Annotated in this window: 105 protein-coding genes, 2 tRNA genes and 6 pseudogenes (2 of these 113 only partly in view); 46 read left to right on the plus strand and 67 right to left on the minus strand. The window is 71.2% G+C overall.

All coding sequences use genetic code 11. The features are described from left to right. The 3 genes in view from ACWIGU_RS08610 to rpmG are tightly spaced (at most 5 nt apart) and all read right to left on the minus strand, a layout consistent with a single transcriptional unit that may run on beyond the window. Positions 1–581, minus strand: partial view of a CobW family GTP-binding protein gene (locus tag ACWIGU_RS08610; RefSeq protein WP_454398822.1) — the 5' portion only. 559 nt of this gene lie to the left of the window's left edge; only the first 581 of its 1140 coding nucleotides appear in the window; it begins with the start codon at positions 579–581; its stop codon lies off the left edge, out of view. After that, positions 578–832, minus strand: coding sequence for a type B 50S ribosomal protein L31 (locus ACWIGU_RS08615; RefSeq protein WP_356276121.1), 255 nt, complete (start codon positions 830–832; stop codon positions 578–580). The genes ACWIGU_RS08610 and ACWIGU_RS08615 overlap by 4 nt, the downstream gene beginning before the upstream one ends. A gap of 5 nt (positions 833–837) precedes the next feature. Continuing rightward, entirely contained in the window at positions 838–1002 is a 165-nt protein-coding gene (rpmG, locus tag ACWIGU_RS08620) for a 50S ribosomal protein L33 (protein ID WP_324770702.1), read from the minus strand. A 133-nt stretch (positions 1003–1135) separates the two neighbouring features. Between rpmG and rpmB the strand changes: the two genes are divergently transcribed. The 3 genes from rpmB (at position 1136) to ACWIGU_RS08635 (ending at position 2244) form a co-directional block, all read left to right on the plus strand. Continuing rightward, positions 1136–1372, plus strand: coding sequence for a 50S ribosomal protein L28 (gene rpmB, locus ACWIGU_RS08625; protein WP_383095681.1), 237 nt, complete (start codon positions 1136–1138; stop codon positions 1370–1372). Beyond that, positions 1372–1677: a 30S ribosomal protein S14 gene (gene rpsN, locus ACWIGU_RS08630; RefSeq protein ID WP_454398825.1), complete on the plus strand. Its 306-nt coding sequence runs from the start codon at positions 1372–1374 to the stop codon at positions 1675–1677. Before rpmB ends, rpsN begins: the two co-directional genes overlap by 1 nt. Positions 1678–1752: 75 nt before the next feature. Then, positions 1753–2244: a hypothetical protein gene (locus ACWIGU_RS08635; protein ID WP_454398827.1), complete on the plus strand. Its 492-nt coding sequence runs from the start codon at positions 1753–1755 to the stop codon at positions 2242–2244. Positions 2245–2313: 69 nt separating this feature from the next. Here the strand turns inward: ACWIGU_RS08635 and ACWIGU_RS08640 are convergent, their stop codons facing one another. Both ACWIGU_RS08640 and ACWIGU_RS08645 read right to left on the minus strand, forming a co-directional pair. Next, positions 2314–4569, minus strand: a complete 2256-nt coding sequence (locus ACWIGU_RS08640; protein ID WP_454398829.1) for an FUSC family protein — start codon at positions 4567–4569, stop codon at positions 2314–2316. A 179-nt stretch (positions 4570–4748) separates the two neighbouring features. Continuing rightward, a complete protein-coding gene (locus ACWIGU_RS08645) occupies positions 4749–5936 on the minus strand; it encodes a DUF2786 domain-containing protein (RefSeq protein ID WP_454398830.1) in 1188 nt (395 codons plus the stop codon). 206 nt (positions 5937–6142) lie between these two features. Here ACWIGU_RS08645 and ACWIGU_RS08650 point away from each other — a divergent pair. Continuing rightward, positions 6143–6610 (plus strand): annotated as a pseudogene (locus tag ACWIGU_RS08650) (ABC transporter ATP-binding protein); the annotation flags it as partial. On the opposite strand, the gene ACWIGU_RS08655 reads toward ACWIGU_RS08650, so the two are convergent. After that, entirely contained in the window at positions 6554–6727 is a 174-nt protein-coding gene (locus tag ACWIGU_RS08655) for a hypothetical protein (RefSeq protein ID WP_454398832.1), read from the minus strand. The pseudogene ACWIGU_RS08650 and the gene ACWIGU_RS08655 sit on opposite strands and share 57 nt — an antisense overlap. Before the next feature lie 247 nt (positions 6728–6974). Here ACWIGU_RS08655 and ACWIGU_RS08660 point away from each other — a divergent pair, with 247 nt between their 5' ends. The 4 genes from ACWIGU_RS08660 (at position 6975) to ACWIGU_RS08675 (ending at position 11329) form a co-directional block, all read left to right on the plus strand. Further along, on the plus strand, positions 6975–7271 hold the full coding sequence (locus ACWIGU_RS08660) for a hypothetical protein (protein WP_454398834.1): 297 nt from the start codon (positions 6975–6977) through the stop codon (positions 7269–7271). Between the two features lie 299 nt (positions 7272–7570). Next, the gene (locus tag ACWIGU_RS08665) at positions 7571–8497 is read left to right on the plus strand and encodes an NADP-dependent oxidoreductase (protein WP_454398836.1); all 927 of its coding nucleotides are present in this window, start codon (positions 7571–7573) and stop codon (positions 8495–8497) included. 174 nt (positions 8498–8671) lie between these two features. After that, positions 8672–9511, plus strand: coding sequence for a nitrilase-related carbon-nitrogen hydrolase (locus ACWIGU_RS08670; RefSeq protein WP_454398838.1), 840 nt, complete (start codon positions 8672–8674; stop codon positions 9509–9511). Between the two features lie 123 nt (positions 9512–9634). Continuing rightward, complete coding sequence (locus ACWIGU_RS08675; protein ID WP_454398840.1) at positions 9635–11329, plus strand: bifunctional 3'-5' exonuclease/DNA polymerase; 1695 nt, start codon at positions 9635–9637, stop codon at positions 11327–11329. A 210-nt stretch (positions 11330–11539) separates the two neighbouring features. On the opposite strand, the gene ACWIGU_RS08680 is transcribed toward ACWIGU_RS08675, so the two are convergent. Together ACWIGU_RS08680 and ACWIGU_RS08685 are read right to left on the minus strand one after the other, a co-directional pair. Beyond that, positions 11540–12814, minus strand: coding sequence for a hypothetical protein (locus ACWIGU_RS08680; protein ID WP_454398842.1), 1275 nt, complete (start codon positions 12812–12814; stop codon positions 11540–11542). 40 nt (positions 12815–12854) lie between these two features. Then, positions 12855–13361 carry a SigE family RNA polymerase sigma factor gene (locus ACWIGU_RS08685; RefSeq protein WP_454398844.1) on the minus strand — a complete coding sequence of 169 codons (507 nt, stop codon included), beginning with the start codon at positions 13359–13361 and terminating at the stop codon, positions 12855–12857. 307 nt (positions 13362–13668) lie between these two features. Between ACWIGU_RS08685 and ACWIGU_RS08690 the strand changes: the two are divergent. Then, a pseudogene (locus ACWIGU_RS08690) lies at positions 13669–14103 on the plus strand (bifunctional DNA primase/polymerase); the annotation flags it as partial. After that, positions 14079–14636, plus strand: a pseudogene (locus ACWIGU_RS08695) (tyrosine-type recombinase/integrase); the annotation flags it as partial. The pseudogenes ACWIGU_RS08690 and ACWIGU_RS08695, both read left to right, overlap by 25 nt. 50 nt (positions 14637–14686) lie before the next feature. On the opposite strand, the gene ACWIGU_RS08700 reads toward ACWIGU_RS08695, so the two are convergent. From ACWIGU_RS08700 to bldG, 11 genes are all read right to left on the minus strand, one after another. After that, positions 14687–14760: transfer RNA gene (locus tag ACWIGU_RS08700), tRNA-Thr, on the minus strand. A 129-nt stretch (positions 14761–14889) separates the two neighbouring features. Then, positions 14890–16461, minus strand: coding sequence for an alpha/beta hydrolase (locus ACWIGU_RS08705; RefSeq protein ID WP_454398846.1), 1572 nt, complete (start codon positions 16459–16461; stop codon positions 14890–14892). 87 nt (positions 16462–16548) lie between these two features. After that, positions 16549–17754, minus strand: coding sequence for a DNA polymerase III subunit delta' (locus ACWIGU_RS08710; RefSeq protein WP_356276162.1), 1206 nt, complete (start codon positions 17752–17754; stop codon positions 16549–16551). A 145-nt stretch (positions 17755–17899) separates the two neighbouring features. Continuing rightward, positions 17900–21172, minus strand: a complete 3273-nt coding sequence (gene tmk / locus ACWIGU_RS08715; RefSeq protein WP_454398848.1) for a dTMP kinase — start codon at positions 21170–21172, stop codon at positions 17900–17902. A gap of 175 nt (positions 21173–21347) precedes the next feature. After that, on the minus strand, positions 21348–24182 hold the full coding sequence (gene topA / locus ACWIGU_RS08720) for a type I DNA topoisomerase (protein ID WP_454398850.1): 2835 nt from the start codon (positions 24180–24182) through the stop codon (positions 21348–21350). 249 nt (positions 24183–24431) lie between these two features. Then, positions 24432–24629, minus strand: a complete 198-nt coding sequence (locus ACWIGU_RS08725; protein WP_454398852.1) for a hypothetical protein — start codon at positions 24627–24629, stop codon at positions 24432–24434. Between the two features lie 221 nt (positions 24630–24850). Next, on the minus strand, positions 24851–26374 hold the full coding sequence (locus ACWIGU_RS08730) for a DUF7059 domain-containing protein (protein WP_454398854.1): 1524 nt from the start codon (positions 26372–26374) through the stop codon (positions 24851–24853). A 259-nt stretch (positions 26375–26633) separates the two neighbouring features. Continuing rightward, positions 26634–27224: a small secreted protein gene (locus tag ACWIGU_RS08735; protein ID WP_454398856.1), complete on the minus strand. Its 591-nt coding sequence runs from the start codon at positions 27222–27224 to the stop codon at positions 26634–26636. Between the two features lie 218 nt (positions 27225–27442). After that, complete coding sequence (locus ACWIGU_RS08740; RefSeq protein ID WP_454398858.1) at positions 27443–29848, minus strand: sodium-translocating pyrophosphatase; 2406 nt, start codon at positions 29846–29848, stop codon at positions 27443–27445. Positions 29849–30179: 331 nt separating this feature from the next. Then, positions 30180–30617: an ATP-binding protein gene (locus tag ACWIGU_RS08745; protein WP_454398860.1), complete on the minus strand. Its 438-nt coding sequence runs from the start codon at positions 30615–30617 to the stop codon at positions 30180–30182. A 97-nt stretch (positions 30618–30714) separates the two neighbouring features. Continuing rightward, entirely contained in the window at positions 30715–31056 is a 342-nt protein-coding gene (gene bldG / locus ACWIGU_RS08750) for an anti-sigma factor antagonist BldG (RefSeq protein WP_003975386.1), read from the minus strand. A gap of 80 nt (positions 31057–31136) precedes the next feature. Here bldG and ACWIGU_RS08755 point away from each other — a divergent pair, with 80 nt between their 5' ends. Beyond that, positions 31137–33686, plus strand: a complete 2550-nt coding sequence (locus ACWIGU_RS08755; protein WP_454398862.1) for a DEAD/DEAH box helicase — start codon at positions 31137–31139, stop codon at positions 33684–33686. An 18-nt stretch (positions 33687–33704) separates the two neighbouring features. On the opposite strand, the gene ACWIGU_RS08760 is transcribed toward ACWIGU_RS08755, so the two are convergent. The 7 genes from ACWIGU_RS08760 to ssd all read right to left on the minus strand — a co-directional run bounded on the left by ACWIGU_RS08760 (position 33705) and on the right by ssd (position 39119). Further along, a complete protein-coding gene (locus ACWIGU_RS08760; RefSeq protein WP_454398864.1) occupies positions 33705–34136 on the minus strand; it encodes an Rv3654c family TadE-like protein in 432 nt (143 codons plus the stop codon). Further along, on the minus strand, positions 34133–34582 hold the full coding sequence (locus ACWIGU_RS08765; protein WP_454398866.1) for a TadE family type IV pilus minor pilin: 450 nt from the start codon (positions 34580–34582) through the stop codon (positions 34133–34135). The genes ACWIGU_RS08760 and ACWIGU_RS08765 overlap by 4 nt, the downstream gene beginning before the upstream one ends. Next, on the minus strand, positions 34575–34778 hold the full coding sequence (locus tag ACWIGU_RS08770; protein WP_454399646.1) for a DUF4244 domain-containing protein: 204 nt from the start codon (positions 34776–34778) through the stop codon (positions 34575–34577). Before ACWIGU_RS08770 ends, ACWIGU_RS08765 begins: the two co-directional genes overlap by 8 nt. Before the next feature lie 108 nt (positions 34779–34886). Further along, positions 34887–35663: a type II secretion system F family protein gene (locus ACWIGU_RS08775; protein ID WP_454398868.1), complete on the minus strand. Its 777-nt coding sequence runs from the start codon at positions 35661–35663 to the stop codon at positions 34887–34889. Positions 35664–35685: 22 nt separating this feature from the next. Then, a complete protein-coding gene (locus tag ACWIGU_RS08780; protein ID WP_454399648.1) occupies positions 35686–36597 on the minus strand; it encodes a type II secretion system F family protein in 912 nt (303 codons plus the stop codon). Between the two features lie 84 nt (positions 36598–36681). Further along, the gene (locus tag ACWIGU_RS08785; protein ID WP_454399650.1) at positions 36682–37827 is read right to left on the minus strand and encodes a TadA family conjugal transfer-associated ATPase; all 1146 of its coding nucleotides are present in this window, start codon (positions 37825–37827) and stop codon (positions 36682–36684) included. A 170-nt stretch (positions 37828–37997) separates the two neighbouring features. Then, positions 37998–39119 carry a septum site-determining protein Ssd gene (gene ssd, locus ACWIGU_RS08790; protein WP_454398870.1) on the minus strand — a complete coding sequence of 374 codons (1122 nt, stop codon included), beginning with the start codon at positions 39117–39119 and terminating at the stop codon, positions 37998–38000. Positions 39120–39713: 594 nt separating this feature from the next. Between ssd and ACWIGU_RS08795 the strand changes: the two genes are divergently transcribed. Continuing rightward, positions 39714–40559 carry an HAD family hydrolase gene (locus tag ACWIGU_RS08795; protein WP_454398872.1) on the plus strand — a complete coding sequence of 282 codons (846 nt, stop codon included), beginning with the start codon at positions 39714–39716 and terminating at the stop codon, positions 40557–40559. A gap of 380 nt (positions 40560–40939) precedes the next feature. Here the strand turns inward: ACWIGU_RS08795 and ACWIGU_RS08800 are convergent, their stop codons facing one another. Then, positions 40940–41764, minus strand: a complete 825-nt coding sequence (locus tag ACWIGU_RS08800; RefSeq protein WP_454398873.1) for an oxidoreductase — start codon at positions 41762–41764, stop codon at positions 40940–40942. Between the two features lie 101 nt (positions 41765–41865). Between ACWIGU_RS08800 and ACWIGU_RS08805 the strand changes: the two genes are divergently transcribed. Then, the gene (locus ACWIGU_RS08805; RefSeq protein ID WP_454398875.1) at positions 41866–42846 is read left to right on the plus strand and encodes an ATP-binding protein; all 981 of its coding nucleotides are present in this window, start codon (positions 41866–41868) and stop codon (positions 42844–42846) included. 29 nt (positions 42847–42875) lie between these two features. On the opposite strand, the gene ACWIGU_RS08810 is transcribed toward ACWIGU_RS08805, so the two are convergent. Continuing rightward, the gene (locus ACWIGU_RS08810) at positions 42876–44135 is read right to left on the minus strand and encodes a hypothetical protein (RefSeq protein WP_454398877.1); all 1260 of its coding nucleotides are present in this window, start codon (positions 44133–44135) and stop codon (positions 42876–42878) included. A gap of 347 nt (positions 44136–44482) precedes the next feature. Between ACWIGU_RS08810 and ACWIGU_RS08815 the strand changes: the two genes are divergently transcribed. The 6 genes from ACWIGU_RS08815 to ACWIGU_RS08840 all read left to right on the plus strand — a co-directional run bounded on the left by ACWIGU_RS08815 (position 44483) and on the right by ACWIGU_RS08840 (position 52466). Then, on the plus strand, positions 44483–46873 hold the full coding sequence (locus ACWIGU_RS08815; protein WP_454398879.1) for a bifunctional SulP family inorganic anion transporter/carbonic anhydrase: 2391 nt from the start codon (positions 44483–44485) through the stop codon (positions 46871–46873). Positions 46874–46987: 114 nt separating this feature from the next. Beyond that, positions 46988–49006 carry an acetate--CoA ligase gene (gene acs, locus ACWIGU_RS08820; protein WP_454398881.1) on the plus strand — a complete coding sequence of 673 codons (2019 nt, stop codon included), beginning with the start codon at positions 46988–46990 and terminating at the stop codon, positions 49004–49006. A 208-nt stretch (positions 49007–49214) separates the two neighbouring features. Then, positions 49215–50618 carry a Na+/H+ antiporter NhaA gene (nhaA, locus tag ACWIGU_RS08825; RefSeq protein ID WP_454398883.1) on the plus strand — a complete coding sequence of 468 codons (1404 nt, stop codon included), beginning with the start codon at positions 49215–49217 and terminating at the stop codon, positions 50616–50618. A gap of 51 nt (positions 50619–50669) precedes the next feature. Further along, on the plus strand, positions 50670–51179 hold the full coding sequence (locus tag ACWIGU_RS08830; protein ID WP_454398885.1) for a phage holin family protein: 510 nt from the start codon (positions 50670–50672) through the stop codon (positions 51177–51179). Continuing rightward, positions 51176–52126 carry an alpha/beta fold hydrolase gene (locus ACWIGU_RS08835; protein WP_454398887.1) on the plus strand — a complete coding sequence of 317 codons (951 nt, stop codon included), beginning with the start codon at positions 51176–51178 and terminating at the stop codon, positions 52124–52126. The genes ACWIGU_RS08830 and ACWIGU_RS08835 overlap by 4 nt, the downstream gene beginning before the upstream one ends. A gap of 151 nt (positions 52127–52277) precedes the next feature. Further along, positions 52278–52466, plus strand: a complete 189-nt coding sequence (locus tag ACWIGU_RS08840) for a hypothetical protein (RefSeq protein WP_100596324.1) — start codon at positions 52278–52280, stop codon at positions 52464–52466. Positions 52467–52502: 36 nt separating this feature from the next. Here the strand turns inward: ACWIGU_RS08840 and ACWIGU_RS08845 are convergent, their stop codons facing one another. Genes ACWIGU_RS08845 through nth form a run of 3 tightly spaced genes read right to left on the minus strand, consistent with a single transcriptional unit; the run spans position 52503 to position 55397 of the window. Further along, positions 52503–53702, minus strand: a complete 1200-nt coding sequence (locus tag ACWIGU_RS08845; protein ID WP_454398889.1) for a MarP family serine protease — start codon at positions 53700–53702, stop codon at positions 52503–52505. A 13-nt stretch (positions 53703–53715) separates the two neighbouring features. Continuing rightward, positions 53716–54432, minus strand: coding sequence for an NUDIX hydrolase (locus ACWIGU_RS08850; RefSeq protein WP_454398891.1), 717 nt, complete (start codon positions 54430–54432; stop codon positions 53716–53718). Positions 54433–54491: 59 nt separating this feature from the next. Next, positions 54492–55397: an endonuclease III gene (gene nth, locus ACWIGU_RS08855; protein WP_454398893.1), complete on the minus strand. Its 906-nt coding sequence runs from the start codon at positions 55395–55397 to the stop codon at positions 54492–54494. A 395-nt stretch (positions 55398–55792) separates the two neighbouring features. On the opposite strand from nth, the gene ACWIGU_RS08860 reads away from it, so the two are divergent. From ACWIGU_RS08860 to ACWIGU_RS08870, 3 genes are all read left to right on the plus strand, one after another. Next, entirely contained in the window at positions 55793–56467 is a 675-nt protein-coding gene (locus tag ACWIGU_RS08860) for a cyclic nucleotide-binding domain-containing protein (RefSeq protein ID WP_161304336.1), read from the plus strand. A gap of 112 nt (positions 56468–56579) precedes the next feature. Continuing rightward, on the plus strand, positions 56580–57380 hold the full coding sequence (locus ACWIGU_RS08865) for a nucleotidyltransferase (protein WP_454398896.1): 801 nt from the start codon (positions 56580–56582) through the stop codon (positions 57378–57380). Between the two features lie 18 nt (positions 57381–57398). Further along, complete coding sequence (locus ACWIGU_RS08870) at positions 57399–58271, plus strand: sigma-70 family RNA polymerase sigma factor (protein ID WP_454398898.1); 873 nt, start codon at positions 57399–57401, stop codon at positions 58269–58271. Positions 58272–58283: 12 nt separating this feature from the next. On the opposite strand, the gene ACWIGU_RS08875 is transcribed toward ACWIGU_RS08870, so the two are convergent. From ACWIGU_RS08875 to ACWIGU_RS08890, 4 genes are all read right to left on the minus strand, one after another. Further along, positions 58284–59114, minus strand: coding sequence for an MBL fold metallo-hydrolase (locus ACWIGU_RS08875; RefSeq protein ID WP_454398900.1), 831 nt, complete (start codon positions 59112–59114; stop codon positions 58284–58286). Beyond that, positions 59111–59980, minus strand: coding sequence for an NUDIX hydrolase (locus ACWIGU_RS08880; protein ID WP_454398902.1), 870 nt, complete (start codon positions 59978–59980; stop codon positions 59111–59113). Before ACWIGU_RS08880 ends, ACWIGU_RS08875 begins: the two co-directional genes overlap by 4 nt. Before the next feature lie 400 nt (positions 59981–60380). Beyond that, positions 60381–60851 (minus strand): RidA family protein, encoded by a 471-nt coding sequence (locus tag ACWIGU_RS08885; RefSeq protein ID WP_454398904.1) that lies wholly within the window; start codon positions 60849–60851, stop codon positions 60381–60383. Next, the gene (locus tag ACWIGU_RS08890) at positions 60848–61006 is read right to left on the minus strand and encodes a DUF4177 domain-containing protein (protein WP_020129281.1); all 159 of its coding nucleotides are present in this window, start codon (positions 61004–61006) and stop codon (positions 60848–60850) included. Before ACWIGU_RS08890 ends, ACWIGU_RS08885 begins: the two co-directional genes overlap by 4 nt. Positions 61007–61087: 81 nt before the next feature. Here ACWIGU_RS08890 and ACWIGU_RS08895 point away from each other — a divergent pair, with 81 nt between their 5' ends. Together ACWIGU_RS08895 and ACWIGU_RS08900 are read left to right on the plus strand one after the other, a co-directional pair. Next, a complete protein-coding gene (locus ACWIGU_RS08895; protein ID WP_454398906.1) occupies positions 61088–62065 on the plus strand; it encodes an ArsA family ATPase in 978 nt (325 codons plus the stop codon). 6 nt (positions 62066–62071) lie between these two features. After that, complete coding sequence (locus ACWIGU_RS08900; protein WP_454398908.1) at positions 62072–63475, plus strand: ArsA family ATPase; 1404 nt, start codon at positions 62072–62074, stop codon at positions 63473–63475. Between the two features lie 78 nt (positions 63476–63553). On the opposite strand, the gene ACWIGU_RS08905 is transcribed toward ACWIGU_RS08900, so the two are convergent. After that, positions 63554–63898, minus strand: coding sequence for a WhiB family transcriptional regulator (locus tag ACWIGU_RS08905; RefSeq protein ID WP_199841926.1), 345 nt, complete (start codon positions 63896–63898; stop codon positions 63554–63556). A gap of 428 nt (positions 63899–64326) precedes the next feature. Here ACWIGU_RS08905 and ACWIGU_RS08910 point away from each other — a divergent pair, with 428 nt between their 5' ends. Next, complete coding sequence (locus ACWIGU_RS08910) at positions 64327–66546, plus strand: transglycosylase domain-containing protein (RefSeq protein WP_454398910.1); 2220 nt, start codon at positions 64327–64329, stop codon at positions 66544–66546. A 181-nt stretch (positions 66547–66727) separates the two neighbouring features. On the opposite strand, the gene ACWIGU_RS08915 is transcribed toward ACWIGU_RS08910, so the two are convergent. Beyond that, positions 66728–67192, minus strand: coding sequence for a GatB/YqeY domain-containing protein (locus tag ACWIGU_RS08915; protein ID WP_329571721.1), 465 nt, complete (start codon positions 67190–67192; stop codon positions 66728–66730). 76 nt (positions 67193–67268) lie between these two features. Here ACWIGU_RS08915 and ACWIGU_RS08920 point away from each other — a divergent pair, with 76 nt between their 5' ends. The 3 genes from ACWIGU_RS08920 to ACWIGU_RS08930 all read left to right on the plus strand — a co-directional run bounded on the left by ACWIGU_RS08920 (position 67269) and on the right by ACWIGU_RS08930 (position 69968). After that, positions 67269–68207: a metallophosphoesterase gene (locus ACWIGU_RS08920; protein WP_454398913.1), complete on the plus strand. Its 939-nt coding sequence runs from the start codon at positions 67269–67271 to the stop codon at positions 68205–68207. A 91-nt stretch (positions 68208–68298) separates the two neighbouring features. Beyond that, positions 68299–68372, plus strand: a tRNA-Pro gene (locus ACWIGU_RS08925). Positions 68373–68543: 171 nt separating this feature from the next. Next, positions 68544–69968 carry an FG-GAP-like repeat-containing protein gene (locus tag ACWIGU_RS08930; RefSeq protein ID WP_454398915.1) on the plus strand — a complete coding sequence of 475 codons (1425 nt, stop codon included), beginning with the start codon at positions 68544–68546 and terminating at the stop codon, positions 69966–69968. A 778-nt stretch (positions 69969–70746) separates the two neighbouring features. Here the strand turns inward: ACWIGU_RS08930 and ACWIGU_RS08935 are convergent. The 4 genes from ACWIGU_RS08935 to ACWIGU_RS08950 all read right to left on the minus strand — a co-directional run bounded on the left by ACWIGU_RS08935 (position 70747) and on the right by ACWIGU_RS08950 (position 74414). After that, positions 70747–71421: a class I SAM-dependent methyltransferase gene (locus ACWIGU_RS08935; protein ID WP_454398917.1), complete on the minus strand. Its 675-nt coding sequence runs from the start codon at positions 71419–71421 to the stop codon at positions 70747–70749. 89 nt (positions 71422–71510) lie between these two features. Then, a complete protein-coding gene (locus tag ACWIGU_RS08940) occupies positions 71511–72089 on the minus strand; it encodes a flavoprotein (protein ID WP_454398919.1) in 579 nt (192 codons plus the stop codon). Between the two features lie 74 nt (positions 72090–72163). Further along, positions 72164–73651 (minus strand): SulP family inorganic anion transporter, encoded by a 1488-nt coding sequence (locus ACWIGU_RS08945; RefSeq protein ID WP_454399652.1) that lies wholly within the window; start codon positions 73649–73651, stop codon positions 72164–72166. 340 nt (positions 73652–73991) lie between these two features. After that, complete coding sequence (locus ACWIGU_RS08950) at positions 73992–74414, minus strand: hypothetical protein (RefSeq protein ID WP_454398921.1); 423 nt, start codon at positions 74412–74414, stop codon at positions 73992–73994. 126 nt (positions 74415–74540) lie between these two features. Here ACWIGU_RS08950 and ACWIGU_RS08955 point away from each other — a divergent pair, with 126 nt between their 5' ends. After that, positions 74541–74813, plus strand: a complete 273-nt coding sequence (locus ACWIGU_RS08955; protein ID WP_454399683.1) for a hypothetical protein — start codon at positions 74541–74543, stop codon at positions 74811–74813. Here ACWIGU_RS08955 and ACWIGU_RS08960 read toward each other — a convergent pair. After that, a pseudogene (locus ACWIGU_RS08960) lies at positions 74794–74874 on the minus strand (rodlin); the annotation flags it as partial. The gene ACWIGU_RS08955 and the pseudogene ACWIGU_RS08960 sit on opposite strands and share 20 nt — an antisense overlap. 675 nt (positions 74875–75549) lie before the next feature. Beyond that, entirely contained in the window at positions 75550–75930 is a 381-nt protein-coding gene (locus ACWIGU_RS08965) for a rodlin (RefSeq protein WP_454398923.1), read from the minus strand. 137 nt (positions 75931–76067) lie between these two features. Here ACWIGU_RS08965 and ACWIGU_RS08970 point away from each other — a divergent pair. Both ACWIGU_RS08970 and ACWIGU_RS08975 read left to right on the plus strand, forming a co-directional pair. Beyond that, positions 76068–76484: pseudogene (locus tag ACWIGU_RS08970) on the plus strand (hypothetical protein); the annotation flags it as partial. Positions 76485–77956: 1472 nt separating this feature from the next. Then, the gene (locus tag ACWIGU_RS08975) at positions 77957–79387 is read left to right on the plus strand and encodes a glycoside hydrolase family 26 protein (RefSeq protein ID WP_454398925.1); all 1431 of its coding nucleotides are present in this window, start codon (positions 77957–77959) and stop codon (positions 79385–79387) included. A gap of 34 nt (positions 79388–79421) precedes the next feature. On the opposite strand, the gene ACWIGU_RS08980 is transcribed toward ACWIGU_RS08975, so the two are convergent. Genes ACWIGU_RS08980 through ACWIGU_RS09020 form a run of 9 tightly spaced genes read right to left on the minus strand, consistent with a single transcriptional unit; the run spans position 79422 to position 88992 of the window. Continuing rightward, the gene (locus ACWIGU_RS08980) at positions 79422–80540 is read right to left on the minus strand and encodes a GNAT family N-acetyltransferase (RefSeq protein WP_454398927.1); all 1119 of its coding nucleotides are present in this window, start codon (positions 80538–80540) and stop codon (positions 79422–79424) included. Next, complete coding sequence (locus ACWIGU_RS08985; RefSeq protein ID WP_454398929.1) at positions 80540–81211, minus strand: lipopolysaccharide biosynthesis protein; 672 nt, start codon at positions 81209–81211, stop codon at positions 80540–80542. The genes ACWIGU_RS08980 and ACWIGU_RS08985 overlap by 1 nt, the downstream gene beginning before the upstream one ends. 7 nt (positions 81212–81218) lie before the next feature. Continuing rightward, positions 81219–82361: a glycosyltransferase gene (locus tag ACWIGU_RS08990; protein WP_454398931.1), complete on the minus strand. Its 1143-nt coding sequence runs from the start codon at positions 82359–82361 to the stop codon at positions 81219–81221. Continuing rightward, positions 82358–83185, minus strand: a complete 828-nt coding sequence (locus ACWIGU_RS08995; RefSeq protein WP_454398933.1) for a polysaccharide deacetylase family protein — start codon at positions 83183–83185, stop codon at positions 82358–82360. The genes ACWIGU_RS08990 and ACWIGU_RS08995 overlap by 4 nt, the downstream gene beginning before the upstream one ends. Then, complete coding sequence (murJ, locus tag ACWIGU_RS09000) at positions 83175–84851, minus strand: murein biosynthesis integral membrane protein MurJ (protein WP_454398935.1); 1677 nt, start codon at positions 84849–84851, stop codon at positions 83175–83177. Before murJ ends, ACWIGU_RS08995 begins: the two co-directional genes overlap by 11 nt. Next, positions 84848–86227, minus strand: coding sequence for an O-antigen ligase family protein (locus ACWIGU_RS09005; protein WP_454398937.1), 1380 nt, complete (start codon positions 86225–86227; stop codon positions 84848–84850). Before ACWIGU_RS09005 ends, murJ begins: the two co-directional genes overlap by 4 nt. A 4-nt stretch (positions 86228–86231) precedes the next feature. Further along, on the minus strand, positions 86232–87704 hold the full coding sequence (locus ACWIGU_RS09010; RefSeq protein WP_454398939.1) for an exopolysaccharide biosynthesis polyprenyl glycosylphosphotransferase: 1473 nt from the start codon (positions 87702–87704) through the stop codon (positions 86232–86234). After that, positions 87701–88834 carry a glycosyltransferase gene (locus ACWIGU_RS09015; protein ID WP_454398941.1) on the minus strand — a complete coding sequence of 378 codons (1134 nt, stop codon included), beginning with the start codon at positions 88832–88834 and terminating at the stop codon, positions 87701–87703. Before ACWIGU_RS09015 ends, ACWIGU_RS09010 begins: the two co-directional genes overlap by 4 nt. A 35-nt stretch (positions 88835–88869) precedes the next feature. Then, positions 88870–88992, minus strand: coding sequence for a hypothetical protein (locus ACWIGU_RS09020; protein ID WP_454398943.1), 123 nt, complete (start codon positions 88990–88992; stop codon positions 88870–88872). A 258-nt stretch (positions 88993–89250) separates the two neighbouring features. On the opposite strand from ACWIGU_RS09020, the gene ACWIGU_RS09025 reads away from it, so the two are divergent. The 9 genes from ACWIGU_RS09025 to ACWIGU_RS09065 all read left to right on the plus strand — a co-directional run bounded on the left by ACWIGU_RS09025 (position 89251) and on the right by ACWIGU_RS09065 (position 94678). Further along, on the plus strand, positions 89251–89493 hold the full coding sequence (locus ACWIGU_RS09025; protein ID WP_454398945.1) for a chaplin: 243 nt from the start codon (positions 89251–89253) through the stop codon (positions 89491–89493). 231 nt (positions 89494–89724) lie between these two features. Beyond that, positions 89725–90390 carry a hypothetical protein gene (locus tag ACWIGU_RS09030; RefSeq protein ID WP_454398947.1) on the plus strand — a complete coding sequence of 222 codons (666 nt, stop codon included), beginning with the start codon at positions 89725–89727 and terminating at the stop codon, positions 90388–90390. Between the two features lie 268 nt (positions 90391–90658). Further along, a complete protein-coding gene (locus tag ACWIGU_RS09035) occupies positions 90659–90943 on the plus strand; it encodes a hypothetical protein (protein WP_454399654.1) in 285 nt (94 codons plus the stop codon). Positions 90944–91026: 83 nt separating this feature from the next. After that, positions 91027–91284 carry a chaplin gene (locus ACWIGU_RS09040; RefSeq protein WP_454398949.1) on the plus strand — a complete coding sequence of 86 codons (258 nt, stop codon included), beginning with the start codon at positions 91027–91029 and terminating at the stop codon, positions 91282–91284. Positions 91285–91476: 192 nt separating this feature from the next. Then, on the plus strand, positions 91477–91977 hold the full coding sequence (locus ACWIGU_RS09045) for a DUF5949 family protein (RefSeq protein WP_454398951.1): 501 nt from the start codon (positions 91477–91479) through the stop codon (positions 91975–91977). 54 nt (positions 91978–92031) lie between these two features. Beyond that, positions 92032–92670, plus strand: a complete 639-nt coding sequence (locus ACWIGU_RS09050; protein WP_454399656.1) for a vitamin K epoxide reductase family protein — start codon at positions 92032–92034, stop codon at positions 92668–92670. Positions 92671–92782: 112 nt separating this feature from the next. Then, complete coding sequence (locus ACWIGU_RS09055; protein WP_454398953.1) at positions 92783–93289, plus strand: hypothetical protein; 507 nt, start codon at positions 92783–92785, stop codon at positions 93287–93289. A 58-nt stretch (positions 93290–93347) separates the two neighbouring features. After that, positions 93348–93782 carry a tyrosinase family oxidase copper chaperone gene (locus ACWIGU_RS09060; protein WP_454398955.1) on the plus strand — a complete coding sequence of 145 codons (435 nt, stop codon included), beginning with the start codon at positions 93348–93350 and terminating at the stop codon, positions 93780–93782. Positions 93783–93820: 38 nt separating this feature from the next. Beyond that, complete coding sequence (locus ACWIGU_RS09065) at positions 93821–94678, plus strand: tyrosinase family protein (protein ID WP_454398957.1); 858 nt, start codon at positions 93821–93823, stop codon at positions 94676–94678. 102 nt (positions 94679–94780) lie between these two features. Here ACWIGU_RS09065 and ACWIGU_RS09070 read toward each other — a convergent pair whose 3' ends face one another. The 4 genes and pseudogenes from ACWIGU_RS09070 to ACWIGU_RS09085 all read right to left on the minus strand — a co-directional run bounded on the left by ACWIGU_RS09070 (position 94781) and on the right by ACWIGU_RS09085 (position 97144). Beyond that, complete coding sequence (locus ACWIGU_RS09070) at positions 94781–95065, minus strand: chaplin (protein WP_454398959.1); 285 nt, start codon at positions 95063–95065, stop codon at positions 94781–94783. An 86-nt stretch (positions 95066–95151) separates the two neighbouring features. Then, positions 95152–95630 (minus strand): annotated as a pseudogene (locus tag ACWIGU_RS09075) (SpoIIE family protein phosphatase); the annotation flags it as partial. Between the two features lie 231 nt (positions 95631–95861). Beyond that, entirely contained in the window at positions 95862–96470 is a 609-nt protein-coding gene (locus ACWIGU_RS09080) for a phosphatase PAP2 family protein (protein WP_454398961.1), read from the minus strand. Next, positions 96467–97144: a DedA family protein gene (locus ACWIGU_RS09085; RefSeq protein WP_454398963.1), complete on the minus strand. Its 678-nt coding sequence runs from the start codon at positions 97142–97144 to the stop codon at positions 96467–96469. Before ACWIGU_RS09085 ends, ACWIGU_RS09080 begins: the two co-directional genes overlap by 4 nt. Before the next feature lie 132 nt (positions 97145–97276). Between ACWIGU_RS09085 and ACWIGU_RS09090 the strand changes: the two genes are divergently transcribed. Together ACWIGU_RS09090 and ACWIGU_RS09095 are read left to right on the plus strand one after the other, a co-directional pair. Further along, positions 97277–97696, plus strand: coding sequence for a BlaI/MecI/CopY family transcriptional regulator (locus tag ACWIGU_RS09090; protein ID WP_454398965.1), 420 nt, complete (start codon positions 97277–97279; stop codon positions 97694–97696). Continuing rightward, positions 97693–98631, plus strand: a complete 939-nt coding sequence (locus ACWIGU_RS09095; protein WP_454398967.1) for a M56 family metallopeptidase — start codon at positions 97693–97695, stop codon at positions 98629–98631. The genes ACWIGU_RS09090 and ACWIGU_RS09095 overlap by 4 nt, the downstream gene beginning before the upstream one ends. Before the next feature lie 27 nt (positions 98632–98658). On the opposite strand, the gene ACWIGU_RS09100 is transcribed toward ACWIGU_RS09095, so the two are convergent. Then, positions 98659–100059 (minus strand): M64 family metallopeptidase, encoded by a 1401-nt coding sequence (locus ACWIGU_RS09100; protein WP_454398969.1) that lies wholly within the window; start codon positions 100057–100059, stop codon positions 98659–98661. Positions 100060–100237: 178 nt separating this feature from the next. Here ACWIGU_RS09100 and ACWIGU_RS09105 point away from each other — a divergent pair, with 178 nt between their 5' ends. From ACWIGU_RS09105 to ACWIGU_RS09115, 3 genes are all read left to right on the plus strand, one after another. Next, positions 100238–101692 (plus strand): helix-turn-helix domain-containing protein, encoded by a 1455-nt coding sequence (locus ACWIGU_RS09105; RefSeq protein WP_454398971.1) that lies wholly within the window; start codon positions 100238–100240, stop codon positions 101690–101692. An 86-nt stretch (positions 101693–101778) separates the two neighbouring features. Further along, positions 101779–103593: a prolyl oligopeptidase family serine peptidase gene (locus ACWIGU_RS09110; protein ID WP_454398973.1), complete on the plus strand. Its 1815-nt coding sequence runs from the start codon at positions 101779–101781 to the stop codon at positions 103591–103593. 156 nt (positions 103594–103749) lie between these two features. Then, positions 103750–104577: an SURF1 family protein gene (locus tag ACWIGU_RS09115; RefSeq protein WP_454398975.1), complete on the plus strand. Its 828-nt coding sequence runs from the start codon at positions 103750–103752 to the stop codon at positions 104575–104577. 90 nt (positions 104578–104667) lie between these two features. On the opposite strand, the gene ACWIGU_RS09120 is transcribed toward ACWIGU_RS09115, so the two are convergent. The 7 genes from ACWIGU_RS09120 to ACWIGU_RS09150 all read right to left on the minus strand — a co-directional run bounded on the left by ACWIGU_RS09120 (position 104668) and on the right by ACWIGU_RS09150 (position 111168). Further along, on the minus strand, positions 104668–105765 hold the full coding sequence (locus tag ACWIGU_RS09120; protein ID WP_454398977.1) for a hypothetical protein: 1098 nt from the start codon (positions 105763–105765) through the stop codon (positions 104668–104670). 65 nt (positions 105766–105830) lie between these two features. Further along, the gene (locus ACWIGU_RS09125) at positions 105831–106499 is read right to left on the minus strand and encodes a SigE family RNA polymerase sigma factor (RefSeq protein ID WP_454398979.1); all 669 of its coding nucleotides are present in this window, start codon (positions 106497–106499) and stop codon (positions 105831–105833) included. Positions 106500–106856: 357 nt separating this feature from the next. Next, positions 106857–107924, minus strand: a complete 1068-nt coding sequence (locus tag ACWIGU_RS09130) for an aspartate-semialdehyde dehydrogenase (protein WP_454398981.1) — start codon at positions 107922–107924, stop codon at positions 106857–106859. Continuing rightward, the gene (locus ACWIGU_RS09135) at positions 107924–109204 is read right to left on the minus strand and encodes an aspartate kinase (protein WP_454398983.1); all 1281 of its coding nucleotides are present in this window, start codon (positions 109202–109204) and stop codon (positions 107924–107926) included. Before ACWIGU_RS09135 ends, ACWIGU_RS09130 begins: the two co-directional genes overlap by 1 nt. Positions 109205–109484: 280 nt before the next feature. Further along, positions 109485–110144 (minus strand): DUF5063 domain-containing protein, encoded by a 660-nt coding sequence (locus ACWIGU_RS09140; protein ID WP_454398985.1) that lies wholly within the window; start codon positions 110142–110144, stop codon positions 109485–109487. Continuing rightward, positions 110137–110736 carry a recombination mediator RecR gene (recR, locus tag ACWIGU_RS09145; protein ID WP_116511760.1) on the minus strand — a complete coding sequence of 200 codons (600 nt, stop codon included), beginning with the start codon at positions 110734–110736 and terminating at the stop codon, positions 110137–110139. Before recR ends, ACWIGU_RS09140 begins: the two co-directional genes overlap by 8 nt. A 90-nt stretch (positions 110737–110826) precedes the next feature. Then, complete coding sequence (locus ACWIGU_RS09150; protein WP_100596383.1) at positions 110827–111168, minus strand: YbaB/EbfC family nucleoid-associated protein; 342 nt, start codon at positions 111166–111168, stop codon at positions 110827–110829. Between the two features lie 268 nt (positions 111169–111436). Between ACWIGU_RS09150 and ACWIGU_RS09155 the strand changes: the two genes are divergently transcribed. Further along, on the plus strand, positions 111437–112198 hold the full coding sequence (locus tag ACWIGU_RS09155; protein ID WP_454398988.1) for an SLATT domain-containing protein: 762 nt from the start codon (positions 111437–111439) through the stop codon (positions 112196–112198). 15 nt (positions 112199–112213) lie between these two features. On the opposite strand, the gene ACWIGU_RS09160 is transcribed toward ACWIGU_RS09155, so the two are convergent. The 3 genes from ACWIGU_RS09160 to ACWIGU_RS09170 all read right to left on the minus strand — a co-directional run. Next, a complete protein-coding gene (locus tag ACWIGU_RS09160) occupies positions 112214–112714 on the minus strand; it encodes an N-acetyltransferase family protein (RefSeq protein WP_454399658.1) in 501 nt (166 codons plus the stop codon). Between the two features lie 20 nt (positions 112715–112734). After that, positions 112735–113385 carry a hypothetical protein gene (locus tag ACWIGU_RS09165; protein ID WP_356276522.1) on the minus strand — a complete coding sequence of 217 codons (651 nt, stop codon included), beginning with the start codon at positions 113383–113385 and terminating at the stop codon, positions 112735–112737. A gap of 68 nt (positions 113386–113453) precedes the next feature. Next, positions 113454–114002: the 3' end of a dolichyl-phosphate beta-glucosyltransferase gene (locus ACWIGU_RS09170; protein WP_454398990.1), read on the minus strand. Its footprint extends 1950 nt past the window's final position; the window shows 549 of its 2499 coding nt (coding positions 1951–2499); the start codon falls outside the window, past its right edge; it ends in the stop codon at positions 113454–113456.

A 114002-nucleotide genomic window follows, 5' to 3' on the forward strand; every position in this document is an offset into this window, starting at 1 on the left:
GCCGTCGGGTGGAGCTGGGCGAGCAGGGCCCGGTCCGTGTCGTCAGCCTCGGGGGAATCCACGAGGGCGAGCACGGGAGCGTATTCGAGCTGTCTGGCCCAGGTGTCGGCGATGGTGCGCTGGTCGGTGGCGGCCGCCGCGAGTCCGGCGTCCATGAGGTCGTCGCCGTTGCCGAGGTACGGCAGCAGGAGCGCGGGATCCACGCCGGTGATGACGCCGGTGACGGGGAGCCCGGGGCCGCCGTGCGCGGCGACGACCTCGGCCATCGCCTTGGGCTCGACGGAGTCCCACAGTTCGACGACCGCGAGCCGGGTGAGCCCGGCGTCCGCGAGCCGCTCCAGTTCGGGGACCAGGTCCTCGCGCAGGGCGCAGCACGCGCAGTCGTTGACGAGGGGCGCCTCGCCGGAGCCGAGGACCCCGGAGGCATCGCGCACGGTCCGTACGACTGTGCCGTCTACGGCAGTCGAGAGGTCGTGGTGGAGCGCGATGCTGCCCGGGACCGTGGCGAGCAGTTCCTCGACGGCGGCCCGGCGCGCTTCCGCGTGCAGGCCGCCGACGATCACTACGGGCAGCCGGGTCACCGGCCGCCCCTCTTCCCGAAGCGCCGCTCGAAGCGCTCCACGCGGCCCGCGGTGTCGAGGACGCGCGCGTTGCCCGTGTAGAAGGGGTGGCTCACGTTCGAGATCTCGACGTCGACGACGGGGTAGGTCCGGCCGTCCTCCCACTCGACGGTCTTGTCGCTGGTGGCGGTGGACCGGGTGAGGAAGGCGTGGTTCGCGGCGCGGTCACGGAAGACGACCGGGCCGTAGTCGGGGTGGATGTCCTTGCGCACGGGGCTCAGCGCTCCTCTCGGAAGTCGACGTGACGGCCTGCGACCGGGTCGTACTTGCGCAGGGTCACGCGGTCGGGGTCGTTACGGCGGTTCTTGCGGGTCACGTAGGTGTAGCCCGTACCCGCGGTGGACCTGAGCTTGATCACTGGGCGGAGTTCGTTGCGTGCCATGGGGCTAGTATATGAAAATGAATCCCGTTTCCAAAATGATCCGGGTCACAGGGCCGGGGGTCGTGCGGCCTTCGGGCCACAGCTCCGGGCCACGGGGCCACGGGGTCACAGCCAATGAGAGAGGTACGTCGTTTTGTCCGCGCACTGCATGCTGACCGGGGCCGCCCCCGGCTTCGGCAACCGCATCTCCCACTCCCACCGGCGCACGTCACGCCGCTTCGACCCGAACGTCCAGCGCAAGCGCTACTGGCTGCCGAGCGAGGGCAGGCACGTACGGCTGCGGCTGAGCGCCAGGGCGATCAAGACCGTCGACGCGATCGGCGTCGAGGCCGCCGTCGCCAGGATTCGTGCCCGTGGAGTGAGGATCTGATGGCCAAGAAGAGCAAGATCGCGAAGAACGAGAAGCGCCGGAGGGTCGTCGCCCGATACGCCGCGCGCCGGGCCGAGCTCAACGAGATCGTGCGCCGACTGTCGTCCTCCGAAGCGGAAAGGGCGGCTGCACAAAGGGAGTTGGCACGTCAGCCGCGGGACGCGAGCGCCACGCGCGTACGCAACCGCGACAGCGTCGACGGCCGGCCGCGCGGATATCTGCGCGCCTTCGGCCTCTCCAGGGTGAATCTGCGCGAGCAGGCGCATGCGGGCTTCCTGCCCGGGGTGCGGAAGTCTTCCTGGTGACGTGAGGGGCGGCTGGTAGCTTGCTGCGGGCCGGGCCGCGTACCGGCTGTCACATCCGCAACGTAGGGGGATCTTGTGCTGAAGCGCGTACGGACCGGTGCCGCCGCGGCGGGAGTTGCCGCGGCGCTCGTGCTCACCGGATGCAGCAGCGACAGCGGCGACGGGGGCGACGGCGGCAAGTCCAAGGAGACGCCGCAGGCCTCGGCCACGGAGTCCGCGGGCGGCGACACGGGGGGTTCCGGTTCCGGCGGGAAGTCCGGGAGTCTTCAGGGCAGTTGGGTCACCACGTCCCAGGGCAAGAGCGTCGCCCTGCTCATCAGCGGCAAGAAGGTGGCCCTGGTCGGCGAGCACGTGTGCAGCGGGACCGCCGGCGACGAGATGGGCATGCAGATGCTCACCCTGAAGTGCGCCGACGGGAACACCGACCGGAACATGGGGCAGGTCAAGTCCGTCGACGCCGCGACCCTGAAGGTGTCGTGGGAAGGCTTCGGGGACGACACGTTCCGCAAGACGGACAACGGGAAGCTGCCGTCGGGATTCCCGACGATGGGGCTGCCGACGTCCTGACGCGGGCGGGCTCTCTCTCCCTCGCGGCCGCCTCGTAAGCCGCTCTCCCGTTGTCGGGCCGCTCTCCCGTTATCGGGCCGCTCGATCCTCCGGACCGGGCGGCCCTTCGGGTTTCTGATCCTCGGGTTTCTGATCCTCGGGTTTCCGCTCCTCGGGTTTCTGGTCCTCGGGTTTCCGCTCCTCGGGATTCCGGTCGTCGGGCTTCCGGTCGTCGGGCTTCCGGTCCTCGGGCGATGTGTCGGGTTTCAGGGTGATCGGGGGTACGTCGGTGTCGAGTGCGTCGGAGAGTTCCTCCAGGGCCTCGATGAGCAGGCCCGCGCCCCTGCGTACGACCCGGTCCGGTACGTCCTCGCCGTCCCAGTCCGCGAGGGCGTCCCGCACCGCCTGCCACTGCGGCACCCGGCGCTCGCGCACCGCACGCGCGCCGTCCTCCGTGGCGGTGCGCAGCGCCTTCGCGAGGCGGGCGGCCGCCGGGACGGGGGTCGCGTCACGTTCGGGGAGGTGCGCCTCCATCAGCATCTCGACCCGGCCGATGTGCCGCAGGGCGTGTTCGGCGTCGTCGGCCGCCGCGCGGGAGAGGCCGCGGTGGCGCACCGGTTCGGTCCGCGCCCTGTCCGCGGCCTCCTGCCAGGCGAGTTCGGCCGTGCGGGCGGCGAGCAGGGCCTCGCGCACATCGGGCAGGTTCCCGCCGCCGGGCTCCGCGTAGCGGCCGATCACGGCGGCGCCGTACCGGCCGACGGCGAGCAGCCAGTCCGCGAGGCGCGTGCGCAGGCGGGGCGTCTCCCAGGCCGGGTACAGCGCGTACGCCAGCATCGCGAGGAGGCCGCCGACGAGCGTGAGGACGACCCGCTCGGGGACCGTCTGGTCCCACGCCTCGCCGCCCATGCCGAGCAGGAACACGACGTACGCGGCGATGCAGGCCTGCGCGGCGAGCTGGCCCGTACGCATCACGAGGTACATCAGGCCCGCGCAGATGACGGCGAGCGTCGCGGAGAGGGCGGTGTCCGGGTGGGCGACCTGGACGAGCCCGGTGGCGAGGGCGACTCCGATGAGCGTGCCGCCGAAACGGGCCACCGCGCGCGAGTACGTCTGTGAGAAGTCGGGACGCATGACCATGACGGCGGCCATCGGCGCCCAGTAACCGTGGCCGAAGGGGAGGGCGGTGCCGATGAGGTAACCGACCGCGGCGACGGCCGCCACCCGGATGGCGTGCCGGAGAATCGGCGACCCGCGATACAGCTCCTTGCGCATCGCTCCGGCCGCGATGGGGAGCAGCCGGACGAGGGTGGGGCGGGTGAGCTGGGCGTTCTCGTTGCGGGGCTCGGGATGCTGAGTGTCTGTCCGGGCGCCGGCGGTCTCCAGTACGTCACTCAGGAGCGAGCCGAGGCGCGCCGCCGCCCGCTTCGCCGGACCGGAGAGGATCGCCCCCGTGTCGGGGGTCTTGAACGTGGCGACCGCCGCCGGGGGCACCCTGACCGTGGCTCCGTGGCGGATCGCCCGCGCCGCCGCGTCCAGCATCGAGCCCGCCGCGCCCAGGAGTTCCCGCACGCGCTCGCGTTCGGGCCCTTCGTCCGGGACGCCGACGGCCGGGTCCGCGAGGGAGGCGAGGACCGGGCGGATGCGTTCGGCGATGCCGCGGGCGCCGCGCAGCTGGGCCGGGCGGGTGCGGGCCTGGCGCGGGGTGAGCGCGGCGGCGCTGCGCGCCAGCATCAGCGGTTCCCCGTCGAACGGGGCGACCGGGTCGTGGCGCAGCCGGCGCGCGTAGTCGGCCTCCGCGGCGAGCGCGTCGGCCAGGGCGTCGCGGTGCGCGCCCCATCTCCGTACCGGGAAGAGGATCACGAGGGCGGCCTGGACGAGACCGCCGAAGACCATCATCGCGGCGTGCCCGGCTGCGGCCGCGACCGAGGTCGGCAGGGTGATCGTGACCAGCATCATCGCGACGTTCGACGACGCGATGATGCCGATCGTCGGACCGGCCGCCCAGGCGAGGCCCGCCAGGAACGTCCACAGGACGAGGAGCGCGAGGAAGAGGACGAGGTGGCCGCCGGTGAGGTAGCCGAGGAACGTCGAGACGCCGAGGCTCGCGCCGGAGGCGACGGCCAGCTCGGGGCGGGGGCGCCAGCTGCGCTGGAACGTGGCGATCGCCGCCTGGAACGCGCCGAACGCGGAGCTCGCCGCGACCGCCGGGCCGAAGAACGTGAGGCTGATCGTGATCACGATGGCCAGACCGGCGGCGCCGCGCAGCGCGATCAGGGGTTCCAGGCGTTTCCGCTCGACACTCAGGCCCGAGCGGGTGGTGTCCTTCAGCGCCCGGAACCAGCTCACTCCGTCAGGATACGGGCGAGTCGGGCATATGGGTTGGGGTGGTTTGGTTCGGGGGTCGGGTCGGGGGTTGGTTCGGGGCTTGCTTCAGGCGTTGGTCCGGGGGGTTGGGCCGGGCTTGCTTCAGGTGTTGCTCCGGGGTCGGGTGGGGGGGTGCTTCGGGTGTTGGTTCAGGGGTTGGTTCACCGGTGCGTGCCGCCGCCGCGCACCTCGGCGCGGTCCGAGACGCGGGCGCGGTCGGCGGCGGCCACGCCCTCCGCCCAGCCGGCGCCGTCGCTGACGCCCCGGACCCGGGTCGTCACGGTCTGCGGGAACATGTCGTCGGTCCGGCCGGCCACCGCGACATCGCGCGCCGCCAGGACCGGCAGCAGCCCGCCCTCCTGGCTCCGGCCGGTCACCTCCTCCGCCACAGCCGCGAGCCGGTCGCCGATGCGGTGCGCGTACGCGGCGAGGAACGCCTGCCGGAAGGTCTTGGTCCGCTTGCGTCCCCCGGCGCGCTGCTCGGCCTCGGCCCGCGTCATCGCCGCCGTGCCCTGCACCAGCAGCGACGTATGGAGCAGCTCCACCGCCTCCAGGTCGGACTCGAAGCCGACGACCGTGGAGAAGCCGAAGCCGCTGTTCCACACCGCGCGGCAGCGGTTCGCCGACGCGACCGCGTCCAGGAGGGCCGCCTTCGCCGTCTCGTACGGGGCGTCCACACCGATCCGGCACGCGACGGGCGTGTCCTTCGCGTGCGTACGGGCCGCGAGGAGCGCCGCGTCGACGCTGTGCCTGGTCATCAGTTCCTGCGCCTTCGCCGCCAGCGCCTCGGCCTCCGGCGGGTAGCCGGTCGCCTCGGCCTTGGCGAGCAGCGCGCGGATCCGGGCGAGCTCGCGCGGCTCCCCCGCGACGGGCCGCGCCACGGATTCGCCGGGCACGGGCCCCACGGCCTCTATCGGCGGGAGGCGCAGGAGGAGTCTGTACAGCTCCAGGACGGCGGTGGCATACGAGAAGCGGTCGAGGCGGGGGCCCCGCGTTCCGGGGCCCGATGCCTGCCCCGGGTCCTGCGGGAGCTCGGCGAGCTGTGCGTCCCAGCGCGCGGGCAGGTACTCGTAACGTGCGGTCTCGGCGCGGATCAGGCGGGCCGCGATGTATCCGTGCGGACTCTCTTCGAGGTCACGTACGACGATGCGCATGACGTCGGCGGGCTGCCAGCCGCGCTCCCAGGACCGGCGTACGAACTCCTGCCCGCGCAGGGCGAGTTGGGTGTCGGCGGACGGGTCGGCGGCGAGCAGGGACGCGCCGGTGTCGAGCCCGGCCTCCGCACCCTCCCCGTACAGGGCGGCCGCGAAAGCGCGCTCGACCGTGGTCCGCGTCGTACGTTCCGTCATGCGGGGGCGCCGCCTCCTTGCCTGTTTGGTCCGCTGGTCCGCTGTGCGCGGGTTCGCTGTGCGGCCTGACGTGTCTTGCCTTGCCTTTTCTTGTCTTGCTCTGGTCTTCCATGGTCTCAGGCGCATACGGGGGTAGGGCTGGCCATACCCCCTGGACGCCCCCCAGTGGTCGTGTTCGCGGGGCGCCGCGGCGGTTGGGTTGAGGCATGACCACACCTGCTGTGCGCCTCACCGCCGTACGCCGCGAGTAGCGCGGCGTCACCGCCCTCGACGGGGTCGACCTCGACTTCCACGCCGGGACCTTCACCGCCGTGATGGGGCCCTCCGGGTCCGGGAAGTCGACGCTCCTCCAGTGCGCCGCGGGCCTGGACCGTCCGACGTCGGGCACCGCCACCCTCGCCGGGACCGACCTCACCGGACTCGGCGAACGGGCACTCACGCTCCTGCGCCGGGACCGGATCGGTTTCGTGTTCCAGTCCTTCAACCTGCTGCCGGCGCTCACCGCCGCGCAGAACGTGGCGCTCCCCCTGCGGCTCGCCGGGCGGCGGCCCTCGCGCGCGGAGGTGCGCGACGCGCTGGGGCGCGTGGGCCTCGCCGAGCGCGCGGGGCGCCTCCCTTCACAGCTCTCCGGCGGCCGGCAGCAGCGGGTGGCCCTGGCCCGCGCCCTGATCACCGTCGCGCTCGGGGTGACCCTGGTCGCGAGCATGGGGCTGGGGCTCGCGGCGGCCGCCGACCCGCCCCCGGGCAAGCCGCAGCGGTTCGCCGCGCAGCCTGTCGTGGTCATGCCGCACAACACTCTGACCGTAGAGGTCGACCGGGGACCGAAGCACACTCCGGACACAAAGAAGATTCCCTATCCACAGCCTGTGGACAAAGAATTGCTGTGCGAGCTCGCCGATTTGGGCACCGTTCACCGTGATCATCTCGCGCCGGACGCGGTCGGCGTAGACGCCTCGGCCGCCGCCGTACGCGAGGTGGTCGGCGACCGGGCGCAGGTCCTGACCGGCGCGGCACGGCACCTGGCAGACCCGGCAAGGGATGCTGCAACTCCTTGGCATCGCCCTCACCTATACGGCGATCTCGCTGGCCGGAACGCGGTTGATGGCCGCGTCCGTACGGGACGGGGAGCTGCGGGCCCTGCGCCGGGCGGGAGCCACGCGAGCCCGGGTCAGTTGGATGCTCGCCGGCGAGGCACTGGTCTCGGTCGCGGCCGGCACGGCCCTCGGACTGGCCGTCACCGCGCTCAACCTGGGAGGACTCGCGGCTGCGCTCGGCCTGCTCGCGCCCGGGTCCGGTGCGGGGGCGGGCTTGGGACTGGGATCGGGAGTGGGATGAGCAGTGGGATAGGGAATGGGCCTGGGGTCGTTGTGCCGTGGGCTGTCGTTGGTTCGGCCGTGGGCGTGTGTGCGGTGGTCGCTGTGGGGGCGGGGGTGCTGGGCGCGGGATGGGGGCGCCGGAATGGTGTGGGTGGGTGAGAACGCTCTGGTGACGGGGTGGCGGGTGCCGCCGGGATGGGGGCGCCGGAATGGTGAGCGCGGGTGAGAGCGCTCTGGTGACGGGGGGAGAGGACCTACACCAGCAGGACCAGCCCCGCCCGGTTCGACAAAGTAGCGAAATGAGAGGCAGGCGCGAGCATGGAAGCCATCGTTTTCGAGGAGTTCGGCGGACCTGAGGTACTGCGCTTCAAGGGCGACATCGAGGAGCCGCACGCGGGTCCCGGCCAGGTCCGGGTGAAAGTCGCGGCCGTCGGGGTCAACCCCATCGAGTACAAGATCAGGAACGGCTGGATGGAGCAGGCCTTCCCGACCTCCTTGCCGGCCGTACCCGGCAACGAGTTCGCCGGAACCGTCGACGAGCTCGGCGAGGGCGTCACCGGCCTCTCGGTCGGCGACGAAGTCCTCGGCTGGACCGAGACCGGCGCGTATGCCGCCTATGCCCTGGCCCAGGCCTCCGCTGTCACCCCGCGGCCCGCCGGACTCGAACCCGCCGAGGCGGCCGCCCTCCCCATCGCCGGCGAAACGGCCCAGCGCGTACTCGACCTGCTCGGCGTACGCAGCGGCGAGACGCTGCTGATCCACGGCGCCGCGGGCGCGGTCGGCTCGATGGGCGTGCAGCTGGCCGTGGCCCTCGGCGCGACGGTGATCGGCACGGCCTCCCCCGCCAATCACGAGTATCTGCGCTCCATCGGCGCCATCCCCGTCGCATACGGGGACGGGCTTGTGGAGCGGGTGCGCGCGGCGGCCCCGCAGGGCGTGGACGCGGTGTTCGACGCGGCGGGCAAGGGCGCGCTGGCGGTCTCGGTCGCACTCCGCGGAGGCACGCCGGACCGGGTCGTCACCATCGCCGACCCAGACGCCGCCAAGTACGACGTGACCTTCTCGCCCGGCGGCACCGACCGTGCCAAGGCCCGCGAGGGCCTCACCCACCAGGCCGCACTCGCCGCGGACGGCAGACTCCACATCTCGATCGCCGACACGTTCCCCCTCCGCGACGCGGCCAAGGCACAGGCCCTGAGCGAGACGGGCCACGTGCGGGGCAAGCTGGTGCTGCTGGTGGGCTGAGGCGACAGGTGGACCTGGTGATCCTCGTGGGGTGAGCGGGCGCGGACCCAGGACACGCAGGGTCGCCGGCACGCGCCACCCACGAGGACCCCTCCTCCGCCAACCAGGACGCCACCCGTGACACCACCCGCCCCTGCGGATGCCGACTCCGCCGGACACTGCGACGCTCGAAGGATGAGAGTGGCGCTTGCGCAGACCGACTGCGTGCTCGGCGACGTGGACGAGAATCTGACCGTCGCCCGGGAGCAGACCGAGCAGGCGGCGGCCCAGGGCGCCGACCTCGTGGTCTTCCCCGAGCTGAGCCTGCACGGCTATCACCTCGGCGCCCTGCGCCAGGACGTCTCCCTCCCGGTGACGGACCCGCGTCTGGCCGCCCTCTCGACGCTCGGCGCGGATGTTGTGATCGGCCTGCACGAACACACCAGCCTGCGCGCCTACAACACCTCCGCCTACTACGCAGGTGGCCAACTCCTCCATTCCCACCGCAAGTTGTACCTGCCGAACTACCTTGCCTGGGAAGAGCGCAAGCACGTCAGCCCCGGCCAGCATCTGCGCGCGTACGACCTGCCGCACGGCCACGGCCGTGCCGCGACTCTCGTCTGCAACGACGCCTGGCAGCCGGTCCTGCCGTGGCTCGCCGTGCAGGACGGCGCCGAGGTGGTCATCGTCCCCGCGAACAGCGCGGCGACACTCGACCCGGAGGCCATGGACACGGGCCTGTACTGGGACACGCTCCTCGCCTACACCGCGAAGATGCTCCAGTGCTGGGTCGTCTTCGTGAACCGCGTCGGCAATGAACATGGCGCCTCCTTCTGGGGTGGCTCCCGCGTGGTCGACCCACGCGGAACGGTCGTGGCCCAGGCCCCGAAGTGGGAACCGAGCTTGGTGACAATCGACATCGACCTCCACGAGGCCCGCCGGCAACGCAGGGTCGTCCCTCTGGTCGCGGAGGCCCGCCTCGGCCTGATCGACCGCGAGGTCCGCCGCCTGATCGACGAGGGCGGCGACAGCTGACGGGAATCCCGGCCCAGCCCTCACGCCCGGGCGGGCGCCCGGCGTCACCTCTACGAGCACCACCACCGCCCCGCCTGTCCCGACACCCCGGCGCTGTCAGTGCCGGGTGTAAGACTCACCGACATGACCGAGAAGTGGGCCATCGCGGCCACCGAGGACGGCGGAGCCCAGCTCGCGCCGCTCGGTGCCGACGGCGAACCCGCCGCCCCGGTCCGCCAGGAGCCCAGCCTCGCGGAAGCGGTCCGCTCCCGCCCCGACGTCACGCGCTGGATCTGGCGATCGACAGCAGCCGTCTACCCCCGCCTGCTCGCCGCGGGCGTCCGCGTTCCACGCTGCTACGACATCGAGGACGCCGAGACTCTCCTCCTCGGCCACGCCGGCCGCTTCGGGGAACCCCGCTCCGCGGCCGCCGCCCTGGCCAGGATCCACGGCACGGCCGTCCCTCCGGACCCCCCTCAACGAGCCGCGACCCCCGGCTCCCAGTCCTCCCTCTTCGAACCACAGCCCATCCATGTCCGCCTCGAAGACCTCACAGAGGTGTACGCCGATCAGCAGCGCCGCCACGACGCCACCGCCCACCCGGGCCGGATGCGGCTGCTCACCGCCGCCGAGTCCGCGGCCATGCTCGTGGCAGCCGAGATGAACGCGGCGGGCCTCCCCTGGAGCGCCGACGTGCACCGCTCCGTACTGCACGAGCTGCTCGGCGAGCGCTACGCGGGCGGCGGCGAACCGCGCCGCCTCGCCGAACTGGCCGCCGAGGTGTCCGAGGCGTTCGGCCGTCGCGTGCGCCCCGATCTGCCCGCCGACGTGGTGAAGGCGTTCGCCCAGGCCGGCGTCAAGATCACGTCCACGCGCCGCTGGGAGATCGAGTCGATCGACCATCCGGCCGTACGCCCCCTGATCGAGTACAAGAAGCTGTACCGGATCTACACCGCACACGGCTGGTCCTGGCTCCAGGACTGGGTCCGCGACGGCCGCTTCCGCCCCGAGTACCTGCCTGGCGGCACCGTCACGGGGCGCTGGGTCACCAATGGCGGTGGCGCACTCCAGATCCCCAAGGTCATCCGCCGTGCCGTCGTCGCCGACCCGGGTTGGCGCCTCGTTGTCGCCGACGCCGACCAGATGGAACCCCGCGTCCTCGCCGCCATCTCCCGCGACCCCGGCCTGATGGAGGTCGCCGGGCGAGAGACCGACCTCTATCAATCCGTCTCCGACCGGGCCTTCTCCGGCGACCGCGCCAAGGCAAAGCTGGCGGTGCTCGGCGCGGTGTACGGCCAGACGTCCGGTGACGGCCTCAAGAACCTCGCCGCCCTCCGCCGCCGCTTCCCGCAAGCCGTCGCCTACGTCGACGACGCCGCCCGTGCGGGCGAGGAGGGCCGCCTCGTACGGACCTGGCTCGGCCGCACCTGCCCACCGGTCGCCGGCGCCGGCGACCAGGACGAGGCAGGCATCCCCCAGGACGGCCCGACGCCCGAACCATCGGGAGACAGAGACACCGAGTTCACCCCCGGCTACGCCTCCTCGAACTCCCGCGCCCGCGGTCGCTTCGCCCGCAACTTCGTCGTCCAGGGCAGCGCCGCCGACTGGGCCGACCTGATGCTCGCCGCCCTGCGCCAGTCCTGCACCGGGATGGCGGCGGAACTGGTCTTCTTCCAGCACGACGAGGTGATCGTGCACTGCCCGGAAGAGGAAGCGGAAGCAGTGACCGCGGCGATCCGCGTGGCCGCAGAACTGGCCGGCCACCTCACATTCGGCGACACCCCGGTCCACTTCCCTTTCACCACCGCCGTGGTGAAGTGCTACGCCGACGCGAAGTGACGTGCTTCCACCAGGCCATTCACGACACCCCGTAGCTCACAGCCCGGCGGCCACCGATCACCAATCACTGACCAGCACATACTGCTGACCGGTCGGCGGTCGCGGAGCACCAAGCACCAAGCACCAAGCACCAAGCACCAAGCACCAAGCACCAAGCACCAAGCACCAAGCACCAAGCACCAAGCACCAAGAGCGTCCCTCGTCGCCGCCCTACCCCTCCCACTTCTCACTCGTGGCTATCACCTTGAGCTGTGTCATGGTCAGCGCGGGCGTCGTCCTCGTGGCCGCGGTGTTCTGCGTGCCTGAGTTGAACGCCGATATCACCACGCGGAACCCGTCCTTGCGGATCGTGTCCACGGTCCACATCACCACGCCCTGGCCTCCCTTCTCGCCGGGCCCCTGACGCGTGACGACCTTCGTGCCGTCCGGCAGGGTCTGCGCGCCGGAGCCGAAGAGCTCGCCCTCCACATCCGACATGTTGGGCTGCACATTGATCTGGACGAGGCTCGCCCCCTTGCCGTCGTTCACCACCACGTACGCGAAGCCGTCGCCACCCTGGCGGGTCGTCACCTTGGCACTCTTCGGCAGCAGCGAGGTGAGGTTCTCGAGGATGGTGTCGCCGCTCGCGGCCTGCGGGACCGGCTGCTGCACGGGCTCGTCCTGCGGCTTGGGCAGCGCCCGCAGTATCGGAAGCCACTCCTTCGAGGTCACCAAAGCCTTCAACTGTGCGGTGCTGAGCGGCGGTTCGGCCCGGGAGACGGGTTCCCCCTTCTCCGCCGGCGCATTCCATTCGCTGGCATCGACGGTGAAGCCCTCCGGCGTCACCATGTACGCGTGCCACCACTTGGTGTCCGCACGCTTGTCCGGGTACTCATAGCCCTGCAGGAGCAGCAGCCTGGAGCCGTCGGTCAGCGTCTTGCTCCAGCAGGAGTCGTACGGCGTGTAGACCTTCTCGGGGCAGGCGAGCTGTTCAGCGACCCTCGTGCTCTCAGGGTCGACCCGGCCCAGACTCAGCCCGATGACCGCCTTGCCCTTGCCGTCGTCGAAGACGACCGAGGCGCGCGGCCCGAACCCGTCCTCCGTACCTCGGCCCGACTCGCCGCTGAACTTGCCGTCGGGCAGCAGCCCTTCGAGGGTCTTGATCAGATGGCCGGCCGAGAACTGCGGCCCTTCACCCGGCTTACTCGTCTTTCCCTTGGTCGTGCTGCCCGGCTTGGGCTGCGCGGCCACCGGGGTGCCGTGCCCGGCCTCGGCCCCGAAGGCCCCGGCGGCGTACGACGCGCCGAATCCGACCGCGGCGAGCGCGGCGAAGCTCCCCGTGACGGTCGCGGCCCGCCTGCGCCGCAACCTGCGCCGGCCGCGTGCCACGCCACCGTCGACCAGCGGCCCACCCGCGGCGTTGAACGTCTCACCGGTTATCCGCAGGGCCTCCCCGAGGCCGTCCACGAAAGCTTCCTGGTCACGGTCTTCGCCTGTTCCTGACATGCCGAACCACCACTCCTCACACAAGGTCGAGTCAAGCTCATTACGCGGCGAACTCGGCCACGCTGCCGCCCAGTTGCTCCCGCAGCCGCGCCAGCGCCCGCGTGCTCCGCGTACGCACCGCCGCCGAGCTGACGTTCAGAATCTCCGCGGTCTCCATCACTGACCGGTCCTCCCAGTACCGCAGCACGATCACTGCCCGGTCCTTTGGCGGCAGCTGGCGCAGCGCGTCGAGAAGAGTGATCCGCAGCGAGGCGTCACCCGGCGCGCTCTCCGAGGTCTCCGGCAGCTCATCGCTGGGCCGCTCCTGCGCGGAACGCCGCCGCTGGTGCGCGAGGAAGGCATGTATGAGGACGGTCTGGGCGTACGCCGCCGGGTTCCCGACCCGTGACGACCGCCCCCACACCACGTACATCCGCCCCAGCGTCTCCTGCACCAGATCCTCGGCGAAGTGCGTATCGCCACTGGTCAACAGGCATGCCGAACGGAACAGGTGTCCTGTCCGGGCCTCCGCGAACTCCCGGAACCCACTCTCCTTGGACCGCCTCATCAGGCGCCCTCCCCCTCATCGCCCCACACCTTTTAGATGCGGTGAGGCGGACGAGATGTTTCAGCGATGGGTTGCGTCCAGGGAAGTGGTGTACGGGTTCGACCTGATCCGGGGGTTTGCTCCGGCATCGGGATGGTGCCCGCATAGATGAACGGCCACCGGCTGATCTTCGAAGTGACCAAGCCTCGGAGGAGATCAGCACGATGACCGCATTCCGAAGCATCGAAAAGGGGGCGGCTCATCTCGCCAAAGACCCGGGCCGCCCCTGCCAACCAGCCCGCTACAGACCTGTTGGAGGTCTCCCAGCATGACGCAACCCACCGGCATCCGGCGAGTGGCGTTCCTGGATGCCGCCCTGACGGCCGCTGAGCGCGGCTGGCACGTCCTGCCCCCCCTGCGCCCCGCCGACAGGCGACCCGCGCTGCACGGAGAGGACACCTCTCCCTGCACCCGCGACTGCGCGGGCGGACACCGCGAGTGGGAGGACCGAGCCACGATGGACCCCGACCGGATCCGGCGCGCCTGGGACACCCTGCCGTTCAACATCGGTATCGCCACCGGCCCTTCCGGGCTGATGGCCGTCGACCTCGACATGCCAAAGCGGAAAGGCAGTTCGGGCACGCCTAGCGGCGTGACGACCTTCACGGCGCTCTGCGAGGGCGTCGGACGGGCCGTCCCCGACACGTACCGAGTGCGGACCGCGAGCGGCGGACAACACCAGTACTTCAGGACTGCACACGGCACGCCAGCGCATGCCCCGAACGCAAGGTGGGCGGGCTCGCCTTCACCCGCCCCAAGACAAACAAGGGCCGAAGCGAGGTGCCAATCCCGCCGCTGTTCCTCCCTTACCTCCTTGAGCACAAGGTGCAGCAGGACAAAGCGCGGGTCGCCGCGGCCGAGCTGTGGCAGGAAGACGACGCGGTGTTCACGCGCCCGGACGGCCGGCCGCTCGACCCCCGGGCGGACTGGGAGGAGTTCAAGGAGCTACTCGAAGAGGCCGGTATCAGCGTCCGGCGCCTCTACGACGGAGGCCGCCACACCGCTGGCACGATCCTGAACGAGCTCGGGCTGGACATGCCGACGAACATGGAGATCCTCCGGCACACGCAGATCAGCCAGACCCGGCGCTACGTGAAGGGTCGGTCCACCCTCTCGAAGGACGTCATGCGCCGCATCGGAGACGTCTTCATGCCCGAACCGGAACCCACCACTGAGACCAGAACTGAGACCGGGGACAGCAAGGCGGCCCGTGCCCCGCGTCGCCGCCGCGTCCGCCAAAAGCAAAAGCCCCAGGTCACGGCGAGTGAGTCCTGGGGCTTCCACAGAGCCGCCTTCGGGATTCGAACCCGAGACCTACGCATTACGAGTGCGTTGCTCTGGCCATCTGAGCTAAGGCGGCGCGCCGTCTGCACCATGGTGCGGTCAGCAACGTCGCCAAGTCTACACAGTTTTCGGGGGTGCTCCGCACACCCTCCGCCCAGGCCCCGGGACGGGCGTCCCGGGGCGTCGGAAAGTACCCTCGCACCCCTTATGAGCAGCGCTTTCCGTCCTTGGGCGGGGTGCCGTCCACGAGGTACGCGTTGATCGCGGAGTCGATGCAGTCGCTGCCGCGGCCGTACGCCGTGTGGCCGTCGCCCTCGTAGGTGAGGAGCGTGCCCGAGTCGAGCTGGCCGGCGAGGGACTGTGCCCAGCGGTACGGGGTGGCCGGGTCGCGGGTCGTGCCGACGACGACGATCGGGGCGGCGCCCTTCGCCTCGATGCGGTGAGCCTCGCCGGTCGCCTTCACCGGCCAGTACGTGCAGTTCAGTGCCGCCCATGCGAGACCGTCGCCGAAGACCGGGGACGCCTGCTCGAAGGACGGCAGGACGGCCTTCACGTCGTCGGGGCTCTTGAAGGACGGCGGCAGGTCGAGGCAGTTCACGGCCGCGTTGGCCGCCATCAGGTTCGCGTACGTACCGTCGCTGTCGCGCTCGTAGTAACTGTCGGAGAGGGCGAGCAGGCCCGCCCCGTCCTTGTTCTTGATCGCCGAGCTGAGCGCGGAACGCAGCTTCGCCCACTCCCCCTCGTCGTACATCGCCGCGATCACGCCGGTCGTGGCGAGGGCCTCGCCGAGCTTGCGGCCCGAGGGGTCGCCGGTGGGGATGGGGGTGCGGTCCAGGTCGGCGAAGAAGGCCTTGAGGCGCTTGCCCGCGTCGGCGGCACTCCCCGTACCCAGGGGGCAGTCGGAGCGCCGTGCGCAGTCCTTCGCGAACGACTGGAACGCCGTTTCGAAGCCGGCCGTCTGGTCGCGGTTCATCTCCTGCGCGGACAGGGACGGGTCCATCGCGCCGTCCAGGACGAGGCGACCGACCCGCTTCGGATAGAGCCCCGCGTAGGTCGCCCCGAGGAACGTGCCGTACGACGCCCCGACATACGTCAGCTTGTCGTCGCCGAGCGCCGCACGCAGGACGTCCATGTCGCGGGCCGCCTCGACCGTGGAGACGTGCGGCAGCACCTCCCCGGACCTCGTCTCGCAGCCGGCCGCGTACTTCGTGAAGGCCGCCGACAGTTCGTTCGTCTCCGCCTGGTCGTCGGGCGTGACGTCGGTCTGCGTGTAGGCGTCCATCTGCTTGCCGTCGAGGCACTCGACCGGTTCGCTGCGGGCGACGCCGCGCGGGTCGACCGCGACCATGTCGTAGCGGGCGCGGACCGCCGCCGGGTAGCCGAGGGCGGCGTACGACTGGAGGTAGCCGATCGCCGAGCCGCCGGGCCCGCCGGGGTTGACCAGGAGCGAACCGAGGCGCTTGCCCGGGCCGGTGGCCTTCTTGCGGGCCACCGCCAGCTTGACGTCACCGGCCTCCGGCTTCTCGTAGTCCAGCGGCGCCTTCATCGTGGTGCATTCGAAGCCGGAGACGCCGCACTCGCGCCAGGTCAGCGACTGCCCGTAGTAGGCCGCCAGGTTGGCGGGGGTCGCCCTGGGCAGCGCGGCCAGCGAGATGTCCGCCGTCCGTGTGCTTCCCGAACTCCCTGGTGAGCAGGCGGACATGAGGAGTCCGGCGGCGAGCAGGGTTCCACAGGCCCGGAGGCCTCGGACAGGGGAATGATGACGCCTGAAGTACATCAGCCGAGCCTAACTGTCCGCGTTCGGCCAGTCGCGGTGTGTGGCCACCGCGCCCCGTACGAGTTAATCGAATGAATGGAAGGTGTGTCAGCCCGCCCGCAGCGCCATCGTCATCGCCTCCACGGCGAGCAGCGGCGCCACGTTGCGGTCGAGCGCGTCACGGCATGCGGCGATCGCCTCGATGCGGCGGAGCGTGGCCTCGGGCGAGGCCGCGCGGGCGAGGCGCTCCAGGGTGTCCTGCGCCTCAGTGTTCGCGAGGGCCACGCGGGAGCCGAGCTGCAGGGCGAGAACATCGCGGTAGAAGCCCGTGAGGTCAGTGAGGGCCAGGTCGAGGCTGTCGCGCTGCGTACGCGTTCTGCGGCGCTTCTGGCGGTCCTCCAGCTCCTTCATGGCGCCGGCCGTGCCGCGCGGCATCCGGCTGCCGCTCTGCCCGCCGAGCGCCGCCTTCAGCTCCTCGGTCTCCTTGGTGTCGACCTCCTCGGCGAGCTGCTTGGTGTCCTCCGCCGCGGTGTCGATCAGCTCCTGCGCGGCCTTGAGGCACCCGCCGACATCGTCGACACGCAGGGGCAGCTTCAGCACCGCCGCTCTGCGCGCCCGCGCGCGCGGGTCCGTGGCGAGGCGCCGCGCGCGGTCGATGTGGCCCTGCGTGGCGCGGGCCGCCTCGGCGGCGACGTCCGGCTCGATGCCGTCGCGTCGTACGAGCATGTCGGCCACTGCCTCGACCGCGGGCGTACGCAGCGTCAGGTGGCGGCAGCGGGAGCGGATCGTGGGCAGCACGTCTTCCAGGGAGGGCGCGCAGAGCAGCCAGACGGTCCGCGGGGCGGGCTCCTCGACGGCCTTCAGAAGTACGTTCCCCGCGCCCTCCGTGAGGCGGTCCGCGTCCTCCAGGACGATGACCTGCCACCGGCCCACGGCGGGCGACAGCTGTGCTCTGCGGACGAGCTCGCGGGTCTCCTTCACGCCGATGGAGAGCAGATCCGTACGGACGATCTCCACATCGGCATGCGTGCCCACGAGGCTGGTGTGACAGCCGTCGCAGAATCCGCAGCCGGGGGCTCCGCCCAGCGCCCGGTCCGGGCTGACGCACTGGAGCGCGGCGGCGAAGGCGCGCGCCGCAGTCGCCCGCCCCGCACCGGGCGGACCGGTGAAGAGCCAGGCGTGCGTCATCCTGGAGGCCTCGGGCGGCGGAGCGTTCGTCACGTTGGCCGTGACGAGCGCGTCGGCGTCCCGCGCGGCGGCGTCGAGCTGCGCGGCCACGCGCTCCTGACCCACCAGGTCGTCCCATACGGGCATGGACTACCGCCTCACCGTCGAACTCCGGCACTTCGCTCTACCGGATTCATTGTGCGGGACGCCACTGACAACGCCGTCCGGCGACCGCGCCACTGGTCAATCCAGCCCTCGGTCGCCGGACGGCAACAGCTTCCCCGCGGTCGGCTCAGCGCCGGCCCCGGCGCCTGCCGCCCGCGCCTTCGTCGCCCTCACCGTCGTCGTGCCCGCCGAGCAACTCGTCCGCCAGCGACGGCAGGTCGTCCAGCGGGGTCTCCTCCGCCCAGTCGGGCCTCGGCCTCTGTCGCGGTCGGCCCTCCTCGTCGACCTGGGGCAGTTCACGCGTACGGTCGTTCGACCCAGCACCGGCACCCCCTGACGGAGCCGACGCCTGGCGCTCATCACGGAAGTACCCCGGCGGAACCCGATCCGCCGGCCCACCGCCGGCGACACCGGCACCGCTGCCCACTGAGTCATCACGCACCGGCGGCAGCACCGCCGTCTCGTCGGCGGCCCCGCCCTGCTGCTGCGCGGGACGCGGCGGCACCGGCAGCTGAGTCGTCTCGTCGTTGTCGCCACCACGCCAAGCCCCAGCCCTGGCGGCAGCGGCAGGACCGGCGTCAGGACCAGCCTCACCAGTCCCGGGACCCGTACCGGCGTCCCCGACCGGCGGCAGCACGGCCGTCTCATCGGCTGCCCCGCCCGTGGGCTTCACCACAGGCGTGGGAACGGTGGTCTCGTTGTCGGCCACCGGATGCCCGGCAGCACTCGCGGACCCAGCCCCCGCCCCAGCGGCAGAGGCAGAGGCAGAGGCAGAGGCAGAGGAGGCAGAGGCGGACTCGGCCGCCGCGGAAGCAGCCGCCGCAGATGCCGCCGCGAGCCGCCGTGCCTCCTCCGCCCGCAGCAGCGCCTCCTCCGCCTTGCGCTGCTTCTCCAGGCGTCGTTCCTCGGCCTCCGCGCGCAGGCGCGCCTCTTCCTCCGCCTGACGGCGGCGGCGCTCCTCCTCGGCGGCCCGGGTCTGTTCCTCGGCGAGGAGCCTGGCGCGCTCCTCCTCGGCCCGGCGCCGCGACTCCTCGGCGCGCTGCCGGGCCTCTTCGGCCTGGCGCTCGGCCTCACGCCGCTGCGCCTCCTCCAGCTCGCGCTGCTTACGCTCCTCCTCCTCGGCGCGCAGCTTGGCGAGCTGTTCCAGCCGCTCGCGCTCGACGCGCTCCTCCTCGGCCTTGCGGGCGGCCTCGGCCTCGGCCTTCCTGCGGGCCTCCTCCTCGGCGGCCTTGCGGGCCTCTTCCTGGGCCTTCACCTCGGCCTCGGAGAGCGGCAGCACCATGTCGAGCCGGTGCCGGACCACGGTCGTGACGGCTTCCGGCTCCTGGGCCGCGTCGACGACGAGATAGCGGCCGGGGTCGGCGGCGGCGAGCGTGAGGAAACCGGAGCGCACGCGCGCGTGGAACTCGGCCGGCTCCGATTCGAGCCGGTCGGGCGCCTCGGTGAACCGCTCGCGGGCCGCCTGCGGGTCGACGTCCAGCAGGACGGTCAGATGCGGTACGAGTCCACCGGTCGCCCAGCGGTTGATGCGGGCGACCTCGGTCGGCGACAGGTCGCGGCCGGCGCCCTGGTAGGCAACGGACGAGTCGATGTAGCGGTCGGAGATGACGACGGCGCCGCGTTCGAGGGCGGGCCGTACGACGGTGTCCACGTGCTCCGCGCGGTCGGCGGCGTACAGGAGGGCCTCAGCGCGGTGCGAGAGGCCTGCCGACGACACGTCGAGGAGGATCGAGCGCAGCCGCTTGCCGACCGGGGTCGCGCCGGGCTCGCGCGTGACGACGACCTCGTGGCCCTTGCCGCGGATCCACTCGGCGAGCGCCTCGGCCTGGGTCGACTTCCCGGCGCCGTCGCCGCCTTCCAGGGCGATGAAGAAGCCGGTGGCCGCGGGGGCCTGCGCCGGGTCGTTCCCACCGAGCAGCGCGTCGCGCAGGTCGTGCCGCAGGGGCACCCCGCTGCGGTCGTCGGCCTTGGCGAGTACGAGGGCGGCCACGGGCAGCAGCAGCGCGCCGACGAGCATCAGCGTGAAGGCGGCGCCGCCGTGCGCGAACACGAACTTGCCGTTGACCAGCCGGTGCGGGCCGATCGCGGCCGCGAGCAGGGGCGCCGCGACGGCGGCGACAGCGATGGACACCCGTACGACCGCCTGGAGGTGCTCGGTCGTGCGGGCGCGCCGGTAGTCCTCGGACTCCTGGTCGAGGATCGTGTGCCCGGTGTTGGCGGCGATGCCCGCGGTGACGCCGGCGAGGGTGACGATCAGCAGCACGCTCGTGACGTCGGGGACCAGGCCCGCGGCGAGCAGGGCGATGCCGGTCAGGGCGATCGCGAGCGCGAGGAGCCTGCGGCGCGACAGCGACGGCAGCACGGAGGGCGCCGAGCGGATGCCGATTACGGTGCCGCCGGTGAGCCCGAGCACGAGCAGCCCGAAGGTCACCGGGCCACCGGACAGGTCCTTGGCGTGCAGTACGGAGACGGCGACGGCCGCCGAGATCGCGGCGGCGACGGCGGCGCAGGCGAGGACGAGGAGCGGGATGGCGCCCGTGCGCCCCTTGTCGACGCCGCTGCCGGTCTTGGGGCGGCGCAGGCCCTCGAGCGGCGACCGCGCGCGCGGGGTCTGCGTGTCGGGCAGTTCGAGGAAGAAGACGACGGACAGCGAGGCGGCGAACAGACCGGCCGCCACGTAGGAGGCGAGTGCGGCCTGGTGCAGGCCGAACCAGTCGACCCCGGCCCCGATCAGGTTCCCCACGAGGGTGACTGCGACGAGCGCGGCGGCCGCGACGGGCAGCGCCACGAATCCGGTGCGCAGGGAGAGGCGCCGCAGCGCGTCCATGTGGTCGGGCAGCGGGCGTACGGCCGCGCCTTCGAGGGGCGGCGCGGGCAGCAGCGCGGGCGCCGCGCTCTCGCGCGACACGGTCCAGAAGCGCTCGGCGACGCCGACGACGAAGGCGGTGACGAGCAGGACCGCCAGCGCGTTGTCCGGCGTCCAGTCGATCCACAGGGGCGCGACGATGAGGAGCGCGGCCCGCACGCCGTCCGCGCCGACCATGGTCCAGCGCCGGTCCAGGGGACCGTCCGTGGAGGTCAGCGACGTGAGCGGGCCGAGGAGTACCGCTCCGAAGAGCAGCGTCGACAGGACGCGCGCGCCGAACACGGCGGCGACGGCGAAGGCCACGCCCCGGTACCCGCCCCCGAACGAGCCCTCGGAGACTGCTGTCTGAAGGGCCAGCACCACGAGCACGAGAAGCCCGAGTGCGTCACCGATGCCGCCCACGAGCTGGGCGCTCCACAGTCGTTTCAGCTGCGGCACCCGCAGCAGGGCGCGGACGGCGCGCTCCCGTGAATCTGCGACCAGGGCGTCGTCGGGGGCCGGATTCTGGGCCGTTGGCTGCTCGGCTCGCGTCATTCGTCCAGCCTATCCGGACCCACTGACTCCCCGAGGGTCCACCCGAACATACGGCCGCCGGGGCACTCGCCCCGGCGGCCGTACGACATGCACGCGCACGTGCACACTGCCGTGTGCCACTCCTCCGTAGAAGGACCTCAGTAGAGGACCACCGAAAGTTGGCTGCTCCTCATGACTACTCGTCCGTAGAGGTCGACTTCGAAGCCGTCGCCTTCTTGGCCGTCGTCTTCTTCGCCGCGGTCGTCTTCTTGGCAGCCGTCGTCTTCGAAGCGGCGGTCTTCTTGGCAGCCGTCTTCTTGGCGGGCGCCTTCTTCGCCGGAGCCTTCTTCGCGGCCTTCTTGGCCGTCTTCTTGGCGGGGCCCTTCGCCCGCTTCTCGGCGAGCAGTTCGTAGCCGCGCTCGGGCGTGATCTCCTCGACGGAGTCGGACGACCTGAGCGTCGCGTTCGTCTCGCCGTCCGTGACGTACGCGCCGAAGCGGCCGTCCTTGACGACGACGGGCTTCCCGCTGACCGGGTCCTCGCCGAGCTCCTTCAGCGGCGGCTTGGCGGCCGCGCGCCCGCGCTGCTTGGGCTGCGCGTAGATCGCGAGGGCCTCTTCCAGCGTGATGGCGAAGAGCTGCTCCTCGGTCTCCAGGGAGCGCGAGTCGGTGCCCTTCTTCAGATACGGCCCGTACCGCCCGTTCTGCGCGGTGATCTCGACGCCCTCGGCGTCGGCGCCGACCACGCGCGGCAGGGACATCAGCTTGAGGGCGTCGTCCAAGGTGACCGTGTCGATGGACATCGACTTGAAGAGCGACGCCGTACGCGGCTTGACCGCGTTCTTGCCGGTCTTCGGGGTGCCCTCGGGGAGCACCTCGGTGACGTACGGACCGTAGCGCCCGTCCTTCGCGATGATCTGGTTCCCGGAGACGGGGTCGGCGCCGAGCTCGAAGTCGCCGCTCGGCTTGGCGAGCAGCTCCTCCGCGTACTCGACGGTCAGCTCGTCCGGAGCAAGGTCCTCCGGCACGTCCGCGCGCTGGTGGTTCTCGGAGTCGCGCTCGCCGCGCTCGACGTAGGGACCGTAGCGGCCGACGCGCAGGACGATGCCTTCGCCGACGGGGAAGGACGACACCTCGCGGGCGTCGATCGCGCCCAGGTCGGTGACGAGCTCCTTGAGGCCGCCGAGGTGGTCGCCGTCGCCGTTGCCCGCTTCGGCGGCGCCTCCGGAGCCCTCGCCCTCGCCGAAGTAGAAGCGCCGCAGCCACGGCACGGCCTGGGCCTCACCGCGGGCGATGCGGTCGAGGTCGTCCTCCATCCGGGCGGTGAAGTCGTAGTCGACGAGCCGCCCGAAGTGCTTCTCCAGGAGGTTGACCACGGCGAAGGACAGGAAGGAGGGCACAAGAGCCGTCCCCTTCTTGAACACATAGCCGCGGTCGAGAATGGTCCCGATGATCGACGCGTACGTCGACGGGCGGCCGATCTCGCGCTCTTCGAGCTCCTTGACCAGGCTGGCCTCGGTGTAGCGGGCCGGCGGCTTGGTCGCGTGGCCGTCGACGGTGATCTCCTCGGCGGACAGCGCGTCGCCCTCGGAGACCTGCGGCAGCCGGCGCTCACGGTCGTCGAGCTCGGCGTTCGGGTCGTCCGCGCCCTCGACGTAGGCCTTGAGGAAGCCGTGGAAGGTGATCGTCTTGCCGGAGGCGGAGAACTCGGCGTTACGGCCGTCGGCGGAGGTGCCGCCGATCTTGACCGTGACGGAGTTACCGACCGCGTCCTTCATCTGGGAGGCGACGGTCCGCTTCCAGATCAGCTCGTAGAGCCGGAACTGGTCGCCGGTCAGGCCGGTCTCGGCGGGCGTGCGGAAACGATCACCCGAGGGACGGATCGCCTCGTGCGCCTCCTGCGCGTTCTTGACCTTGCCGGCGTACGTGCGCGGCTTGTCCGGCAGGTAGTCGGCGCCGTACAGCTGCGTGACCTGCGCACGGGCGGCCGAGACCGCCGTGTCGGACAGGGTCGTGGAGTCCGTACGCATATAGGTGATGAAGCCGTTCTCGTACAGCTTCTGGGCCACCTGCATCGTGGCCTTCGCGCCGAAGCCGAGCTTGCGGCTCGCCTCCTGCTGCATCGTCGTCGTACGGAACGGGGCGTAAGGCGAGCGGCGGTACGGCTTCGACTCGACGGAGCGTACGGCGAAGTTCGTGTTCTCCAGGGCGGTGGCGAGCGCGCGGGCGTTCGTCTCGTCCAGGGCCAGCACGTTCGCCGACTTCAGCCGGCCGACCGAGTCGAAGTCGCGGCCCTGCGCGATGCGCTTGCCGTCGAGCGCGCTCAGGCGGGCCACGAGGTTCGACGGGTCGCTGGCGTCGCCGGAGCGGCCGGTCGCGAAGGTGCCGGTCAGGTCCCAGTACTCGGCGGAGCGGAAGGCGATGCGCTCGCGCTCCCGCTCGACGACGAGGCGGGTCGCCACGGACTGGACGCGCCCCGCCGACAGGCGCGGCATGACCTTCTTCCACAGGACCGGCGAGACCTCGTAGCCGTAGAGGCGGTCGAGGATGCGGCGGGTCTCCTGGGCGTCGACCATGCGCTTGTTGAGCTCGCGCGGGTTGGCGACGGCGCTGCGGATCGCGTCCTTGGTGATCTCGTGGAAGACCATCCGGTGGACGGGGACCTTGGGCTTCAGGACCTCGAGGAGGTGCCACGCGATGGCTTCGCCCTCGCGGTCCTCATCGGTGGCGAGGAAGAGTTCGTCGGAGTCCTTCAGCAGGTCCTTGAGCTTCTTGACCTGGGCCTTCTTGTCAGCATTGACCACATAGATCGGCTGGAAGTCGTGTTCGACGTCCACGCCGAGCCGGCGCACCTCGCCGGTGTACTTCTCGGGCACCTCGGCGGCGCCGCTCGGGAGGTCGCGGATGTGCCCGACGCTCGCTTCGACGACGTATCCAGGGCCGAGGTAGCCCTTGATCGTCTTCGCCTTGGCAGGCGACTCGACGATGACGAGTCGGCGGCCGCCCTGTGCGGTCTCGCTGGTCGGGGACAACTTCGCTCTTCTCTCCGGTCGGCGCTGGGGATCCCCCGCGCCCTCGGGACGTGGGGGTCGGCACTGCGGTACGTGCGGTGTCGCTGCGGAGTGTGACGGTACCTCCCGCCCCCGTGTCAAACGGGAAAAGCCCGCAACGGCCACTCGAACGGTAACCCGACTACCGACGATCCTGCCGCCCGGAGTGCCCACAGGGTGTCCGGGACGTCCACCGGGCCCTCACCCGGGACACCCCCTGCGGGACGCCGCTCAGAACCGGCCGAAGCACCACACCCCGAGTACCAGGGAGGCCACTGAGGCCAGGATGGCGAGCGTCGCCGATGCGACGGGGTTCACACCGTCGGCGACGGGTGCGCGGTGCATGACACGCACCCCGGTCCACAGCAGCAGTCCCGCCCCGAACAGCGTGAACACGGTCCCGGCGAAGATCGCTGGTCCGCTCTCCATGGCTTTTCCTCCCGGTGCTGGGCCCCCAGGCCGGTGAGGCTGACACGCGCGGGAGACGACAGGACGAACCTCGGGTGAACGACCGCCACGCAGAGCTTTGGCAACGATGTCGCGAGGCGCCGCCGGAGATCTCCTGAGGCCTCTCGGAAGATCTTCGGAGTCCTACCCGAGATCTCCCGAGATCTTCAGAAAGAAAAGCGGAATCGCCTCAGCCCCGCGTGTCAGACGTGCGCCGGCTCCAGGAATCCCTGCTCGACGAGCATCCTGATCTGCGCGGGCGTGCGGTCCCGCAGCAAGACCGGGTCCTCCCCGACCAGTTGCGCGATGGCGTCGAGAATCCGGCCGGCGCTGAGCGTGCCGTCGCAGACGCCCGCGAACCCGGCGCCGATCGTGTCCACCTTCGTGGCCCGGCGCATCCCGCGGTGCTGGCGCAGCACCACATGCTCCGGGTCCTCGGCCCCCGGCAGCCCGACCTGCTCCTGCACGACCTCGCCGGCGAGCTTGAAGTGGGCGCCGAGCAGGGCGGCGTCGTCGTGCGTGCGCAGATAGTCGAGGCGCTCGAAGTGCGCCCGCACCGTGTCCCCGAGGGGTTGTTCGACGGAGTGCGGCCACTCCTCCACCGTGACGGACGGCTCGACGCCCTCCGGCGCCTTGCGCAGCGTGATCCAGCCGAATCCGACGCCGCGCACCTTGCGCGCCTCGAACTCGTCGAGCCACGCGTCGTACAGCGCCGCGTACTCCACCGGATCCGTGCGGTGATCCCCGGCGTCCCGCAGCCACAACTCGGCGTACTGCGTGATGTCCTGCACCTCGCGCTGCACGACCCACGCGTCGCAGCCGCGCGGCACCCAGGACCGGAGCCGGTCGGTCCACTCCTCCCCGTCGACGTGCTGCCAGTTGGCGAGGAACTGCGCGTACCCGCCCTCGTTCAGTCGTGCCCCCGCCTCCTGAACGAGCGTGCGGCACAGATCGTCCCCGGCCATCCCGCCGTCCCGATACGTCAGCCGCGCACCGGGCGAGATGACGAAGGGCGGATTCGACACGATCAGGTCGTACGCCTCGTCGCCCACGGGCTCGAACAGCGAGCCCTCGTGCAGATCCGCGGGGCCCGCGGCGGAGAGGGCGAGGGTCAGCGCCGTCATGTGGAGGGCGCGGGGGTTGAGGTCGGTGGCGACGACACGCGTGGCGTGCCGGGTGGCGTGCAGGGCCTGGATCCCGGAGCCCGTACCGAGGTCGAGGGCGCTCTCCACGGGCGTACGCACGGTGATCCCGGACAGCGTCGTGGACGCGCCGCCGACGCCCAGGACGACGCCTTCGGCGCGGCTGCCGATGCCTCCGGCGCCGCCGACGGCGCACCCGAGGTCGGACACGATGAACCAGTCCTCGCCGTCGGGTCCCCCGTACGGCCGTACGTCGACGGCAGCGGCGACCTCGTCATCGCCGGCGCGCGTCAGCCACCCGCTCTCCAGGCACTTTTCGACGGGCAGAACGGCCGCCACGCGCGCGTACTCCGCGGGCTGCTGCAACAGGAACAGCCGTACGAGCGTCTCCAACGGGCTGTCCCCGCGGGTCGCCCGCAGGGCGGGGACGGTCTCGCTCCGCGCGAGTGCCGCGTAGGCCGGCGCCCCGAGCAGCTCGAGCAGGCCGTCGGCGGTGAACTCGGCCCCCAGCAGGGACTCGCGCAGCCGGGCGGCGACATCGTCACGGTCAATGGACGGCAACTTGGACAGACTGGAGCTACTCACGCCCCCATTGTCACCCCGGACCCCCGATGGCCACCCACATACGACGTGTCCCCGGCACCGCGTGAAGACGGCACCGGGGACACGAGGAAAACATCAGCGCACTGTGGCAGCCCACGTGGAGCAGGCTTCCGGAGCAAGCTCGCGTGAAGCAGGCTTCCGGAGCAGTCACGCGTGACACAGGCTTCCGGAGCGGGCTCACCAGGAGCCGGCTCCGGATGCCGGCCTACCTGGGCCGGCATCCGGAATCAGCTCACCTGCGTCAGCTCTTGGAGGGAGCCGGGGAAGAGGACGCGCTCTTGCAGCTGTCCTGCTTCGCCATCGCCTTGCCGACGTCGCCCTCCTCCAGCTTCTTGAGCGCGTCGCTCCCGCTCTGGCTCAGCTTGTCGAGCTCGCCCGCGATGCCCTTGAGGCCGTCGGCGAACTTCGCCTGGTCCTTGGTGTCGAGCTTGTCGACCTGCTTTTTCAGATCCGCGTACGCGGCCGAGATCCCGTTGAGCTCCTTGACCGCGTCCTTCTGCTTCTTGTCGCCGCCGTCGACCGGCGGTGCCCCCGCCTTGTCCACGGCCGAACCGATCGCCTTGTAGGCGTCGGACATGTCCTGGAAGGCCTGCGAGTCGGTGCTCTGGACGTCCGCGGGCTTGCTGTTGTCCGAGGTCTCCTTCTGGATCGCGGCGTTGGCGTTCTCGATCTTCTTGGCCTGCGGCTGGACCGCGTCACAGACCGTCTTGGCCCAGGAGTCCAGCTTCTCGTTGCCGCCGTCGCTGCTGCATCCCGACAGCGCAAGCACCAGTACCGCACCGCTGGACAGTGCGGCTGCAAGCTTCTTGTTCACCGGATTGGTCCCTTCCATGGCTCTCGGCCCCGGAACATACACGCCAAGTGGGCGACAATCGCTTGCCGGACGCCCACTATGGGTGCTTTATCGGCTTTTTATAGCCATTTGCACCAAGAGAGATAAGCCTCACTGAAGGGCCGTCACCTGACACGGGCGGGCGGGCAGCGCGTCAATACGCGCTACCCGCCCGCCCGTTGAACTCGCGGCCGTACCTGACCAGGTGAAACCCGGGGTCAGGAAACCACCGCCGGATCCGCCTCCCGCTTCGATACGTGGTCGGAGTTGTCGTCGTCGCCGACCGCGATGCCGCGCCTCTTGGAGACGTAAACCGAACCGACGATCACAGCGATCGACAGCACGGCGACCACGATCCGTACGCCCACGCTCGCGTCCGCCCCGAAGCTGAACTTGACGACCGCGGGCGCGATGAGGAGCGCCACCAGGTTCATCACCTTCAGCAGCGGGTTGATCGCGGGCCCGGCCGTGTCCTTGAACGGGTCGCCGACCGTGTCGCCGATGACGGTCGCGGCGTGGGCCTCACTGCCCTTGCCGCCGTGGTGCCCGTCCTCGACGAGTTTCTTCGCGTTGTCCCACGCGCCACCGGAGTTGGCGAGGAAGACCGCCATCAGCGTCCCGGTGCCGATCGCGCCGGCGAGGAACGAACCGAGAGCACCGACGCCGAGCGTGAAGCCGATCGCGATGGGCGCGAGAACGGCGAGCAGACCCGGCGTGGCCAACTCCCGCAGCGCGTCCTTCGTACAGATGTCGACGACGCGCCCGTACTCCGGCTTCTCCGTGTAGTCCATGATCCCGGGGTGCTCGCGGAACTGCCGCCGCACCTCGTAGACCACGGCACCCGCGGACCGCGACACCGCGTTGATCGCGAGTCCGGAGAAGAGGAACACGACCGCCGCGCCGGCGATCAGGCCCACCAGGTTGTTGGGCTGCGAGATGTCCATCACAAGGTTCATCGGGCCGCCGTCGCCGACCTTCTCGCCGACGTCCTGGGCGGCGGAGACGATTGCGTCACGGTAGGACCCGAACAGCGCCGAGGCCGCCAGTACGGCCGTGGCGATGGCGATTCCCTTGGTGATGGCCTTGGTCGTGTTGCCCACGGCGTCCAGGTCGGTGAGGACCTGCGCACCCGATCCCGTCACGTCGCCGGACATCTCGGCGATGCCCTGCGCGTTGTCGGAGACGGGCCCGAAGGTGTCCATGGCGACGATGACGCCGACCGTGGTCAGCAGGCCCGTGCCCGCGAGGGCGACGGCGAACAGCGCCAGCATGATCGACGTGCCGCCGAGCAGGAACGCCCCGTACACGCCGAGACCGATCAACAGGCCGGTGTAGACGGCCGATTCGAGGCCGACGGAGATTCCGGCGAGCACGACGGTGGCGGGTCCGGTGAGCGACGACTTGCCGATGTCGCGCACCGGGCGCCGGCTGGTCTCGGTGAAGTAGCCCGTGAGCTGCTGGATCAGCGCGGCGAGCACGATGCCGATGGCCACGGCGACGAGGGCGAGGATCCGCGGATCGCCGTCCTTCACCTTGATCGCCGCGTCGGTGATGCCGTTGAGCTCGGCATACGTCGCCGGCAGATACGTGTAGACCGCTGCGGCCACCAGCGCGAGCGAGATGACCGCGGAGATGAAGAACCCGCGGTTGATCGCGCTCATGCCGCTGCGGTCGGACCGGCGCGGCGCCACGGCGAAGATTCCGATCATCGCCGTCACTACGCCGATCGCGGGAACGATCAGCGGGAAGGCGAGCCCGGAGTCGCCGAAGGCCGCCTTGCCGAGGATCAGCGCGGCGACCAGCGTGACGGCGTACGACTCGAAGAGGTCGGCGGCCATACCGGCGCAGTCGCCGACGTTGTCGCCCACGTTGTCGGCGATGGTCGCGGCATTACGCGGATCATCCTCCGGAATGCCCTTTTCGACCTTGCCGACCAGGTCGGCGCCGACGTCGGCGGCCTTGGTGAAGATGCCGCCTCCGACACGCATGAACATCGCGATGAGCGCCGCACCGAGGCCAAATCCTTCGAGGACCTTGGGCGCGTCGGCCGCGTAGACCAGCACCACACAGGAGGCGCCGAGCAGACCCAGCCCCACCGTGAACATGCCGACTACGCCACCCGTGCGAAAAGCGATCTTCATGGCCTTGTGCGAGACAGCGGTGAGATCCTTTTCCGGCTCGCCTTCCGCCGGGGTGGCCTCCCTGGCCGCGGCGGCGACGCGCACATTGCTGCGCACCGCCAGCCACATTCCGATGTATCCGGTGGTGGCAGAGAACACCGCGCCGATCAAGAAGAAGATCGAACGCCCGGCTCGCTGATTCCAGTCGTCCGCGGGCAGCAGCATGAGCAGGAAGAACACCACGACGGCGAATACCGCGAGGGTCCGCAGCTGCCGCCCGAGATAGGCATTCGCGCCTTCCTGGACCGCTGCCGCGATCTTCTTCATGCTCTCGGTGCCCTCGCCTGCCGCCAGCACCTGGCGTACGAGCACTGCGGCCACCACGAGGGCGGCGAGGGCGACGAGGCCGATCACCATGACGATGAGCCGGTTGTCGTCGGTCAGGACCGCGGCTGCGAAGGTTGAGGGGTGGTCAAACGCTTGAGGGGTAGAAAGCCCCGCCATTCGTCCTCCTTGACGCTTGGGCTGAGCTCAAGATGTGGACGGATTGTAGGGAGCGGCGCCTGATCAAAACAGTGCGCGAGAAACGGAATTTGCCATCCGTTACTACCCGGCAAATGATCGTCCAACACGATGGGCGCACAAGAAGCAGTAATGCCCTGAAAGCATTGAGGCTTGATCCAATTATGATCGACGATCTAGGGAATGCAAATAGGCCCTGCTCACCGGGGTGAGGGCAGGGCCTGGGACCAGAAACGATCACATGGGGACAGCGCCGGGCGGAGCCACGGACGGGTGGATCAGGGGGCGTTGCGTGGACGCCGGGGGGACCGCGTCAGGACGGAAGGGTCGCCGGCGTGGTCGGCCAAGTCATCCGAATGAGTCCACCGGACGCGTCCGCGGTGACCTCCACATCGTCGACGAGGCCACTGATGACGGCGAGGCCCATGTCGTCCTCGCCTTCCGTATCCAGATCGTCCGACCCGCCGGGCGCGCCGGACGACTGCTCGCCGGGAACGCTCCGCGGAGCCTCGTCCCCGACCTCGATGGAGAACTGCTTCTCCTCCTCGGTGAGAAGGACCCGAACGGGTGCGGCGATACCGCTGCTCCGGTGAAGACCGACGGCGCGGCTGCAGGCCTCGCCGACAGCGAGCCTGACCTCGTCGAGCACGGCCTCGTCCACTCCGGCCCTGCGCGCCACCGCGGCCGCCACGAGACGGGCGGTTCTGACGTGCTCGGGCTGCGCGCTGAATCGGAGTTCGACGGTGGCCATGCATCCCCCTCGGATGTACGGGCGTGCTCTGAAGGGACCGGGCCATCGGCCCGGCCCCCACTTCCGCTCAGCCACCGGCCTGTGGGCCGGTGACCGATCAGTCGGTAGCCGCTACGGCTTCCTCGACCGAGGTGTGGATGGGGAACACCTTGGTCAGGCCGGTGATACGGAAGATCTTGAGAATGCGCTCCTGGTTGCAGACCAGTCGCAGCGAGCCCTCATGGGCCCGCACTCGCTTCAGACCGCCCACCAGTACGCCGAGCCCGGTGGAGTCGAGGAAATCGACTCCCTCCATGTCGACGACAAGGTGGAAGCTGCCGTCGTTCACGAGCTCGACCAGCTGCTCTCGCAGCTTGGGCGCGGTATATACATCGATTTCGCCACCGACCTCGACGACCGTACGATCGCCGACGGTACGGGTCGACAGGGACAGGTCCACGGATCCTCCAGCACCTTGCTATCGAGCGGTCGTCCCTCGGGACACCTCGGCAGAGCCCCCGGGACGGATCGCCAGCCGCGATGGCATTCAATCACTTACCGGCAGGCGTGCACGACGCCTTAGGAGCATTGTCCGTCACGCCAGTGACACACTCGGTGCCGATGGCCAAGAATCACCGCCCCGGACAACCCGCGGCGGACACCGCTTCCCGCCCCTCTCCAGGGGCGATTCTCGACCGGCTCGCCTCGGGTCCGAGCCGGGCTTCGCGCATCACTCATACGGAGCACTTGCCCCCGCGACCGGGTCGTCATGCCGTATGGCCCGACCGCATCCGATCCGAGGTCCTCGCCGCCGTCCAGTCGGCCGGAATCGAGCATCCCTGGGCCCATCAGGCGCTCGCCGCCGAGCACGCGATGGACGGCGAGTCGGTCGTCGTCTCCACCGGAACCGCCTCCGGAAAGTCCCTGGCGTACCTCGTCCCGGTGCTCTCCCGGCTCCTCGACGGCTCCGAGGCCCCTAACGGGCGTGGCGCGACCGCGCTCTACCTCGCGCCGACGAAAGCGCTCGCCGCGGACCAGTGCAGATCGGTGAAGGAACTTTCACAACCGCTCGGCACGGCGATCCGCCCCGCGGTCTACGACGGCGACACCCCCATCGAGGAACGCGAGTGGGTGCGGCAGTACGCCAACTACGTCCTGACCAACCCCGACATGCTGCACCGCGGGATATTGCCCTCGCACCCCCGCTGGTCCTCCTTCCTCAAGTCGCTCAAGTACGTCGTCATCGACGAGTGCCACACCTACCGCGGCGTCTTCGGGTCCCACGTCGCCCAGGTCCTGCGCCGTCTGCGCCGCCTGTGCGCCCGCTACGGCTCGGAACCCGTGTTCCTGCTGGCGTCCGCCACCGCCGCCGACCCGGCCGTCGCTGCCGGGCGCCTGACGGGTCTCCCGGTCGTCGAGATCGCCGACGACGCCTCGCCCCGCGGAGAGCTCGTCTTCGCCCTCTGGGAGCCCCCTCTCACCGACCTCCACGGCGAGAAGGGCGCCCCCGTCCGCCGCACCGCCACCGCCGAGACGGCGGACCTGCTCACGGACCTGACCCTGCAGGGCGTCCACTCCGTCGCCTTCGTACGCTCCCGGCGCGGCGCCGAGCTGATCTCGGTGATCGCCCAGGAACGCCTCGCCGAGATCGACCGCTCCCTCGCCCGCCGCGTCGCCGCCTACCGCGGCGGCTACCTGCCCGAGGAACGCCGCGCCCTCGAACGCGCCCTGCACTCCGGCGAACTCCTCGGCCTGGCCGCCACCACCGCCCTCGAACTCGGGATCGACGTCTCAGGGTTGGGCGCCGTCGTCATAGCCGGCTATCCCGGCACCAGGGCGTCGCTGTGGCAGCAGGCGGGCCGCGCGGGACGGTCGGGGCAGGGCGCGCTCGCCGTCCTCGTCGCCCGCGACGACCCCCTGGACACATATCTCGTCCACCACCCCGAAGCCCTCTTCGACCAGCCGGTGGAGTCCACGGTCCTGGACCCCGACAACCCGTACGTCCTCGCCCCCCATCTGTGCGCGGCCGCAGCCGAACTCCCGCTCACCGACGACGACTTGCCCCTGTTCGGCCCGACCACCGCCGAGCTGCTCCCCCAGCTGGAGGACGCGAAGCTGCTGCGCCGCCGCACCAAGGCCTGGCACTGGACCCGCCGCGAACGCGCCGCCGATCTGACGGACATCCGCGGCGACGGCGGCAGCCCCGTACAGATCGTCGAGGCCGGTACGGGACGCCTCCTGGGCACCGTGGACGCCGGCTCGGCGCACACGACCGTCCACGACGGCGCGGTCCACCTCCACCAGGGCCGCACCTATCTCGTGAAGCACCTGGACCTGGAGGACTCGGTCGCCCTCGTCGAGGAGGCCAACCCGACCTACTCGACGACCGCCCGCGACACCACCGCCATCTCCGTGCTGGAGAGGGACATCGAAGTCCCGTGGGGCGACGGCCGCTTGTGCTACGGCTCCGTCGAAGTCACCAACCAGGTCGTCTCCTTCCTGCGCCGCCGCCTCATCACCGGCGAAGTCCTGGGTGAGACCAAACTCGACCTCCCTCCCCGCATCCTCCGCACCCGCGCCGTGTGGTGGACGGTGACGGAGGACCAACTCGACGCGGCCCGCGTGAACCCGGAGATCCTCGGCGGCGCGCTGCACGCCGCCGAACACGCCTCCATCGGCATGCTGCCGCTGTTCGCCACCTGCGACCGCTGGGACATCGGCGGTGTCTCCATCCCCCTCCACCCGGACACCCTGCTGCCCACGGTCTTCGTGTACGACGGCCATCCCGGCGGGGCGGGATTCGCGGAGCGCGCGTTCCACACGGCCCGTGAGTGGCTCACGGCCACCCTCGAAGCGATCGCCTCCTGCGAGTGCGAGGCGGGCTGCCCGTCCTGCATCCAGTCGCCCAAGTGCGGCAACGGCAACGACCCTCTCCACAAGCGCGGCGCGGTACGGCTGCTGAAGGTCCTGCTCAGGGACGCGCCAACGGCGGAGACCCCGACACCGGTGCCGGCACCGGCACCGCTGGAGGCTGCATCCGAGGGGCGGCCGACACCGCAGGATCAGGGGCCAGGTCAGAACGCTGGCTGACTGATCCTGCGAGGCCCATCACCCGGGATCCGCGGGGTCGGCTGGATCCGTCGGGCCACCTGAATCCGTCGGGCCGGCCGGGTCGGTCGGGACCCCGGGCGCCACGGGTCCTGCGGGGCCCGCCCTGGCCCTGACCTCCGCGGTCAGCGGCGCCTCGCCGGCCGCCGCGGTGACGTCAGACACCTCCCCGAAGACCGCGCACCGCACGAGCCGTGTGTCCTGTGCGACCGCCACCCGGGCCGCGTGGGCACAGGCCTCCTTACGGCCCTCCATCCAGTGATCGGCGGCCGCGAGAGCCGCCAAGTCGGCGGCCCCACCCGCCCGGTGGCGCACCACGACGGCCTGCCCCACGGTCAGTACGCACCCGAAGACCAGCCCGAGCGCGGCCGTCGCCATCACGGCCCACACGGTCGCGGAACCCCGGTCCCCAGACGCCTTCCGCCGCTTCATGAATCACCCACCGCCTCCGTTGTCCCGGCTACGTCGGCCGGTTCGGCCGTCCCCACCGTCTCCTCCGCCAACGCAACCGCGTCGGCCCGTAGGCGGACGTTCAGCACGCCAGGCCCCGGCGCCGCGGCCTCGACCGCGACCCGGACCAGGTCGCCCTCACGGCTCACGGCGACCTTCGCGCCACGCGGCGCGACCCTCTTCGCCGACTCCACGGCCGCCCCCTGCGGGTCCTGCCGGGCAATCGCCCTGGCGCCCGCCCTCGCCGCGTCCACACACTGGATCTGCGCGGACGCCGCCATCAGCGCCCAGACCAGCGCCAGCGTGAAAGTCACGAGCACCGGCAGCACAACGGCCGCCTCCGCCGTCACGAAGCCCTGGTCACCGGCGCGTCGCGCACCGGTCTGCCGCTCACCAGCCCCTGGCCCACGCCGGCCGGCCCTACCCATGGAGCGCCCTCTCGACGATCCCCTGAAGTGCGGCCTGCACCTGTCCGCTGGTCAGCACCTTCAGCAGCAGTCCGGCGAACCCGACCGCCGCGATCAGCCCCATCGCGTACTCCGACGTGACCATCCCCGCGTCCCGCCTCGCCGCACGCATCCGACGCACCCACATCCCGGCACGCGCCCGCATCGCTCCGTACATCTCAACCCCCATGAAATTCCTCTGAAGTTCGTCACCGACTGACGTCCACACGACGTCCGCCGAACTCGCGCCGGGCCACCCACCGGCCCGGGCTCCCCGCGCGGCCTCTCACCGACCTCCCAACAGCCCGCCGGCCACCCCGATCACCACAGGCAGCACTCCGATGGCCACGAACGCGGGCAGGAAGCACAGGCCCACCGGCGCCGTGATCAATACGGCCGCCCGGCGCGCCACCGCGGTGGTCGCACGCCCTCGCTCGGCCCGGGCCTCCGCGGCCAGCCGCGCGACCGGCTCCGCGGCCGGGGCGCCCGAATCACCGGCCCGCTCAAGGAGTCCGGCCAGCGCACCGGCCCCCGGTATCGACGCCAACTGCCGCCACGCGGCACGCGGTTCACCACCGAGCCTCACCTGGGCCGCACCCCGCGCCAGAACCTCGCCGACCGGGCCACCCAGAGACTCCCCCACAGCCCTCGCCGCCCTCACGGGATCGGCCCCTGCGGCGATGCACGCGGCCAACAGATCAGCGGCCAACGGCAACTGCCGACGCGCCTGGGCCTCCGAAGACGCCGTCGCGTCGGCCCCCGCGCGGGCCCGTCGCCTCCACCTCCACACCCCGAACGCCGCGACCAGCCCCAACAGCAGCCCTGCCACTCCGCCCACCAGCACGTATCCGGCACAGACCGCCCCCGCTGACGGTCCCCACCTGCCCATGGAGCCCCGCACATCCGCGCCACGCCCCGCGGGCTTCTCAGTCACCGCCTCCAGCAGGGCATTCAACCTCCGCAGCAGCGCCCGTTCCCTGCGCCGTACCACCACCTCATGCGCGACCCACCCCAAGCCCGCCACGACACACAGCACGAGCCCCAGCCTGTGGACAACGTTCATCGCTCCTCCGCTCCCCGAGCACTCATCGCTCCTCCGCTCCCCGTACGATCCGCAGCGCCCACCACAGCCCCGCTCCCTCCAACACCCCGCCCACCAGCAGGCACCCGAACCCCGCCCCGGTGTGCAGCAGCACCCTCAACGGCCGGGCCCCGAGCACGCTCCCCAGCAACAGCCCCAGCACGGGAAGCCCCGCGAGCATCACCGCCGTCGACCGCGACCCGGCCAACTGAGCGCGCAGATCAGCCCTTTGGTCCCGCTCGGCCCGCAGCGCGTCCGCGAGACGCTCCAGCCCGGCCGCCAGGCCCGCGCCCCGGTCCACCGCCACCCGCCAGCACGCCGCGAGCCCCAACAGCCCCTCGGCCCCCGGCGCCCGCGCCGCCTCCCGCAAAGCCCCCGGCACGTCCCCGCCGAACCGGGCAGCAGCCACGACCGCCCCATCGGCGGCGCCCGAACCACCCCCTCTCGTATCGCCCTCCTCACGCACCGCCACGATCAGTGCCTCCCCCGGCTGCCGCCCCGCTCGCACCTCCCCCGCCAGCACCCCGCACAGCGAGATCACCGCGTCCGCCCGGCGCTCCCGCACCCGTCGCACCTCCCGGTCCCGCCGCACCCGCGCCGCCAGAGGCACCCCCGCGGCACCCACCACCAGCGGCACCACGGAAGCCCCGAGGACCGCGAGCACGGCCCCTACGACCAGCACCCACCACTCCCACCGCTCCCGCCACCGCGCCCAACCCACGCGACACGACTGCACGCCCCACGGCACACCACCGCCGGAACCCAGCAGCTCCCTCGCCCGCCGCGCCTCACGCCCGTGCCCACCACCGGCAACCCAGGCCGCCGCCCCCACACAGACCAGAGCCGCACAACCAGGCCCCACACCGACCCCCACCGCCCCAACCCCAACCACAACAACCGCCCCCTCCACGGACATCACCCCTCGCACCGACCCACGCCCCACCCAGCGCCCCGCCGCCGCCCAACCACCCCGGCCGACCCCCACTCCAGCCCAACCCGCCTAACCCCCCTCCACGAACTCCCCGAGCAACCCCCTCAACCGCCCCCACCCCCGCTCCCGCACGAACTCCCCCTCGCCCCACCGCAGCGCCGGCACCGTGACCACCCAGCCGGCCGCGTCACGTTCCAGGACATGAACCTCGGCGATGCGACGCCGGCCCCTCCGGTCCCGTACGAGGTGAAGAACCACCGACAGAGCCGCCGCCAACTGGCTGTGCAGGGCACCGCGATCGAGACCGGCCGCCGTCCCCAGAGCCTCCAGGCGGGCGGGAACGTCATGGGCGGCGTTCGCGTGGACCGTGCCGCAGCCTCCCTCGTGCCCCGTGTTCAACGCGGCGAGGAGCGCCACGACCTCCGGGCCCCGCACCTCGCCCACCACCAGGCGGTCCGGCCGCATGCGCAGCGCCTGACGCACCAGGTCGTCCAGGGCCACGAGCCCAGCCCCTTCCTGGTTGGCGGGCCGCGCCTCAAGCCGCACCACATGTGGATGGTCGGGCCTCAGCTCGGCGGAGTCCTCGGCGAGCACCACGCGCTCCCCCGGCCCCACCAGGCCGAGCAACGCGCTCAGGAGCGTCGTCTTACCGGAGCCCGTACCACCGCTGATCAGGAACGACAGCCGGGCATCGAGAAGGGCCCTGAGCACCCGGTCCCCGCCGGGCGGCACCGTCCCCGCCGTCACCAGCTCCTCCAGCGTGAAGGCACGCGGCCGGACCACCCGCAGCGACAGGCAGGCACAGCCGACGGCGACGGGCGGCAGGACAGCGTGGAGACGGGTCCCGTCCGGCAGCCGGGCGTCCACCCACGGCCTCGCATCGTCCAGGCGACGCCCGGCCACCGCCGCGAGCCGTTGTGCGAGCCTCCGTACGGATGATGGGCTCTCGAACGACACGCCCGTCAGCTCCAGGCCACCGCCCCGGTCCACCCACACCCGGTCGGGCGCGGACACCAGCACGTCGGTCACCGACGGATCGGCGAGCAGGGGCTCAAGGGGCCCCGTGCCCACGAGTTCGGAGCGCAACTGGCCTGCCGCACCCAATACTTCGGTGTCCCCGAGAAGCTTCCCTTGAGCCCGGAGCGCCTCCGCGACCCGCGCCGGGGTCGCCTCCGCACCGTTCTCCGCAAGCCACTGCCGCACCCCGTCCAGCATGCGCGCGCCCACGACCCCACTCGCACGCCGCGCGCCGTCGTCACCGACCACACCCCCACTCGCACGCCGCCCACCGCCATCACCCACCACACCGGCACTCACAGCCCGCCCCCTCGACTCGCCACACCCGCACTCACACCCACGTCCACCCCGGCATGCCACCCCCGCTCTCACACCCCGCCCCCCTCAGCCGCCACAACCGGCACCCGCTCCCAGAACGCCGCGCAGAACCGCGCGAGCGGCCCCCGCGCCGCACCACCCGGCGGCAGTCCGCCCCCATCGGCCGCCAACAGCGCGCTCTCCGCCGGAAGTTCACCGACCAGCGGAAGCCCGAGAAGCCGTGCGACCTCATCCGGATCGAGCGCGCCGGCCGCACCCCCGCGCGAGGGCCCCACCACCACGCGCAGATCCCGCAGCACCATGCCCACGCCGGAGGCAACCCGTTTCGCCGCCGCGACGGCCCTCAGCTCCGGAGGCACCACAAGCAGCCCCAGATCCAGCTGGGCCAGCGCCTCGGCCGCCCCCTCGTCGACCCGGCGCGGCAGATCCACGACGACCGCGCCGCCCCGCCGTCGCGCCGCGGCCAGCACCGCCCGTACGGCTTCAGGCGGGACCGCCACCGTGTCGCCCCGGTCCCAGCTCAGAACCCGCAGGGCATGCAGCTCGGGCAGCGACTCCTCCAGCGCGCCACCCGCGACCCGCCCCCGCGACTCCGCGAACGCGGGCCACCGCATCCCTTCAGCAGCCTCACCGCCGAGCAGCACATCGAGCCCACCGCCCAGCGGATCCGCGTCGACGAGGAGGGTGCGCCGCCCGGTCCTCGCCGAGGTCACGGCGAGCGCGCTCGCCAGCGTGGACGCCCCGGCCCCGCCTCGCCCGCCGATCACCCCGACGGTGAGCGCGGGCCTGCCCACGCCTTCGGCCACGTCGGCGATGCGGTCCATCAGCCACTGCTCCCCGTCCGGCAGCATCAGCACATGGTCGGCGCCGATCTCGACGGCCCGCTGCCACACTCCCGGATCGTCCTGGTCACGCCCCACCAGCACGACGCCACGCCGACGCGCCACACCCCGTACCCGCTCGACCGCGTCGTCACCGACGAGCACCAGCGGCGCCGATTCCCAGCTCCCTCTGCGCTCCGGCACCCCGTGATGGACCTCGGGCCGCGCGCCGGCCGCGGCGCACAGCCGCAGCAGGTCGTCCAGCAGATCCACGTCCTCCGTCACGATCAACGGTGTCCGCCGCCGCCCGTCGGCGACCGGCGCCCGATCGCATGTGATGGCTCCCGCCACGATTTCCGCCCCCTCGCTCGCTGTCCCGCTCGCACCTGCGAGCCGGCCACTCCCCTCGCGCAGCACAGGCCGGCCGACAGTCCTGCCGACTGCCCGACCGGCGAACGGAACCGGTAATGAACACCGGTCCCGACTTCGCGAGTGGAATCACCGTGCAGCGATCCCGGAAATCGTGTGGATCTTGGTCAATTACTGTGGACAAGAGAGTGCTTGTGAATATCCCCATCACCCATACCGGTGACATCACTTGTGCCATCTAGGGCGACCCCTCAACTACCCTCTTCACGCCTTCCGCAGAGCAGCCTCTCGACTACACTCGGTGACGGAGATCGGACGCACGGAGCCGCGGGCCGGCGGCTCGGCACGGGGCGGCACCAGGGTGGAGAACGCAAAAGTCCGGACCCAAAGTGGGTCCGGACATGCGACGACCCCCGCCGGGGGGGAGAGCGGGGGTCGTCCCCACGGTCCGACTCGGGGGGGGAGGAGCCAGACCGGGTTAGCACGGTCGCGAACGATCCGTGACTTCCATGGTGTACCCGAGAGCCTTCTCAGGCAAACCCACGCGCCAGAGCTTACGCCGAATGGTGGGCGCCTATGCTCGGGCTCGTGGAAAACCACCCCTTGACGCACTCGACGCCCCGCACGGCCGCGTTCTTCGACCTGGACAAGACGGTCATTGCGAAGTCGAGCACGCTCACCTTCAGCAAGTCGTTCTACCAAGGCGGGCTGATCAACCGCAGGGCGGTGCTGCGGACCGCGTACGCGCAGTTCGTCTTCCTCGCCGGCGGCGCCGACCACGACCAGATGGAGCGGATGCGCGAGTACCTCTCGGCTCTCTGCCGCGGGTGGAACGTGCAGCTGGTGAGGGAGATCGTCGCCGAGACGCTCCACGACCTGATCGACCCGATCATCTACGACGAGGCCGCGTCGCTCATCGAGGAGCACCACACCGCCGGGCGCGACGTGGTGATCGTCTCCACGTCCGGCGCGGAGGTCGTCGAGCCGATCGGTGAACTCCTCGGCGCGGACCGCGTGGTGGCCACGCGCATGGTCGTCGGCGACGACGGCTGCTTCACGGGTGAGGTGGAGTACTACGCGTACGGGCCGACGAAGGCGGAGGCGATCGAGGAGCTCGCGCGGTCCGAGGGGTACGACCTCTCGCGCTGCTACGCGTACAGCGACTCGGCGACCGATGTGCCGATGCTGAAGTCCGTCGGCCACCCCTTCGCGGTCAATCCGGACCGTGCGCTGCGCCGTGAGGCCATCGCGCGAGAGTGGCCGATTCTCGACTTCAACCGGCCCGTCCGGCTCAAGCAGCGACTGCATTCCCTGTCCGCACCGTCGCGGCCGGCCCTCGTCGCTGCCGCCGCCGTCGGCGCCGCCGCGGCGACCGCGGGCCTGGTCTGGTATGCCAGCCGCCGACGCGCCACGGTCAGCTGACCGGCCCCTTTATGCAGGCCCGTCACCTGGCTGCCCGTTTCACCCCTAATTGAACCTAAAAGTAAAGAAGTGTGGCCAGGGGTTTCGCTTCCCGCACACCTGGAGTACAAATAAGGCAACGGCCCGCGAGACCAAGGGACATCCGAGAGGATCACCTTTAAACGCAACCAAGGCCCCACGGACCGAGCATGAACACCAGGCACCCACGCGACGTCGACCCGTCGATTACGGGCCAGCCGCACCAGGCCACGGGCTAAGTTCCCGACCTGATGGGCAAATTTCGAGGACGCTTGGTAACCAGGTGAACATGCCAGCGGCGGTACGAGGACTCGTACCGCCGCAACCCTGTTCAGGGACTTTCCGGGAACCCGTTACGGCGCCTACGCCGCTCCGCGCTGGAGCGCCTCGCACACCGCCGTCGACTCCCTGACGCCGAGCTCCACGGACCGCCCGCAGTGCGCGATCCATGCGGCAACCCCTTCCGGAGTGCCCGACACATAGCCCTCGAGCGCGGCCAGATATGCGGCGCGCCCCTGCTCCGCATGCCCCACCTCGGCCGGGCAGATCGACTTGGGGTCGAGACCGCTACCCACCAGGACGATGCGCTCGGCCGCGCGCGCGACCAGCCCGTTGTGCGACCTGAACGGCCGCAGCGCGAGCAGTTCGCCGTGCACGACGGCCGCGGTGACCAGGGCCGGAGCCGAGCCGCCCGCGATGATCAGCCCCGAGAGCCCTTCGAGCCGGCCCGCCACTTCCTGCGCGTCCGGCAGCGGCAGCTCGACCAGCGGCTCGTCGACCGGCTCACCACCCTGCCGGGGGCGCCCCACCGTGTCGCCGTTGTCGGCGGCGGCAACGAGGTGCAGACGTGCGAGCACCCGCAGTGGGGACTGCCGCCAGATCGACAGGATCTGGCCCGCCTCCGCCGTCAGCCGCAGGGCGGCGCCGACGGTGCGCGCCTCCTCGTCCCCGCCCACGCCGCTGAAGTCGGAGCGCCTGCGCACCTCTTCGAGGGGCCAGTCGGCACCGGACAGCGCCGCGCTGCCGCGCGCGCCGCGCAGCGCGGCTTCGGAGGTGACCGCATGGCTGCGACGCCGCATGACCCGGTGGCCGTAGACCCGGTCCACGGCCTTGCGCACGGAATCCACGGAGTCGGCCACGCCCGGAAGGGCCCCGAGGGCGGCAAGGGGGTCGGCTGTCGTACTCATGGGTACGACCCTACGCAGTTCAGGGCCCCGCCCCACGAAGGAGTGGTCTTCTTCACGCTCCACGGGCACGAACAGCAACCATCCCACTACCCTTGGTGAACATGAAGATCGCTTTCGTGGGGAAGGGCGGCAGCGGGAAGACCACGCTGTCCTCGCTCTTCGTCCGTCACCTCGCCGCCATGGGCGCCCCGGTCATCGCGGTGGACGCCGACATCAACCAGCACCTGGGGCCCGCGCTGGGTCTCGACGACGACCAGGCGGCCGAACTGCCCGCCATGGGCGCACGCCTCCCCCTCATCAAGGACTACCTGCGCGGCTCGAATCCACGGATCGCCTCCGCGGACACGATGATCAAGACGACCCCGCCCGGCGAGGGCTCGCGCCTTCTGCGGGTGCGCGAGAACAACCCGGTGTACGACGCGTGTGCCCGGCCCGTGGAACTCGACGGCGGGGCCGTGCGTTTGATGGTCACGGGCCCCTTCACCGAAGCCGACCTCGGCGTCTCCTGCTACCACTCCAAGACCGGAGCGGTGGAGCTGTGTCTGAACCATCTCGTCGACGGCCGCGACGAGTACGTGGTCGTCGACATGACCGCCGGTTCGGACTCCTTCGCCTCCGGCATGTTCACCCGCTTCGACATGACGTTCCTCGTCGCCGAGCCGACGCGTAAGGGGGTCTCGGTCTACCGCCAGTACAAGGAGTACGCACGGGACTTCGGCATCACGCTGAAGGTCGTGGGGAACAAGGTGCAGGGCCAGGACGACCTCGACTTCCTCCGCGCACAGGTGGGAGACGACCTGCTCGTCACCGTCGGGCACTCCGACTGGGTACGCGCCATGGAGAAGGGCCGCCCTCCCCGGTTCGGCCTCCTGGAGGAGCCCAACGCGGCCGCCCTGCGCACGCTCCGGTCCGCCGCGGACGCGGCCTACGCGGGCCGCGACTGGGAGCGCTACACACGCCAGATGGTCCACTTCCACCTGAAGAACGCGCAGAGCTGGGGCAACGCGAAGACGGGCGCCGACCTGGCCGCCCAGGTCGACCCCGCATTCGTCCTCCAGGAGAGCGTGGCCGCCACCGCCTGAACGGCACGGCCACACCCGACAGGGCTCGGCTACCGCTTCACCGCCGGCGCTCCCGGTGCCCCCTTGGGCGCCGGGGCGGGGCTGGTCGACATGAAGGACGCCCAGCCCTGCTTGGGGGCCTCGCCGACACGCAGCTTGGTGAGCCGGTCCAAGATCTTCGGGTCCTGGGCGTCCAGCCAGTCGGCGAGCTGGCGGAAGGAGACGCAGCGCACCTCGGGCTTGTTGCACACGGCGTGGACGGTCTCCTCGACGGCGCGCATGTAGTTGCCGCCGTTCCAGGACTCGAAATGATTGCCGATGACCAGCGGCGCGCGGTTGCCTTTGTAGGCGCGGTCGAAGCCCTGGAGCAGGCTGTCGCGCATCTCGTCGCCCCAGAACTGCTGCTTGTCGGCGTCGCCCTGGGTCGCGGTGCCCGACTGGTTGATCATGAAGTTGTAGTCCATGGTGAGCTGCTCGTCCTTGTGCCCGGGGAAGGGCACGAGCTGCATCGACAGGTCCCACAGGCCGTCGTTCTTGTTGGGCCAGATCTGGTCGTTGATGCCGCTGGTGTCATAGCGGAAGCCGAGGTCGTGAGCCGCTCGCCGGAAGTTCTTCTGGCCCTCCAGGCAGGGGGTGCGGGCGCCGATGAGCTCCTTGTCGTAGTCGAAGGGGAGCGGGGCCGCGTCCTTCATGCCCGCGTTCGTCTTCCAGGACTTCACGAAGGACTTGGCCTGGCTGATCTCGTCCTTCCAGTCGGCCACCGACCACTCGCCGACACCGCCGCCCTTGCCGCAGAAGTGGCCGTTGAAGTGCGTGCCGATCTCGTTGCCCTCGAGCCAGGCGCCGCGGAGCTGGTCCACGGTGTCCTTGATCCCCTGCTCGTCATTGAAGCCGATCTCCGAGTTGCCCGGTGAGTGCTGCGGCGGCCGGTAGAGGTCGCGCTTCTCCTCCGGGAGCAGGTACACGCCGCTGAGGAAGTACGTCATCGTCGCGTTGTTCTCCTTGGCGACCTTGCGGAAGTGCGAGAACAGCTTCTGGCCGTCCTCCCCCGCGCCGTCCCAGGAGAACACCACGAACTGCGGCGGCTTCTGGCCGGCCTTCAGTCGCTCGGCCTTCGGCAGATGCGGCTGGCCTCCGGTGAAGGCGGTCGAGCCGTCCCCGATCAGCCGAATCGCGCTTCCCGGCGCGGGGGCGGGGGCGGCGTTGTGGAGACCGGTCGCCTGGTGGTCGCCGATCGCGCAACCGGACAGGACTGCTGCACACGCCGAGACGGCGGTGAAGCTCGCGGCGAGCTTCTTGGTGGCGGCCATGTCCACCCACCTTCTTCCTTGGGTCTCTTCGGCTCGGATCTCTTCACATCAGGGCGGGACCAATATGACGAAATGCCGCATTTATCGACGGCGCCGCCAACGTCGCACGAAGCCCAGGGAAGGATTAATACGACAAGCCGAAGAAAGCCCCTATTCACCCACTGGGGTGAATCAATGCCCCATTTGACCCGAAAATCCGTCCACAACCTTTACTCTGCATTACGATCCATTTACCGAGAGTTGATTCATCCCGCCGCTGCACGCCGTGATCCACGGCCGCGACCCTGCCCCGCCACAGACGGGGCCCCTCGTTCCGCGACCGCGCCGCCCCGGAGGAGACGGGAAACATGTCAGCCTGCGTCCCCACACGCCCTGCCGATCCGACACGGACCGACGAAACCAGCCGCACTCATCCACCCCACAGCCCGCCGCCGAAGCCGCCCCGCCGCTTCCGCGTCTCGGGCGCCGACCTGTCCGCGTCCGGGGCGGTCTTCCTGATCGCCCTGCCGCTGTCCCTCGGAATCGCCCTCGCCACCGGGGCCCCGCTCCAGGCGGGACTCGTCGCCGCCGCCGTCGGCGGACTCGTGGTCGGCCGCCTCGGCGGCTCCCCCCTCCAGGTCAGCGGCCCGGCCGCCGGCCTCACCGTCGTCACCGCCGACCTCATCCACCGCTACGGCTGGCGGACGACCTGCGCGATCACCGTCATCGCCGGAATCGCCCAACTCGGCCTCGGCTGTCTGCGCGTGGCCCGCAGCGCGCTCGCCGTGTCCCCCGCCGTCGTCCATGGCATGCTCGCCGGAATCGGCGTCACCATCGCGATCGCCCAGGTGCACATCGTGCTCGGCGGCACCCCCCAGAGCGCCGCCCTCGACAATCTCCGCGCGCTGCCCGCCCAGTTGACCCACGCGGACCTGGCCGCACTGGGCCTGAGCCTCCTGACGCTCGCGGTCCTGTTCGCCTGGCCCCGGATCCCCGGACGCGCCGGGCGGGCCCTGCGCCGGGTGCCCGCCCCGCTCGTCGCCGTCGCCTGCGCCACCGCGACCGCCGCGTTCGCCGGAATCACCGTGACCAAGGTCGACCTGCCGTCCTGGAGCAGCCACGCCCTCGCCGGCCTGCCCGAAGGGCCCGTACTGGGCCTCGTGGCGGCCGTCCTGACCGTGACGCTCGTGTGCAGCGTGCAGTCGCTGCTCGGCGCCGTCGCCGTGGACAAGCTCGCGTCCTCGAAGCCCGCCCTGCGGCCGGAGGCCCGCCGCTCCGACCTCGACCGGGAGCTGCTCGGCCAGGGGGCGGCCAACATCGTCTCCGGCACCCTCGGCGGACTCCCCGTCGCCGGGGTCGCGGTCCGCAGCGCCGCGAATGTGCACGCGGGCGGTGAGAGCAGGAACTCCACGATGCTGCACGGCGTTTGGGTAGTAGTGGCCGCGCTCCTGATGGTCCCGGCGCTGGAGCTGATCCCCCTCGCCTCACTCGCCGCCCTGGTCATGGCCGTCGGTATCCAGATGGTGTCCCTGCACCACATCCGGACGGTCACGCGCCACCGCGAGGTCCTCGTCTACGCCGTGACGACGCTCGGCGTGGTCGTCCTCGGCGTACTCGAGGGTGTCGTCCTCGGCATCGCGGTCGCCGTCGCGGTCGCCCTGCACCGGCTCGCCCGCACACGGATCACCCACACCGTGGTCGGAACGGAAAGAACAGACGGAGCAGACAGAGCAGGCGCGGCGGGCTCCGAAGGCCGAGGCGGGACGCATCATGTGCGCGTGCGCGGGCAACTGACGTTCCTCGCCGTGCCCCGCCTCAGCCGCGTACTGCACCAGGTGCCCCAAGGGGCCTGCTGCGTCGTGGAGTTGGACGGTTCCTTCATGGACCACGCCGCGTTCGAGTCCCTGCAGGACTGGCAGAAGTCGCATGTCGCGCAGGGCGGGAAGGTCGAGATGACCGGGCGGGCGGGGACCCGTATCGCCGAGCCCGCGTCGGCGTCGCACTCCTGCTGCCGGCCGTGGACGCCTTGGCGCAACCACCACTGCGACCGCCCGCAGTCCGAGACCGCCGCTCCCCCGGCCGGCGGTGGCGGGTATCAACTGGCCAGCGGCATCAGCGCGTTCCAGCGGAACACGGCGCCGCATGTGCGGGACGAGCTCGCCCGGCTCGCCCGTGAGGGGCAGCGGCCCACCCAGCTGTTCCTGACCTGCGCCGACTCCCGGCTCGTGACGTCGATGATCACCTCAAGCGGCCCCGGTGACCTCTTCGTCGTCAGGAACGTGGGGAATCTGGTGCCGCTGCCGGGCGCCGAGAGCGGTGACGACTCGGTCGCCGCGGCCATCGAGTACGCCGTCGACGTACTGAAGGTGCAGTCGATCACCGTGTGCGGGCACTCCGGCTGCGGTGCCATGCAGGCGCTGCTCAACAGTCCGCCCGAGGGCGGTGCGCAGACACCCCTGAAGCGGTGGCTGCGGCACGGCCTGCCGAGCCTGGCCCGCATGACGGCCGCGAACCAGCGGGCGCGACTCGCGGGGCGTGCCCCCGCCGACTCGGTCGAGCAGCTTTGCCTGACCAATGTCGTCCAGCAGTTGGAGCATCTGCGGGCGCACGAGTCGGTGGCCCGCCGCCTCCAGGAGGGATCGCTCGAGCTCCACGGGATGTACTTCCACGTGGGCGAGGCACAGGCCTATCTGCTCACCGAGCGGCCCGACGAGGTGTTCGACCAGGTGGAGCCGGAGGGCGAACTGCGCCCGGCGTGAACCCGTCCGTGAGAGCGTGCGTGCCGATGAGTGACGCCATCGGCACGCACGCGTAAAGCCCAACAGGTCTAAACCATTACTCGGACCCCCCTTGTCACCGAGGGGGGCCGTCTGATGAGCTGTGGTCTGGGACACAACGGTCGCGCCCCGGCAAAGCACCGTAAGGGAGATGTCGTGAGCAACGAAAGCCTGGCCAACCTTCTTAAAGAAGAGCGAAGGTTTGCGCCGCCGGCCGACCTGGCGGCCGCCGCCAACGTCACCGCGGAGGCGTACGAACAGGCCAAGGCTGACAGGCTCGGCTTCTGGGCCGAGCAGGCCCGCCGGCTGACCTGGGCCACCGAACCGACCGAGACCCTCGACTGGTCGAACCCGCCGTTCGCCAAGTGGTTCGCCGACGGGAAGCTGAACGTCGCGTACAACTGCGTGGACCGCCACGTCGAGGCCGGGAACGGCGACCGGGTCGCCATCCACTTCGAGGGTGAGCCGGGCGACAGCCGGGCCATCACCTACGCGGAGCTCAAGGACGAGGTCAGCCGAGCGGCCAACGCGCTGACCGAGCTGGGCGTGCAGAAGGGCGACCGCGTCGCCGTCTACCTGCCGATGATCCCCGAGGCCGTCGTCGCGATGCTGGCGTGCGCGCGCATCGGTGCCGCGCACTCGGTCGTCTTCGGCGGATTCTCGGCCGACGCCATCGCGGCCCGTATCCGGGACGCCGACGCCAAGGTCGTCATCACGGCCGACGGCGGCTACCGGCGCGGCAAGCCGTCCGCGCTCAAGCCCGCCGTAGACGACGCCGTCAGCCGCGTCGACGGGGTCGAGAAGGTCCTCGTCGTCCAGCGCACCAAGCAGGACGTCGCATGGACCGACGGCCGCGACGTGTGGTGGCACGAGATCACGCAGAAGCAGTCGGCGGAGCACACACCCGAGGCGTTCGACGCCGAGCAGCCGCTGTTCATCCTCTACACGTCCGGCACGACGGGTAAGCCCAAGGGCATCCTGCACACGTCCGGCGGCTACCTCACGCAGGCCTCGTACACCCACCACGCGGTGTTCGACCTCAAGCCGGAGACCGACGTCTACTGGTGCACGGCCGACATCGGATGGGTCACCGGGCACTCGTACATCACCTACGGCCCGCTCTCGAACGGCGCGACGCAGGTCATCTACGAGGGCACCCCGGACACCCCGCACCAGGGCCGCTTCTGGGAGATCGTGCAGAAGTACGGGGTGACGATCCTGTACACGGCGCCGACGGCGATCCGCACGTTCATGAAGTGGGGGGACGACATCCCCGCCAAGTTCGACCTGAGCAGTCTGCGGGTCCTCGGTTCGGTCGGTGAGCCGATCAACCCCGAGGCCTGGATGTGGTACCGGAAGAACATCGGCGGCGACAAGTGCCCCATCGTGGACACCTGGTGGCAGACCGAGACCGGCGCGATGATGATCTCGCCGCTGCCCGGCGTCACCGAGACCAAGCCGGGTTCCGCCCAGCGCGCCCTGCCAGGCATCTCGGCGACGGTCGTGGACGACGAGGCGCGGGAAGTCCCCAACGGGGGCGGCGGTTACCTCGTCCTGACCGAGCCGTGGCCGTCGATGCTGCGCACCATCTGGGGCGACGACCAGCGGTTCATCGACACGTACTGGTCCCGTTTCGAGGGCAAGTACTTCGCCGGTGACGGCGCCAAGAAGGACGAGGACGGCGACATCTGGCTGCTCGGCCGGGTGGACGACGTGATGCTGGTCTCCGGCCACAACATCTCGACCACCGAGGTCGAGTCGGCGCTCGTCTCGCACCCCTCCGTCGCCGAGGCGGCGGTCGTGGGCGCGGCCGACGAGACGACGGGTCAGGCCATCGTGGCCTTCGTGATCCTGCGCGGCACGGCGTCCGCCGACGACGAGGGACTCGTCGCCCACCTGCGCAACCACGTGGGCGCGACGCTCGGCCCGATCGCCAAGCCGAAGCGGGTCCTGCCCGTGGCCGAACTGCCCAAGACCCGCTCCGGGAAGATCATGCGGCGCCTGCTGCGTGACGTCGCGGAGAACAGGGAGCTGGGAGACGTCACGACTCTGACGGACTCGTCCGTCATGGACCTCATCCAGACCAAGCTCCCGGCCGCGTCGAGCGAGGACTGACCGCACCGCACACCACGAAACGGGCACCCGACGCCGAACGCGCCGGGTGCCCGTTTCGTGCGTAAAGTGACGATCACCAGGTATGGCCCGCGTACACCCGGTAGGGTGAGACCTCAACTGGTGTGCCGGGAAGTCTGGTCGGCAACGCCGTCGGCGACCCCTCGTCGGCGCGTTCGCGAAAGCCGAACCCGACCGGAGGTCTTCACCCGTGGCCGCGCCCGCCCCCAGCAAGAACAGCCGTAAGGTCCTCGGTCGGCTCTCCCTTCCCGAGCGTACGTTCGTGGCGGACACCCTGCGTGCCGAGACCGTCGGCGGCGTTCTGCTCCTCGTCGCCGCGATCGCCGCCCTCATCTGGGCGAACACCCCGCTCAGCCACAGCTACGAGTCCGTGAGCGACTTCCACATAGGCCCTGCCGCGCTCGGACTCAACCTGTCCCTCGAACACTGGGCCGCCGACGGACTGCTCGCCGTGTTCTTCTTCGTCGCCGGTATCGAGCTCAAGCGCGAACTCGTCGCGGGCGACCTGCGCGACCCGAAGGCGGCCATGCTGCCCGTCGCCGCCGCGCTCTGCGGCATGGCGGTCCCCGCGCTCGTCTACTTCCTCGTCAACATCACGGGGAGCGGCTCGCTCGACGGCTGGGCCGTGCCGACCGCCACCGACATCGCCTTCGCGCTCGCCGTCCTCGCCGTCATCGGCACCTCGCTGCCGTCCTCGCTGCGCGCGTTCCTGCTCACGCTCGCCGTCGTCGACGACCTCGGCGCGATCCTGATCATCGCGATCTTCTTCACCGCCGACATCAACTTCGCCGCCCTCGCAGGCGCCGTCGTCGGCCTCGCCGTGTTCTGGCTCCTCCTGCGCAAGGGCGTACGCGGCTGGTACATCTACGTGCCGCTCGCCCTCGTGATCTGGGGCCTGATGTACAACAGCGGCATCCACGCCACCATCGCCGGTGTCGCCATGGGCCTCATGCTGCGCTGCACCCGGCGGGACGGCGAGGAGCACTCGCCCGGCGAGCACATCGAGCATCTGGTGCGCCCCTTCTCAGCGGGGCTCGCCGTGCCGCTGTTCGCCCTGTTCAGCGCGGGCGTTGCCGTGTCGGGCAGCGCGCTGACCGACGTGTTCACCAAGCCCGAGACGCTCGGTGTGGTGCTCGGGCTCGTCGTCGGCAAGGCGGTCGGCATCTTCGGCGGCACCTGGCTCACGGCCCGCTTCACCCGGGCCTCGCTCTCCGACGAACTGGCCTGGCCCGACGTGTTCGCCATCGCGTCCCTCGCCGGCATCGGCTTCACCGTCTCGCTCCTCATCGGCGAACTCGCCTTCACCGACAACCCGCTGCTGACCGACGAGATCAAGGCGTCCGTCCTGATGGGCTCCCTCATCGCGGCGGTCCTGTCGAGCGTCCTGCTCAAGATCCGCAACGCCAAGTACCGCGCGATGTGCGCCGAGGAGGAGCGCGACGACGACCTCGACGGCATCCCCGACATCTACGAGGAGGACAAGCCGGAGTACCACTTGCGGATGGCGGAGATCTACGAGAAGAAGGCCGCCGAACACCGCAGGCTTGCCGAAGTGACGGGCGGGGCAAGCGAGGGGAGCAGTCGTCCGGCATGATCTGACAGCAGGTCTGCTACAGATGCCCGTAAAGAGAAGAGGGAGTACGCGATGAGCGCACCCGACGGCACACCGGTCGGCGCCGAACGCAGCATCGGCCAGCTGGTCGCCACGGCCACGACCGAGATGTCCGCGCTGGTGCACGACGAGATCGCCCTGGCGAAGGCCCAGCTCAAGCAGGACGTGAAGCGGGGTGCGGTCAGCGGCGGCGCCCTCTCGGCGGCCGGCGTGGTCCTGCTCTTCTCGCTGCCCATGCTGAGCTTCGCGCTCGCCTACGGGATCCAGGCCTGGACCGGCGGGCACAACGGTGAGGGCGGCTGGAACCTCGGCTGGTGCTTCCTGCTCTCCTTCGCGGCGAACGTGCTGGTGGCCGCGCTGCTCGCCCTGATCGGCGCCGTCTTCGCGAAGAAGGCCAAGAAGGGCAAGGGCCCGCAGAAGGTCGCCGCGTCGGTCAAGGAGACGGCAGGCGTACTGGGGAACGCCAAACCGCACCCCCGTCCGGTGGCCCCGGCGAACCGAGTCGGTGACACGGTCGAGGCTGTGGCACGCTCGTCTTCATGACGGACCCCGCCACCCCCTCGGCCCAGCCCGCCTCAGTCGTACGCATCGGCGTCCCGGGCGGCGGAGACCTGACCCACCGGGACGTCGCCGCCAACGGCGCGCGCTTCCACATCGCCGAGATGGGCGACGGGCCACTGGTCCTGCTCCTGCACGGCTTCCCCCAGTTCTGGTGGACGTGGCGGCACCAGATGGTGGCGCTCGCCGACGCCGGGTTCCGGGCCGTGGCCATGGATCTGCGCGGCGTCGGCGGCAGCGACCGCACCCCTCGCGGCTACGACCCGGCGAACCTCGCCCTCGACATCACGGGCGTCGTACGGTCCCTCGGCGAGCCCGACGCGGCGCTCGTGGGGCACGACCTGGGCGGCTATCTCGCGTGGACCGCGGCCGTCATGCGGCCCAAGCTGGTGCGCCGGCTCGTGGTCTCCTCGATGCCGCACCCCCGGCGCTGGCGCTCGGCGATGCTGTCCGACGTCAAGCAGACCGCCGCGGGTTCGTACGTCTGGGGCTTCCAGCGGCCGTGGGTGCCGGAGCGTCAGCTCGTCGCGGACGACGGCGCCCTGGTCGGGCGGCTGATCCGGGACTGGTCCGGGCCGCGCCTCCCCGACGACGAGGCCGTGGACGTGTACCGGCGCGCCATGTGCATCCCGTCCACGGCACATTGCTCGGTCGAGCCGTACCGCTGGATGGTGCGGTCGATGGCCCGTCCGGACGGCATCCAGTTCAACCGGCGCATGAAGCGTCCGGTGCGGGTGCCGACGCTCCATCTGCACGGCTCGCTCGACCCCGTGATGCGTACGCGCAGCGCGGCGGGCTCCGGCGAGTACGTCGAAGCGCCGTACCGCTGGCGGCTGTTCGACGGTCTGGGGCACTTCCCGCACGAGGAGGACCCGGTCGCGTTCTCCAGCGAACTGGTCAGCTGGCTGAAGGACCCCGAGCCCGACCGGTGACGGCCGCGCGGCCGTCCTCGCACGATCGGGTGACGCGTTCGAGCCATGTCCGGGAACAACTGTCCCTCGAACTGCCAATTGCCTGGCGCATAGGCCAATTGGGGGGCGTGCGCGCGATTACCGACCTTGGGGCACGGGCACACGTCGGGGTATGGGCTGGACGCACGACTACAGTGACGCAGCACGCAACCGCCGCTCAGCCACGGTGCTGAGCCGTCACCCGGGGGGTGGCCCGCAGGAACCGGGCCATGACCAAACCCCTCCGGGGATCAACATTCCCCGCATCCTGCGCCGCCGGGCCCGCTGGGTCTCGGCCCGGCTGCGGCACACACGCGACTGACGCGTCGCCGGCCCGGCCATCACCGCCTCCCGAACCTCACAGGGCGCAGCTGTCGCTGTCCACCTGCTGGTTGGCCGTGCGGCCGCGGTCGATGTCCTGGCTGATCTCGTCCCGGGTGAGCGCGTACCCGGTCTGGGCGCTGTCGAGTGACTTCGCGAAGACCACGCCGTACACCTTGCCTTCGGGCGTGAGCAGCGGGCCGCCGGAGTTGCCCTGGCGGACGGTCGCGTAGAGCGAGTACACATCGCGTTGCACGGTGCCGCGGTGGTAGATGTCCGGGCCGTTGGCCGTGATGCGGCCGCGCACGCGCGCGGGGCGGACGTCGTACGCGCCGTTCTCCGGGAAGCCGGCGACGATCGCGCTTGCGCCGCGCTCGGCGTCCCTGGACGTGAACTGGAGCGGGGGCGCCTTCAGCGTGGGCACGTCGAGTACGGCGATGTCGCGCTTCCAGTCGTAGAGGACGACCTTCGCCGCGTACATCCGGCCTTCGCCGCCTATCTGTACGTTCGGCTCGTCCACGCCGCCGACCACGTGCGCGTTCGTCATGACGCGGCGGTCGGCGAAGACGAAGCCGGAGCCTTCGAGGACCTTGCCGCAACTGGGGGCCTGGCCGGTCACCTTGACGATGGAGCGCTTGGCCGTCTGCACGACCGGGCTGTTCGCCAGCTTCGGGTCGGGGGGCTGGACGTCAGTGATCGGCTCGTTCGAGAACGGGCTGAAGACCTGCGGGAAGCCGTTCTGCGCGAGCGCGGAGGAGAAGTCCGCGAACCACGTGTTCGCCTGCGTGGGCAGGGCTCTGGACACGCCGAGCAGGACCTTGGAGTTGCGCACTTCCTTGCCGAGCGTGGGCAGCGTCGTGCCGGCCAGGGCCGAGCCGATGAGCCAGGCGACGAGGAGCATCGCCACCACGTTCACCACGGCACCGCCCGTGGCGTCCAGGGCGCGGGCCGGGGACCAGGTGATGTACCGGCGCAGCTTGTTCCCCAGGTGCGTGGTGAACGCCTGTCCCACGGAGGCACAGACGATGACCACGATCACGGCGACGACGGCCGCTGTCGTACTCACCTTGGCCTCGTCGGTCACCGCGCTCCAGATGGCGGGCAGGACGTAGACCGCGACGAGGCCGCCGCCCAGGAAGCCGATCACCGACAGGATGCCGACGACGAAGCCCTGGCGGTAGCCCACGATCGCGAACCACACGGCGGCGACGAGCAACAGGATGTCCAGCACATTCACGTGGGCCACCCTGTCATGACCGCCAGTCGAGCGGGACCTGCTTACTGCGGTCCCAGGGGCGCTCCCATCCCGCGTAGTGCAGGATCCGGTCGATCACTCCGGCCGTAAAGCCCCAGACCAGAGCCGATTCGACGAGGAACGCCGGGCCCTGGTGGCCCCTCGGGTGGACCGCCGTCGCACGGTGGCGCGGATCCGTGAGATCCGCCACGGGGACCGTGAAGACGCGGGCCGTCTCCGCCGGGTCGACCGCCTGCACCGGCGTCGGTGTGCGCCACCAGCCGAGGACCGGTGTCACCACGAAGCTGCTCACCGGGATGTACAGCTTCGGCAGGACGCCGAAGAGCTGGACGCCGCGCGGATCGAGCCCGGTCTCCTCCTCCGCCTCGCGCAGGGCGGCGCGCAGCGGCCCGTCCGTACGCGGATCGCCGTCCTGCGGGTCGAGGGCACCGCCCGGGAAGGACGGCTGGCCCGCGTGCGAGCGCAGCGATGTGGCGCGCTCCATGAGCAGCAGCTCGGGGCCGCGCTCGCCCTCGCCGAAGAGGATCAGGACGGCGGACTGGCGCCCGTCGCCGCTCTCGGGCGGCAGGAAACGGCTCAGCTGTAGCGGCTCGACCGTGTCGGCGGCCTTCACGACCGGGTCGAGCCACTCGGGCAGCCCCTCGCGGCTCAGCCGCACGGGCTCGATCTTCGTCACGCGCTCTTCGTGCGCCTCACTGTGTGCATGCGTCATAGGCACCCCCGTCCAACTGAACACAACGCCCGTGCCCCCGCCGTTCGTTCCGCGATGCGTCACTCCCCCGTGGCGGGCGGTGCGGTGGCCCCGAGCGGGGGCGCCGCGATACCGCCGGCGTCCAGGTACGACTGCGGGGGCTTCAGGCGCTGGCCGGGGAAGCCGCCCTTCTCGTACTTCAGGAGCTTCTTCGCCTTCTCCGGGTCGGTCTCGCCCTCCCCGTACGCCGGGCAGAGCGGCGCGATCGGGCAGGCGCCGCAGGCCGGCTTGCGGGCGTGACAGATCCGGCGGCCGTGGAAGATCACGCGGTGGGAGAGCATCGTCCAGTCGCTCTTCGGGAAGAGCTCGCCGATGGCCTTCTCGACCTTGTCCGGGTCGGTCTCCTCCGTCCACTTCCAGCGCCGCACGAGCCGCCCGAAGTGCGTGTCCACCGTGATTCCCGGCCGCCCGAAGGCGTTGCCCATCACGACGAAGGCGGTCTTGCGGCCGACGCCGGGCAGCTTGACGAGGTCTTCGAGACGCCCCGGGACCTCGCCGCCGAACTCGTCCCGCAGCGCCGTCGCGAGACCCATGATCGACTTCGTCTTGGCGCGGAAGAACCCGGTGGGCCGGATCAGCTCCTCGACGTCCTCGGGGTTCGCGGCCGCGAGGTCCTCCGGGGCCGGGTACCTGGCGAAGAGGGCGGGCGTCGTCTGATTGACCCGCAGATCGGTGGTCTGGGCGGACAGCACCGTGGCGACGAGCAGCTGGAAGGGGTTCTCGAAGTCCAGCTCGGGGTGGGCGTACGGATACACCTCGGCGAGCTCACGATTGATGCGCCGCGCGCGCCGGACGAGCGCGGTGCGGGACTCGGGCTTGGCAGCGGCCTTCTTCGGAGGCTTGTCCGACTTCGCGGCGGCGGCCTTCTTCACTGGCTTGGCGGCGCCGGCCTTCTTCGCGGCAGCACGCTTCCCTCCGGAACCCACGCCACCACCGGAGCCACCAGCGCCCTTCCCAGCGGAAGCCGCAGCGCCCCCGGCGCCGCCCCCGGCACCCCTAGCCCGCTTTACCCCTTTTGCCGCTTTCTCGGGCGTGGCCGGGGCCTGTTCGCCCACAGCGGAATTACGTCCCGTAGTCACCGTCCCAGCCCCCTTGGCCTCTGCTCTCACCGGCGTTTTGGACACTCGGCCAGCCTAAAGGGAGCCGCTGACATCCGCCGTGGACCCCACGGATCAGTCCTCGATTGGCCCCCTCCCCCACAGCTTGCGACGCCCGTGCGGCAGACTTGTGCCTGAGTGACTGATCACACTGTTTGGACCGTCCGGCAAAATGGGGAGCGGGACCCGGTCCCCGGATGCAGGTCGACATAGGAGAGAAACTCGTGGACGACGTTCTGCGGCGCGCCCCGCTTTTCGCGGCGCTCGATGATGAGCAGGCCGCGGAGCTCCGCGCCTCCATGAGTGAGGTGACCCTCGCGCGCGGCGACGCCCTCTTCCACGAGGGCGACCCCGGAGACCGCCTGTACGTGGTCACCGAGGGCAAGGTGAAGCTCCACCGCACCTCCCCCGACGGCCGCGAGAACATGCTCGCGGTGCTCGGCCCCGGCGAGCTGATCGGCGAGCTCTCGCTGTTCGACCCGGGCCCGCGCACGGCGACCGCCTCCGCGCTCACCGAGGTCAAGCTCCTCGGCCTCGGCCACGGCGACCTCCAGCCCTGGCTGAACGCGCGCCCCGAGGTGGCCTCCGCCCTGCTGCGCGCCGTCGCCCGGCGCCTGCGCAAGACCAACGACCAGATGTCCGACCTGGTCTTCTCGGACGTGCCGGGCCGCGTGGCCCGCGCGCTCCTGGACCTCTCCCGCCGCTTCGGCGTGCAGTCGGAGGAGGGCATTCACGTCGTGCACGACCTGACGCAGGAGGAGCTGGCCCAGCTGGTCGGCGCCTCCCGCGAGACGGTGAACAAGGCACTCGCGGACTTCGCGGGCCGCGGCTGGCTCCGCCTGGAGGCCCGCGCCGTGATCCTGCTCGACGTGGAGCGCCTCGCCAAGCGCTCGCGCTGACACCTTCGTTCAACGCGTACGGGTCCCGTCTCCCTCCGGGGAGGCGGGATCACCCGTTCACCGCCGCGGAAAATGCCGGGACGGCAGCCGCCCGACCCGGCACAGTGGGCCCATGAACCCCACCGCCCGCGGCCTGGACGACCGCGGATTCATCGAGCGCGAAGGCTCTCTGAGCCTGATCCAGCCGGACTTCCGCCCCGTGGTGTCCGCGGCGCGCGCCGGTCTGCTCGCCGGCTTCGGGCCGCGGATGACGAGCGCGTATCTCTACGGCTCCGTGCCGCGCGGCACCGCCCGCCTCGGCCGCAGCGACCTCGACCTCCTCCTCGCACTGCGCGAGGAGCCGACGGCCGACGACAGGGCCCAGGCCGACGCCCTGGCCGAAGGCCTGAACAAACAATTCGCCCAGATCGACGGCGTAGGCCTGCTGGTCCTGAGCCGGAGCCAGGTCCTCAGCGACCTCGAACGTCACGACCTCGGCTGGTTCGTGGCCTGCCTCTGCACTCCGCTCCTCGGCGAGGACCTGGCCGAATACCTGCCGCGCTACCGCCCCGACTCCCTCCTGGCCCGGGAGACCAACGGCGATCTGCGCCTGCTCCTGACGCGCTGGCGCGAACGCATCGCGCGAGGCGACGACCCGCGCACCCTGGACCGCCAGATCTCCCGTCACCTCGTCCGCACCGGCTTCACGCTCGTCATGCCCCGCTGGAACGGCTGGACCAGTGATCTGACGCAGATGGCCGAGGTGTTCGGCACGTACTACCCGCAGTGGGCGGACGCGATGCGGCAGGCGTCCGAGGCGGCGTACGAACCGGTGGGCGCGCCGCACACCCTCCGGGCGTACACCGAGGACCTGGGCCCGTGGCTGGCGGCAGAATACGAAGCCGTGCACGGAGTGAAGGCCCCCCGCCCCTGACCCGGAAGCAGGACACCGATGAGCTCAGCGTCGACGGACAGCCTGGCCGAGCGGTTCGAGGAGTCACGGGGGCACTTGCGCGCCGTGGCCTACCGGATGCTCGGCTCGTTCAGCGAGGCGGAGGACGCCGTACAGGAGACGTGGCTGCGGCTCCAGCGGTCCGACACCTCGGCCGTCGAGAACCTGGGCGGCTGGCTCACCACCGTCACGGGCCGGATCTGCCTGGACCTGCTGCGCTCGCGCAAGGCAAGGGGCGAGGAGCCCCTGGAAACCCACGTACCCGACCCCCTGGTCACGAGCCTCGACACCCCGGACCCCGAACAACGGGCGCTCCAGGCGGACTCGGTGGGCCTGGCGCTGCTCGTGGTCCTGGACTCGCTGGCGCCGTCGGAACGGCTGGCGTTCGTGCTGCACGACCTGTTCGCGGTGCCTTTCGAGGACATCGCGCCGATCGTGGAGCGCACGCCGGCGGCGACCCGGCAGCTGGCGAGCCGCGCGCGCCGCCGCGTCCAGGGAGCCCCGCCTCCCCAGACGGACCTGGTACGCCAGCGCGAGGTGGTCGAGGCGTTCCTCTCGGCGGCCCGCGAGGGCGACTTCGAGGGACTGCTGGCGGTCCTGGACCCGAACGTACTGCTACGGGCGGACGCCGGGGCAACAGACCTCTCGCGCCTGGTCCGAGGCGCTCACGCGGTGGCGTCCGGGGCGATCACGTTCCAGCGCATGGCACCGCACGTGCGCGTTGTGCTGGTCAACGGCGCGATCGGCCTCCTGGCGCTGCCGGACGGCCGCCCGGCATCGCTGATGTCCTTCACGATCACAGACACCGGAATCACAGAACTGAACGTCCTGTCGGACGAGGACCGTCTGCAGCGCCTGACCCGCGAGGCCTGACCGGGCGGCCCTCTAAATGAGCCCGTGCTCCGTCAGATAATCGAGCTGAGCCAGCACGGACAACTCGGCAGCGGGCCACAGGGACCGATCCACACCCGCGTACACATGGGCCACGATTTCTGACGCCGTGACATAACCGCTCTCGACGGCGGTCTCGATCTGGGCGAGCCGGTTGGCGCGGTGGGCGAGGTAGAACTCGACGGCGCCCTGGGCGTCTTCGAGTACGGGCCCGTGCCCCGGCAGCACGGTGTCGACCCCGTCGTCGACGGTGAGGGACCGCAGCCGCCGCAGCGAGTCGAGATAGTCCCCGAGCCGCCCGTCGGGATGGGCGACGACGGTGGTCCCGCGCCCGAGCACGGTGTCACCGGTCAGCACGGCGCGATCGGCGGGCAGATGGAAACAGAGCGAATCAGCGGTATGCCCAGGCGCGGCGACAACACGCAGCTCGAGCCCGCCGACGGCCACGACATCCCCACCGCCCAGCCCTTCGTCCCCGAGCCGCAGAGCAGGATCGAGGGCCCGCACCTTGGTCCGGGTCAGCTCGGCAAACCGGCCGGCGCCCTCCGCGTGATCGGGATGCCCGTGAGTGAGAAGGGTCAGAGCCACCCGCTTACCAGCGGCCTCAGCGACCGCGACGACATTCCGCAGATGCACGTCGTCGCGCGGCCCGGGATCGATCACTACGGCGAACTCGGAATCAGGCTCGGAAACGATCCACGTATTGGTCCCGTCCAGGGTCATCGCGGAGGCGTTCGGAGCCAGCACATTGACCGCGCGCGCGGTGGCGGGCCCGGACAGCACCCCGCCACGGGGCTGTCCGGGAAGGGCTGCGGCTTCGGTCATGCGGAGGCTCCCCCGGTCGGAATGTGCTTGGTGAACTCATCATGACCGGGCCAGGACAGAACAATCTCCCCGCCCTCCAGCCGGGCCCGGGCGAGCACAGGGGAAAGATCCTGCGCCGTGGCCCCCACGAGGGCCCCCTCGGCGCTGTCGAAGCCGGCCAGCGCCCGCAGCGTCGCGATCGTGGGCGGCATCATCATCAGCTCGCCCTTGTCGTACCCTTCGGCGGCCTGCTCGGGCCGGATCCACACGGTCCGGTCGGCTTCGGTAGAGGCGTTACGGGTGCGCTGCCCCTCCGGCAGGGCGGCGACGAAGAACCAGGTGTCGTACCGCCGGGGCTCGAACTCGGGCGTGATCCACCGCGCCCAGGCCCCCAGCAGATCGGACCGCAGAACCAGCCCACGCCGCCCGAGGAACTCCCCGAACGACAACTCCCTGCGGACGAGCGCCTCCCGGTCGGCCTCCCAGGACTCACCGGTCGTATCCCCCATCACGGACGCCGCATCGGGCCCGGCGAGCAGCACGCCCGCCTCCTCGTACGTCTCCCGCACGGCGGCACACACGATCGCCTGCGCCGACTTCTCGTCCACACCGAGCCGAGCCGCCCACGCCGCACGCGAGGGCCCGCCCCACCGCACGACCGACTCGTCGTCACGGGGATCCACGCCCCCGCCCGGATACGCGTACGCGCCCCCGGCGAAAGCCATGGAGGCGCGTCGACGCAGCATATGCACTTCGGGACCGGCGACCGCGTCCCGCAGAAGCATGACGGTCGCGGCCCGCCGCGGCACGGCGGGCGCCAGCTCACCCGCCGCGAGCGCACGAATCCGCTCGGGCCACTCCGGGGGATACCACTGCCCATTCGCCATGGCCGGAGGCTATCCGCTACCAAGCGGATGTTCGAGAGCCACAGACGATCAAGTACGAAGGCCGCCCCGGCGAACAGCCCACCGCCCCGCAGCCGCGCGCGAGACAGAAGGGCCGCCGAACGGCCCACCGGCCCCCGCCCGCGTACGAAACCGGAGGGGCCGTGTCGGACATGCGCGCGGAGCCACCAGCACCACATGCGGGCCATTGGGCCGGCGACGAGGCCCATGGAACAGCGAGCACGTACATCCCGGCGCGGCCCCGCCCTTAGGAGACGGAGCGCACCAGTCCCGAGCCGACCCGAACCTTCAGCCGAACCGAACCAGAAACCTCGGCCAAACCAGAAGCCTCAGCCGAACCACAAGCCTCGGCCGAACCGAAATTCTCAGCAGAAGCGAACCATCACGCCGAAACGAGCTCGACCTGAACCTCGACCTCAACAGGCGCGTCCAGCGGAAGAACGGCCACACCCACGGCGGACCGAGCGTGCACACCCTTCTCGCCGAGAACCTCGGCGAAGAGCTCACTGGCCCCGTTCACCACACCCGGCTGCCCGGTGAAGTCGGGCGCGGAGGCGACAAAGCCGACGACCTTCACCACACGAGCGACCCGATCGAGATCACCGGCAACGGACTTCACCGCGGCGAGCGCGTTCAGCGCACACGTACGGGCCAGCTCCTTGGCCTGCTCGGCGGTGACCTCGGCCCCCACCTTCCCGGTGAGCGGAAGCTTCCCGTCCACCATCGGCAACTGACCGGCCGTGTACACGTACACATCGGACTGCACGGCCGGCTGGTACGAGGCGAGCGGCGGCACGACCTCGGGCAGGGTCAGCCCGAGCTCGGCGAGGCGCGCGTCGACGACCCCGCTCATGCCTTCGCCCGCTTCAGGTAGGCCACGAGCTGCTCGGGGTTGTTCGGCCCGGGCACGACCTGGACGAGCTCCCAGCCGTCCTCGCCCCAGGTGTCCAGAATCTGCTTGGTCGCGTGCACGAGAAGAGGCACGGTCGCGTATTCCCACTTGGTCATACGGCCGACTGTAGCCGCTGGACCGGCGATGACCGACAGCCTCCTGCGTAGCCCGCGCGCGGACTGGTTAGGCTCGAAGACGTGAGCAGGCTCCAGGTCGTCAGCGGCAAGGGCGGTACCGGAAAGACCACGGTCGCCGCCGCACTGGCGCTCGCCCTCGCCACCGAGGGCAAGCGCACTCTCCTGGTGGAGGTGGAAGGACGCCAGGGCATCGCACAGCTCTTCGAGACGGAAGCACTGCCGTACGAGGAACGGAAGATCGCGGTAGCCCCGGGGGGCGGCGAGGTGTTCGCACTCGCCATCGACCCGGAGCTGGCGCTGCTGGACTACCTCCAGATGTTCTACAAGCTGGGCGGCGCGGGCAGGGCGCTCAAAAAGCTGGGCGCGATCGACTTCGCGACAACGGTGGCGCCGGGCCTGAGGGACGTACTCCTGACCGGCAAGGCCTGCGAGGCGGTACGCCGAAAGACGAAACAGAACAAATACGCCTACGACTACGTGGTGATGGACGCCCCGCCGACGGGCCGCATCACGCGCTTCCTGAACGTGAACGACGAGGTCGCGGGCCTGGCCAAGATCGGCCCGATACACAACCAGGCGCAGGCGGTCATGCGGGTCCTCAAGTCGCCGGAGACAGCGGTGCACTTGGTGACGCTGCTGGAGGAGATGCCGGTCCAGGAGACGTCGGACGGCATCGCGGAGCTGCAGGCGGCGAACCTCCCCGTGGGCAGGCTCATCGTGAACATGGTGCGCCCGGCGCTCCTTGACGACGCCGAACTGACGCTGGCCCAGGGCGGCGTGCCCAGGGCGGCCATCGCCAAGTCCCTGTCCGCGGCGGGCCTGGGCGGCGCCCGCAGAGGCGGCAACGCCGAACGCCTGGTCACCCCGCTCCTCGACCAGGCCGCGGAGTACGCGGAACGGCACGAGCTGGAGCGCGGCCAGCGGGCGGTGCTGGCCGATTCGGGCCTGCCGCTGCACGAACTGCCGCTGCTGACCGAGGGGATGGACCTGGCGGGCCTGTACCGGCTGGCCACGGAACTGCGGAAGCAAGGGATCTAGAGACACATGACGTCGTCCCTGAGCCTGAACCCGACGGACACCCACGTCCTCGACGTGGACCCACTCATCGACGACCCCAGGACGCGCATCGTGGTGTGCTGCGGCTCCGGTGGCGTCGGCAAGACGACGACGGCGGCGGCACTCGGCCTGCGCGCGGCCGAGCGCGGCCGCAAGGTGGTCGTGCTGACGATCGACCCGGCCCGCAGGCTGGCCCAGTCGATGGGCATCGACTCGCTGGACAACACACCGCGCCGCGTGAAGGGCATCGACGAAACGGCGGGCGGCGAACTGCACGCGATGATGCTCGACATGAAGCGGACGTTCGACGAGATCGTCGAGGCGCACGCGGACGGCCAGCGGGCCGAGGCAATTCTGGGCAACCCGTTCTACCAGTCGCTCTCGGCGGGCTTCGCGGGCACGCAGGAGTACATGGCGATGGAGAAGCTGGGCCAGCTGCGGGCCCGGGACGAGTGGGACCTGATCGTCGTCGACACTCCGCCGTCCCGCTCCGCGCTCGACTTCCTGGACGCGCCGAAACGTCTCGGCTCGTTCCTGGACGGCAAGCTGATCCGGGTCCTGATGGCCCCGGCGAAGGTCGGCGGCCGGGCCGGCATGAAGTTCCTGAACGTCGGGATGTCGATGATGACGGGCGCGCTCGGGAAGCTGCTGGGCGGTCAGCTCCTGCGCGACGTACAGACGTTCGTGGCGGCGATGGACACGATGTTCGGCGGGTTCCGCACGCGCGCCGACGCCACGTACAAGCTGCTCCAGGCCCCCGGTACGGCGTTCCTGGTGGTGGCGGCGCCGGAGCGGGACGCGCTGCGCGAGGCGGCGTACTTCGTGGAGCGCCTCGCCGCGGAGGACATGCCGCTGGCCGGACTCGTACTGAACCGGGTGCACGGCAGCGGTGCCGCGCAACTGTCGGCCGAGCGGGCGCTCGCGGCCGCAGAAAATCTTGACGAGCGCGGCATTGTGGATCAGGGGGACGGGAATGTAGAGCTGCGTACCGCTCCCGAAGCAGGCTCCCCCGCCCCAGCAAGGGACACGGCCGACGAGCACGCCCAGACGCCGGACAAAACCCCACATAGCGCACCTGTGAACGCACACCCACCCAACTCACCTGCCACAGGCACGCCTGCCACCGCGGCCACAGACCGCGGCACGACAGAACGCGCGGCCACAAACCACGCAGCGACAGACCAACTCACGGCAGGCCTGCTGCGCTTGCACGCGGAACGCATGCAGCTGCTGGCACGCGAGCAACGCACACGCGACCGCTTCGCGGCGCTCCACCCGGAGGTGGCGGTCACCGAGGTCGGCGCCCTGCCCGGCGATGTGCACGACCTGGCAGGCCTGAGGAGCATCGGGGACCGGCTCGCGGCCGGTGCGGACCCGGCCGGAGCTGCGTGAGCCGTACGGACGCCTCCCGAGGCGCGGGCCACCACACGGCTCGCACCCCTCGGACGCCCTGGAAGGAGCTCGGCTCCCTCACCCCACGGCGGCGTACCTCTCGTACGTCGCGTCGTCATCGATGTCCACGGGCAGCAGACCCGCACCGCGCTCGTACTCCGTACGAGCCGTCTCGAGCAGCCGGCGCCACGAGGTGACGGTGGGGCGCCTGCGCAGCAGCGCACGGCGTTCCCGCTCGGTCATGCCACCCCACACGCCGAACTCGACGCGGTTGTCCAGCGCGTCGGCCAGGCACTCGGTCCGCACCGGGCATCCGGTGCACACCGCCTTCGCCCGGTTCTGCGCTGCTCCTTGAACGAACAGTTCATCTGGATCGGTAGTGCGGCAGGCCGCCTGCGCACTCCAGTCGGTTACCCAGCCCATACCGGCGCCGTCCTCTCCCGAATCGAGGCTCCCCCACGGCGGCAGCGGCATATTCACCGCCGCCAGTTGAGGACGTTACGGAAGGTGGGCACAGCGCAACACCCCCTTCGGGCCCAATCTTGAATGGCCCGAACGGACTATGCGTAAGCGGCAGATCACCCGACGGAGTGAGCCGAGGGCATGCGCGACCAACCCGGCAAACCGGGACGTTTCAGTTGAGTCACAGCGGACACCGGGTGACACTCAAGGCGGTTTCGGACACGCCCTCACCCACCACGGAACGACCGCGGAGGAGTGGTGAGATGACTACCGGAACGATTCGGGTTCGCCGGACGTCTTGATACGTGACCGTACTGCTGTGACAGTTGAGTACAGCTTAGGCCAAGGCATATACGCCTGTCCGGAGAATCAGAACGTAGGCTGCCCTCATGGGAAAGAAGCGCTCGGGCGGTGGACTGTCACCGACTCAGCAGGCCGCCAAGTTCCTTGGTGTCAGTGTCCTCGCGGGAGCAGTCCTCGCCGGAATCGCGCTGCCCGCAGCGGGCGCGCTCGGCCTCGCGGCGAAGGGCTCGGTCGAGGGATTCGACGAGATCCCGGCCAACCTCAAGCAGCCGCCACTCAGTCAGCGCACCACGATCCTGGACAACAAGGGCGGCGCGATCGCGACGGTCTACTCGCGCGACCGCACGGTGGTGCCCCTCAAGGACATCTCGCCGTACATGCAGAAAGCGCTCGTCGCGATCGAGGACGCGCGCTTCTACGAACACGGCGCCGTCGACATGAAGGGCATCCTGCGCGCGATCAACGAGAACGCGCAGAGCGGCGGTGTCACGCAGGGGGCGTCCACGCTCACCCAGCAGTACGTGAAGAACGTCTTCATGGAGGAGGCCGGCGACGACCCGACGAAGCTCGCCCAGGCCACCCAGCAGACGATCGGCCGCAAGATCCGCGAGCTGAAGTACGCGATCCAGCTCGAGGACAAGCTCGGCAAGAAGCGCATCCTCGCCAACTACCTGAACATCACGTACTTCGGTGAGCAGGCATACGGCGTCGAGGCGGCCTCGCAGCGGTACTTCTCCAAGTCGGCGAAGGACCTGACGGTCGAGGAGTCCGCGATGCTGGCCGGCATCGTCCAGTCCCCGAGCCGCTACGACCCCGTCAACGACGAGGCGGAGGCCACCAGGCGACGGAACGTCGTGCTCCAGCGGATGGCCGAGACGCACGACATCTCCCAGGCAGAGGCGGACCGCGCCAAGGAGAAGCCGCTCGGTCTGAAGATCAGCAAGCCGCAGAACGGCTGCATCACGGCGGTCAAGGGCGCGGGCTTCTTCTGCGACTACGTACGCGAGGTGTTCCTCACCGACCCGGTCTTCGGCAAGACGAAGGAAGCGCGGGCGAAGCTCTGGAACCGGGGCGGTCTGAGGGTGCAGACCACCCTCGACCCGCAGACGCAGGAATCGGTGCAGGCGTCGATCAAGGATCACGTCTACCAGACGGACAAGGTCGCGACGGCGGCCGCGTTCGTCGAGCCCGGCACCGGCAAGATCCTCGGCATGGGCCAGTCGAAGCCGTACGGCTTCGGCAAGAACGAGACGCAGATCAACTACTCGGTCGACCGCAAGATGAGCGGGTCGAACTACGGCTTCCCGACGGGTTCGACGTTCAAGCCGTTCCTGGCCGCGGCCGCCCTGGAGCAGGGCACCCCGGTGACGAAGTCGTACCCGGCGCCGTACCGGATGCCGTATCCGAAGTCGGTCCAGACGTGCAGCGGCAAGCCGTGGGTGAACAGCGGCGGCGCCACCGTGGAGAACGAGAACGAGTCCGAGCGCGGTCCGTACGCACTGGAGGAGGCGATGGCCAAGTCCATCAACACCTACTTCGTGCAGATGATCGGCGACACCGGGATGTGCCCGGTGATGGACATGGCCGACAAGCTGGGCGTCGTCCAGGGCAACGGCGACAAACTCCCCGAGGTCCCGGCCATCGTCCTCGGCTCCAAGGGCATCTCGCCGCTGACCATGGCGAGCGCGTACGCCGCCTTCGCCAACCGCGGCACGTACTGCACGCCGGTCGCCATCGAGTCGATCACGGCCCCCGGCGACAAGTCGCTGCCGGTGCCGAAGTCGTCGTGCTCGCGCGCGATGACCACGAAGACCGCCGACAGCATCAACACCCTGCTGAGCGGCGTGATCGACTCCGGCACGGGCAGGGAGGCCGGTCTGACCGACCGGGCCAACGCGGGCAAGACCGGTACGACCGACAGCCGTAAGAACGCCTGGTTCGTGGGGTACACGCCGAACCTGTCCGGCGCGGTCTGGGTCGGCAGCGCCCTGCAGAACGTCGAGATGCAGAACATCACCATCGGCGGCGTCTACCAGGCAAAGGTCTTCGGCGGCCAGGTCCCCGGACCGATCTGGAAGGACGCCATGGTCGGCGCCCTCAACGGCAAGCCGTCCCCCGACTTCAACCTGATCAACATCCCCGACCCCAAGGACGACAGGGACAGGGACCCGGACCAGGGCCCGGACGAGAACGACGGAAAGCCGGGCAAGAACGGCGGCGGAAACGGCGACAGCCCGTGGCCGGACATCTCCCTCCCGCCGGACATCCTCGGCGGCGGGAACGGGCACGGCGGCGGACACCGCTGAAGCGGAAGCCGCCCGGGCGAGTCCCGCTCGGACGGTGACGGTACGCGGATGGGGCGCCCCTCTATTGGGGGCGCCCCATCGGCGTATACGTGAGGGGTGAGGCGGAAGACCGGAACGGGACCGGAACGTCTTCCTCCACCCCGAAGGGCACTCTCAGCAGGCAAGCGCCCGGGCGGACACCTCAGCCCGCGAGCAGCTGCTTCACGACGGCGGCGACGCGGCCGCCCTCCGCCAGGCCCGCGACCTTCGGGTTCACGATCTTCATGACCTGGCCCATGGCACGGGGCCCCTCGGCGCCGGCCGCCTTCGCCTCCCCGACCGCCTGGGCGACGATCTGGTGCAGCTCGTCGTCGGAGAGCTGCTTCGGCAGGTACTCGGCGAGCACCTCGCCCTCCGCCTTCTCCCGCTCGGCCTGCTCGGCGCGGCCGCCCTGCGCGAACGCCTCGGCGGCCTCGCGGCGCTTCTTCGCCTCGCGGGTGATCACCTTCTGCACCTCGTCGTCGGACAGCTCGCGCGCCGTCTTGCCCGCGACCTCCTCCTTCGTGATGGCGGAGAGGGTGAGCCGCAGCGTCGAGGAGCGCAGCTCGTCACGCCCCCTGATCGCGGCGGTGAGGTCTTCCTGCAGCTTCGACTTGAGCGTGGTCATGCAGCGATTGTCGCAGGTACGCAATGCCCTACGCCCCTTGATTTCCGGGACCTGCCGGGTCTGACACGATGGACGTATGCGCGCGCGATACGGGATTCCCCTGAAAGTGACAGCAGGCATCACGGCGGCGGGCGCCGCCGGCCTGATCTACTCGGCGGGGTTCGAAGCCCGTTCGTTCCGTCTGCGACGGGTCACGGTCCCGGTGCTGCCCGCGGGGATGCGCCCGCTGCGCATCCTCCAGGTGTCCGACATCCACATGGTCGGCGGTCAGCGCAAGAAGCAGCGCTGGCTGCGCTCCCTGGCCGGCCTGCGCCCGGACTTCGTGATCAACACGGGCGACAACCTGTCCGACCCGGAGGGCGTGCCGGAGGTCCTGGACGCGCTGGGCCCGCTGATGGACTTCCCGGGGGCGTACGTCTTCGGCTCGAACGACTACTACGGCCCCAAGCTCCGCAACCCGGTCCGCTACCTCTTCGAGAAGGCCCGCGGCGCCCACGGCCTCAACGGCAATCCCCCCGCGGTCGGCGTCGTCCACAACCCGTGGGAAGACCTGCGCGACGGGTTCGACTCGGCGGGCTGGCTGAACCTGACGAACACGCGGGGCGCCCTCAAGATCGAGGGCATGGAGATCGGCTTCACGGGCCTGGACGACCCGCACATCAAGCGCGACCGGTACGCGCACGTGGCGGGCGGCCCGGACTCGGGCGCCGACTTCTCGATGGGCATCGTGCACGCTCCGTACCTGCGGGCCCTGGACGCGTTCACGGCGGACGGCTACCCGCTGGTACTGGCGGGCCACACCCACGGCGGCCAGGTCTGCATCCCCTTCTACGGGGCCCTGGTCACCAACTGCGACCTGGACACGGACCGCGTGAAGGGCCTGTCGACCCACGAGTCCGAAGGCCACCGCTCCTACCTGCACGTCTCAGCCGGCTGCGGCGCGAACCGCTACACCCCGGTCCGCTTCGCCTGCCCCCCGGAGGCGACCCTCCTGACCCTGACCCCCGGCCCCTGAGAAAACCGGATTTCGTCTACGGCCGCCGGTCCGCTAAAGTAATCGATGTCGCCACGACCTGCAGAACAGCGGGACAGTGGAGCAACGACATCGGGGTGTAGCGCAGCTTGGCAGCGCGCTTCGTTCGGGACGAAGAGGTCGTGGGTTCAAATCCCGCCACCCCGACAGCTGAAACACCAGGTCAGACCCCCTGCACTTGCTTGAGTGCAGGGGGTCTTTCTGCTTGTGCGGACTCATCCGTCAGGTTGCGCAGACGAACGGCCGGTCTCGTACAACCCTTCAACCCCTTGAGTCGTCTACGGCACCGTCCGGCACCGCCCCGAGGAGAAGATCGTCATGCCCCTGCCATTCCGCACTGCTGTCGCCGCCGCGACCGTAACCGCGCTGACCGGTGGCCTGTTCACCGCTGTCACCGTGACACCGGCGTCCGCCGCGCCCGCCAAGTACGCCGACGACTTCAATGGCGACGGACACCGGGACATCGCGATCGGCGCGCCGTACAAGTCCGTCAACGGTGCGTCGGCTGCGGGCGGTGTGGTGGTGGCTCTCGGGTCAGCCACCGGCCTGACCACTCAGAAGGTCGTACTCACCCAGAGTTCCGCGGGGGTGCCGGGCGCACCGGAAGAGGGTGACCACTTCGGTATGTCGATCGCGAGCGGAGACCTGGACTCGGACGGATACGCGGACCTCGTCGTGGGCGCCGACGGTGAGGATGTAGGCAGCTACGAAGGCCGGGGCAGCGTGACCATCCTCTGGGGCGGTGCCAAGCCGTTCACCAGCAGCACCACGACCACGGTGGACAACTCGCACCAGTGGCAGAGTCATGGCCTGGACGTGGCGGTGGGGGACTTCACCGGTGACAGCGGCGCGGACCTCGCCGTGATCGAGCCGGACGCGGTCGTCCTGTACAAGGGCGGCACCTCCCGGGAGAGCCAGACGACCCCCGCCTACACCATGACGGTCCCGGGTGCCCAGCTCCTCAACTGGGAGGCCGCCGTGGGCGATGTCAACGGAGACGGCAAGGATGACCTGGCCGTGACCGGCGACCCCGGCACCGGACGCCCGGGCACCGACATCTACACGGGCCAGGAAGGCCGTCCGAACCGGATACAGCGCGTGGACGACGGCGGCACCGCGGTCGCCCTCGGCGACATCAACGGCGACGGCTTCGACGACATGGCCACCTCCCTCACCTGGCCCGGCTCCTACTCCGTCGCCGACCCGAGCAACGGCTCCGGATACGTGACCGTCCGCTACGGCAGCCGGACGGGCTTCGGCGACCCGACGACCCTGCATCAGAACAGCACCGGTGTGCCCGGCGCCGACGAGGACGGCGACAACTGGGGATCCTCGGTGGCGATCGGTGACATCACCGGCGACGGCAAGGCCGAACTGGTGGTCGGCGCCAACGGTGAATGGCTCGGCACCCTCAAGAACGCCGGCGACGTGACAGTGTTCCGCGGCTCCGCCTCCGGTGTCTCGCAGTCCGGAGTCGTGCGCATTTCCCAGGACACCACGGGTGTTCCGGGCGTCGCCGAGACCGACGACCTCTTCGGCGCCCAGGTCCGGATCGCCGACTACAACAACAACGGCAAGGCCGACCTGGCGGTGACCGCCTCCTTCGAGAACAACCGCAGCGGAGGCCTGTGGACCCTTCCGGGCACTTCATCCGGCCTCACCGGTTCCGGTTCCAAGTCCCTCAGCTCCACCGACTTCGGCCTCGCGAGCGGATCACGGCTCGGGGAGAGCCTGCTCGACTGAGCCGGGCGAGCCGTCTGTGACCGGGCGCGGATCAGTGAGCTCCACGCAGTGCCCTGACCGCGTAGGACGATCCCGCCGCCGGCGGCCCCGACCGGGCTGCCGGAGCCGGTGGCGACGGAGCCGCCCACGACGGGGTGATCCCGGGTCAGCTGGGTGACCCCGGCGGGCGGGGTGAACCCGAACTCGCCGCCGCTGTCGCCTGTGACCGTGTATGTGAAGGTGCGATGTTGCCGCCGGTCTCGGCCGTGATGCGCGCGGTGCCGTAGCCGGAGGCTCCCCCGCATTCGGTCTGCGCGTGCGCAGGCGTGGCCATCAGCAGGGGAACAGCGAGACATGCCATCGCGACCGCGACCGTCAAAGCCAGCATTCGCAGAGAGGTGCGTCGTTCGCGACCTGAAGTCATGTGCCCGTAGCGGGCCTTGACGTGTGCCGACATGTGGTGTCCGTCTCCTTGAGACTGAAAGGTGCATCCGCCCTGCGCCGTCCCCCTTCTCAGCCGGTCGGGCGCGCGGGAAAGTGCCGGATCGAAAGGCCGTTCAGGCTTTCTCGGCCCCCGGGCAGCTGAACAGATAAGCACAGGACCAGAAGGCCAACACACCGTGACAGCGGCCAAAGTCCACGCAGCGGGACTACGTCACCGGCGGTGGCAGGGACAGCAACGGCATCCGCCCTCGGGCGCCACCGTGGAAATGACACGCGCCCGTGAAGGGCTCTCAGCCGTGTCAGGCGGACGGGGCGGGCAGGGCGGTGGTGTACCGCGCCGGTATCGGGACTGCGGTCATCGGGGCAGGGTTTGGGTCACGCGCCACAGGCGGCGGGGGAGGGCGCCCTCCTCGAAAGCGTGGACCTCCTTCAGGTGCCAGCCGTCCGCCACGGTGTCGACCAGGGTGCGGGGGAAGAAGTGCACGGCGAAACCGGCGTGTTCGTAGATGTCGTCGCCGTGGGGCGTGCCGGTGCCGTAGTGGGCGTCGCCTGTGTGGCGGACCGTGTAGACGAAGGTGCCGCCCGGTCGCAGTACCCGGCCTGTCTCGGCGACCAGGGCGTGGATCTCGTCCGTCGACAGGGCCATGCACAGCAGCATGTGGGCGAAGACCGCGTCGATGGAGGCGTCCGCGAGCGGTAGTGGTTCACGCACGTCGTGCACCACTGCGGTCACCCGCTCGGCTACCCCCTGGGACCGGGCCGCGTCCTGGAGTTGGCCCAGCCCCACGGGGCTGAAGTCGGTGGCCTGGACGGTGAAGCCTTCGCGGGCGAAGTACAGGGCGTCCCGCCCGTGTCCGGCGCCCAGCTCCAGCACCTTCTCCGCCCCGGCCGCACGGAACACCTCGGCCGCGTGTGCGGCGGGCGCGGAGGGCTGTTCGCCGTACATGCCCGGGTGGGCGGTGTACGTGTGCTGCCAGTGGTGCTGTTGCGCAGTGGCGAGCTCGTGGTCGTGGCCGTGGTCGTCGTGCATGCCCGTCCTGGTGTCACGTAGGTGTCTGTTCCGCCCGGTGGCGGGCGCTTCGGACGGCCGATCCTGGCATGCTGCGGTCGCGGCGCTGGTCACTCCCCGGCGGACCGTCCGGGCGTGAGCAGTTCCAGCGCCTCCTCCCAGCGGAAGGGCGCGGCGCCGCCTTCGGCCTTCGGCCGGTGAGGTTCGTGCGAACCGATCAGGATGCCCATGCCGCGCAACCGGTCCAGGCTCTGGCGGTACGCGGGGTGGGCGGCCTGGGCGGCGTTGAGGTACGGCAGGACGGCGGTGGGGATGCCGAAGCCGTACGCCTCGCACAGGATGCCCAGCGCCAGGGTGTCGGAGATGCCTGCCGCCCACTTGTTGATCGTGTTGAAGGTGGCCGGCGCGACCGCGATCGCGTCGGCGGGCGGCAGCGGGCGCGGGTCACCGGGGGCGCGCCAGGCCGAGCGGATCGGATAGCCGGTCTGCGCCTCGACCGCCTCGGCGTCTATGAAGCCGAGGCCCTGCGGGGTGGCCACGACGCCCACGTCCCAGTTCGCCTCCTGAGCGGCCGTGATCAGCTTGCCGACTTCGCCGGCGACGCCGGACGCGCAGACAACGACGTACAGGAAAGGGTTCTTGGGCTGTCGGACCGGCGGGTGCGGGTGGTGGACTGGCTGGTCACTCACTTGGGGCCTCCCCGTTCGCGGCCCAGGCGGTGCCGTTCGGGCAGAGTAGTCCCGCAGATCCCGACTCGCCGCTGTCACTGGGCCTTGAGTTCGCCGCTGAGCTTCTCGTGGATCCTGGCGCTCGGCTGGTTCAGGCCGATGATCTCTACGGTCTTGCCGCGCTGTTCGTACTTCGTCTCTATCGCGTCGAGGGCAGCTACGGAGGAGGCGTCCCAGATGTGGGCGGCGCTCAGATCGATGACGATGTTGTCGGGGTCTGTGGCGTAGTCGAACCGGCCGACGAGGTCGTTGGAGGAGGCGAAGAACAGTTCGCCGGTGACGCGGTAGACGACGGTCGCGTCGTCGGGGTCGGTGACCGCGGTGACCTCGGCGAAGTGGGCGACCCGCTTCGCGAAGACGACCATCGCGGTGATCGTGCCGACCACGACGCCGATGGCGAGGTTGTGGGTGCTGACCACGCACACGACGGTGATCACCATGACGGCGATCTCGCCCGCGGGCATCCGCTTCAGCGTCTTGGGAGCGATGGAGTGCCAGTCGAACGTCGCGAAACACACCATGACCATCACCGCGACCAGCGCGGCCATCGGGATGTCGGACACGATCGGGCCGAAGACGATGCACAGCACCATCAGGAACGCGCCCGCCAGGAACGTGGACAGACGGGTGCGGGCGCCGGAGACCCGTACGTTGATCATCTTCTGGCCGATCATGGCGCAGCCGCCCATTCCGCCGAAGAAGCCGGTGACGATGTTGGCGATGCCCTGGCCGATGGACTCGCGGGTCTTGGAAGAGTGGGTGCCGGTGATCTCGTCGGCCAGCTTGGCCGTCATCAGCGACTCCATCAGGCCGACCAGCGCCATGGCGAGTGCGTACGGGGCGACGGTGGTCAGCGTGTCCAGGGTGAAGGGCACATCCGGCAGGCCCGGCACCGGCAGGGACGAGGGCAGGTCTCCCTTGTCGCCGACGGTCGGGACCGCGATCCCCGCGGCAACGGTGATGACGGTGAGGATGACGATCGACACCAGCTGCGCCGGGATCACGTTGGTGACCTTGGGGAAGAACACCATGAGCGCCAGGCCGCCCGCGATCAGCGGGTAGACCGGCCACGGCACGTCGTGCATCCCGGGGACCTGGGCCATGAAGACGAGGACGGCCAGGGAGTTCACGAAGCCGACCATCACGCTGCGCGGCACGAACCGCATCAGCTTCGCCACTCCGAGGGCGCCGAGAACGATCTGGAAGACGCCCGCCAGGATGACGGCGGCGACGAGATGGCCGAAGCCGTGCTCGCGGTTGAGCGGGGCGATGACCAGGGCCACGGCGCCGGTCGCGGCCGAGATCATCGCCCGGCGCCCGCCGACGATCGCGATGGTCACGGCCATGGTGAAGGCCGAGAACAGGCCGACCGCGGGATCGACCCCGGCGATGACCGAGAACGAGATCGCCTCCGGGATCAGGGCCAGGCCGACGACCAGGCCCGCGAGAATCTCGGTGCGCCAGACCTTCGGGTCGGACAGCCAGTCGGGCTTCAGACCACGCAGCCGGGCCACCGGGGACAGGGCGGCGGTGGACGGTGCGGGAGTGGGCAAGGGAGGCGGAACCTGTCGTGCTCGGGCACGCCAGGCTTCGTCTGGGGCGTGCGTGAGTGCGCGGGGGACGGGCAGCTTTCCGCGACGTCCGCGAGCGGCTGACAGGTCACGGGCAGCGACGGACGCCCACCGTAAAAAAAGCCCTGCTGGCATCGGTCTTATCGGCCTTCGCCGGGGCGCCATCGGCCGCGACACGGCAGAAGGTGCGGGACGTATCCCGCACCTGGAACCAGTAACTCTACCGCCGAACCACCTCCCGCCGAGCGTGAGGACCTGCTCCGCCCGCCGCTCCCCCTCGACGTCCGGCACGCTAACCGGCGGCGACTGCCCGGCTGCCCGGGCCGTGTCCCGTCAGGGAAGCGATCACAGCGGAAAGCGCCGCGGTCACGACCAGGCTCCCCACCATGACAAGGCCCACACCGATCACAAAGAGGCCGCTGGCGTCGTCCGACCAGTCGACGTAGGCGGCCACCGTGAGGCCGGTCGTGGGGCCGAGCACCGCGGCCGCGGCGTAGCGCCGGGACGCCGCCCAGTACACCGGTGCCAGCAGGGTCAGTACGAGGCCGATCACCTGCCACGCCTCGTACGGGCCCGTCACCGAGCCGTCGGGGTGCACGTCACGGTGCTGGTCCCAGCCCAGCCAGCCGGCCCATGCGCCCAGTGCGATCCCGGCCAGCGCGAGGGTCGCCAGCAGGTGGAACGTTCGCTTCCGCAGTCGCTCATTCGTGTCCATGGGCCAAGGGTTTCGGCTCACGCCATGACCGGCCAGAGCACAGGTACTCAGCTCCGACCGAGTACAACCGGCACGCGGTCAGCCCCTCCCGCGGCCCAGGCCGCTCCCGTCGGTCCCCTCGGCGCCATGAAGCCGATCAGCCTCGACGACATCACCACCAGCACCATTCCGGCCGAGCACAAGGCTGAGATCCCCACGGTGAACGAGCAGCTCGGCGGCCTGAACAAGCTGAACGGACTGCACCAGGCCACCGACCTGGTGGCCCCAGTGACGGGTCTCCTGCCGTCGGTCAGCCAGGGAAGCCGGCCACCAGCCGGGCAGAGCGAAAGCGGGCACAGAAAAGCGGGCGCAGAAAAGCGGGGGCAACCCGGACACCGGTTGGGGCCGACAGGACCGTGATGTCCTGGACGGTGATCGGCACGACGCCGATCAGCGAACCGACGTTGCCCTTGACCGGCAGGCTGACAATGAGGTTCCCTTCGCGGGAGTCAGGGAGCACTATGGCCGGCTCGCGCACATCCGGTTCACCGTCGTAGCTCACGCATGCGGCCGTGCCACGGGCGCGGATGGTGTGGGCGCCGTTGCCATTGCGCCGCAGCTGCCACTCCTGACCTGGACCAGCCGGCCCTCGTCCAGCGGAACCTGCGAGCTCTGCCTGCGCCCACGTCCCGCTCACTCATGAGCGGTTGAGCCAGCTCACGCCCTGACGGTCGGTCGCCTGCCTGCGCGATCTGCTCATACAGAGCGGGTTCCTGCCAGCGGCCGACCGGCAGTTGCTGCTGTTCCAGCGGTGGCTCACCGAGAAACTGCCGACCGTCAGCGAACCCGAGCACCGCAAGCTCCTGGAGCCTCGCCACCCGGCACCTCCAACGTCGTCTGTCCACCCTGGCCAGTCGCGGCCCGCTCACCGGCAAACAGATCCAGCAGGCCCGCAACGAGCTCCGCCTCGCGACCGCCTCCCTCGGCCGCCTCCCTCGGCCGCCTCGCCGAGCGTGGACGGACCCTCTCCGACTGCACCCAGGCCGATGTCGTACGCCACGGGTGGCCGGTGCGCGGAGGGGGCACGGACATGCCAGCGGCCCCGTTCCCTCGCAGCCGAGCTGCGGGGAACGGGGCCGCTCGGCGCGGGGCTGGATCAGCCGGCGTTGCCGTTGTCCGCGAGGATTTCGTCCAGGATGTGCGACAGCGGGTCGTCACCCTTCTGCTGCACCGAGTTCTGGGTGCAGGTCTGGTTCGCCGACCCGCCGTTCAGCACGTCGTTGACGCCGACCGGGATCGCGATGACGCCGACCGGGACGGCAGCGGCCACCTTCTGGACGTCGACGCAGTTGGCGACGCCACCGTTGATGAGGCTGAAGCTGGGGGCGTGGGAGTTGCTGCTGCCGATTTCCTGCTTCGACAGGTTGTTCGCGTTGGTGGCGCTGTTGCCGTCATCGCCGGAAGCCATCGCCCCGGTCGAGGACATGCCGACGACGGAGGCAGCTGCTGCTGCGGTGATGAGAACCTTCTTGATCACGAGATCGTCCTTCTTGGGCCGAGGGGTCTGGACTGCTTCGTTGCCGAAGCACGCTGATCAACTGCCCGCAGGCTGTTTGGTTCCGGACCGTCACCCGTAAGCCTCATTCGGCAGATCAACGCCACCGAACAGGGAGGATTCGGACAGGCGGTCGCCGGTGGTCCCTCGCGCCGGCGCGCCGCGCCGTGGAGGAAGAGGTACGGGCAGTGGCGGGCGGACAGACGGACGGATCCTTCTCGCCCGTGGGCGCGCCGCCCTGGAGAGCATGGCGGCGAGTGCCGGTGAGGAGTACGCCGCGTACGAGCGTGCGTTCGACGAGGCGGAGCGGGCGCGCTGCCCCTGTCCGCGTGGTTCAGCAGGCGCAACATCGCGGCTCCGGCCCTCGTCACGGGTGTCGCCGCCGTCGCCGCGTTCGGCGCGGACGTCGCGCTCGGCACCGCGGCCGGGACCGCACTCGGTGCCGGGGCCGTCGTCGCGGTCGCGGGGGCCGCGACCAGGGTCGCGAAGGTGACCGCTTCGCACGGGCCGCCGCGCACCGGCGGGCGGGTGCGGCGAGCCCCGAGGCGCACAGCCTGCTCGCGGGTCTGCCGGCGACGGACCCACGCCGGCTGCTCTCCTCGTCGGCCGTCCGACGCCTCGTACCGGGCTGGGACCGATGGCTGGAACGGGCATCGTCCCGTCGGCGGTACACCGCACGCTCACGGCCGCGCTACCGCCCGGCCCGATCACCCGCCCGGCGGTCCTCCTGGCCTACCGCCTGAACACCCTCCTGCCCCCACCGCTCCCACCAACTCCCGTACCTGTGGTGACAGCCGGCCCGGACCCCTTGCAGAACTGCGGCGGCTGCGACCGCGCATTCCGCGCCCCGAGGGTGGTGCGGTGTCGGCTCGCGCGGCGCTGCCCCCTTCCCGTCCAGGGCAGGCGTCCACGGGGCGGCGGGGACCTGGGCCGGCGCGGTCCAGAAGTCTTCGTCCCTGCTCCATCCGACCGAGTACTCCCACGTGTTGGCCTTGTTGCCCCCGCCGGAGGGATCCAGGCCGGCCACTGCTTCGTCGCGCCCGCTCAGTCGGCACGGAAGAGGACCTTCGGTCATGGAATTCTGCCGGGCAACACGGTCCAGGCACCCCTGGATGTCGAACGTTCGCGGCAACACCGCCGACGTCGTCGCCGCGCTGAATCCGACGTCCGGCAACTCCTGTGCGCACGACGGCGCTTCGCAGTGGCGGCCCCGATCACGTCCGCGGTGTGGCAACCACGGCGCCGACGGGGTCGCCGCCCCGGAGGAGCCCACCGAAGTGGGTCCCGCCCACCGCGCGCACCATGGAGCCACCGGCCACGGAGCGTCCGGCTCCCCCGGAGGTGAAGCCGGTCACCCGGCGAGCCCCTCATGTCATGGGTCGGTGTGGGCAGTTGGCCGCGACCGGGACGGACCAGAACCTGCCGGCCGCTGCGGCGGCGAGTGCGGGGCTGCCGATCGGCGGAGGGATCCTCCACCGGGGGGACGTGCCGCCGCCCGATGATGCCGCTGCCGTACGCCGGGCCGGGAAGAGCCACCGTCCCGCTCTTCCCGGCCGGCGGAGAGGGCCGTTCAACCGCTTGCTGCCAACCCACGGCGATATCGCCGACGGCTGACGGGGTAGGCAGCACGGCCCGTCTCGCAACCGGGCCAGTCCACCACCGCACGACCCCGGGAGCGGAACCGATTCACCCGTTCGCCCGCACCGTCACTCCAAAGGGCGCCACCGACGCGAACGCAGCGGCGGCGGCCCCGGTCACCTGTCTGACCGTTGAGCGTTCGGCCGCCGCCCAGTCCTGAGCCTCCTGCCGCCCGGCGGCGTGAAGCCGCCGCTCGAGGGGCGCCGCAGCACAGCGGGAACGCTGTTGTCGGGCACACGGGGATATTCCTTTCCTGGCGATAGCCCGAACGGGCGGTGAACGGGGCTCGCGGAGCAGCCCCCCGTTGGCGCATTGCGCATTCATATGACTGAGTGTCAGTAATGAACGAAGTGCGGCACGAGGAGTAGGCATGTCCCCACAACGCCGAAGGACCATGCGCCGGCGCATCCCCTCGATGACGGCCGGGATCCTCGCGTCAGCGGTGATCGCTTCCGGTTCCGTCTGCGCCGGGACGGCCGGGGCCGCCTCACCCGATGACACGCCACCGGCCGGATCCGCATCGCCCGCCCCCGGGGTGGCGCAGCCGCCGGCCGCACCCGCCGTACCCACCGCACCGACACCCGTCCCCCCGCCGGCGCCCACTCCGCCCCCGACGCCCACGCCCAAGCCCAAGCCCAAGCCCACACTCACGCCGACGCCCACCCCCACCGGCGGAGTGACGAGCCCTCAGACCGACCCCCAGACCGACCCACAGCCCGGCAACTCCACGTTCCCCGCGTTCGGCGCCTATCTCGACTACGGGCCCAGTGGCGTGCAGCGCATGGGGCAGCTCAGCAAGTGGCTCGGCGGCTCCGAACTGCGCGTCGGGCACACCTACCTGCCGGGCGACCGGTGGAGCAACATCGAGGGCGCCCCCGGGTTCCTGGAGGACTGGGCGCAGTGGCGGCGCGAGCGGGCCGACCGGCTCTTCGCGCTGAACGTGCCGATGCTGGAACGCAACGAGGAGCGCGTCTCCGACACGGAGGTTCGCTCGCTCCTCGCACAGGGCGCGGCCGGCGACTTCGACGAGCACTTCCGGCGCCTCGCCCAGCGCCTCGTCGACCTCAAGGTCCCGGACACGGTGATCGTGCCCGGCTGGGAGATGAACGGGAAGACGTACACGCACCGGTGCGGGCCCGACCCGGTGGCCTGGAAGGCGTACTGGAAGCGGATCGTCACGGCGATGCGGTCGGTGCCGGGGCAGAAGTTCCGCTTCGACTTCACGCCGAGCCGTGGCCTCGACGCCGTGCCCTGGACCACGTGCTATCCGGGCGACGACGTCGTCGATGTGATCGGCATGGACTCGTACGACCAGCCCGAGGGCCAGTCGTTCTCCGAGCAGGTCTCGGAGCCGTACGGGCTTCAGAAGCACGTCGACTTCGCCAAGGCGCACCACAAGGCCATCTCGTACCCGGAGTGGGGCCTGTTCCGTAACGGGGACAACCCGGATTACATGCGGCGCATGATCGGGTGGATCGACCGGTACAAGCCTCTCTACAACACGATCACGGACTACTGCCCGCATGGTGTGTGGCAGTGCGACGACAACCCCCAGTCGTCGCTGGTCTACCGCTCGATGCTCTCCGGCCGCCTGGAGCCGTCGGTGCCTGAGCCGACCCAGCCCACGCCGCCCACGGCTCCCGAGACGCCCCAGGCACCGCAGACGCCCCCGGTCACGCCCCCGGTCACGCCTCCGGCGACCCCGCCCGACTGCGCGCCGCTCAACCTCGGCGACTGGGTGGAGTACTGGCTCGGCGGGAAGCTGTGCCTGCGGTTCGACTGGTGGTCGCGGCGCTCCTGACGCGCCGGAGTCCCGGCCGGTGGCGACGGGGTCGTCACGACGTGTCGCCACCCCGGGCCTTCCACGCGTGCAGTGCCTTCTTGCCCAGGCGGCGCGCCGTCACGCCGCCGACGGCCAGGGCAAGACCCGCCGACGTGCCGGGGCGGGCCAGCACGAAACGCTGGTTGACGACGCTGTGGGGACGCCAGTGATGCTTGTACGGCTCGTCGCCGCGCAGCAGGCTCAGCGATCCGGACGCGCGGTCCTGGGCGTGCTCGCTGCACGAGCGCAGCAGCATCGTGGCGAGGTCGGCCTTGCGTTCGCGCAGGCCCGGATGGGCGCCGTACAGATATCCGCCGGTCAGGCGCGGGGACAGGAAGGTCAGGTCGGCGGCGAGGACCGTCTCGTCGATGCGGAACTCGGTCACGACCGCGTCGCCCGCCCTGGCCATGAGGGAGACCGAGCGGGTGAGGTGCTCGAAGAAGCGCGGTCTGAGGTGTTCCGTCGTCACCTTGCGCCCTTCCCACTGGAGTCGGTGCAGTTCGACCAGGCGGCGCACCGAGCCGTCGACCTCGTCCGGCGGCACGACGCGGCGCTCGATCCCGAGGGCGTCCAGCTTGCGCACCTTGGCGCGGGCGCGCTGCGCGCGGGACCCCGGCAGCCTGCCCACGATGTCGTCCATCGGTACCGGCGGCAGTTCCAGGCAGAGGGAGTCGTCGAGGCGGCGCCTCGGCCCTGGCCACCGGTCGTAGAGACGCTCGACCGCGCTTCCCGGGCGGGCCTCACGGAAGTCGACGACGTGGGTACGGGCGAGCCGCCACAGGGCGTCGCCCAGCGCGCGGATCCGGCCGCCCTCGTCATCACCGCCGTCGTCGACGAGGACGTCGCAGAAGTCGGAGATGCTCCCGCCCAGGGGCACGAGGACCGGCAGGAGCCGCCACCGCCGCATCAGCGGCGCCGCGGCGACGAGCCGGCCTCCGTCCCGGACCAGGACCACGCACAGGCCGCGCCCTGACCCGTACGAGAGCCACCACGAGTGCAGCCAGGCGTGGCTCTGGAACGGGGTGGCGGTGCGCGACCTGCGGTACAGCGCCTCCCACTCGGGGCCCAGCGCGCCGAACCGGACGCTGTCGGTGCACACCTCGGCCGACAGGCCCCCGCCCCCGGGCCGCATCAGACGCTCCCTTGCAGGTCCGCGGCCGCCGCGGGCCCGGGGACGGTCGCCGCCGTCTCCGCCGTCTCCGCCGGCTCGCGCCGGGGACGGACCAGCATCACGAGCCCGCCGAGGAGGCCGCCCGCGCTGGCGCCCACGAGCGCGGTCACCGTGGGGGACGCCGACGACGGCGCGGTGGGCTTCACCGCGCGCGAGAACTGCAGGAGCTTCACCTTGGTGCCGGCCTGCGTGCGGTTGGCGTCGGCGGTCAGCGCCCGCGCCACCGCGTTGGCCATGGCGGCGGCCTTGCGCGGCTGCGCGGACGTCGCCGACACCGCGACCATCGGCGCGTCGGGCGAGGTCTCGGCCCGCACGCTGTCCTGGAGCACCTTCACGGGTACGCCCGCCCGCACCTGGGCGTCGCCGAGGACCGCGATCTGGGTGGCGACACGGCCGTAGGCCTGGGCGAAGCCGAGCGCGGTCGACGGGTCGGACCTCTCGTCCGGCACCGCGATCACATAGCTCGTGGCGGAGAACTGCGGCGTCTTCAGCACGCCGTACAGGCCGCCCGCGAGGCCGCCGAGGAGGACCCCGGCCACGATCAGCGACCACAGGGGGAGGCGCTTCACGCGGGCGGCCGTCCGGGCGAGGGGACCGGCCGGGCTGACCCGCCGGTGAGGAGCGTCGGTCATCACTTACTCACTCTCGAACTCTCGAATCCGAACCGCCCAGGGCCGCCTCGTACAGCCGCAGGTGCTGTTCGGCGGTCCGGGCGATGCTGTAGTGGCGGGCCGCCGGGGACGGGGTGCGGCCGGAGGGCCGGGCCGCCACGATCCGCAGCGCCTGCCGTGCGAACGACTCCGCGTCGCCGGGGACGCGGACGGCCGCGGACTCCAGGTGCGGCGGCAGGTCCTCGACCGCGGGGCAGCTGACGTAGAGGACGGGCAGCCCGGAGGCGAGCGCCTCAACGACGGCGAGGCCGAACGCCTCGCCGTCCGACGGGGAGCCGAGCAGGTCCATCGCGCTCATGAGGGCCGGCAGATCGGGGTCGCCGACGCGGCCCGACGGCGAGGCGTAGGGGCGCTCCCCGGCGAACACGACGCGGCGCACGACGCCCGCTTCCTGGGCGAGCCCCCGCAGCCGCTCCTCCTCGGGCCCGTTCCCGACGAGCAGAAGCCTTACGTAGTCCGGCAGTCGAGCCAGCGCCCGTACGAGGACGTCGAAGCGCTTGCCGGGGACGAGGCGGCCGACTCCGCCGATGACGAAGTCGTCCCGGTGCAGGCCGAGCATGTGGCGGGTGGCGTCCCGCAGCGCCGGGTCGTGAGCGAAGCGGTCGACGTCGATGCCGTTGGGCACGACGTGGATACGGTGCCGGGGCACCCCCCACCGCGCGAGGCGCTCGGCCACCGACGGGGAGACGGCCACAGTGGCCCGCCCCACCCGCTCGCCCGCCAGATAGAGGGCGCGGACACCGGCCGACAGCGGGCGCCCCTCCATCCGGCTCTCCCCCAGCGAGTGCTCGGTGGCGACCACGGCCCGGACCCCGGCGAGGCGCGCGGCGAAGCGGCCGTAGACGCAGGCGCGGTACAGGTGGGTGTGCACGAGGTCGTAGTGGCCCTCGCGCACGAACCTGGTGAGCCGGGGCAGGGCGCCCAGGTCGCGGTTCCCGGTCATGCCGAGGTTCACGACGCGGACGCCGTCGGCGGTCAGGCCGCGGGCGACGGCGCCCGGGTTCGTCAGGGTCACCACGTCGCTGTGGACGGGCAGATGGCGCAGCAGGAGCCGCAGCTGCTGTTCGGCTCCCCCGGTCCCGAGGCCGGTGATGACGTGCAGGGTTCTCATGTACGGGCCTCCGGCGCGGTGGACGGGCGGCGGCGCAGGCGGTGCAGGCGCAGCTTCAGTTCGAGGCGCCAGGCCGCGTCCTCCTGCCCGACGTGGACGCGCGGCAGGGCGAAGTCGCCGGTGAGGTCGCCCGGTGAGATGGCGCAGGCGTAGCGGTATCCGGCGCGGCGGACGGCGTCCGCGACGCGGCGGTCGACGGTGCCGTACGGGTAGCAGAAACCGGGGACCTCGCCTCCGGTGAGCTCCTCCAGGCGTCTTCGGCTGTCCTCGGTCTCCGCGCGCAGGACATGGTCACTGACGTGGGTGAGGTCGACATGGGTCAGGCCGTGCGAGCCGATCTCGATGCCCGCGGACGCGGCGGTCCGGATGCCGCGTGAGGACAGGAGCGGCTTGCGCGGGCCCAGCGCGTCCCACTCGTTGACGCCGTCGAGGCGGCCGGGCAGGACGAACAGGGTCGCGCCGCAGCCGTAGTGGCGCAGCAGCGGCAAGGCGTTGTCGACGAAGTCGCAGTAGCCGTCGTCGAAGGTGAGCCCCACCAGGCCGCGGTCCGTGCCGAGCGCGCGGGCTTCCAGGAGTGCCGCCACGCCCACGCCGCGCAGCCCGCGCCTGCGCAGCCAGCGGAGCTGTTCCTGGAGGCGCTCGGGGGAGACGGTGACGCGGTACGGGTCGTCGCGGCAGTCGTCCACGGAGTGGTAGATCGCGACCCACATCGGCGGCTCGGGGAACAGCCGGCGGGTGCGGTCCGAGAGCGACGGCCGTGCGCGCGGAACGGCTCTTGTCCCGGTGCGTCCTGTGTCGTCGGTGCGTCCTGCGTCAACGGGCATGCCGGAGCTTTCTGGTCGCGGAGCGGACAACGGGAACGAGGGGCGCGAGGGACTCGGCCCTCAGCGCCCACAGGAGGACGACGAACACGGCCGCCACGGCGAGACACCCGGCCCCGCCCGCCGCGAGCGGCGACGTGAAGGAGGCCGCCGCCATCAGCCCCGCCACCGTCGCGCCCGCGGCGGCGAGCAGCGGCTTGCCCATCTCGGCCAGGACCTTGGAGACGTCGACGGGGACGCCGCGCCGGTCCATCGCGACGAGGAGGAGTACGGCGGTGAGGGTGATCCCGAAGGCGTTGGCGCCCGCGATGCCCCGTACGCCCCACAGGTCGACCGTCCGGGCGCCCACGCCGGCGGTGGCGGCCATGCCCACGGCCATCGCGCCCACCGGGTACCAGGTGGGGCGGCCCGCCGAGAAGTAGGAGCGGACCAGGGCGCCCACCATGGAGTGGCCGAGGAGGCCGAGGGCGTAGACGCGCATGACGGAGGCCGTGGCGGCGGTGTCGGCGGCGGTGAACGCGCCGCGCTGGAACAGGACTTGGATGATCTGCGGGGCACAGGCGAAGATCGCGGCGGCGCCGGCGAGGACCACGCAGGCGACGAGGCCGAGGTCGCGCTCGATGCGGGCGCGGGCCGCCGCGATGTCGCCGCGCGCCACGGCCTGCGCGACCACCGGGAACGTGACGGTGCACAGCATCAGGGAGAACGCCATCGGCAGCTGGGCCACCTTCTGGGCGTAGTTCAGGTGCGAGATGGAGCCCGCGGCGAGCGACGACGCGAGGAAGCGCTCGATGAACACCTGCGACTGCTTGCACACGGCGAAGGTCAGGACGGTGGCGATGAGCCCGAGGCGCACGGCCCGGGCCTTGGCCGCGATCTCGTCCCCGGGCTCGCCCCCGGCCTCGTGCGTGAGCTTCCCGGCCGCTTTCGCCGCGTTCAACCTCCGGTGAAAAGCAGGCAGTTGGACAGCCACCATCAGACAGCCGCCGACGGCCACCCCCATCGCGGCGGACCGCACACCGAAGCGCGTCCCGCACACGAGCATCGTCGCGATGATGCCGATGTTGTACGCGACATAGATCGCGGCCGGTGGCAGATAGCAGCCGTGGGCCCGCAGCGCCGCGCTGCAGTATCCGGCCAGGCCGAACGTGAGCGCGCACGTGGCGGTCAACCGGGTGCAGTCGACGGCCGGCCGGGGGTCGGGCAGGCCGGGTGCCAGGACGTGTACGAGGAACGGCGCGCCCGCGATCAGCAGCACGGCCGCGGCCAGGAACGCGAGGCCGAAGCGGGGCAGTGACGACGAGACGAGGGACCGTACGGGATCGGTGCCTGTGGCCTGCGCGCGGCGGGCGACGGCCGCGCTGAACGCGGGCACGAGCACGAACGCCAGGCCGTCCTCGATGAGGAGGGTGGAGGCGAACTCCGGGACCGTCCACGCGACCAGGAACGCGTCGGTGTCGCTGCCCGCGCCGAAGAGGTGCGCGAGGGACTGGTCGCGGCCGAGACCGAGGACCGACCCGGCGGCCGAGAGGACGACCGTGAGCAGGGCGGCCCGCGCCAGGCGGCTGCTTTGCGCTCCGGGGGATTCGGGGGCGGCCGGCTCGGCCCTGAGCTGGGCGGGCAGGCCCGCCGCCGTACGAGTGTCGCCGTCCGCGGTGGGGATGGTCACGGCGTCGCCGCCTCCTTCAGGAGCGCCTGCGGCGCCAGGCCCCACCAGGCGGCGAGGCCGATGACGACGGCGGTCAGTACGGTCGACGGACCGCCGATGTCGGCGTACACGAAGTCCACGAGCTGCCAGCCGAGCAGGCCGCACGCGACGAGGCCGCAGTCCGGGTCCGGCCGGGTGCGCGCACCGCGGCCGAGGCGGCGCAGGGCGAGCAGCAGCAGGGCGATCCAGCCGCCCGCGAGGGCGACCAGGCCGATCAGGCCCTGCTCACCGAGGACGAGCAGATACATGTTGTGCGGGGACAGCAGCGGCTGGCGCTTGAACGCGGCGCCCGCGCCCGCCGTGTCGCTGCCCGAGGAGAGCGCGAGCGAGGCGTGACTGTCGCGGTGGGCGGGGAACTCCTTGAGGCCGACGCCCGTCGCCGGGTGCTCGCTCCACATGTCGACCGCCGCGGCCCACATCGTGTACCGGTCCGTGACGGACTGGTCGGGGGCGTCGGCGACCTGCGTGATGCTGCTCATGCGCTCCTGGAGCAGCTGCGTCCCGACGCCGAAGCCGCCCACCAGGACGACGGCGGCCGCGGCGGTCACGGCGAACAGGCGGACGGCGCGCCGTACCCCGGCGAGCAGCACCTGCGCGCCGCAGGCCACGACGGTCGCGATCCACGCGCCCCGGCTGAAGGAGAGCGCGAGCGGCAGGAGCAGCGCGAGCGCGCACAGCAGGGCGGGGGTGCGGCGGGCGGCGGTACGGGCACCGAGGGCCAGGCCGACGGCGGCCACGAGCCCGTACGACACCACCGTCGCCATTCCCATGACGTCCGTGGGGCCGAAGGTGCCGACGGCGCGGATGTCCTCGCCCATGTACGACGCGCCGGTCCCGGTCAGGTACTGCTGGATGCCGATGCCGCCCTGCCACAGGGCCAGCCCCACGAACGACCGGGCGAGCAGCCGGAAGTCGCGGCGGTCGCGGACCAGGACGAGGACGGACACGGGGACGAGGACGAAGATCTGGCAGTAGCGGACCATGCCGACGAGCGCGGTCGACGGCGAGTCGGCGCCCGCCGCGGCGACGGCGATCCCGACGACGGGCATCCCGAGGACGATCGCGGCGGTACGGGGCAGGGGGCGCTCGGCGCGGCGCAGGGTGACGGCCACGCACACGGCGACGACCAGGCCGGAGACCGCGTCCGCGAGACTGCCGCCGCCGGATCCCGCCGAGCCGGGTGTCAGCGGGAGGCCGAGCACGGCGACCATCAGGACGACGGGGAGCACGGGCGCGTACCGGCCGAGGACGGCGACGAGCGCGGCGGCCGGGGCGGGGCGCCCACCGGTCGGGCCTGGAGCCGTACGCAGCCCGGCGTCCGCGGGGGAGACAGTCACGCGGTCAACTCCCCGTGGAGCGTACGAGGGCGGCCGCGGTGCGCACCAGGATGCTGATGTCCTGCCACATCGACCAGCTGTCGATGTACGCGTTGTCGAAGCGGGCGCGGTCCTCGATGGAGGTGTCGCCGCGCAGGCCGTGGATCTGGGCGAGGCCGGTGATCCCGGCCGGCATGCGGTGCCGCTGGGCGTATCCGGGGTGGGTCCGGCTGAACTGCATGACGAAATAAGGGCGTTCGGGGCGCGGGCCGACGAGGCTCATGTCGCCGCGGAACACGTTCCACAGCTGGAGCAGCTCGTCCAGGGAGGTGCGCCGCAGGAAGCGGCAGAACCGCGCCATCTGCTTCTCGTCGGCGACACTCCACCGGGTGGCGGACTCCATCGCGTCGCTCGGGCGGTGCGTGCGGAACTTCAGCAGTGTGAAGGGCTTCCCGCCCTTCCCGACGCGCTCCTGCCGGAAGACGACGCCGGGCCCTTCGGCGAGGCGCAGCCACACGGCGCACACGAGCAGGACCGGACTGGTCAGGACGAGGAGGGTGCCGGAGACGACGAGGTCGAGCGCGCGCTTGCCGGCGCTGCCGCGGCGGCGGGCGGGCGGGCGCGGCCGGTAGCGGAACCCGGCGAGGTGGCGGGCCGTGTCGCCGGAGCGTGCCGGGTACGGGGCGGCCGACAGGTCGAACTCCCAGACGCCGCAGCCGTATTCGCCGAGCACCGCCAGCCAGTCCGCCCGGTCGGGCACCGCGCCGTCGAGGAGGAGCGCCCGCCGCACCCCGTTCTGGATGATCGCGCGGCGCAGTTCGTCGGCCGTGCCGAGGACAGGCAGGTCGGGCCCGTCGTGGTCGGGCGGGCGTTCGGGCCCCTTGCCCGCCAGGATGCCGACGGGGCGTACGCCCGAGCGCGGGTGGCGCAGCAGGGCGGCGGCGACCGGCCGGGCGAGGGTCTCGGGGCCGACGAGGAGGGTCGGGCAGGGGCGGCGCGCGGCGGCCTCGCGGCGCCGCCAGTAGACGAGGCCGCGGCCCGCGCCCGCGAGGAGGCAGTGCAGGGCGGCGCCCGTCGCGAGCGTGGCGGCGGGCAGCGGGTCGAGCTGCGGGAACCCGGCGAGCCCGGCCGCCATGGCGCACCAGATCACCGCGATGCGGCCGCCGATCGCGGGCCAGTCGTCGAGCAGGAGGCGGGGCGCGTCGCCGCGGTAGAGGCCCGCGCGCGCGTTCGCCGCCGCGACCCCGGCGGCCAGCGCGATCACGAGCAGCGGGTGGTGCTGGACCGGCGCGGTCACGAGGGTGCTCAGCACGGCGGCCGTACCGTCCGCCGCGAGGAGGGGCGTACGGGAGGGGAGCCGCTCGGCGGGGCGCCTTCCCGCAGGTGACCGGCGGCCGCCCGCCTCGGCTCGCGGCGGGATGACCGAGGCGGTGAGGGTGCTCGGCGCAGTGGCGCGTGGCTGCCCCGCGGGGGAGGCAACGGTACGTTCCGCGGTCACGTGTTGATGGGCTCCCTGCACTCTGTGGGCTCCGCGCCCAGTAGTTCGCGGTACACGTCTGCGACCGCGTCGGCGGTGCGCCGCACGTCGTGGTGCGTGCGCGCGTGCTGGAGGGCGAGGCCGCCGAGCGCGCCGAGACGGTGGGGGTCGCGCAGCAGACCGGTCAGGGCGCGGGCGAGCGCGGCGGGGTCGTCCGGCGGGACGAGGCAGTCCGACGCGAGGCCGGCGGGCAGGCTCTCGCGGGCGCCGTCCACGTCGGTGACGACGACGGGCCGCCCGCAGGCCATGGCCTCCAGGGGCGCGAGCGCCATGCCCTCCCAGCGGGACGGCAGCACCACGAGGTCGGCCTGCCGGTACCAGGGCACGGGGTCGTCGGCACCCACGAACCGCACGGAGGCGGTGGCCTGCCGGCGCAGCGCCGTCACGTCGGGCCCGTCCCCGACCAGCACGAGCCGGGCTCGCGGGAACCTCTCCTGCACGAGGGGCCAGGCGCGCACCAGGACGTCCTGGCCCTTCTGCCTGCAGATGCGCCCGACGCAGACCACCAGCGGATCGGCGGTGGCCTCGCGCGGTTCGGGCGCGGGCACGAAGCGGGTGAGGTCCACGCCGTTGGGGATGACGTCCCAGCGCGCGGTGATCCCGGCGCGCTCGCCCGTCGCGCGTTCCGCCTCGCTGACGCACACGACCCGGGAGGCCCAGCGCGCGCCCCTGCGCTCCCAGGCGAGGGCGAGCCGGGCGGTGGCGCCGTCGACCGCCTCGAAGGACCAGGCGTGCGGCTGGAACACGGTGGGCACCCGACCGCGGACGGCGAGGCGCGCGGCGAGTCCGGCCTTGGCGCTGTGCGCGTGGACGAGGGTCGGCCGCGCCTGTGCCACGAGCCGGGCCAGGCCGCGTACTTCGCGCGCGATGCCGGGCCCGGGAGAGCGGGTCGCCTCCCAGGGCAGGACGTCACAGCCGATACGGCGCAGCGACCCGGCCAAGGGCCCGTCGGGCGGGCAGGCCACACTGATCCGCATGCCTGCGGAGAGCTGGGCCTCGGTCAGATCACGGACGACGCGGGCCACTCCGCCGTCGACGGGCTGAGTGACGTGGAGGACACGCGGTCGGGGGGGTGCGGCTGTCAGTTGCATGCGCGTTTCCCTTGGTCATGGAGGAGGGAAACGCGCTAGGCCTTGGCGTCGCCCGCTGCGAGGAGCGCGAAGACGCCCACCGTCGTGCGGCGCGGGACCGAGCCCAGGTGATGACGCATGACCAATTCCCTTTCAGGGACAAAGAGCTTCTGAATCACGGAATGAGGATGCGAAATTCACATTTGATGGGAACCACTTCTGCGCCCCGCCTCACCGAGCTGGGAGGTGAGTCACTGTAGCGACAGATGAGCATTTATCTGCGAATCCGGACATGTGTGTCGGAATGGTGAAAGAGGTGAATCCCCCGCCCCGCAGTCACCCGATCGGGGGCGCAACCCCGCACGGGTGGCGCGCGTTGATCCACGAACCGGGCGCCTGCCCCGGAGACGTATCAACCGACCGAGGAGCACTTCCCCATGTCGCGTACCGCGAAGGCCTTTGCCCTTTCCACCGTTGCCGCCGCCGCCCTGGCCGGCACCGCCGGCGTCGCCGCCGCCGACAGTGGCGCGCAGGGTGGCGCCGCCGGCAACCCCGGCATCGTCTCGGGCAACGTGGTCCAGATTCCGATCCACGTTCCCGTGAACGTCTGCGGCAACACGGTTACCGTCATCGGCCTGCTGAACCCGACGTTCGGCAACCACTGCGCCAACTACAACTGATCCGGTTCCCCCGGACCCTTCCGCGGCCGCCCCTGTCGGGGCGGCCGTTCTTGCGTGCGTTGCGCCGTATGGGGGGAGGGCCCCACAGGCACCCCGAACAGCCCCCACCTGGCACGACACGCCGAGAGGCGAGGGTGATGGCACACGGCGTGTCGCGGTTCGGTTGCGCAGTGCGACCGACCATTCCACGGTGGTTACAAGATCGGACACACGCCACCGAAAGGGAACAACATGCCCCATCAGCCCGTACGGCGCATAGCTACCACCGCTCTTTGCGCGACGATTCTCCTCGGCACCGCCGCCCCCGCGATAGCCGCCGAAAGCGACCCGGGAAGCTCCAGCAGCGTCGAGGCACTGCGCGCACCGGTTCCCGGAGCGGATGCGCTGCTGGGCCAGGTCGGCGCACTCGGCAGCATGAGCTCCGTCATCACGCCGGTCACGGACCTGCTCACCGAGGTCCTCAAGGCCGACGACGGAAAGCTGTCCGCCGAGGCGGCACAGAAGCACGCGGACGCGATCAAGGCGGCCATCGACGCCGCCAAGGCCACTGTCCCCGCACCCACCACCACGACCCCGAAGTCGGGCACCTCTGACGACTCGAAGGCCCCGACGGACGTGAAGGGCGACGCCCTGACCGCGCTCCAGACCGCGGTCGACGCGCTGCTCAAGGCGTCCACGGCGGGTGACGTCGCGGGCGTGGCCACGGCGGCCACGAACGTGGTCACCGGCCTGGTGAACCTGCTCGCGGCCACGCTGCTCGGCGGCGGGCTGCCCGCCCCCACGCTGCCCGGCCTGCCCAAGCTGCCGCTCCCCACCCTCCCGTCCACCTCGACCTCCCCCTCCACGCTCCCGAAGACGCCGGCGGCGCTCCCCCAGGCCCTCGCTCTGCCCCACTGACGGGGGCGCGCCCGTGGCGAATCGGGCGCCCCCGCCCACCCGTCGCGCCGGTATTCCACCGGTGCGGCGGGCTTTTCATGTCCCGGTCGTACCTGATCGGGCGCCCAGCGCCGACAATTCACCTCTTCCTAAATCTCATATGAGAATTCCACGGCCCTTCATTCGAGTGGGTTCGGCAAATCCCCTGACCTCAGAGTTTCCGCTGCCGGGAACGCTCGTTGGATATTCCGTCGCTGGTGACAAATCGTCACCCCGAGGAAGGAACATGATGAAGCCCCTGAAGGCCGCCGCCGTCGTCGCCGGATCCATGGTCATCGCGGGTGCGGCCGCACCCGCCTTCGCCTCCGACCTCACGCCGACGAGCCTCAACGGCGGGAGCGGCACCCTCAGCAGCCAGGCGGCCCTCGGCACCCAGCCGCTGCGCACCGACATGCTCGACACCGAGCACGGCGGTTCGGCCCTCAACGCCGTGCGGAACACGACGGACAAGCTCAACGACGCCGGTGCCGGCGCCCCGGCCGGACTCCTCGGCGGCCTTCCCCTCGGCAAGTAGCGGTCCGCGCGGGTGTGTTCCGGCCACCTGCTGCACAAACCGGTAAATAAGCTGCAAAAACTCCTATTGGGAAGGTCTCAGCAATGAACTCTGCCAAGAGGGCTGCCCTGCTCATGGCCGTCGCCGGTCTCGCGGCGGGCGCCGCCTCGGGCAGCGCCTTCGCCCACGACGGCGGCGTCGACGGCGCCGGCGCCAAGGGCGCGGCTGTCGGTTCGCCCGGCGTCGGCTCGGGCAACGTCGTCCAGGTGCCCATCCACGTCCCGCTCAACGTCGGGGGCAACACCGTCAACGGCATCGCTGGCCTCAACGGGGCCTTCGGCACCACCGCCGAGAACAGCTGACACCCCCCCTTCACGCGCCCCGCGCGCGCACCGGCCCCCGGCCGACAAGAGGCTGGTCCCACCGCGTCGAGCGATCCGGACCGGCCTCTTGGCCTGTCCGGCCGGCCCCGTTTTCCCGTTCGAGTGGGCGGCGTTCCCCCAAGCGGGTGAAACGTCGGCGGGCCGCCCGGCGAGCGTGACTAGTCTGCCGTGGTGACTTCAACGCCGACTGCGAACCGCGACTTCCGCGCCATCGACCTGGGCACCCTCTCCGTCATCGCATGGAGCGGCCAACACCCGGACGAGGCAGGGGACATCCCCTTCCTGCTGGCCTACTCCCTCGGGGACGGCGCGGGCGGACAGGAGGCAACGACCGAAGCCGTGCGAGTCCTGCTGGAGAACACCGGCCTGCCCGTCGGCGAGGTCGTGGACGCCACGCGCAAGCCGAGTTTCCCCGTCTCGCTGCTCGTCGTGGCCGGCCAGGCCGTCGTCAGCATGCCGTACCTCAACGCCCAGAGCATCGCACCCCCCGAGTGGCTCGCCGCTGCGGCCGAACGGGGTTATGCCTACTTCGTGTTCACCACCCGCCCCTGGGCGACGGCGGTGCCCGGCAGCCCGGTCTCCGAGGCGGACCTCGTCTCGTTCGCGATGGACGAGGCGACACTGACCGGCGCGGCGCACTGCCTGCTCCCCGTACGCAAGCTGCGCGCCTGACAAGTAAGGAGCCGCCCGATGGGAACCACGAGGAACGAGGCAGGCCCGGCCAGGATGCCGCGGCAGTCGGGGCCGACTCACCGTGGTCGTCGGCCTGTCGACGACCCGGAAGCCGCCCCCGCAGGTGCTTCTCTCGGGCTCGCCCTGCTTCTGGTGATCACCGGTGTGGCGGGGCTGCTCGCGGCATGGGTCATCACCCTCGACGAGTTCGAACTGCTGAAGGACCCGAATTTCACGCCGGGTTGCAGCCTGAATCCGGTGGTGTCCTGCGGAAGCGTCATGAAGAGCGCGCAGGCCTCGGTGTTCGGGTTCCCGAACCCGATGCTGGGACTCGCGGCCTACGCGGTGGTGATCGGTGTCGGGATGAGCCTGCTGGGGCGGGCCCGCTTTCCGCGCTGGTACTGGCTGACGCTCAACGCGGGCACGCTGTTCGGCGTCGGGTTCTGCACCTGGCTCCAGTTCCAGTCGCTGTACCGGATCAACGCGCTGTGTCTGTGGTGTTCTCTGGCCTGGGTCGCCACGATCCTCATGTTCTGGTACGTGACGTCGTTCAACGTGCGCAAGGGGTTCCTGCCCGCCCCGCCCTGGCTGCGCTCCTTCTTCGGTGAGTTCACGTGGGTGCTGCCGGTCCTGCACGTCGGAATCATCGGAATGTTCGTCCTCACCCGTTGGTGGGACTTCTGGACCAGCTGAAACATCAGCCGATTGCGCCGGCTGGGGGAAGTTTGCACTGATGTCACCCGTCGGCTCGTTACTCCTTTCGCGGTGACAAGTACCGCGAAGCCCGAAAGGATCCGTGTCAGACATGAAGTCAACTACCCGAGGGACACTCGCCGTACTGGCCGGCTGCCTCGCTGCCGCGGGCGCGGGGGCCGCTCCCGCCGCCGCGGGTGATCAGGTCCCCGTAGCCGTTCCGCTGAATGGCGTGGAGAACGCGCTGCACGTGAAGGCGCCCGAGCTGTCGACCGGGGTGCCGATCCTGATGCCCGGCAGGCCCGACGTCCCGCGGTTCGCCACCGGGAAGATGCTGCCCGAGCCGCTCCTTCCGGCGGTTCCGCTCAGCAGCGAGCTGCCCGACACCCACGTCGTGGCGCCGCTGTCCGAGGCGACGGGGGACCACAAGATCGATCACGTGGGCCTGTCCACCCCGGGGTCCGACGTGCACACGGCCACACCCGGAGCATCGGTGAACCCGCCGCTGACCGGCCCGCGGGCCGACCGGTTCGGACTGCCGGACGCGGCGCTGCCGGATGCCGCGCTCGGCACTCCGCTCCTGCAGACGACGCCGGGAGCGGTCCTCGGCCTCGCGTGACGGACGCCGTCGTCATGTGAGCCCCGCGCAGGCCCAGAGGTTGCAGAAGGAGACGCCAGTGGACGTCACGACGTCGCCCGTTGGACTCGGCCCCGCCGGCCGTGGGGTCGTCACCCGCCGGACCGTGGTGCGGCGGGTGGTCGGCGTCGCGCTGGCCGCCGCCGTGGTGCCGGCCGCCGCCCTCGTCGGACGGGCCTTCCGCGAGCCGCGCGACGACATGAAGGGCGCGGCCGGCGAGGACTTCGAGGAGACCTACCGCGGCCGCCACATCCGCGGGGCGCGGGGGAACACCACGATGAGCGAGCAGGCCGCTCACGGCGCCGGGCCCTGGGACGTCACGATCGACGGCCGGCCACTGCATCTGATGCCCCGCGCCGACGGCGGCTACCTGAGCATGGTCGACCACTACCAGTCGTTCCCCACCCCCCTGGCCGCGGCCAGGGGGGCCGTGGACGAACTCGGTGAGCAGGTGCTGCGCCGCGACGCGCTCTGAGTGCGGCGGCACACCGAGAGACGAAGGAGGGGGCGGCGTTGGTCTACACGCGGCAGAACCAGAGCGCGCTCACCGCGGCACAGAAGAAGCGGTTCGTGTCCGCGGTGCTCGCGCTCAAGCGCAAGGGACAGTACGACGAATTCGTGCGTATGCACGTGGAGTTCTACGTCGGTGACGGGGGCAGCGGGCATCCGGTGGCACACATGGCGCCGACGTTGCTGCCCTGGCACCGCCGTTTCCTGCTCGAGTTCGAACGGGCTCTGCAGCGGATCGATCCCGGGGTCTCCGTCCCCTACTGGGACTGGACGGTGGACCGCTCCCCGAACTCGTCACTGTGGGGCGAGGGGTTCCTCGGCGGGAACGGCCGCCGTGCCGACCGGCGGGTGATGACGGGTCCGTTCGCGTACGGGGGCGGCCAATGGACCATCAAGGAATCGGTGACGGAGGGCGAGTTCCTGACCCGTGAGTTCGGCCGCCCCCGCGACCCGATCGGGCTGCCCACCAAGGACGAACTGGACTGGGCGATGCGGGACTCGCTGTACGACTCCGCCCCGTGGAACTCGACGTCCTCGCAAGGATTCCGCAACAAGCTCGAGGGCTGGACGTCAGGGGTGGGCAACAGCAGGTTCCGTAACCACAACCGGGTGCACCGCTGGGTCGGTGGGCACATGCTCGGCGCCGCCTCCGTGAACGACCCGGTCTTCTGGCTCCACCACTCCTTCGTCGACCTGCTCTGGTCGCGCTGGCAGGGGCGGCACCCGCACTCGGCCGCCTTTCTGCCGGCCAGGAAGGCGTCGGGAACGGAGCGTGTGGTGGCGGGCGACCAGCCGATGCCGCCCTGGAACGTGAAGCCGCGCTCCCTCGTCAAGCACGGGAATCTGTACCGCTACGCGTAGGACACTGGAATGCCGGGACTGCACGCTGAGAACAAGTAACAAGTACTTACGCCCATGGAAAAGGCCCCCGCGCAGCTGCGCCGGGGCCCTTTGTCAGGTCAGTCAGTCGCCGTAACCGTAGTCGCCACCCTTGTCGCCGTCGTGGCTGTCCTGGTTGACACAGGCGTTGCCGGCGGCCGGGTTCAGCAGGCCGATGACGCTCACGGTGTTGCCGCAGACGTTGATCGGGACGTGGATCGGGGCCTGGACCACGTTGCCCGAGACGATGCCGGGCGAACCGTGAGCGTGACCGTGGGCGCCGGCGTCGGCCATGGCCAGGCCGGCACCGCTGATCACCACGGCGCCGGTGCCGAGCGCGATAGCGGCGGCCTTCGCGATGCGAGACATCACGTTCTCCTTTTACTGGACACATACGGCCGCAAGGTCGCGTCCGCATACCGGTTCAACGGATTCACCCCGTCCAGGTAACGGTCTTAACAGCAGGTGGGAATTCCGATACCACGGCTGCATGAGCCGGAAATCGCAGGTAATTCTTGGCACGAATTATTGCGGGGCCGGGGGCACGAACGGGGGCGCGGCGCATGGTGGACCAGGTCGGCGCGCAGCGTCTTGAGGGCGGCTTCCGGGTCGGGGCCTTGAGGAGCGAGGCCCGGTCACCGAGCGGGTCCCGCGCCTCCGAGACGCCGTCGGTGTACAGGAGAGGATCTGGTCGCCGGGGTGCGAAGCCGACGCAGTACGGCTCAGGCCCGTCCGTGCCGTGCACGCCGAGGCCGAGTGGCAGCGCGTACTGCGGCGGGCGCGGGAAGTGGGCCGAACCGTCGGGGCGTACGAGCATGGGGGCCGGTGGCCCGAAGTTCAGGAACGTCACCTCCCTGCCGCCGCCCGTGACCTCGGCGAGCAGCACGGTCACGAACTTCTCGCCGTGCAGGTCCCGGTCGACGGCGCGCTCCAGGTGGGGCTCACCTCGGGGGCGACGGGTGCCGGGGCTTCGGCGAAGGGGCAGGTGCCTGCTCCGGTGGCCGCGACCGGTTCTGCTGTCGGTTCCGCTGTCGGCGCGGAGAACAACGGGCGGATCGAGGTCGCCGGGGAGTGACTCCGCCGGAGCAGCATCCGAGGGCGGCGTTCGCCGTGTCCCGGCCCTAGGGGGTGTCCGGCGGGCATGGGGCGCCGCTCTCCCGTTCCATCACTGCGTCGAGACCAGTGGCCGTAGACGCGACGTTCTCAGGCGGTCCACCAGTGGGGCGGCCCGGGTCGCGAGCGGGGTGAGCAGGAGGGCCAGGGTGGCGCCCACGGCCAGACCCACCGCGACGTCGTGCGGGTAGTGCGCGCCGATCCACACCCGGGAGGCGCCCATGAGGACCGCCGCCGGTACCGCGATCAGGCCGATGCGGCGGTCGGCGAGCAGCAGCGCGACGGCCGCCGCGGCGGCGATCACCGCGTGGTTGCTGGGGAACGACCAGTCCCCGAGCGCCGGGCACGCCTCCACCGTGGCGGTGTGGAGCGTGCGGCACGGGCGCTGTTCGTCGACGACCGACTTGAGTACGGAGTTCACGGCGTAGGCGGCCACGACGACGACCGGGGACGCGAGGGCCCAGGCCATCCGGACGCCGCCCTCGCCTCTCGCGCGCCACCAGGCCGTGATCATCAGTACGGCGAAGAGCGCGAGCCCGTAGTCCGACCAGGCGGACACGATGGCGTTCACCGCGTGCGGAGTGCTGTGCGCCAGGTCGGTCACCCACGTGTAGAGAGCACCGTCCACGGACGCGCCACCGAAGGCGAGGGGTGCCGTCATGACGTGCCCTCCTGCGCGGCACGGCGCTCGCGTGACCGGGCGCGGGAGCGCCCCACCTCCAGGACCAGCGGGATCAGGGAGACGATGACGACGAGGGCGACGATCGGCAGGAGGTAACGGTCGACGTTCGGCACCGACGAGCCGAGTCCGTACCCCGCGAGGACCAGGCCGACCGTCCAGACGAGGCCGCCGACGACCTGCCACACCGTGAAGACCCGCGCCGGCACCCCGAGCGCTCCGGCCAGCGGGTTGAGCACGGTACGGACGACGGGGACGAAGCGCGCCAGGACGATTGCCTTGGCGTGGCCGTACCGCTCCAGGAGCTCCTCGGCGCGGGCCGCCCCCTCGTGCAGCCGCTTGGCTCTGCTGCGGGCCAGGAGGGCGCGGCCGCCGCGCCGCCCGATCCAGTACCCGGCCTGCGCTCCGGCCAGCGCGCCCACGAGGGCGGCGGCCAGGACCTGCGGCAGCGAGAGGTGGACGGGCCCGTGCGCGCCGCCCGCGCAGAGCAGGCCGGCCGTGAAGAGCAACGAGTCGCCCGGCAGGAAGAACCCGACGAGCAGTCCGGTCTCCGCGAACAGGACGACGGCCACGCCGAGGGCGCCGAAGGCGGACAGGAGGGAGCCCGCGTCCAGCACGTTCACCGCTTGCGCGGCGGCGAGGGGGTCTACGGCCATGGAGCCGCTCCTCTCTCAGTCGTCTCATAATGGGCTGGACGGCGGCCCGCGAGGGGGCGCGCCGACCATGCGACTACAGTCGTGTAGACGGTCTACTCAACTGTAGACGAAGAAGAGCGGAGGATCGTTCCCATGGCCGAGGAGCAGGAACGGCGTCCCGCGGGCGAGCTGGAGGCGAGCGTCCTGGCCGCGCTCTGGGCCGCCGAGACGCCGCTCACCCCCGGCGAGGTGCAGCGGGCGCTCGCCGACGGCCTGGCCCGCACCACCGTGACCACGATCCTGACCCGGCTCTACGCCAAGGGGACGGTCACCCGGGACCGGGCGGGCCGCGGCTACGCGTACCGGCCCGCGCAGGACGCGCACGGGCTCACGGCCCGCCGTATGCACGCCGAACTCGACAAGGACGAGGACCGCGGCACGGTCCTGGCCCGTTTCGTCTCCGCGCTGAGCAGCGAGGACGAGCAGATGCTGCGCGCGCTGCTCGACGACGGCGGCGACAGTGATATCGGGGGCGGCACAGGAAGCGGCGACCGCGGAGGTACCGGCCGATGATCTTCGCCGTCTGGATCCCGCTGCTCATGCCGCTGCTCGCCGTGCCCGCCGCGCGGCGCGCCGCCGAGTGGCTGCCGCCCCGCGCGGCGGCGTGGACTTTGGCGGGCGCCTCCGTCGTCCTCGCCGGGTCCAGCACGGCCTCGCTCGGGCTCCTCGCCTCCGCCGGGGCGCTGCGGCTGCCTCCCGTGGCCGCCCTCGGGCGTCTGTCGCCACCCCTCCTCGGCGACGGCTCCCCGGTGCTCGTTCCCGCGTCGGTCCTCGCCGCGCTCGCGCTGGCTGCGGGCGCGTTCGCGCTGCTCCGTACGGGGCTGCGGCAGCGGCGCGAGATGCGGGCGGCCCGCGCCGGGTCCGCCGGCGCCGACGAACTCTCCGTGCGGCCGGACGAACTCCCGTACGCCTACGCCCTTCCGGGCCGCCCCGGCCGGATCGTCGTGACGACGGGGATGCTGCGGTCCCTCGACGCGCGGGAGCGCGAGGTGCTCTTCGCGCACGAGCGCGCCCACCTCGCGGGCCGCCACCACCTGTTCCTCGCGGCGGCCGAACTGGCCGTCACCCTGCACCCGATGCTGCGCGGTCTGCGCGAACCCCTTGCCTACGCGCTTGAGCGCTGGGCGGACGAGTCCGCCGCCACCGCGACGGGCGACCGGGCGCTCACCGCGCGCGCGGTCGGCCGGGCCGCCCTCGCCGCGGCCCGCTTCCCGGGGGCCGGATCACGTCCCCGTACGGCGCTCGCCGTCACGGCGGGGCCGGTGCCGCGACGCGTCAACGCCCTGCTGACCACGAGCGCCACGGCGGCCCGCCCGCGCAAGGCGCTGCGGCGCGCGCTGGCCGGCGCGCTCCTGGTGTGCGCGGCGCTCTCGGCCGGCGCGGTCGCCGACGCGGCTCACGACCTGCACGCGGGCGTGGAGGTCGCCCAGGGAGAGACCGGCCGCTGAACCCGGTCTCCTCGCGCGCGTGGCCCCTCACCTGCCCGTCTTCACCGTCCAGCTGACGCTGTTGGACGCCGCCCGGATCGCCGCCGGGTCCCGCAGCGACGCGCTGCTGTCGACGGCGGTCGCGGTGACGGTGTGCGTGCCCTTGCGCGCGCCGAGCTCCTTGCCGGTGACGGCGTGCTCGGCGGCGGCGCGGCGCACCTCGACCCCGACCCCGTCGACGGACCAGTGCACGCGCACGTCGGACAGGCCCTTGGCGAGCGGCGCCAGGTCCACGCGGATGTGGTCCTGGGGGCGCAGGGTGCGGGTGGTGGGGGTGCGGGCCGTGAGCACATCGGCGTCGCGGTAGAAGCCGGCGATCATCGCCTCGCGGCCGACGAGGTTGAACTGCTCGGTGTCCAGGGCGCGCATGATCGAGTTCTGGGTGGGGCGGTAGATCCCGTACTCGTAGTAGCCGCCGCCCTCGTACGTGCCCACGGTCCCGCCATTGGGGCCTCCCCTGCTCGAGCGAAGCCGAGAGCTTGGGGAAGGGTCGCTCTCGCCGAGCCAGCGGTACCACTTGGCCTTGGCGCCGGACATGCCGTCCGCCGTCAGGATGCTGGTGTTGGGCTCCACCGGCTCCGCGCCGGGGTACCTGCCGTAGCCGTCGTACTGGTACTCGTCGGCCAGCAGGCCTATGGAGTGGCCCAGTTCGTGGGCGCCGATCAGGTACGAGCGGTCGTTGTCGGAGGACATCGTGGCGATGCCGGTGTGCCCGGCCGTCGACCGGACGCCGCTGTAACCGGCGCCGCCGTACTTCGTGGCGTTCGAAACGACGAAGACGATGTCGGAGTCCGGGGCCTGCTGTGCGTACGAGTCGACCTTCTTCTCGTCGATGCACAGCAGCCGCTCGACGTCGTCGCAGAAGAAGTAACTACTGAGCGCGGTGTCCTTGACGACGTCCCGGGTGGGGTCCCCGGAGACACCCGATTCGTTCGAGACCGCGTTGACGAGCCAGAAGTTGAAGAGGCCCTTGTAGCTCTTGTACGGCTCGATCGCGAAGACCGACGCGAGCTTGGACTCGGCGTCCTGCTTGAACTCCTCCTGCTGGTCCGCCGTGTACCCGTCGCCCATGATCACGAGGTCCAGGCGGCCCTCGGAAGGGCCCGTCTTCTGCAGCGGGGTGACCTCTCCGTCCGGCGCGGACGTCGCGGGCGCGCCCTTCTCCCTGCGGATCTTCGCCGGTACGTCGGCGGGGACCCGGACGTGCCGGCCCTCTCCGTGGGAGTCGGCGAAGTACTCGACCGTACGGGTCCCCTCGCCGGGCCCGCCCGCGGCTTCGGCGGCGTCGGCGCGACCGGCGAGGCCCGCGCCACCGAGGGCGGCGGCCGCGAGAACGCCGGCCAGGAGCGCGGCGGGCAGGGGACGGCGCGGGGACTTGGGTATCGGCACGAGGACCTCGGGTACTCAAGTAGGAGACATAAGCGCTGGGTTAATCAGACTTAATCGATCGATCAACCTAGGGGGTGGCGTGACGGCTGACAAGGGGTAAGACTCAAGTGCCCTGCGGCGAAGGACAGTTGCGGGTGCGGAACCACGGAGCGGGACAGGAAGGGCGGCGCGCCGCACGATGACGCACGACAGCACCCCGGAGGCGGGCGGCCCCGGCTCCATACCGGAGGGGGAACCCGGCCCCGTACCGGACGCCGAGCCTGCCGAACCTGCCGACGAACCCATCGGCCGTCGCGTCCTCCGTCTGCGTACGGAACGCGGGTTGACCCAGCGTCAGGTCGCCGAGCCCGCCTACACGCCCGCCTACATCTCCACCCTGGAAGCGGGCCGCGTCCGCCCCTCCGAGGCCGCCCTGCGACATGTCGCCGAGCGCCTCGGCGTGACCTACGAGGAGCTCACGACGGGGCAGCCCGCCCACCTCGCCACCCGGCTGCGCCTGCGCCTCACCGAGGCCCAGCGCGGGCTCACCACGGGCGCCGCCGAGGAGGCCGCCGTCCTCTACGAGAAGCTGCGCGCCGAGGCCGAGCGGCTCGGCCTCCCCGTCGAACAGGCCGCCGCCGAACTCGGCCTCGGCGAGTGCGCCCTGGAGACCGGCGAACTCCCCGACGCCCACCGGCACTTCGAGGACGCCGAGGCGCTGCTCGTCGCCGTAGGCGCACCACTGCCTCAGCGCGCCCCCGTCGTACGCGCGCGTGCCCTCGCGCACTACCTCTCCGGAGAGCTGCGGTACGCGTGCTACCTCCTGGAGTCCGCGCTCGACGAGCTGAACACCAGCGGCCTGCACGACCCGGACGCCCTGCTGCTGCTCTACACCGCGACCATCGCCCCGTACATGGACATGGGCGCCCACGCGCGCGCCGCGCAGGCCGCCGAGCTGGCGCTCTCACTGGCCCCGCAGGCCGGGGACCCCGTACTCGTCGCCAAGATGCACCGCTCGGTGGCCCGTACGCTCCTCGCCGAGGGCCGCGCCGCGGAGGCCGACGCCTCCCTGAGCAAGGCCGCCGAGCTGTACCAGCGGCTCCAGATCCGCACCGAACTCGCCCACTGCCACTGGATGCGTGGCTATGTGCACGCGCAGGACGGCCGGCTCGCCGACGCGGAAAGGGAGTTGAGAACCGCGCGCGACATGCTGTCGGCCAAGCGGGCGGTGCTCTACACGACGCAGGTCGAGGTGGAGCTGGCCGACGTGCTGCGCCGCAGGGGCAGCAGCGACGAGGCGGCCGCGCTGCTGAGGGCCCTGCTCGGCGACCTGAATCCGGAGCGCGGCGCCGTCCACGCGGCGGGCGCGCACCGGCTGCTCGGCATCATCGCGGAGGAGTCGGGGGCCGCGGGCGACCCACAGGACACGGCGGCGGCCGAGGCCGCGGAGGAGCACTACGTCACCGCACTGAGCCTGCTCGAACGCGCCGGCGCGGCGGGCGACCTGGCCGACCTGTGCCGCCTGCTCGGCGACCTCTACCGCCGCACGGGCCGTATCGACGCCGCCCTCGACACGTACCGCACGGGCCTCGGACACCGCGCCGCGCCCGGCACCACCACCCTCGGCCCGGCCCCCGCCGAGCCGCCCGTGTGACCGGGGAGCCGCCCACAGGCCGGAGTTATCCACAGGCTGGGGAACCTCGCCAGCGGATTGTCGGCCGGTGGAGGCACTATGGGGCCATGACTGAGAGCAACGGGGCCCCTCAGGGGGCGGGCGGCGGATCCATGCCGGACTGGGAGAAGCGCTTCCGTGCGCCGCGGGTGTCCCTGCCCGACTGGGCGGAGGACGCGCCGGACCGCTCCCTGTTCGTGTCGAACGCGACGGGGACGTACGAGCTGTACGCGTGGGACCGGGCGACGGGCGAGCAGCGCAGAGCGACGGACCGGCCGAACGGGACGACGGACGGCGTCCTGTCCCCCGACGGCGAGTGGATCTGGTGGTTCAGCGACAAGGACGGCGACGAGTTCGGGGTGTGGCTGCGCCAGCCCTTCGGCGGGGGCGACGACGTCCCCGCGGTGGACGGGCTCGAAGCCTCGTACCCGGCGGGCCTGGCCATCGGGAGGGACGGCTCGACGGCGGTCGTGGGCCGCTCCACGGACGAGGACGGCACGACGATCCATGTCGTCCGCGACGGCGGCGCGCCCCAGGAGATCTACCGGCACCGCGAATCGGCCGGCGTCGGTGACCTCTCGCACGACGGCACCCTCATCGCCATCGAGCACACGGAGCACGGGGACGCCATGCACTCGGCGCTGCGTGTGGTGCGGCCCGACGGGACGACGGTCGCCGAGCTCGACGACACCGAGGGCGGCACGCGGGAGCTGGGCCTGGAGGTCCTCGGCTTCGCTCCGGTCGACGGGGACACCCGGCTCCTCGTCGGGCATCAGCGGCGCGGACGCTGGGAACCGATGGTGTGGGACGTGGCGTCGGGCGAGGAGACCGACCTCGCCCTCGACCTGCCCGGTGACGTCTCCGCCGAGTGGTATCCGGACGGCTCCGCCCTTCTGGTCGCGCACAGCTTCGAGGCCCGCAGCGACCTGTGGCGGTACGAGGTCGGCTCGGGCGCGCTGACCCGCGTCGAGACGCCGCCGGGCTCGGTGTCGGGCGCGACGGCGCGGCCCGACGGCAGCGTGGAGTACCTGTGGTCCTCGGCGGCCGAGCCGTCGGTCGTCCGGTCCACGTCGGGCGGCGTGGTCCTCGATCCGCCGGGGCTCAAGGCGCCGGCGTCGGTGCCGGTGGAGGACGTGTGGGTCGAGGGGCCCGGCGGCCGCATCCACGCCCTCGTACAGAAGCCGGCGGGGACGACGGGGCCGCTGCCCACGGTGTTCGAGGTGCACGGGGGGCCGACCTGGCACGACAGCGACTCGTTCGCGGCCGGACCCGCGGCCTGGGTGGACCACGGGTACGCGGTGGTCCGGGTCAACTACCGGGGCTCGACCGGATACGGGCGCGAGTGGACGGACGCGCTCAAGCACCGCGTCGGCCTCATCGAGCTGGAGGACGTCTCGGCGGTCCGCGAGTGGGCCGTGTCGTCCGGGCTCGCCGACCCGGACCGGCTCGTCCTCGCGGGCGGCTCGTGGGGCGGATACCTCACGCTCCTCGGCGTCGGCACCCAGCCGGACGTCTGGGCGGTGGGCCTCGCGGCCGTGCCCGTCGCGGACTACGTCACGGCGTACCACGACGAGATGGAGGCCCTCAAGGCGCTGGACCGCACGCTGTTCGGCGGCACCCCGGAAGAGGTCCCCGACCGCTTCACCGCCTCGTCCCCGCTGACGTACGTGGACGAGGTGAAGGCCCCGGTCTACATCTCGGCGGGGGTCAACGACCCGCGGTGCCCGATCCGCCAGATCGACAACTATGTGGACCGGCTCGCGGCACGCGGCGCGACGCACGAGGTGTACCGGTACGACGCGGGGCACGGCTCGCTCGTCGTGGAGGAGCGGATCAAGCAGGTGCGGCTGGAGCTGGACTTCGCGGCGCGGCATCTGACCTGACGGCGACGCTCCCGCGCGGGGGGCGGGCACGGCGCCGCTCTCGCGCGGGGCGGGCGGGCAGGGGACGCGAGGCCACGGGTCCCGGGGTGGGTGGTCCTGAGGGCCGGGCCCACCCCGCGGCCCGGGTCCCCGCGCGGGAGCCGTACCGTGGGGAGGGTGTACCGGTTCCTCCTGACCCCCCGGTGGTGGGGGATCAACGTGTTCGTCGCGCTCGCCATCCCCTTCTGCGTCTTCATGGGCTCCTGGCAGCTCGGCCGCTTCGAGGACCGGGTGCAGGGCCACAAGGACGCCTCGGCACAGTCGACGGCGAACGAGAAGGCCGCGCCCCGGCCGCTCGACTCCCTGCTGCCCGTGGACCAGAAGACGTCCGGCAAGCGGGCCTCCGCGACCGGGCACTACGGCAAGCAGCTCCTGGTCCCCGACCGTGAACTCGACGGCAGGACCGGCTTCTACGTGGTGACGCTGCTGCGCACGGAGGAGGGCGCCGGCCGGGCGCTGCCCGTCGTACGCGGCTGGGTGCCCGGTGCGGCGGGCGCCGCGAAGGCTCCCGCCGCGCCCCGGGGCGAAGTCACCGTCACGGGAGCGCTCCAGGCCTCCGAGAGCCCCGGCTCGGGCGGGGCGCCCGCCGCGGGGGGCCTGCCGGCCGGGCAGCTCGGCGCGATCAGCGCGGCGTCCCTGGTGAACCTCGTCCCGTACGACGTCTACGACGCGTGGGTCACGCTCGACAAGGCGGACTCGGGGATGACGGCGGTACCGGCGACGGCGCCGCAGGGCAGTGGCCTCGACCTGAAGGCGTTCCAGAACCTGGGCTACACCGGCGAGTGGTTCGTCTTCGCGGGCTTCGTGGTCTTCATGTGGTTCCGCCTGCTGCGCCGCGAGGCGGAGTTCGCGCGGGACGCCGCCCTGGGGCTCACGGAATCGGATGACGCTCCGGACGCGGCAGACTCCCCGGAGCCCGCGAGCCCCGAAGCGGCCCGAGGCTAGTCCGGCACCTCCGGCGCGAGGCGAGTGCGAGTGCGGGGCGCCCCCGGCGAGGCCGGGTTCCGCCCCGCCGCTCCCCCTGAGACGGCTCCCCTAAGACGCCGGCAGAATCCCCGTGCGGTACACCGTTCCCGAGCACGCGTTGGGGATGGTCGCGCTGGAGGAGGGCGCGCCCCCGTCCGCTGTGTGGGAGACCGACACGCTGCCGTCGGCCGTGGGGCCCTCGGCCACCATCTGCGTGGACAGGCCGCTCTGGTCCGGGTTCGAGCCCGTCGCGTCGCCCGTGGTGCCGCCGGACGGGGTCGGGCTGGGCGACGGGTCGCCACCGCCTCCCGTGGTCGGACACTCCGCGGACGGGATCCATGCGAAGCGGACCTCGTACGACATGCCCGGTTCGAGGATCAGCTGGCTGGGCTCCGTCGACGGGTCGGGCAGCCCGGTCGCGGCGTCGCCCGCCGTGTGGTCGACGACGTTGACCTTGGCCGGGTCGGCCGCGCCCTGGGCGAGGACGGAGACGGCGCCGGGCGCGTCCACCGAGCAGTTCGCCTGGGAGACGTTCGTGACGCGGAAGGAGCCGTAGACCCTGCCGGCCGCGTCGGCCGCGCCGACGTTAGCCGGGGCGCTGCCGAGGTCGGCCGCCCCGCAGACCGGGGAGCTCGCGGCCGCCGTGCTCTCGGGATCAGGGCCGCCGGTGGCACCACCGCCAGCGCCCTTGCCCTTGTCGCCGGGCTTGTCCTTCTTGCCGTCCTTGTCCTTGGACTTGGACGTGCCCGAAGGGCTCCCCGTGCCGCTCTCGCCGCCGTCGGGCCCCTTCCCGGAACCCGTACCGCCGCGCGTCGCCTCGCTGTTGCCGGCGATGGACGGCCGGTCGTTCGACCCGCTCTGGCCCGTCACATGGACGAGCGCGGGGATCGCCGTGCCGATGAACAGGGCCGCGGCCGCCATACCGACGACGGCCTGCCGCTTACGGGCCCGCCGGGCGGGCACCGCGCGGCGCAGATGTTCGAGCGTCCCGTTCGTCGGCTCGATCTCCTCCACGGCCTCGTGCAACAGGCGCCGCAGCGCCAGCTCGTCGGCGCCGAGGGAGTCAAGCGGGTCGACGGAGTCCGCGCCGCCCGCGGAGTCCGGGCGGCCGAAGGGATCCTCGGGGCCGCCGAAGAGGCCGTCGTCCTGGCCGGGGCCGTGATTCACAGTTCCATCCCCGGATCCCACACGCCTGTTCTGCCCATCCCGATCATTGCCGTGCTTGTCGCTGCTCATGCGGGGGCCTCCATGGCGACGCGGAGCGCCGCTATGCCCCGGGATCCGTACGCCTTCACGGAGCCGAGGGAGATACCCAGGGCCTCCGCCACCTGCGCCTCGGTCATGTCCGCGAAGTAGCGCATGACGAGGACCTCGCGCTGGCGGCGCTGCAGCCCGCGCAGCGCCTTCTTCAGCGCGTCGCGCTCAAGGAGGTCGTACGCGCCCTCCTCCGCGCTCGCCATGTCGGGCATCGGCTTCGTCAGAAGCTTCAGGCCGAGGATGCGGCGGCGCAGGGCGGAGCGCGAGAGGTTCACGACCGTCTGCCGCAGATACGCGAGCGTCTTCTCGGGGTCGCGCACTCTCTTGCGCGCGGAGTGGACCCTGATGAACGCCTCCTGCACGACGTCCTCGCACGAGGCCGTGTCGTCCAGGAGCAGGGCCGCGAGACCGAGAAGCGACCGGTAGTGGGCGCGGTAGGTCTCGGTGAGATGGTCGACCGTGGTGCCTGCTGCCATCGTCTCCTCAGCGCCTTCGCGCTGAGTGGGTATGCGGGCAGGCCGCGCTGCTGGCATGGGGGCGATCACCGGCATGCCGCCGGACGAACCGGACATCCGGGGACGCCGGGGCGGGCGAAGGACCGCGCCCCTCGCCTGAACCGCTGTGAAATCGAGTACCTCTGCCACGCCTGTTGGACACGCTTCCCCCCGTCAGGGTTGTACGCGACAGGCGTCCTGTTTGCGGCAGGCATCATCCATGACGCTGCGTCAAGTGCCCTCATGCGTACCCGCTCTTCCCCTATGCCCCAGATTCCTCTGGCGCCCCTAGGCCCGGCGCCCCGAAAGGCGATCGCAAAGACGCTCCCCGTCCCGTGCGCGGTTGCACGGAACGGGGAGGGATCTTCGACGAAATCTTCGGCTGCGCGGACCGCCGCGTTCAAGTGGTTAAGACCACCGATCGCCCACAGGTCCTTCACAGATCTTATAAAGCGCGCCGGAAAAAGGAACACCAAGTCCGGCTTCCGGACGGTGAAGAGGCCGAACTCACGCGGCGGGCGGGAACTCCTGGGCCACCAGCTCGGCGATCTGCGCGGTGTTCAGGGCCGCGCCCTTGCGCAGATTGTCCCCGCACACGAAGAATTCGAGCCCGGCCGGGTCGTCGAGGGAGCGCCGGACGCGGCCCACCCAGGTCGGGTCGGTACCCACCACATCGGCGGGCGTGGGGAACTCACCGGCGGCCGGGTTGTCGAAGAGCACGACACCGGGCGCGGTCGCGAGGATCTCGCGTGCCTTGTCGACCGTGACCTCGCTCTGGAAGCGGGCGTGGACGGTCAGGGAGTGCGTGGTGACGACGGGGACGCGTACGCACGTCACCGCGACCTTGAGGTCCGGCAGGCCGAGGATCTTGCGGGACTCGTCCCGCACCCTCATCTCCTCGGAGGACCAGCCGTCCTCGCGCAGCGACCCGGCCCACGGCACGACGTTGAGCGCCACGGGCTCGGGGAAGGGGCCGGTGTTGTCGCCGACCGCACGGCGTACGTCGCCGGGGTGGGTCCCGAGCTCCGTACCGGCCACGAGCGACATCTGCTGGCGCAGGGTGTCGATGCCGGCGCGGCCGGCCCCGCTGACGGCCTGGTAGCTGGAGACGACCAGCTCGCGCAGCCCGAACTCGGCGTGCAGCGCGCCGACGGCGACGATCATCGACAGGGTCGTGCAGTTGGGGTTGGCGACGATGCCGCGCGGCCGCACGCGCGCGGCGTGCGGATTGACCTCGGGCACGACGAGCGGCACGTCCGGGTCCATGCGGAAGGCGGCCGAGTTGTCCACGACGACCGCCCCCTTGGAGGCGGCGACGGGCGCCCACTGCGCGGAGATCTCGTCGGGTACGTCGAACATCGCGACGTCGACCCCGTCGAAGGCCTCTTCGCACAGGGCCATGACCTCGACCTCCTCCCCGCGCACGGCCAGCTTGCGGCCGGCCGAGCGCGAGGAGGCGATCAGGCGGATCTCGCCCCAGATGTCCGCGTGCTGCGAAAGGATCTGGAGCATGACCGTGCCGACGGCCCCGGTCGCTCCCACGACCGCGAGTGTCGGCCTGTCGGTCTGAGCCATCAGCGGCCGGTGCCTCCGTAGACCACGGCCTCGTCGGAGTCCGAGTCGAGGCCGAAGGCGGTGTGCACGGCGCGCACGGCCTCGGTCACATCGTCAGCGCGCGTGACGACCGAGATGCGGATCTCGGAGGTCGAGATGAGCTCGATGTTGACGCCCGCGTCGCTGAGCGCTTCGAAGAACCCGGCCGTGACACCCGGGTTCGTCTTCATACCGGCGCCCACGAGGGAGATCTTGGCGATCTGGTCGTCGTAGCGCAGGGACTCGAAGCCGACCGCGCTCTTCGTCTTCTCCAGGGCGTCGATGGCCTTGCGGCCCTCGGTCTTCGGGAGAGTGAACGAGATGTCCGTCAGGCCGGTCGCGGCCGCGGACACGTTCTGCACGATCATGTCGATGTTGACCTGGGAGTCCGCGATGGCCCGGAAGATGTTCGCGGCCTCCCCGGGCTTGTCCGGGACACCGACGACGGTGATCTTCGCCTCGGAGGTGTCGTGAGCGACACCGGAGATGATGGCCTGCTCCACCTTCTGGTCCCCTTGATCAAAGTGCGGTTCGTTGCTGACCCAGGTGCCCTGCAGTCCGGAGAAGGACGAGCGGACGTGGATCGGGATGTTGTAGCGGCGCGCGTACTCCACACAGCGGTGGAGGAGCACCTTGGACCCGGAGCTGGCGAGCTCCAGCATGTCCTCGAAGGAGATCCAGTCGATCTTCCGCGCCTTCTTCACGACGCGCGGGTCGGCGGTGAACACGCCGTCGACGTCCGTGTAGATCTCGCACACCTCGGCGTCGAGGGCCGCGGCGAGCGCGACGGCGGTCGTGTCGGACCCGCCACGGCCGAGCGTGGTGATGTCCTTCTTGTCCTGGCTGACGCCCTGGAACCCGGCGACGATGGCGATGTTGCCCTCGTCGAGCGCCGTCCTGATCCGTCCCGGGGTCACATCGATGATCCGGGCTTTGTTGTGGACCGAGTCGGTGATGACGCCGGCCTGACTGCCCGTGAACGACTGGGCCTCGTGGCCCAGGTTTTTGATCGCCATGGCCAGCAGAGCCATGGAGATCCGCTCTCCGGCGGTCAGCAGCATGTCGAATTCGCGCCCGGCAGGGATCGGGGATACCTGCCCGGCGAGATCGATCAACTCATCCGTCGTGTCGCCCATCGCGGACACCACGACAACCACCTGGTTGCCGTTCTTCTTGGCGTCGACGATTCGCTTGGCGACCCGCTTGATGCCTTCGGCATCGGCTACGGAGGAGCCTCCGTACTTCTGCACGACAAGGCCCACGTGCGCTCCTCGCTCAGTTTGTCTCGGTCGGCTCAGTCTAACGAGCGGCCGAAATCAGCCCCGGGAATACCACATCCTGAGATGTCCCGCTCAGGAAGTGATCACCGGGCACTGGGACCCGGTGGGGCTTCACGCTCCGGCCGCTCGGACAGGCGCATGCCCGCACCCCGGCCCGGCAACCGGAAAAGTGGGGTGGGTCACTTCACCGGCCGGGTCATCCCCGCCGGCGAGTACCCACAGGCGGGGGTGATTTCACCGGCACGTATCCACAGGTGAGGGGTCATTTCACCGTACGGAGCCCCAGCGGGCCCGCGATCTCCTCCGCCATGACCTGGCCCGCCGCCTCGGCGAGGGCTTCCTCGGCGAGGTCCTCGTCGGTGTCGAGGCCGTCCAGGTCGTCCAGCGGCTGGTTCAGGCGGACGTGCGCGACCAGGGACTGCAGCGCGCGCAGGGCGCCGGAGGCCGTGGAGCCCCAGTTCGAGAAGTAGGAGAACTGCCACCACCACAGGGCCTCGGTGGTGCGGCCCGCGCGGTAGTGGGCCATGCCGTGGCGCAGATCGGCCATGACGTCGGCCAGGTCGTCCGAGATCCGGCAGGCCACCGGCGCCTTGCGCGGCTCGTACGGGTCGAAGACCTCGGAGTAGACGTCGATCGGCGCCAGGAGCGCGGCGAGCTTCTGGCGCAGGTCGTCGACGTCCGGCTCGGGGCCGAGATCGGGCTCGTAGCGCTCGTCGGGGACGATGTCCTCGTGCGCGCCGAGCCGGCCGCCCGCGAGGAGGAGCTGGGAGACCTCGAGAAGCAGGAAGGGGACGGCCGAGTCCGGCTCGTCGCCCTTCGCGACCTCGGCGACCGCGACGAGGAAGGACTCGATCTGGTCCGAGATCTGGACCGCGAAGTCGTCCGGATGGTCCTTGACGGCGTTCAGTGTGGCGTCAGACATCTAGGAGTCGTCTCCCCTCGAAGGCGCGGCCGAGCGTGACCTCGTCCGCGTATTCCAGGTCGCCCCCGACCGGGAGCCCGCTGGCCAGGCGGGTGACCTTGAGGCCCATCGGCTTGATCATGCGGGCGAGGTACGTCGCCGTGGCCTCGCCCTCCAGGTTCGGGTCCGTGGCCAGGATCAGCTCGGTGACCGTGCCGTCGGCGAGACGGGCGAGGAGTTCCCTTATCCGCAGGTCGTCCGGGCCGACGCCCTCGATGGGGCTGATCGCCCCGCCGAGCACGTGGTACTTGCCCCGGAACTCGCGGGTCCGCTCGATGGCGACGACGTCCTTGGGCTCCTCGACGACGCAGATGACCGTGAGGTCGCGGCGCGGGTCGCGGCAGATGTTGCACAGCTCCTCCTGCGCCACATTGCCGCAGGTCGCGCAGAAGCGGACCTTCGCCTTGACCTCCATCAGGGCCTGCGCGAGACGCCGTACGTCCGTCGGCTCCGCCTGCAGGATGTGGAAGGCGATCCGCTGCGCGCTCTTGGGACCGACGCCCGGCAGCCTGCCGAGCTCGTCGATGAGGTCCTGGACCACGCCTTCGTACACGGAGTGCCTTCCGACTTCTGCTTGGTGTTGCTGTGCCGCTGAGCATGCCAGCCGCTGAGTAGTACGTACGTTAGTTGCGCCGCGACTTCCTTAGAAGGGAAGCCCCGGGATGCCTCCGCCGCCCAGGCCCTGGGCCAGCGGGCCGAGCTTTTGCTGCTGGAGCGTCTGCGCGTTCTCGTTCGCCGCCTGGACCGCCGCGACCACCAGGTCGGCGAGCGTTTCGGTGTCCTCCGGGTCGACGGCCTTCGGGTCGATGACGAGGCCGCGCAGCTCGCCGGAACCGGTCACCGTCGCCTTGACCAGACCGCCGCCGGCCTGGCCCTCGACCTCGGTCAGCGCCAGCTCTTCCTGGGCCTTGGCGAGGTCCTGCTGCATCTTCTGGGCCTGCTGCAGCAGCTGCTGCATATTGGGCTGGCCACCACCGGGAATCACGATCAGCTCCTGTTGCGTCCTGTTTCGACCTGCGTTCCAGGGCGGGGTCTCCACCCTGGAACGAGCCTACGTGGTCGGGGTGTCGCCCGCTCCGGCACCTTTCGCTGCACTCTTTCGAGTGAGACGGGCTCGCCGCCTATACCTGATCAAGACCCACTTCCGGGCGGAAATACCGCGAAAACGGGTCCTTGGCCACCCATTGGGCGGTAGGAAGATGCTCTGCACATGAGCCCCATCCGTGACCAGGACCAGTCGTAGGGAGTGCCGGGTGAGCCAGCCGGAGATGCAGCCCGAGGGGCCGCCGCAGGAGGAGCGGGGCGCGCGGGGCGAGCGCAGTGACGGCACGGGTGACGCGGTGCGGCCGGGCGACCTGACCGGACGGACGTTCCCCGTCGGTGACTGGGGCGAGCCCGCCGAGCGGCTCGACGAGCTCTACCGGTGGGTGGAGCGCGGGGCGCTCGACACGGCGAACTGGTACCTCGCCGACCGGGTGTGGAAGCGCCGGGGGGCGCGGGCGCTGCGGGGCGGTGCGGTCGCCGGTGCGGTGTCGGGGGCGGTGCTGCCGCTGCTCGATCTGACCGGGGCTCTCGGCGGGGTCGCGCCCTGGGGGTATCTGGCGCTGCTGCTCGCGGTGGCGTGCGTGGCCTGCGACCGGTACTTCGGGCTCACGTCGGGCTGGATAAGGGACGTGGCCACGGCCCAGGCGGTGCAGCGGCGGCTCCAGGCGCTCCAGTTCGACTGGGCGTCGGAGAGCGTGCGGGAGGTGCTCGGCCCGACGGAGGGCACGGCCAGCGAGGCCGCCGAGCGGTGCCTGTCGGTGCTGCGGCGCTTCACGGACGACGTGACGGAGCTGGTGCGGGCGGAGACGGCGGACTGGATGGTGGAGTTTCGCTCGGGTCCGGCGCCGCTCGTGATGCAGTCCTCCGTCGCCCCGGGCACCCGCCCCGCGGAACCTCCGCCGGGCCGCTTCCCGCTCCCCCCGGGCGCCCGCCCGAACATGCCCCGCCAGCGCCCGCCCGAGCCGCGCTGACCGCCCCGCCCCGCGTCACGCCTGGGGCGGCGCGAGCGCGCGGACGAAGCACACCCGGTCCTCCCCGGGCCCGTCGTAGTCGCTGTGCACGGGTACGCCGTCGATCTCGCGGTCACCCGTGACCAGCGTGAAGCCCATGGCCCGGTGGAAGGCGATGGACCCTTTGTTGCCCGGCGAGGTGATCGCGCGGACCTCCCGGCGCCCGGCGCCGGCTGCCTGCCGGAAGAAGCTCTCGTAGAGGCCTCGGGCCACGCCCCGCCCGCGCAGCTCCGGGTCGACCCCCACGAAGTGGATGTACGCCTCGGCGTCATGGTCGGCGGAGTGGAAGCCGACGAGGAACGCCCTGATGCCCGCCCCGTCCTCGACGACCAGGCTGGTGCCGGCGAAGAACTGCAGGAACACCTTCGGCAGCAGCCGGGACAGCTCGCGGGCCCGGGCGGGGCTCCGCGAGTCGCCCCACCAGTTCTGCACATGGCGGACGAGCGCGGGGTGGTCGCGGACGTGGGCGGGGCGCATCTCGGGCACGGGGCTCCAGGTCAGCTAAAGATGATCATGGAGCCTTGGGCCAGGCTCCGGGTCGCGGCCGCGTGCAGGCCGAGCCAGACGTGACGTTCGCGGGCGAAGGGGCTGTCGTCCACGGGGGCCGGGGCCGCCGGTTCCTCCAGGGACGTGGGGCCCTTGGGCGGGACCGGGGGCGCCGGTGGGTTGGCCGGGTCTATGCCGATCGACCGGGCCACGTACTCCAGCTCCCGAAGCAGCGCGTGGGAGGAACAGAGGGGGCCGCCGCCGGCGAGGAGTTCGTCGTTGGACAGCGGGCTCGGGAAGTCCACGGGGACGTACGCGCCCGCGTGGTCGTAGTGCCAGACCAGATGCGACTGCTGGGCCGTCGTCTCGAACATCTCCAGGAGCTGCTCGTAGTCGCCGCCCAGTTCGTCGACCGGGGTGACGGCGAGGCCGCACATCTGGAGGAGGTACGCGCGGCGCAGGAAGTGCAGCGCGTCGTAGTCGAAGCCGGCGACGGGGGCCACGTCACCGGAGAGTCCGGGCATGTACGAGTAGACCGGCACCGGTGGCAGTCCTGCCTCGTGCAACGCCTTGTCGTAGAGCGCGAGTTCCTCGGCGAAGGGGTTGTCGGGGCTGTGGCACAGCACATCGACGAGCGGGACCAGCCACAGGTCACAGGCCAAGGCGACTCCTCCGGTATGAAAGGCCGTAATGAACAGCGGAAAGGCAGCGTAATGCGCGGGGAGCCGGTTCAGCTCCCCCTCTGCACATTGCTCAGATCCCAGATCCATACGCCTGCGGTCCACGTTCCGGCCCTGCCGACCAGCTGGTCGACCGTCGCCCGCAGCACCCCGTCGTTCTGCTGCGGCGCGAGCACGAGGACCCCTGCGTGCCAGTACGCGAAGTCGCGGCGGGCCTGGGCGCGCCACGCGTCGGTGATCTCGGGGGCGCGGCCCGTGTACCGGATGTCGCGCAGCAGGTTGGAGGTCCAGCGGGGCGAGGCGCCGTAGATGCCTACGTGGTCGGGTCCGTAGGGGCCGTTGAAGTAGCCGCCGGGGAGACGGAAGCCGAGGCCCGCCTCGGTCTGCCAGTGCAGGGCCTCCGCGTTGCCCGGGTCGGGCAGCGGCACCGGCACGAGGCTCTCGCCGGGGCCGACGTACCGCTTCCAGGTGCCGTCGGCGACGAACGCCGGGACGTCGGCCCGGTCGACCGCCCTGAGCGGCGCCGGGACGATCGGCACGAGCGCCGCGGCGACCGCCGCGAGCCCGAGGAGCCGGTACGGCACCCGCACCGCGGCAAG

Source organism: Streptomyces sp. NPDC055400 (genome assembly GCF_053644375.1).

Bases quoted from the DNA above. Each gene is read 5' to 3' on its own strand.
- rpmG (WP_324770702.1), bottom strand. From the start codon at position 1,002: ATGGCACGCAACGAACTCCGCCCAGTGATCAAGCTCAGGTCCACCGCG.
- rpsN (WP_454398825.1), top strand. From the start codon at position 1,372: ATGGCCAAGAAGAGCAAGATCGCGAAGAACGAGAAGCGCCGGAGGGTC.
- ACWIGU_RS08645 (WP_454398830.1), bottom strand. From the start codon at position 5,936: ATGACGGAACGTACGACGCGGACCACGGTCGAGCGCGCTTTCGCGGCC.
- ACWIGU_RS08660 (WP_454398834.1), top strand. From the start codon at position 6,975: ATGCTGCAACTCCTTGGCATCGCCCTCACCTATACGGCGATCTCGCTG.
- ACWIGU_RS08665 (WP_454398836.1), top strand. From the start codon at position 7,571: ATGGAAGCCATCGTTTTCGAGGAGTTCGGCGGACCTGAGGTACTGCGC.
- ACWIGU_RS08670 (WP_454398838.1), top strand. From the start codon at position 8,672: ATGAGAGTGGCGCTTGCGCAGACCGACTGCGTGCTCGGCGACGTGGAC.
- ACWIGU_RS08675 (WP_454398840.1), top strand. From the start codon at position 9,635: ATGACCGAGAAGTGGGCCATCGCGGCCACCGAGGACGGCGGAGCCCAG.
- ACWIGU_RS08680 (WP_454398842.1), bottom strand. From the start codon at position 12,814: ATGTCAGGAACAGGCGAAGACCGTGACCAGGAAGCTTTCGTGGACGGC.
- ACWIGU_RS08685 (WP_454398844.1), bottom strand. From the start codon at position 13,361: ATGAGGCGGTCCAAGGAGAGTGGGTTCCGGGAGTTCGCGGAGGCCCGG.
- ACWIGU_RS08705 (WP_454398846.1), bottom strand. From the start codon at position 16,461: ATGTACTTCAGGCGTCATCATTCCCCTGTCCGAGGCCTCCGGGCCTGT.
- ACWIGU_RS08710 (WP_356276162.1), bottom strand. From the start codon at position 17,754: ATGCCCGTATGGGACGACCTGGTGGGTCAGGAGCGCGTGGCCGCGCAG.
- tmk (WP_454398848.1), bottom strand. From the start codon at position 21,172: ATGACGCGAGCCGAGCAGCCAACGGCCCAGAATCCGGCCCCCGACGAC.
- ACWIGU_RS08725 (WP_454398852.1), bottom strand. From the start codon at position 24,629: ATGGAGAGCGGACCAGCGATCTTCGCCGGGACCGTGTTCACGCTGTTC.
- ACWIGU_RS08735 (WP_454398856.1), bottom strand. From the start codon at position 27,224: ATGGAAGGGACCAATCCGGTGAACAAGAAGCTTGCAGCCGCACTGTCC.
- ACWIGU_RS08740 (WP_454398858.1), bottom strand. From the start codon at position 29,848: ATGGCGGGGCTTTCTACCCCTCAAGCGTTTGACCACCCCTCAACCTTC.
- ACWIGU_RS08745 (WP_454398860.1), bottom strand. From the start codon at position 30,617: ATGGCCACCGTCGAACTCCGATTCAGCGCGCAGCCCGAGCACGTCAGA.
- ACWIGU_RS08755 (WP_454398862.1), top strand. From the start codon at position 31,137: ATGGCATTCAATCACTTACCGGCAGGCGTGCACGACGCCTTAGGAGCA.
- ACWIGU_RS08760 (WP_454398864.1), bottom strand. From the start codon at position 34,136: ATGAAGCGGCGGAAGGCGTCTGGGGACCGGGGTTCCGCGACCGTGTGG.
- ACWIGU_RS08765 (WP_454398866.1), bottom strand. From the start codon at position 34,582: ATGGGTAGGGCCGGCCGGCGTGGGCCAGGGGCTGGTGAGCGGCAGACC.
- ACWIGU_RS08770 (WP_454399646.1), bottom strand. From the start codon at position 34,778: ATGTACGGAGCGATGCGGGCGCGTGCCGGGATGTGGGTGCGTCGGATG.
- ACWIGU_RS08775 (WP_454398868.1), bottom strand. From the start codon at position 35,663: ATGAACGTTGTCCACAGGCTGGGGCTCGTGCTGTGTGTCGTGGCGGGC.
- ACWIGU_RS08780 (WP_454399648.1), bottom strand. From the start codon at position 36,597: ATGTCCGTGGAGGGGGCGGTTGTTGTGGTTGGGGTTGGGGCGGTGGGG.
- ACWIGU_RS08785 (WP_454399650.1), bottom strand. From the start codon at position 37,827: ATGCTGGACGGGGTGCGGCAGTGGCTTGCGGAGAACGGTGCGGAGGCG.
- ACWIGU_RS08795 (WP_454398872.1), top strand. From the start codon at position 39,714: ATGCTCGGGCTCGTGGAAAACCACCCCTTGACGCACTCGACGCCCCGC.
- ACWIGU_RS08800 (WP_454398873.1), bottom strand. From the start codon at position 41,764: ATGAGTACGACAGCCGACCCCCTTGCCGCCCTCGGGGCCCTTCCGGGC.
- ACWIGU_RS08805 (WP_454398875.1), top strand. From the start codon at position 41,866: ATGAAGATCGCTTTCGTGGGGAAGGGCGGCAGCGGGAAGACCACGCTG.
- ACWIGU_RS08810 (WP_454398877.1), bottom strand. From the start codon at position 44,135: ATGGCCGCCACCAAGAAGCTCGCCGCGAGCTTCACCGCCGTCTCGGCG.
- ACWIGU_RS08815 (WP_454398879.1), top strand. From the start codon at position 44,483: ATGTCAGCCTGCGTCCCCACACGCCCTGCCGATCCGACACGGACCGAC.
- acs (WP_454398881.1), top strand. From the start codon at position 46,988: ATGAGCTGTGGTCTGGGACACAACGGTCGCGCCCCGGCAAAGCACCGT.
- ACWIGU_RS08830 (WP_454398885.1), top strand. From the start codon at position 50,670: ATGAGCGCACCCGACGGCACACCGGTCGGCGCCGAACGCAGCATCGGC.
- ACWIGU_RS08835 (WP_454398887.1), top strand. From the start codon at position 51,176: ATGACGGACCCCGCCACCCCCTCGGCCCAGCCCGCCTCAGTCGTACGC.
- ACWIGU_RS08840 (WP_100596324.1), top strand. From the start codon at position 52,278: ATGGGCTGGACGCACGACTACAGTGACGCAGCACGCAACCGCCGCTCA.
- ACWIGU_RS08850 (WP_454398891.1), bottom strand. From the start codon at position 54,432: ATGACGCATGCACACAGTGAGGCGCACGAAGAGCGCGTGACGAAGATC.
- ACWIGU_RS08865 (WP_454398896.1), top strand. From the start codon at position 56,580: ATGAACCCCACCGCCCGCGGCCTGGACGACCGCGGATTCATCGAGCGC.
- ACWIGU_RS08870 (WP_454398898.1), top strand. From the start codon at position 57,399: ATGAGCTCAGCGTCGACGGACAGCCTGGCCGAGCGGTTCGAGGAGTCA.
- ACWIGU_RS08875 (WP_454398900.1), bottom strand. From the start codon at position 59,114: ATGACCGAAGCCGCAGCCCTTCCCGGACAGCCCCGTGGCGGGGTGCTG.
- ACWIGU_RS08880 (WP_454398902.1), bottom strand. From the start codon at position 59,980: ATGGCGAATGGGCAGTGGTATCCCCCGGAGTGGCCCGAGCGGATTCGT.
- ACWIGU_RS08885 (WP_454398904.1), bottom strand. From the start codon at position 60,851: ATGAGCGGGGTCGTCGACGCGCGCCTCGCCGAGCTCGGGCTGACCCTG.
- ACWIGU_RS08890 (WP_020129281.1), bottom strand. From the start codon at position 61,006: ATGACCAAGTGGGAATACGCGACCGTGCCTCTTCTCGTGCACGCGACC.
- ACWIGU_RS08900 (WP_454398908.1), top strand. From the start codon at position 62,072: ATGACGTCGTCCCTGAGCCTGAACCCGACGGACACCCACGTCCTCGAC.
- ACWIGU_RS08905 (WP_199841926.1), bottom strand. From the start codon at position 63,898: ATGGGCTGGGTAACCGACTGGAGTGCGCAGGCGGCCTGCCGCACTACC.
- ACWIGU_RS08910 (WP_454398910.1), top strand. From the start codon at position 64,327: ATGGGAAAGAAGCGCTCGGGCGGTGGACTGTCACCGACTCAGCAGGCC.
- ACWIGU_RS08915 (WP_329571721.1), bottom strand. From the start codon at position 67,192: ATGACCACGCTCAAGTCGAAGCTGCAGGAAGACCTCACCGCCGCGATC.
- ACWIGU_RS08920 (WP_454398913.1), top strand. From the start codon at position 67,269: ATGCGCGCGCGATACGGGATTCCCCTGAAAGTGACAGCAGGCATCACG.
- ACWIGU_RS08930 (WP_454398915.1), top strand. From the start codon at position 68,544: ATGCCCCTGCCATTCCGCACTGCTGTCGCCGCCGCGACCGTAACCGCG.
- ACWIGU_RS08935 (WP_454398917.1), bottom strand. From the start codon at position 71,421: ATGCACGACGACCACGGCCACGACCACGAGCTCGCCACTGCGCAACAG.
- ACWIGU_RS08950 (WP_454398921.1), bottom strand. From the start codon at position 74,414: ATGGACACGAATGAGCGACTGCGGAAGCGAACGTTCCACCTGCTGGCG.
- ACWIGU_RS08955 (WP_454399683.1), top strand. From the start codon at position 74,541: ATGAAGCCGATCAGCCTCGACGACATCACCACCAGCACCATTCCGGCC.
- ACWIGU_RS08975 (WP_454398925.1), top strand. From the start codon at position 77,957: ATGTCCCCACAACGCCGAAGGACCATGCGCCGGCGCATCCCCTCGATG.
- ACWIGU_RS08980 (WP_454398927.1), bottom strand. From the start codon at position 80,540: ATGCGGCCCGGGGGCGGGGGCCTGTCGGCCGAGGTGTGCACCGACAGC.
- ACWIGU_RS08985 (WP_454398929.1), bottom strand. From the start codon at position 81,211: ATGACCGACGCTCCTCACCGGCGGGTCAGCCCGGCCGGTCCCCTCGCC.
- ACWIGU_RS08990 (WP_454398931.1), bottom strand. From the start codon at position 82,361: ATGAGAACCCTGCACGTCATCACCGGCCTCGGGACCGGGGGAGCCGAA.
- ACWIGU_RS08995 (WP_454398933.1), bottom strand. From the start codon at position 83,185: ATGCCCGTTGACGCAGGACGCACCGACGACACAGGACGCACCGGGACA.
- ACWIGU_RS09015 (WP_454398941.1), bottom strand. From the start codon at position 88,834: ATGCAACTGACAGCCGCACCCCCCCGACCGCGTGTCCTCCACGTCACT.
- ACWIGU_RS09025 (WP_454398945.1), top strand. From the start codon at position 89,251: ATGTCGCGTACCGCGAAGGCCTTTGCCCTTTCCACCGTTGCCGCCGCC.
- ACWIGU_RS09030 (WP_454398947.1), top strand. From the start codon at position 89,725: ATGCCCCATCAGCCCGTACGGCGCATAGCTACCACCGCTCTTTGCGCG.
- ACWIGU_RS09035 (WP_454399654.1), top strand. From the start codon at position 90,659: ATGAAGCCCCTGAAGGCCGCCGCCGTCGTCGCCGGATCCATGGTCATC.
- ACWIGU_RS09040 (WP_454398949.1), top strand. From the start codon at position 91,027: ATGAACTCTGCCAAGAGGGCTGCCCTGCTCATGGCCGTCGCCGGTCTC.
- ACWIGU_RS09050 (WP_454399656.1), top strand. From the start codon at position 92,032: ATGCCGCGGCAGTCGGGGCCGACTCACCGTGGTCGTCGGCCTGTCGAC.
- ACWIGU_RS09055 (WP_454398953.1), top strand. From the start codon at position 92,783: ATGAAGTCAACTACCCGAGGGACACTCGCCGTACTGGCCGGCTGCCTC.
- ACWIGU_RS09070 (WP_454398959.1), bottom strand. From the start codon at position 95,065: ATGTCTCGCATCGCGAAGGCCGCCGCTATCGCGCTCGGCACCGGCGCC.
- ACWIGU_RS09080 (WP_454398961.1), bottom strand. From the start codon at position 96,470: ATGACGGCACCCCTCGCCTTCGGTGGCGCGTCCGTGGACGGTGCTCTC.
- ACWIGU_RS09085 (WP_454398963.1), bottom strand. From the start codon at position 97,144: ATGGCCGTAGACCCCCTCGCCGCCGCGCAAGCGGTGAACGTGCTGGAC.
- ACWIGU_RS09090 (WP_454398965.1), top strand. From the start codon at position 97,277: ATGGCCGAGGAGCAGGAACGGCGTCCCGCGGGCGAGCTGGAGGCGAGC.
- ACWIGU_RS09095 (WP_454398967.1), top strand. From the start codon at position 97,693: ATGATCTTCGCCGTCTGGATCCCGCTGCTCATGCCGCTGCTCGCCGTG.
- ACWIGU_RS09105 (WP_454398971.1), top strand. From the start codon at position 100,238: ATGACGCACGACAGCACCCCGGAGGCGGGCGGCCCCGGCTCCATACCG.
- ACWIGU_RS09110 (WP_454398973.1), top strand. From the start codon at position 101,779: ATGACTGAGAGCAACGGGGCCCCTCAGGGGGCGGGCGGCGGATCCATG.
- ACWIGU_RS09130 (WP_454398981.1), bottom strand. From the start codon at position 107,924: ATGGCTCAGACCGACAGGCCGACACTCGCGGTCGTGGGAGCGACCGGG.
- ACWIGU_RS09140 (WP_454398985.1), bottom strand. From the start codon at position 110,144: ATGTCTGACGCCACACTGAACGCCGTCAAGGACCATCCGGACGACTTC.
- ACWIGU_RS09160 (WP_454399658.1), bottom strand. From the start codon at position 112,714: ATGCGCCCCGCCCACGTCCGCGACCACCCCGCGCTCGTCCGCCATGTG.